Source organism: Ulvibacterium marinum, assembly GCF_003626755.1.
Taxonomy (GTDB): domain Bacteria; phylum Bacteroidota; class Bacteroidia; order Flavobacteriales; family Flavobacteriaceae; genus Ulvibacterium; species Ulvibacterium marinum.
Genome location: NZ_RBCJ01000001.1, coordinates 1,267,806 through 1,383,148, shown reverse-complemented (window position 1 = coordinate 1,383,148; position 115,343 = coordinate 1,267,806). Strand labels below are relative to the sequence as shown.

111 protein-coding genes, 1 tRNA gene and 1 pseudogene (2 of these 113 cut by a window edge) are annotated in these 115,343 nt (G+C 40.6%); 65 read left to right on the top strand and 48 right to left on the bottom strand.

The genetic code is table 11. The annotated features are described in order from the left end of the window. The 6 genes in view from D7Z94_RS05960 to D7Z94_RS05935 are tightly spaced (at most 41 nt apart) and all read right to left on the bottom strand, a layout consistent with a single transcriptional unit that may run on beyond the window. A protein-coding gene (locus tag D7Z94_RS05960; RefSeq protein WP_394347412.1) for a hemolysin family protein crosses the window boundary here: on the bottom strand, positions 1-607 show its 5' end (the start). The gene continues 689 nt to the left of window position 1, outside the view; 607 of the gene's 1,296 nt are visible here — the first part of the coding sequence; it begins with the start codon at positions 605-607; the stop codon falls past the left edge of the window. Then, a complete protein-coding gene (locus D7Z94_RS05955) occupies positions 604-807 on the bottom strand; it encodes a hypothetical protein (protein WP_120710573.1) in 204 nt (67 codons plus the stop codon). Before D7Z94_RS05955 ends, D7Z94_RS05960 begins: the two co-directional genes overlap by 4 nt. Further along, positions 804-1,409: an LPS export ABC transporter periplasmic protein LptC gene (gene lptC, locus D7Z94_RS05950; RefSeq protein ID WP_120710572.1), complete on the bottom strand. Its 606-nt coding sequence runs from the start codon at positions 1,407-1,409 to the stop codon at positions 804-806. Before lptC ends, D7Z94_RS05955 begins: the two co-directional genes overlap by 4 nt. A 1-nt stretch (position 1,410) precedes the next feature. Further along, positions 1,411-2,781 (bottom strand): hypothetical protein, encoded by a 1,371-nt coding sequence (locus D7Z94_RS05945; protein ID WP_120710571.1) that lies wholly within the window; start codon positions 2,779-2,781, stop codon positions 1,411-1,413. Positions 2,782-2,822: 41 nt separating this feature from the next. Further along, a complete protein-coding gene (locus tag D7Z94_RS05940; RefSeq protein WP_120710570.1) occupies positions 2,823-4,088 on the bottom strand; it encodes a hypothetical protein in 1,266 nt (421 codons plus the stop codon). Then, positions 4,089-4,817 carry a type III pantothenate kinase gene (locus D7Z94_RS05935; protein ID WP_120710569.1) on the bottom strand — a complete coding sequence of 243 codons (729 nt, stop codon included), beginning with the start codon at positions 4,815-4,817 and terminating at the stop codon, positions 4,089-4,091. It abuts the gene before it with no gap. Positions 4,818-4,967: 150 nt separating this feature from the next. Between D7Z94_RS05935 and D7Z94_RS05930 the strand changes: the two genes are divergently transcribed. The 10 genes from D7Z94_RS05930 (at position 4,968) to D7Z94_RS05890 (ending at position 10,567) form a co-directional block, all read left to right on the top strand. Further along, positions 4,968-5,040, top strand: a tRNA-Phe gene (locus tag D7Z94_RS05930). 294 nt (positions 5,041-5,334) lie between these two features. Next, complete coding sequence (locus D7Z94_RS25600) at positions 5,335-5,511, top strand: hypothetical protein (RefSeq protein ID WP_158594586.1); 177 nt, start codon at positions 5,335-5,337, stop codon at positions 5,509-5,511. Beyond that, positions 5,508-5,783, top strand: coding sequence for a DUF6371 domain-containing protein (locus tag D7Z94_RS05925; RefSeq protein WP_317125765.1), 276 nt, complete (start codon positions 5,508-5,510; stop codon positions 5,781-5,783). Before D7Z94_RS25600 ends, D7Z94_RS05925 begins: the two co-directional genes overlap by 4 nt. Positions 5,784-5,927: 144 nt before the next feature. Continuing rightward, complete coding sequence (locus D7Z94_RS05920) at positions 5,928-6,200, top strand: hypothetical protein (RefSeq protein ID WP_120710567.1); 273 nt, start codon at positions 5,928-5,930, stop codon at positions 6,198-6,200. 269 nt (positions 6,201-6,469) lie between these two features. After that, a complete protein-coding gene (locus tag D7Z94_RS05915; protein WP_147415836.1) occupies positions 6,470-7,741 on the top strand; it encodes a hypothetical protein in 1,272 nt (423 codons plus the stop codon). Between the two features lie 143 nt (positions 7,742-7,884). Continuing rightward, positions 7,885-8,499 carry a hypothetical protein gene (locus D7Z94_RS05910; RefSeq protein ID WP_120710565.1) on the top strand — a complete coding sequence of 205 codons (615 nt, stop codon included), beginning with the start codon at positions 7,885-7,887 and terminating at the stop codon, positions 8,497-8,499. A 129-nt stretch (positions 8,500-8,628) separates the two neighbouring features. Continuing rightward, positions 8,629-8,892: a hypothetical protein gene (locus D7Z94_RS05905; RefSeq protein ID WP_120710564.1), complete on the top strand. Its 264-nt coding sequence runs from the start codon at positions 8,629-8,631 to the stop codon at positions 8,890-8,892. Further along, complete coding sequence (locus D7Z94_RS05900; RefSeq protein ID WP_120710563.1) at positions 8,889-9,140, top strand: hypothetical protein; 252 nt, start codon at positions 8,889-8,891, stop codon at positions 9,138-9,140. The genes D7Z94_RS05905 and D7Z94_RS05900 overlap by 4 nt, the downstream gene beginning before the upstream one ends. 36 nt (positions 9,141-9,176) lie before the next feature. Beyond that, positions 9,177-10,094 (top strand): hypothetical protein, encoded by a 918-nt coding sequence (locus D7Z94_RS05895; protein ID WP_120710562.1) that lies wholly within the window; start codon positions 9,177-9,179, stop codon positions 10,092-10,094. 56 nt (positions 10,095-10,150) lie between these two features. Further along, a complete protein-coding gene (locus D7Z94_RS05890; RefSeq protein ID WP_120710561.1) occupies positions 10,151-10,567 on the top strand; it encodes a hypothetical protein in 417 nt (138 codons plus the stop codon). A 50-nt stretch (positions 10,568-10,617) separates the two neighbouring features. Here the strand turns inward: D7Z94_RS05890 and D7Z94_RS05885 are convergent, their stop codons facing one another. Next, positions 10,618-10,863, bottom strand: coding sequence for a hypothetical protein (locus D7Z94_RS05885; RefSeq protein ID WP_120710560.1), 246 nt, complete (start codon positions 10,861-10,863; stop codon positions 10,618-10,620). Positions 10,864-11,154: 291 nt separating this feature from the next. Between D7Z94_RS05885 and D7Z94_RS05880 the strand changes: the two genes are divergently transcribed. Next, complete coding sequence (locus tag D7Z94_RS05880; protein WP_120710559.1) at positions 11,155-12,102, top strand: hypothetical protein; 948 nt, start codon at positions 11,155-11,157, stop codon at positions 12,100-12,102. Positions 12,103-12,224: 122 nt separating this feature from the next. On the opposite strand, the gene D7Z94_RS05875 is transcribed toward D7Z94_RS05880, so the two are convergent. The 5 genes from D7Z94_RS05875 to D7Z94_RS05850 all read right to left on the bottom strand — a co-directional run bounded on the left by D7Z94_RS05875 (position 12,225) and on the right by D7Z94_RS05850 (position 16,195). After that, positions 12,225-12,938 (bottom strand): recombinase family protein, encoded by a 714-nt coding sequence (locus D7Z94_RS05875; RefSeq protein WP_120710558.1) that lies wholly within the window; start codon positions 12,936-12,938, stop codon positions 12,225-12,227. A gap of 658 nt (positions 12,939-13,596) precedes the next feature. Next, positions 13,597-14,055 (bottom strand): Rha family transcriptional regulator, encoded by a 459-nt coding sequence (locus D7Z94_RS05865; protein WP_120710556.1) that lies wholly within the window; start codon positions 14,053-14,055, stop codon positions 13,597-13,599. After that, entirely contained in the window at positions 14,052-14,333 is a 282-nt protein-coding gene (locus tag D7Z94_RS05860; protein WP_120710555.1) for a helix-turn-helix domain-containing protein, read from the bottom strand. Before D7Z94_RS05860 ends, D7Z94_RS05865 begins: the two co-directional genes overlap by 4 nt. A gap of 340 nt (positions 14,334-14,673) precedes the next feature. Further along, positions 14,674-14,910 carry a hypothetical protein gene (locus tag D7Z94_RS05855; RefSeq protein ID WP_147415835.1) on the bottom strand — a complete coding sequence of 79 codons (237 nt, stop codon included), beginning with the start codon at positions 14,908-14,910 and terminating at the stop codon, positions 14,674-14,676. Between the two features lie 16 nt (positions 14,911-14,926). Next, positions 14,927-16,195, bottom strand: coding sequence for a tyrosine-type recombinase/integrase (locus tag D7Z94_RS05850; protein ID WP_120710553.1), 1,269 nt, complete (start codon positions 16,193-16,195; stop codon positions 14,927-14,929). Positions 16,196-16,706: 511 nt separating this feature from the next. On the opposite strand from D7Z94_RS05850, the gene D7Z94_RS05845 reads away from it, so the two are divergent. After that, entirely contained in the window at positions 16,707-17,561 is an 855-nt protein-coding gene (locus D7Z94_RS05845) for a helix-turn-helix domain-containing protein (protein WP_120710552.1), read from the top strand. Positions 17,562-18,255: 694 nt separating this feature from the next. Here D7Z94_RS05845 and D7Z94_RS05840 read toward each other — a convergent pair. The 10 genes from D7Z94_RS05840 to D7Z94_RS25815 form a co-directional block, all read right to left on the bottom strand. After that, positions 18,256-19,515 (bottom strand): serine hydrolase domain-containing protein, encoded by a 1,260-nt coding sequence (locus D7Z94_RS05840; protein ID WP_245967148.1) that lies wholly within the window; start codon positions 19,513-19,515, stop codon positions 18,256-18,258. A 93-nt stretch (positions 19,516-19,608) separates the two neighbouring features. Next, the gene (locus D7Z94_RS05835; protein ID WP_120710550.1) at positions 19,609-20,454 is read right to left on the bottom strand and encodes an NAD(P)H-binding protein; all 846 of its coding nucleotides are present in this window, start codon (positions 20,452-20,454) and stop codon (positions 19,609-19,611) included. 59 nt (positions 20,455-20,513) lie between these two features. Then, positions 20,514-20,909 carry a DUF5367 family protein gene (locus D7Z94_RS05830; protein ID WP_120710549.1) on the bottom strand — a complete coding sequence of 132 codons (396 nt, stop codon included), beginning with the start codon at positions 20,907-20,909 and terminating at the stop codon, positions 20,514-20,516. 74 nt (positions 20,910-20,983) lie between these two features. Further along, on the bottom strand, positions 20,984-21,481 hold the full coding sequence (locus tag D7Z94_RS05825) for an anthrone oxygenase family protein (RefSeq protein WP_120710548.1): 498 nt from the start codon (positions 21,479-21,481) through the stop codon (positions 20,984-20,986). A 1-nt stretch (position 21,482) separates the two neighbouring features. Further along, on the bottom strand, positions 21,483-21,806 hold the full coding sequence (locus D7Z94_RS05820; RefSeq protein WP_147415834.1) for a hypothetical protein: 324 nt from the start codon (positions 21,804-21,806) through the stop codon (positions 21,483-21,485). 219 nt (positions 21,807-22,025) lie between these two features. Then, a complete protein-coding gene (locus D7Z94_RS05815) occupies positions 22,026-22,556 on the bottom strand; it encodes an NADPH-dependent FMN reductase (protein WP_120710546.1) in 531 nt (176 codons plus the stop codon). A gap of 5 nt (positions 22,557-22,561) precedes the next feature. Further along, positions 22,562-23,212, bottom strand: coding sequence for a hypothetical protein (locus D7Z94_RS05810; RefSeq protein WP_120710545.1), 651 nt, complete (start codon positions 23,210-23,212; stop codon positions 22,562-22,564). Between the two features lie 53 nt (positions 23,213-23,265). Next, positions 23,266-23,859 carry a Crp/Fnr family transcriptional regulator gene (locus D7Z94_RS05805; RefSeq protein WP_120710544.1) on the bottom strand — a complete coding sequence of 198 codons (594 nt, stop codon included), beginning with the start codon at positions 23,857-23,859 and terminating at the stop codon, positions 23,266-23,268. A gap of 231 nt (positions 23,860-24,090) precedes the next feature. Continuing rightward, positions 24,091-24,351 carry a GNAT family N-acetyltransferase gene (locus D7Z94_RS26185; protein WP_394347415.1) on the bottom strand — a complete coding sequence of 87 codons (261 nt, stop codon included), beginning with the start codon at positions 24,349-24,351 and terminating at the stop codon, positions 24,091-24,093. Then, positions 24,324-24,656 carry a hypothetical protein gene (locus tag D7Z94_RS25815; protein ID WP_211341744.1) on the bottom strand — a complete coding sequence of 111 codons (333 nt, stop codon included), beginning with the start codon at positions 24,654-24,656 and terminating at the stop codon, positions 24,324-24,326. Before D7Z94_RS25815 ends, D7Z94_RS26185 begins: the two co-directional genes overlap by 28 nt. A gap of 144 nt (positions 24,657-24,800) precedes the next feature. On the opposite strand from D7Z94_RS25815, the gene D7Z94_RS05790 reads away from it, so the two are divergent. From D7Z94_RS05790 to D7Z94_RS25755, 3 genes are all read left to right on the top strand, one after another. After that, a complete protein-coding gene (locus D7Z94_RS05790; protein ID WP_120710542.1) occupies positions 24,801-25,658 on the top strand; it encodes a hypothetical protein in 858 nt (285 codons plus the stop codon). Between the two features lie 684 nt (positions 25,659-26,342). After that, the gene (locus tag D7Z94_RS05785) at positions 26,343-27,110 is read left to right on the top strand and encodes a hypothetical protein (protein WP_120710541.1); all 768 of its coding nucleotides are present in this window, start codon (positions 26,343-26,345) and stop codon (positions 27,108-27,110) included. 480 nt (positions 27,111-27,590) lie between these two features. Then, positions 27,591-27,761 carry a DUF6747 family protein gene (locus D7Z94_RS25755; RefSeq protein WP_170158836.1) on the top strand — a complete coding sequence of 57 codons (171 nt, stop codon included), beginning with the start codon at positions 27,591-27,593 and terminating at the stop codon, positions 27,759-27,761. A 177-nt stretch (positions 27,762-27,938) separates the two neighbouring features. Here D7Z94_RS25755 and D7Z94_RS05780 read toward each other — a convergent pair whose 3' ends face one another. Continuing rightward, a complete protein-coding gene (locus tag D7Z94_RS05780) occupies positions 27,939-29,174 on the bottom strand; it encodes a mandelate racemase/muconate lactonizing enzyme family protein (protein WP_120710540.1) in 1,236 nt (411 codons plus the stop codon). 147 nt (positions 29,175-29,321) lie between these two features. Here D7Z94_RS05780 and D7Z94_RS05775 point away from each other — a divergent pair, with 147 nt between their 5' ends. Genes D7Z94_RS05775 through D7Z94_RS05765 form a run of 3 tightly spaced genes read left to right on the top strand, consistent with a single transcriptional unit; the run spans position 29,322 to position 32,972 of the window. Continuing rightward, a complete protein-coding gene (locus D7Z94_RS05775; protein WP_120710539.1) occupies positions 29,322-30,293 on the top strand; it encodes a phosphotransferase in 972 nt (323 codons plus the stop codon). Beyond that, entirely contained in the window at positions 30,290-31,582 is a 1,293-nt protein-coding gene (locus D7Z94_RS05770; RefSeq protein ID WP_245967147.1) for an ADP-ribosylglycohydrolase family protein, read from the top strand. Before D7Z94_RS05775 ends, D7Z94_RS05770 begins: the two co-directional genes overlap by 4 nt. Positions 31,583-31,604: 22 nt before the next feature. Further along, positions 31,605-32,972, top strand: a complete 1,368-nt coding sequence (locus tag D7Z94_RS05765; RefSeq protein ID WP_120710538.1) for an FAD-binding protein — start codon at positions 31,605-31,607, stop codon at positions 32,970-32,972. A gap of 48 nt (positions 32,973-33,020) precedes the next feature. Here D7Z94_RS05765 and D7Z94_RS05760 read toward each other — a convergent pair whose 3' ends face one another. Then, positions 33,021-33,968: a PD40 domain-containing protein gene (locus D7Z94_RS05760; RefSeq protein ID WP_120710537.1), complete on the bottom strand. Its 948-nt coding sequence runs from the start codon at positions 33,966-33,968 to the stop codon at positions 33,021-33,023. Positions 33,969-34,317: 349 nt separating this feature from the next. Between D7Z94_RS05760 and D7Z94_RS05755 the strand changes: the two genes are divergently transcribed. The 9 genes from D7Z94_RS05755 (at position 34,318) to D7Z94_RS05715 (ending at position 44,340) form a co-directional block, all read left to right on the top strand. Beyond that, positions 34,318-36,693 carry a c-type cytochrome gene (locus tag D7Z94_RS05755; protein ID WP_120710536.1) on the top strand — a complete coding sequence of 792 codons (2,376 nt, stop codon included), beginning with the start codon at positions 34,318-34,320 and terminating at the stop codon, positions 36,691-36,693. Between the two features lie 550 nt (positions 36,694-37,243). Continuing rightward, positions 37,244-38,266 (top strand): aldo/keto reductase, encoded by a 1,023-nt coding sequence (locus tag D7Z94_RS05750; protein WP_120710535.1) that lies wholly within the window; start codon positions 37,244-37,246, stop codon positions 38,264-38,266. 9 nt (positions 38,267-38,275) lie between these two features. After that, positions 38,276-39,073: an ATP-dependent sacrificial sulfur transferase LarE gene (gene larE, locus D7Z94_RS05745; protein WP_120710534.1), complete on the top strand. Its 798-nt coding sequence runs from the start codon at positions 38,276-38,278 to the stop codon at positions 39,071-39,073. Continuing rightward, positions 39,066-39,719 carry a nickel pincer cofactor biosynthesis protein LarB gene (larB, locus tag D7Z94_RS05740; RefSeq protein WP_120710533.1) on the top strand — a complete coding sequence of 218 codons (654 nt, stop codon included), beginning with the start codon at positions 39,066-39,068 and terminating at the stop codon, positions 39,717-39,719. Before larE ends, larB begins: the two co-directional genes overlap by 8 nt. Continuing rightward, the gene (gene larC / locus D7Z94_RS05735) at positions 39,719-40,954 is read left to right on the top strand and encodes a nickel pincer cofactor biosynthesis protein LarC (protein WP_120710532.1); all 1,236 of its coding nucleotides are present in this window, start codon (positions 39,719-39,721) and stop codon (positions 40,952-40,954) included. Before larB ends, larC begins: the two co-directional genes overlap by 1 nt. A gap of 2 nt (positions 40,955-40,956) precedes the next feature. Then, positions 40,957-41,145, top strand: a complete 189-nt coding sequence (locus D7Z94_RS05730) for a hypothetical protein (protein WP_120710531.1) — start codon at positions 40,957-40,959, stop codon at positions 41,143-41,145. A 348-nt stretch (positions 41,146-41,493) separates the two neighbouring features. Then, a complete protein-coding gene (locus D7Z94_RS26180) occupies positions 41,494-41,646 on the top strand; it encodes a carbamoyltransferase C-terminal domain-containing protein (RefSeq protein WP_211341743.1) in 153 nt (50 codons plus the stop codon). Positions 41,647-41,763: 117 nt separating this feature from the next. After that, the gene (locus tag D7Z94_RS05720; protein ID WP_120710530.1) at positions 41,764-43,143 is read left to right on the top strand and encodes an enolase C-terminal domain-like protein; all 1,380 of its coding nucleotides are present in this window, start codon (positions 41,764-41,766) and stop codon (positions 43,141-43,143) included. A 222-nt stretch (positions 43,144-43,365) separates the two neighbouring features. Continuing rightward, on the top strand, positions 43,366-44,340 hold the full coding sequence (locus D7Z94_RS05715) for a hypothetical protein (protein ID WP_120710529.1): 975 nt from the start codon (positions 43,366-43,368) through the stop codon (positions 44,338-44,340). Positions 44,341-44,512: 172 nt separating this feature from the next. On the opposite strand, the gene D7Z94_RS05710 is transcribed toward D7Z94_RS05715, so the two are convergent. The 3 genes from D7Z94_RS05710 to D7Z94_RS05700 all read right to left on the bottom strand — a co-directional run bounded on the left by D7Z94_RS05710 (position 44,513) and on the right by D7Z94_RS05700 (position 49,140). Further along, positions 44,513-46,117 (bottom strand): hypothetical protein, encoded by a 1,605-nt coding sequence (locus D7Z94_RS05710; RefSeq protein WP_120710528.1) that lies wholly within the window; start codon positions 46,115-46,117, stop codon positions 44,513-44,515. A gap of 166 nt (positions 46,118-46,283) precedes the next feature. After that, a complete protein-coding gene (locus D7Z94_RS05705; RefSeq protein WP_120710527.1) occupies positions 46,284-48,185 on the bottom strand; it encodes a helix-turn-helix domain-containing protein in 1,902 nt (633 codons plus the stop codon). A gap of 217 nt (positions 48,186-48,402) precedes the next feature. Then, positions 48,403-49,140 carry a phytanoyl-CoA dioxygenase family protein gene (locus D7Z94_RS05700; RefSeq protein ID WP_120710526.1) on the bottom strand — a complete coding sequence of 246 codons (738 nt, stop codon included), beginning with the start codon at positions 49,138-49,140 and terminating at the stop codon, positions 48,403-48,405. Positions 49,141-49,346: 206 nt separating this feature from the next. On the opposite strand from D7Z94_RS05700, the gene D7Z94_RS05695 reads away from it, so the two are divergent. Beyond that, positions 49,347-50,126, top strand: a complete 780-nt coding sequence (locus D7Z94_RS05695; protein WP_245967146.1) for a helix-turn-helix domain-containing protein — start codon at positions 49,347-49,349, stop codon at positions 50,124-50,126. A gap of 640 nt (positions 50,127-50,766) precedes the next feature. Continuing rightward, the gene (locus tag D7Z94_RS05690) at positions 50,767-53,148 is read left to right on the top strand and encodes an ABC transporter permease (RefSeq protein ID WP_120710524.1); all 2,382 of its coding nucleotides are present in this window, start codon (positions 50,767-50,769) and stop codon (positions 53,146-53,148) included. On the opposite strand, the gene D7Z94_RS05685 is transcribed toward D7Z94_RS05690, so the two are convergent. Further along, a complete protein-coding gene (locus D7Z94_RS05685; RefSeq protein WP_120710523.1) occupies positions 53,149-54,708 on the bottom strand; it encodes a glycoside hydrolase family 32 protein in 1,560 nt (519 codons plus the stop codon). It abuts the gene before it with no gap. 128 nt (positions 54,709-54,836) lie between these two features. On the opposite strand from D7Z94_RS05685, the gene D7Z94_RS05680 reads away from it, so the two are divergent. The 7 genes from D7Z94_RS05680 (at position 54,837) to D7Z94_RS05650 (ending at position 60,344) form a co-directional block, all read left to right on the top strand. Further along, the gene (locus tag D7Z94_RS05680; protein WP_245967145.1) at positions 54,837-55,280 is read left to right on the top strand and encodes a rhodanese-like domain-containing protein; all 444 of its coding nucleotides are present in this window, start codon (positions 54,837-54,839) and stop codon (positions 55,278-55,280) included. A 102-nt stretch (positions 55,281-55,382) separates the two neighbouring features. Then, complete coding sequence (locus tag D7Z94_RS05675; RefSeq protein ID WP_120710521.1) at positions 55,383-55,997, top strand: TIGR04282 family arsenosugar biosynthesis glycosyltransferase; 615 nt, start codon at positions 55,383-55,385, stop codon at positions 55,995-55,997. Next, positions 55,994-56,815: a purine-nucleoside phosphorylase gene (locus tag D7Z94_RS05670; RefSeq protein ID WP_394347409.1), complete on the top strand. Its 822-nt coding sequence runs from the start codon at positions 55,994-55,996 to the stop codon at positions 56,813-56,815. The genes D7Z94_RS05675 and D7Z94_RS05670 overlap by 4 nt, the downstream gene beginning before the upstream one ends. A 62-nt stretch (positions 56,816-56,877) precedes the next feature. Then, positions 56,878-57,582 (top strand): TIGR04283 family arsenosugar biosynthesis glycosyltransferase, encoded by a 705-nt coding sequence (locus D7Z94_RS05665; protein ID WP_120710520.1) that lies wholly within the window; start codon positions 56,878-56,880, stop codon positions 57,580-57,582. 140 nt (positions 57,583-57,722) lie between these two features. Further along, a complete protein-coding gene (locus D7Z94_RS05660) occupies positions 57,723-58,589 on the top strand; it encodes a helix-turn-helix domain-containing protein (protein WP_120710519.1) in 867 nt (288 codons plus the stop codon). Positions 58,590-58,676: 87 nt separating this feature from the next. Further along, on the top strand, positions 58,677-59,561 hold the full coding sequence (locus D7Z94_RS05655; RefSeq protein WP_120710518.1) for an NAD(P)-dependent oxidoreductase: 885 nt from the start codon (positions 58,677-58,679) through the stop codon (positions 59,559-59,561). Between the two features lie 9 nt (positions 59,562-59,570). Next, positions 59,571-60,344 (top strand): DUF6503 family protein, encoded by a 774-nt coding sequence (locus D7Z94_RS05650; protein WP_147415832.1) that lies wholly within the window; start codon positions 59,571-59,573, stop codon positions 60,342-60,344. Positions 60,345-60,391: 47 nt separating this feature from the next. On the opposite strand, the gene D7Z94_RS05645 is transcribed toward D7Z94_RS05650, so the two are convergent. Next, the gene (locus D7Z94_RS05645; protein ID WP_394347414.1) at positions 60,392-61,396 is read right to left on the bottom strand and encodes an N-acetylmuramoyl-L-alanine amidase family protein; all 1,005 of its coding nucleotides are present in this window, start codon (positions 61,394-61,396) and stop codon (positions 60,392-60,394) included. Between the two features lie 361 nt (positions 61,397-61,757). On the opposite strand from D7Z94_RS05645, the gene gap reads away from it, so the two are divergent. The 4 genes and pseudogenes from gap to D7Z94_RS05625 all read left to right on the top strand — a co-directional run bounded on the left by gap (position 61,758) and on the right by D7Z94_RS05625 (position 64,332). After that, positions 61,758-62,750 carry a type I glyceraldehyde-3-phosphate dehydrogenase gene (gene gap / locus D7Z94_RS05640; RefSeq protein WP_120710516.1) on the top strand — a complete coding sequence of 331 codons (993 nt, stop codon included), beginning with the start codon at positions 61,758-61,760 and terminating at the stop codon, positions 62,748-62,750. 140 nt (positions 62,751-62,890) lie between these two features. Beyond that, positions 62,891-63,343 (top strand): annotated as a pseudogene (locus D7Z94_RS26175) (cation:proton antiporter domain-containing protein); the annotation flags it as partial. 55 nt (positions 63,344-63,398) lie between these two features. Further along, on the top strand, positions 63,399-64,079 hold the full coding sequence (locus tag D7Z94_RS25910) for a cation:proton antiporter (RefSeq protein WP_245967144.1): 681 nt from the start codon (positions 63,399-63,401) through the stop codon (positions 64,077-64,079). Beyond that, positions 64,072-64,332 (top strand): glutaredoxin family protein, encoded by a 261-nt coding sequence (locus D7Z94_RS05625; protein WP_120710513.1) that lies wholly within the window; start codon positions 64,072-64,074, stop codon positions 64,330-64,332. Before D7Z94_RS25910 ends, D7Z94_RS05625 begins: the two co-directional genes overlap by 8 nt. 133 nt (positions 64,333-64,465) lie before the next feature. Here D7Z94_RS05625 and eno read toward each other — a convergent pair whose 3' ends face one another. The 7 genes from eno to D7Z94_RS05590 all read right to left on the bottom strand — a co-directional run bounded on the left by eno (position 64,466) and on the right by D7Z94_RS05590 (position 71,818). Then, positions 64,466-65,740: a phosphopyruvate hydratase gene (gene eno / locus D7Z94_RS05620; protein WP_170158835.1), complete on the bottom strand. Its 1,275-nt coding sequence runs from the start codon at positions 65,738-65,740 to the stop codon at positions 64,466-64,468. A 119-nt stretch (positions 65,741-65,859) separates the two neighbouring features. Further along, positions 65,860-66,864 (bottom strand): phosphotransferase family protein, encoded by a 1,005-nt coding sequence (locus D7Z94_RS05615; RefSeq protein WP_120710512.1) that lies wholly within the window; start codon positions 66,862-66,864, stop codon positions 65,860-65,862. Between the two features lie 217 nt (positions 66,865-67,081). After that, positions 67,082-68,344 carry a POTRA domain-containing protein gene (locus D7Z94_RS05610; protein WP_120710511.1) on the bottom strand — a complete coding sequence of 421 codons (1,263 nt, stop codon included), beginning with the start codon at positions 68,342-68,344 and terminating at the stop codon, positions 67,082-67,084. Between the two features lie 12 nt (positions 68,345-68,356). Next, positions 68,357-69,088 carry a hypothetical protein gene (locus tag D7Z94_RS05605; RefSeq protein ID WP_245967143.1) on the bottom strand — a complete coding sequence of 244 codons (732 nt, stop codon included), beginning with the start codon at positions 69,086-69,088 and terminating at the stop codon, positions 68,357-68,359. Positions 69,089-69,090: 2 nt separating this feature from the next. After that, positions 69,091-70,092 (bottom strand): glycoside hydrolase family 113, encoded by a 1,002-nt coding sequence (locus tag D7Z94_RS05600; protein WP_120710510.1) that lies wholly within the window; start codon positions 70,090-70,092, stop codon positions 69,091-69,093. A gap of 49 nt (positions 70,093-70,141) precedes the next feature. Next, complete coding sequence (locus tag D7Z94_RS05595) at positions 70,142-71,014, bottom strand: hypothetical protein (protein WP_120710509.1); 873 nt, start codon at positions 71,012-71,014, stop codon at positions 70,142-70,144. A gap of 84 nt (positions 71,015-71,098) precedes the next feature. Beyond that, positions 71,099-71,818, bottom strand: coding sequence for a DUF547 domain-containing protein (locus D7Z94_RS05590; RefSeq protein WP_120710508.1), 720 nt, complete (start codon positions 71,816-71,818; stop codon positions 71,099-71,101). A gap of 237 nt (positions 71,819-72,055) precedes the next feature. Here D7Z94_RS05590 and D7Z94_RS05585 point away from each other — a divergent pair, with 237 nt between their 5' ends. The 19 genes from D7Z94_RS05585 (at position 72,056) to D7Z94_RS05495 (ending at position 91,810) form a co-directional block, all read left to right on the top strand. Beyond that, positions 72,056-73,402 carry an NAD(P)/FAD-dependent oxidoreductase gene (locus tag D7Z94_RS05585; RefSeq protein WP_120710507.1) on the top strand — a complete coding sequence of 449 codons (1,347 nt, stop codon included), beginning with the start codon at positions 72,056-72,058 and terminating at the stop codon, positions 73,400-73,402. A 74-nt stretch (positions 73,403-73,476) separates the two neighbouring features. Next, positions 73,477-75,060: a 4Fe-4S binding protein gene (locus D7Z94_RS05580; RefSeq protein WP_120710506.1), complete on the top strand. Its 1,584-nt coding sequence runs from the start codon at positions 73,477-73,479 to the stop codon at positions 75,058-75,060. 6 nt (positions 75,061-75,066) lie between these two features. Continuing rightward, on the top strand, positions 75,067-75,552 hold the full coding sequence (locus D7Z94_RS05575) for a toxin-antitoxin system YwqK family antitoxin (protein ID WP_245967142.1): 486 nt from the start codon (positions 75,067-75,069) through the stop codon (positions 75,550-75,552). After that, positions 75,552-76,241, top strand: a complete 690-nt coding sequence (locus tag D7Z94_RS05570) for a glycosyltransferase family 2 protein (RefSeq protein ID WP_120710505.1) — start codon at positions 75,552-75,554, stop codon at positions 76,239-76,241. Before D7Z94_RS05575 ends, D7Z94_RS05570 begins: the two co-directional genes overlap by 1 nt. A gap of 1 nt (position 76,242) precedes the next feature. Continuing rightward, complete coding sequence (locus D7Z94_RS05565) at positions 76,243-77,727, top strand: cellulose synthase family protein (RefSeq protein WP_120710504.1); 1,485 nt, start codon at positions 76,243-76,245, stop codon at positions 77,725-77,727. 238 nt (positions 77,728-77,965) lie between these two features. Further along, positions 77,966-79,369: a mannosyltransferase gene (locus tag D7Z94_RS05560; protein ID WP_317125763.1), complete on the top strand. Its 1,404-nt coding sequence runs from the start codon at positions 77,966-77,968 to the stop codon at positions 79,367-79,369. Between the two features lie 205 nt (positions 79,370-79,574). Beyond that, positions 79,575-80,195 (top strand): GNAT family N-acetyltransferase, encoded by a 621-nt coding sequence (locus D7Z94_RS05555; protein ID WP_120710502.1) that lies wholly within the window; start codon positions 79,575-79,577, stop codon positions 80,193-80,195. Beyond that, a complete protein-coding gene (gene argG / locus D7Z94_RS05550; protein ID WP_120710501.1) occupies positions 80,192-81,382 on the top strand; it encodes an argininosuccinate synthase in 1,191 nt (396 codons plus the stop codon). Before D7Z94_RS05555 ends, argG begins: the two co-directional genes overlap by 4 nt. After that, positions 81,375-82,349, top strand: a complete 975-nt coding sequence (gene argC / locus D7Z94_RS05545; protein ID WP_120710500.1) for an N-acetyl-gamma-glutamyl-phosphate reductase — start codon at positions 81,375-81,377, stop codon at positions 82,347-82,349. Before argG ends, argC begins: the two co-directional genes overlap by 8 nt. A gap of 53 nt (positions 82,350-82,402) precedes the next feature. Further along, positions 82,403-83,203, top strand: coding sequence for a pyrroline-5-carboxylate reductase (gene proC / locus D7Z94_RS05540; RefSeq protein WP_120710499.1), 801 nt, complete (start codon positions 82,403-82,405; stop codon positions 83,201-83,203). A 117-nt stretch (positions 83,204-83,320) separates the two neighbouring features. Continuing rightward, positions 83,321-84,448 carry an aspartate aminotransferase family protein gene (locus D7Z94_RS05535; protein WP_120710498.1) on the top strand — a complete coding sequence of 376 codons (1,128 nt, stop codon included), beginning with the start codon at positions 83,321-83,323 and terminating at the stop codon, positions 84,446-84,448. Then, positions 84,445-85,641 (top strand): glutamate-5-semialdehyde dehydrogenase, encoded by a 1,197-nt coding sequence (locus tag D7Z94_RS05530; RefSeq protein ID WP_120710497.1) that lies wholly within the window; start codon positions 84,445-84,447, stop codon positions 85,639-85,641. Before D7Z94_RS05535 ends, D7Z94_RS05530 begins: the two co-directional genes overlap by 4 nt. Before the next feature lie 15 nt (positions 85,642-85,656). After that, positions 85,657-86,421: a glutamate 5-kinase gene (gene proB, locus D7Z94_RS05525; protein ID WP_120710496.1), complete on the top strand. Its 765-nt coding sequence runs from the start codon at positions 85,657-85,659 to the stop codon at positions 86,419-86,421. Continuing rightward, positions 86,418-87,362, top strand: a complete 945-nt coding sequence (locus D7Z94_RS05520) for a Rossmann-fold NAD(P)-binding domain-containing protein (protein ID WP_120710495.1) — start codon at positions 86,418-86,420, stop codon at positions 87,360-87,362. Before proB ends, D7Z94_RS05520 begins: the two co-directional genes overlap by 4 nt. Positions 87,363-87,366: 4 nt before the next feature. Then, positions 87,367-88,116, top strand: coding sequence for an SDR family NAD(P)-dependent oxidoreductase (locus tag D7Z94_RS05515; RefSeq protein WP_120710494.1), 750 nt, complete (start codon positions 87,367-87,369; stop codon positions 88,114-88,116). Between the two features lie 14 nt (positions 88,117-88,130). Continuing rightward, positions 88,131-88,910, top strand: a complete 780-nt coding sequence (gene argB, locus D7Z94_RS05510) for an acetylglutamate kinase (protein WP_120710493.1) — start codon at positions 88,131-88,133, stop codon at positions 88,908-88,910. Between the two features lie 2 nt (positions 88,911-88,912). Next, positions 88,913-89,980, top strand: a complete 1,068-nt coding sequence (locus tag D7Z94_RS05505) for a M20 family metallo-hydrolase (RefSeq protein WP_120710492.1) — start codon at positions 88,913-88,915, stop codon at positions 89,978-89,980. Between the two features lie 83 nt (positions 89,981-90,063). After that, entirely contained in the window at positions 90,064-91,344 is a 1,281-nt protein-coding gene (gene argH, locus D7Z94_RS05500) for an argininosuccinate lyase (RefSeq protein WP_120710491.1), read from the top strand. A 109-nt stretch (positions 91,345-91,453) separates the two neighbouring features. Then, positions 91,454-91,810: an endonuclease domain-containing protein gene (locus D7Z94_RS05495; protein ID WP_120710490.1), complete on the top strand. Its 357-nt coding sequence runs from the start codon at positions 91,454-91,456 to the stop codon at positions 91,808-91,810. A 48-nt stretch (positions 91,811-91,858) separates the two neighbouring features. On the opposite strand, the gene D7Z94_RS05490 is transcribed toward D7Z94_RS05495, so the two are convergent. After that, positions 91,859-92,701, bottom strand: a complete 843-nt coding sequence (locus D7Z94_RS05490) for a pseudouridine synthase (RefSeq protein WP_120710489.1) — start codon at positions 92,699-92,701, stop codon at positions 91,859-91,861. A gap of 144 nt (positions 92,702-92,845) precedes the next feature. Here D7Z94_RS05490 and D7Z94_RS05485 point away from each other — a divergent pair, with 144 nt between their 5' ends. Continuing rightward, entirely contained in the window at positions 92,846-95,647 is a 2,802-nt protein-coding gene (locus D7Z94_RS05485; RefSeq protein WP_158594584.1) for an alpha/beta hydrolase family protein, read from the top strand. 11 nt (positions 95,648-95,658) lie between these two features. On the opposite strand, the gene D7Z94_RS05480 is transcribed toward D7Z94_RS05485, so the two are convergent. From D7Z94_RS05480 to D7Z94_RS05465, 4 genes are all read right to left on the bottom strand, one after another. After that, positions 95,659-96,606 carry a carbon-nitrogen hydrolase family protein gene (locus D7Z94_RS05480; protein ID WP_211341757.1) on the bottom strand — a complete coding sequence of 316 codons (948 nt, stop codon included), beginning with the start codon at positions 96,604-96,606 and terminating at the stop codon, positions 95,659-95,661. Further along, the gene (locus tag D7Z94_RS05475; protein WP_120710486.1) at positions 96,606-97,511 is read right to left on the bottom strand and encodes a geranylgeranylglycerol-phosphate geranylgeranyltransferase; all 906 of its coding nucleotides are present in this window, start codon (positions 97,509-97,511) and stop codon (positions 96,606-96,608) included. Before D7Z94_RS05475 ends, D7Z94_RS05480 begins: the two co-directional genes overlap by 1 nt. Positions 97,512-97,573: 62 nt before the next feature. Beyond that, on the bottom strand, positions 97,574-98,512 hold the full coding sequence (locus tag D7Z94_RS05470) for a mevalonate kinase family protein (protein WP_120710485.1): 939 nt from the start codon (positions 98,510-98,512) through the stop codon (positions 97,574-97,576). A 153-nt stretch (positions 98,513-98,665) separates the two neighbouring features. Continuing rightward, on the bottom strand, positions 98,666-99,766 hold the full coding sequence (locus D7Z94_RS05465; protein WP_120710888.1) for a diphosphomevalonate/mevalonate 3,5-bisphosphate decarboxylase family protein: 1,101 nt from the start codon (positions 99,764-99,766) through the stop codon (positions 98,666-98,668). A 92-nt stretch (positions 99,767-99,858) separates the two neighbouring features. Here D7Z94_RS05465 and D7Z94_RS05460 point away from each other — a divergent pair, with 92 nt between their 5' ends. Beyond that, entirely contained in the window at positions 99,859-100,332 is a 474-nt protein-coding gene (locus D7Z94_RS05460) for a TspO/MBR family protein (RefSeq protein WP_120710484.1), read from the top strand. A gap of 164 nt (positions 100,333-100,496) precedes the next feature. On the opposite strand, the gene D7Z94_RS05455 is transcribed toward D7Z94_RS05460, so the two are convergent. From D7Z94_RS05455 to D7Z94_RS05445, 3 genes are read right to left on the bottom strand one after another with little or no spacing between them, the layout of a single operon-like run. Further along, positions 100,497-101,039: a DUF1697 domain-containing protein gene (locus tag D7Z94_RS05455; RefSeq protein WP_120710483.1), complete on the bottom strand. Its 543-nt coding sequence runs from the start codon at positions 101,037-101,039 to the stop codon at positions 100,497-100,499. Between the two features lie 3 nt (positions 101,040-101,042). Further along, the gene (locus D7Z94_RS05450) at positions 101,043-102,320 is read right to left on the bottom strand and encodes a BaiN/RdsA family NAD(P)/FAD-dependent oxidoreductase (protein ID WP_120710482.1); all 1,278 of its coding nucleotides are present in this window, start codon (positions 102,318-102,320) and stop codon (positions 101,043-101,045) included. Further along, on the bottom strand, positions 102,320-103,009 hold the full coding sequence (locus tag D7Z94_RS05445; RefSeq protein ID WP_245967140.1) for a glycerophosphodiester phosphodiesterase: 690 nt from the start codon (positions 103,007-103,009) through the stop codon (positions 102,320-102,322). Before D7Z94_RS05445 ends, D7Z94_RS05450 begins: the two co-directional genes overlap by 1 nt. Before the next feature lie 259 nt (positions 103,010-103,268). Between D7Z94_RS05445 and D7Z94_RS05440 the strand changes: the two genes are divergently transcribed. Continuing rightward, positions 103,269-103,685 (top strand): hypothetical protein, encoded by a 417-nt coding sequence (locus D7Z94_RS05440; RefSeq protein ID WP_147415831.1) that lies wholly within the window; start codon positions 103,269-103,271, stop codon positions 103,683-103,685. A gap of 60 nt (positions 103,686-103,745) precedes the next feature. Here the strand turns inward: D7Z94_RS05440 and D7Z94_RS05435 are convergent, their stop codons facing one another. The 4 genes from D7Z94_RS05435 to D7Z94_RS05420 all read right to left on the bottom strand — a co-directional run bounded on the left by D7Z94_RS05435 (position 103,746) and on the right by D7Z94_RS05420 (position 110,036). Next, positions 103,746-105,611: an alpha-amylase family glycosyl hydrolase gene (locus D7Z94_RS05435; protein WP_120710479.1), complete on the bottom strand. Its 1,866-nt coding sequence runs from the start codon at positions 105,609-105,611 to the stop codon at positions 103,746-103,748. Between the two features lie 167 nt (positions 105,612-105,778). Continuing rightward, positions 105,779-108,100, bottom strand: coding sequence for a glycoside hydrolase family 65 protein (locus tag D7Z94_RS05430; RefSeq protein WP_120710478.1), 2,322 nt, complete (start codon positions 108,098-108,100; stop codon positions 105,779-105,781). Positions 108,101-108,222: 122 nt separating this feature from the next. Further along, entirely contained in the window at positions 108,223-108,897 is a 675-nt protein-coding gene (gene pgmB, locus D7Z94_RS05425; RefSeq protein WP_120710477.1) for a beta-phosphoglucomutase, read from the bottom strand. Between the two features lie 101 nt (positions 108,898-108,998). Beyond that, on the bottom strand, positions 108,999-110,036 hold the full coding sequence (locus D7Z94_RS05420) for a LacI family DNA-binding transcriptional regulator (protein ID WP_120710476.1): 1,038 nt from the start codon (positions 110,034-110,036) through the stop codon (positions 108,999-109,001). Positions 110,037-110,387: 351 nt separating this feature from the next. On the opposite strand from D7Z94_RS05420, the gene D7Z94_RS05415 reads away from it, so the two are divergent. The 3 genes from D7Z94_RS05415 to D7Z94_RS05405 form a co-directional block, all read left to right on the top strand. Continuing rightward, the gene (locus D7Z94_RS05415; protein ID WP_120710475.1) at positions 110,388-113,408 is read left to right on the top strand and encodes a SusC/RagA family TonB-linked outer membrane protein; all 3,021 of its coding nucleotides are present in this window, start codon (positions 110,388-110,390) and stop codon (positions 113,406-113,408) included. A gap of 10 nt (positions 113,409-113,418) precedes the next feature. Then, entirely contained in the window at positions 113,419-115,005 is a 1,587-nt protein-coding gene (locus tag D7Z94_RS05410; RefSeq protein ID WP_120710887.1) for a RagB/SusD family nutrient uptake outer membrane protein, read from the top strand. A gap of 261 nt (positions 115,006-115,266) precedes the next feature. Beyond that, a protein-coding gene (locus D7Z94_RS05405) for a VCBS repeat-containing protein (protein ID WP_120710474.1) crosses the window boundary here: on the top strand, positions 115,267-115,343 show its 5' end (the start). It continues 3,250 nt past the right edge of the window; the window shows 77 of its 3,327 coding nt (coding positions 1-77); the start codon lies at positions 115,267-115,269; its stop codon lies beyond the right edge, outside the window.

Here is a 115,343-nt window from a genome sequence, read left to right as displayed (position 1 = left end):
TGATATCCTCTTCTTCAACGGTTTCCATTTGTTCCGTGATATAGTCTCCCAATTCTATCTTACTAAAGGCAAGTTGTACCTCATCGCCATCGGTTTTAAAAAAAGTTTTTAGAATAAAGTCGGATACCTTCATAACAAATTCGGACAGTACCGAAAACAAAACATAAAACATATAGGCGGGGAGCGCCAAAAATTTTAGCAATGTGTTGGCATAAATCTGAAAAAGCACCTTGGGTAGAAATTCAGCCGTAACCAATATGATCAAGGTAGAAATTACGGTCTGGGTAAACAAACTGAAATCCGTTAGCATGGCTTGGACAAAAGCATTGGAAGAGGGTAGTATTTTTATGAACCAATTCATAAGGAGTTCTCCCATATACAGCCCATAAACAACCAAGGCAATATTATTGCCAATTAGCATTGTCGCAATAAATTTAGAAGGCTTTTTAGTAAGTCGGGTAAGTATTTTTGCCAGGAGGCCTTCCTGCTTTTTTTCTATTTCAATATGAATCTTATTAGCGGAAACAAAGGCAATCTCCATTCCGGAAAAAAAGGCGGAAAATACCAAGGACAACGTAATAATTATGATTGCGCCTTCCAAGATCATTTTTGATTATCGCGATTGCGTCTCTCAAATTTTTTCCGATAGTTCCTTCGGAAAAAGAACATAGCAATGGACACGATTGCGAAAAAGACAAACAAGTAAGCATTCTGCCTATCCATGTTCCAATCCGTATAAATCCTGTAAATAGAAAAAAGTGCTACAGCCACGTACAGATACTCCGTATACCTCAGTATTTTAATCATTTTAACTCTTCTTTTATCATCATTAGCCCGTAAGTCTTATGGGCTTTGAAAAAACTAAGGTTCCTATTAAAATCCATGCCTTCGCCATCCATAACAGTGCCATCTTCGGGATTGGTATAGGTAAATTCGCCCTGGGTAAAAATCCATTCGTTATTTTGATCATAATACAACTGAGGTGCCTCCAGTCGCTTCCCATCATGGGTTTCTATAACCACATTCCCTTGTAAATCTATTAAATTGGTCAAGGAATACATAATTCCATAATCCGCCTTTACCACACTTTTTTGCGAATCTTTATCATAAACATCCAGTACAAGTCCGTTGGGGAACGTGCGATAGGGGAATCTGAGATTTTGAAAATCCTCACTGACCGGACTGGTCAACACAGCAATCACCTTTGTGGATTTTAGGTCCTGAGTACCCAGTTCATCCACTGTTTCCGTATACGTTAAGACAAAATTATTGGCGATACCTTGTGGAAAAATCTTTTTCCCGGCTTCTTCCCCAACCCTTCTGTAGTTATCCGCACAGGCAAAAAAAAGCATTGCCATGGGAAGGACCACGGCAATGTTAGTAAATATATTCTTTATGGAACTTGTCATTCTACAAGTTGGGCACCGTGACGCTACCGCCTACCCAACAGCTGAAGGAAACTTTTTTTCCGGCCATACCTGCCTGAAAAATATCTGTTTTTGATGGGGCCTTTGCAGAATAACTGGCCGACGATTGGCTGGCCCTACCGCTAAGTGAAGGGTCTACCCTACCGGCCCGGCGGGCCATGTCAGCCGCTTTCCAATACATAGCACGCTTTTCAAAAGGAGTACTTCCGCAATCATTGGCACTGGTTGCATAGAGATTGGCGATCAATAAATAGGCCTTCCCATTTGCAGGGTTGGCATCTATGGCCTTCTGGGCATAACTTCTTGCCCCTGATTTACTGCTCTTTCTAGCAATCGTGGCAATCTTGTAAAGCAAGTCGGATTTGTCATAGGGATCTGTTTCCAGCTCCACCGCCTTGTTGAAATCTGCCAATGCACCTTTGCTATCCCCTGCTTTTTGCTTCAACAATCCTCCATACATATAGGCTTTTGCAGAAGGTTCCAAGGCTAATTGGGCCTCAAAAAGCTTCCTGAACATTGGGTCGTCCGTACATTCCTTTGAGAACATACGCCCAACGGCTCGTTTTACCCAGTCCACGTCACCCTTTTTCTCCTCAAAACTCTTTTGATACAACGGAATCAAGTTGTCGCAATCAGCCAAGGCTCCTAATTTGGAATCGATACTTCCAGCAATTTTACCAAAAGAAGTGGAATTTGTAGTGGCTACCTTCAATCGTTTTTTCTCTTTTGACGTAAGGGTACCCAAGGAGTCTTTGGGCAGCAATTTCGAAATAACATCGGTCAATTTCTTATTCTCCTCCTCTATTTTTTCGGTAATATCATCATATTCATCAAAAACCTGCTGCAAATCGGCCTTCCCGTCATTGTGCAGATCAACAAGGCTGGAAAAATCCAAATACAGTGCTTTCGGATTTCTAAAATTATCCCTATCCTCCTCAAATGCCTGATGCAATTGATCATATATTTCCTGATCGGAAATCATCTTGTTATCATACTTTAACAACACCTTGTCAATGACCACTTCCGCCTTTTTGGCTTTCTTTGGAAAATACTTTAAGCTATTGTCGTACAGCGTTAAAAGGTCTGTAATGTACCCATCCTTTTCCGCTCCTGAGGATTTTTTAACCTTATCCTTGAGTATTCGCTCTCCATAAGCAAAGTTGGCCCAATTAACATCGGGGCAATTATCATAAACCATTTTCCAAGGTGTATAGGCAGCATCATAATTCTTGACCTTTGCATGTTCTACATATATAGAAAGATTGGTCATACATTCCTGATTCTGGGCCTGAGCATTACTTACCCCCATATACCCTACTAGCATTAGCACTGTGAAGTAAATTTTCGTTTTCATCTTGATTCTTTGTTTAACGGGGGTAATGTACTAAATTTTTATCAATTTATTTTCCTTTTTTGGAACCATAAATCGTTTAAGGACAGTCCCACATTGATTTTAAAGTAACTTTCTTCTATCAAATTGGCCGATGTGGTTCCTCTTCTTCCAAGTTCAAAACCTAAATTTAGGTTAGAGAAACTACGACCAAGCGGTAAGCCTAGACCAAAAGTTATGCCAAAATTATTAACTTCAGTGTCGTTGACCATAATACCGGTCTTTTCATATCGGATTCCAGCCCTGTAGGTAATCCTTTTTAGATAACCTTGAAAAGAATCATAGTCCGGAATAAAATAACCCCCAAAAGCGAAGAAGCTAGCATCTTGATATTCCAGGTTTTCAACGTCCAAAAAATCGTTGGTGAACGAGCTTAGACCCTGAAAACCATATTCACCTCCCAAGAACCATTTCATGTTTTCGCCAAAACCGATTCCCAAGGTAGTGGTTGTGGGAATCTTTAAATCCGTATTTCTAAGACCTTGGGCATCTAAGTTTACATCAAGCACTTCAATGTTCTGTCCTGTAAGCAAAGAAAAAGAGCCGATTTCCTGGTTATTTTTTGAGGTTAAATTAGCCTGGGTGTTTATCCTGGCCGATGCAAAAAGTGTGTACTTATCCTTGATTTTTGGCATATAGTACAGCGCATAATTAAAATCCATTCCATTTATCCTGGACGTTCTTCGATCTAATGTTCCAAATTGAACATCTTCCACACTTTGAATCCGTTCATATTCCACATTGCCAAAATTAAAACTTGCCGTAGCCCCGATACTTAAATTCTTGGTCAATTCATAACCTATGGAAAAATAGACCTTGTTAAGTCCACCTTCCCCTCTAAACTGATTGGTGATTAAAGTCCCATTGGAGTCATTGGCCTCAGCGACTAAATTATAACCTACAGATGAATAGGGCCTGATCCCAAATCCAACCCCAAGTCCTTTTCCCAGTCCAAAACCCAAGGCAAGATAGTCCAAGTTGGATACAGATGTACTTTGTTCCTCGGTAAAGCTCTTAAGTCTCAACTCTCTACGGGAAATCCCTGCGGTGTAGGTGGTAATCCTTAACTTGCTGTAGCCTGCAGGGTTTTGCAGATTTATATGGATACTATCCGCATAAACACCGATACCGCCCATCATTTGGTTTTCGACCGTGCTTGCGGATCTAAGGTCGCCGATACCGAAATAAGAATAGGGGGAGGCGGTTCCATTCTGTGCATGCAAACCTGCAGTGGCAATGCATACCATTGCAAATACAATTTTTTTGATCATCTAGTGTTTGTTGTATTCCAACAAATGGTTAAGCCCTTTTAGGAGAAAATTGGAATCCGCAAATATGGTATTTTTTAGTCGTTTAGACAAAAAATGGGCGTCGCCGCCTGTTAAAATAACTGTTAAATCTTCAAAACGTCTGCGATATTGATCGATGACCCCGTCTATTTCCAAACAAATTCCGTTCACTATACCACTATGTATGCCGGTCTCAGTGGAATTTCCGATGAAGTCGAGGGGCTCAAAAGGTTGCAATAAAGGTAGATTGGAGGTTTGTTCATGAACTGCCTTGTATCGCATACTCAATCCCGGTGAAATGGCCCCGCCCAAATATTCACCATAGTCGTTCATCATATCATAGGTTACACAGGTGCCCGCATCGATTACCAAGGTATTTCCGTTGTGGTTATGATAGAATGCGGCGGTGGCCAAAGCCACCCGGTCCTGTCCTAAGGTCTGAGGTGTAGCATAGGAGTTCTTAAATGGTTTTTTAGAGGACGGGCTTAATTCGTGGACTGCACAAAAAATATTTAGGACTGCCATAACGGTCTTATCCAACTTTCCCACGTTGGAGATTATGGCGTTCGTTATATCAGGATACCGGTCACAAACCTCCTTTATCTGCCTTGCTACATCTTCGGGCTTGGTATTTTGATGAAAAACAAGTGTCTCCCCGTTAAAAACCGCGAGCTTGGTAAGGGTATTGCCTACATCTACGATTAGGTTCATAATACAAAGATCTGAAAATGGAAAAAACAAACCCCTTTTTTCCCGATTTTATTTGTAGTTCCTAAATTTGAAATTATATTTGCACCCGCCTTTGCCTTAGCAAAACTGGCAAAGTGAAGTAAGCCCTATGGGTATTCAAATTGAAATAACGGTACCTTAGCTCAGTTGGTAGAGCAACGGACTGAAAATCCGTGTGTCCCTGGTTCGATTCCTGGAGGTACCACGTCAATAAAGAGCCAAATCCTTTATAACTAGGAAATTGGCTCTTTTCTTTTTTAAAATTTGTATGGTTTTTGTACGGCTCTAATCCTCTTCGCTTTCTTTTTCTTCGTGGAATTCTGAAAATCGTACCTCATGCACATCATTGATGGTCGGGATAGTATTCCCCGGTATTCACATCCACGTACCGTACGAAGCGGCGGCTGGTAAATTTCAAAAGGGCCAAAAGTATAAGCGAAAAATCCTATGCTTTTACTGACTTGTATAATGGTATAGATTACGTCCCGAAAGTCAGGTCTTGGAGATTGGTAACCATGAGGCGCGGGTAAGCGAATGGTTCATTGACAACAGCAAGCTTGAAGAGGCATCTGATGAAGTGGGATACTTCGATAAGGAAAATAGGGTAGTAAATGCGATGGTAGAGATAATGGAAAAAAACCGTTACTGCCATCGTACCACGACCCCGAATTATTGAATGAATCCGTACCGGACAATTTGACTGAATGGTTAAAATCCATGTTTGATAAAGATGAGGTGGAGGCCTCAAAGAAAAGGCATAACCTAACAGGCATAAATAGACCGTGGCCTCTCTCAACGGCGTTCTATCAAGTTGACTTAGATGGAAATATCCGGGGCGGCAAAATCTTGAACTATGAACCTGAAACAAGGAAAAGGGTGGAGAAAATGAAGGCGGTAAAGCCTAAGCCTAAAGCAATTCTAGTCAGACCAAAGGTCAAAACGAAGTAACCGCCATTGAAAGCGGTTGCTATGAGCAAAAAAGAACATTGCGAGATTCTGAAACTAGCAGATACGGATCCTCAAAGGCTTTAGCCATATCAGCTAAAAGAAACGCCGATATAAAGGCTCAGAACATCAAAATTTCGGCCTACAATGCTCTTACCGAAAAAGAAAGGGAACGCCATCTCTTTGACTATAGAAGGCGTACTCTCAAAAAGCGATATTAAGGCCGAGCTATCTCGTATAGACAATGAGATAGAGGACAACGCTATCAAAATCGCTAAGGTGTCCGAGCAGAGGTTAATGCAGATTGGTACGGACTTAGGTCATATTAAAAGAATACCTCTTTCAATGATAAGCAGAACCTTATCCGAAAATACATCAAGTCGGTTACCGTTAGTCATAAAGACGACTGGTTTAGCCTAGATATGGCTTTTAGCATAAGTGGCATGCCTATAGAGAGTTATGAACTAGACAAAGCAACGTAGCCGCGCAGGTAGACGACTCAGGAAACCGCATTGTTATTCATTTAAAGACCGGGGAGATAACTTACCATCCTAAAACTGATGTTTATTTCGGAAAAATTCAATGTAGTAAAAAACGTACATAAAAATTTTATAATTATATTAGTTTTATGTATGGATTTAGTTCGTATCCATCTCCAATTATCGGTTCTTAATTTAAACCCAACCAACATGAAAAAAATTACTCTTGCCGTTATTTTTATTTTCAGTTTGAATACAATTTATTCTCAAGCCACTGGAGCTTCCGCATTGATAGTACTTGATGAAATTGATGCATCAATAAAAGAACATCTGCAATCCATAGATAATCTAGCTACAAATGCAATTGGTAATGGTGGAAATATGCTTTTATCAATATCTGCGAGATTAAGAAAGGATATTAATGAAACAATCGGAAATACCGATATAGCATTAAGGGAAAATCAGCTCAATATTTACAATCAATTATTAGGTCTTGTAAATGATTTTAACGTTGCAATAGAGACCAATTTAGATAGGGTTGATTTAACGGCAACTAGAATCTCTCAAGCTGCCAGTGATTTGGTTTTTAAAAAAAGAGAGCCGACTATTTTCAAGTACAAGACCCAAAAATTTATACAAGGATTTGATAATGAATATACTCTTGCGGTTAAAGGAAATAGTTTTGACAGGTCATATGATGTTTATATTGTACTGAATGATAACAAAATCAAACCAATTCAGTCAAATTACTCTGAGCTAATTTTTAAAATTGATGCTGCTAGCCTCAAACCAAATGTAAAAAATGAAAACTATGTAAGTGGCAAGATTATATTTAAATGGAAAGATGGATGGATATTTAAATCTGATAGGACTTCCGTAGAAAATTTTTTCATTCCAATTATTCCCCTTAAACTGGGAACAGCACAGGTGTATTTTGAACAAGAACTTCCAAAGAAAAAACTATCCGAACCTCTGTCCTATGGTTGTTCGTGTTCTACCGGTAAAAGCAGTATTACCGGAAGTAAAAGGAAAAGCTCAACCGCGTTTAATGTTTTGCCAACAGGTGGTAGAAAAATTGATATAAATTCAATTAAAGTAACTGACTGGAGACAACGATATGGGGGGAGTTATGGTTTCGAACATAAAACAGAACAACAAATTAAAGGAAGTATCAGCTGTAACTCTGACGGGAAATCATATGGAGGAGGAGGTTTTTCCACATTGACCTTTACTTATAATGAATTTGAAATAATTTATGAAGTTACACAGGATAGTACTACCATTAAAGATTTAACCACTGCCAATCCAGTACTGTTCGACTTGCCAGACCCTGTAGATGGTAAAAATCCAAATATCAAATATGTAGAAGTAAAGACATATGATAATAAAACTTTTACTTTGGTGCCAAATAGTGTTAATGAACTATTCTCATTAAAATTAAATCCTGCGACACATGATGTATTAGTAGAATGGAAGAATTAAATTGGAAATCTCCGCCCCTTTTCCCAGTTTAGCTTATCTAAAAATAAAAAAGTTCAAAATTGGGCTAAAATTTTTGTGCCCCCTTATCTGAGAGGCCCTCGAATATTGTCTTTAACTTAAAATAGCTTTCATTAAAAAATCCTATGGAAAACTTACTAATTAAAAATACTTCATTCTCAGAATACGAAGCAAGAATTAAACTGGTAACTTTATATTACTCCTTGACTTTTGAAGAGTTTGCCAGCGATTTTTTAAGAATTGTCTTAAACCAAAATGATGAAGCGGTTTCATTGGGTAACAGTAGTAAAGCATTATCATTTAATCAAAAAGTTCAATTATTGTTAGATGCAAAAGCTTTTGAAAAAGATGACAAGAAAAAAATAGAATATTTTATGTCAATAAGAAATCAATTTATGCATAACTCAGCTGCTATAACTTTAGAAAGTTGTATGTCGTTTTTAACTGGTATTGATAAAAAAATTGAAGAAGGATATTGGAAAACAAAAAGGGCTAACGAAGAAGCAGGGGGAGAAAAAGCAGCAAAGGAGTTGGCGGACGAAGAGCAAAATGAAAAGGAACTAATGAAATATGACGTAAGTGAAAGAGAAAAGCTTTTATATAAGTGTTGGATTAATCTAGCTAGTGATGTTATAGGTAGTTTTAAAAACGCCCTCACTAGGATTTCCAAACAAAGAAAGGTTCTAAAAATTGATAGTAAAAGAAACATAATATTAAACTTCCCTACAGAAGATACCTAGAAGGTGTGAAAGTGGTCTAAAATTTTTATGGAGTACTATATATCCAGACCGGCCCTGAATACTGTCCTTAGCTTTTTTTTATTGATTTTTTTGGATAATTTCCATATTTTTGGATTATATCCATAATTTATGGCCCTCTACAGGGGCCATGACCTTAAGATTATCCAGGAACTCCTAAAGGAGATAGGAGCGCATAGGTACGAGATGGCCCTTAGGAATATGAAAGTCCAGCAAAAACCTATGGGCATGAAGGGCTGGTACTTGGAATCGAGCGAACATTATCTAAGGTTGTGCCACCGCTATCCCAGCGGGTATATCCTGATGCTGATGGACGTGGATAGGTGCGATAATATACCCCGGAAAGGCTGGGAACGCATAAAGGTTGAAAGATGAAAATGTACAGGCAGGAGAAGCTTATCGAAAAGCTATTGAAATTCCGTTGGAAAAAATACGGGTTCAATCTTATTAAAGTTGAATGTTACGATAGGTACGATGGGGATAGATTTATGTGCCGTGTCGAATGTTTCAAAGGGGGTAAGGGAATCAAATATAGGGTTATGAAACATGAGGCCCCATTGGACGAAAAGTTTGTTGTGGAGGCCGAAAGGAGGTTGGAGGGAATTCTTACATCGGTCGATTAATTGGGTATATTTGGAACACAAAAAATTTTGTTTGGAATGTGGATCAAGCTTGTAATAACTGTTATTACTATTCTGCTTCTTTTCGATGAGTACTTCAAGGTAATCGAAAAAGTCAAGAAAAAGAATAGGCGAAAAATATTACTTATCGCACTTGCCTTACTATCAATATTATCTTTAGTAGATGTGGTTATTGAGGTCAACGAAGGTAATGAACTTATCCAAAAAGCCAACAATATAATCAAGAAGTCGGATACCTTAATATCCCAGTCCAATGTAATAACTAATGATTTACATGAGAATATTGAATCCGTCAAGGAAACTGGCGAAAGCCTAGCAGGTATTGATAGCGTTTTAAAAGGCGTTAGGGATAGTGTATCGAATCAGGTTGAAATCCTAAAAGCCGCTGTCATCAAATCAAAAGAGCTTTTCAGGTTGGAACAACAAAAGTTTGAGCTGGACAAACCAAATTTAATAATTCCCAGTGGACAAGTCCTACTTGTGGACTCAAATATCAATAATAATGGCTATGACATAACCTTCATAGTTCATAATTTTGGGAATAGAGCAGCTAAGGACATACAGATTCAAGCTCTTGCTTTGTTATCTTCAAATCAATTCATTGATTTTGACGAAGGAAAATTCAATACCGAAACATCTGGTACTCCCACCATGCCTGGCACGCTTCAAACAACAGCAAACAAAAGGTTAGTTTTCAACATTCCCAAAATTAGGTTTGATAATGAAAATTTCGGAATTTTTCTCGTTTTCAAAATTAGTTATTTAGATGAAGCGACCGGTATATTGCATCAAGCAAATCAATTCATGACTTACAATAGCAAAAAATCATTTGAATCTCCATTTGACGATGCCAAACAGAGTCAAATCAATAAGGTCATAAATGAAATTAAGAGGAATAGAATTAATGAATTTTTAACCTCAGAATATCTAAATTGAAGTAGGCGGAAGCTAAACAAAGGCGATTCAAGAAGAACTGAATAAGAAACCGGGTAATGAAAACAGGTAACTACAGAATTATCGATAAAGATTTTTGGTATAAGATAAAAAACGACTTTCCTATTGGCGGCGGTGTATATGAACTTTATTGCATGAACAAATATGGTAAAACCATTCCAGTAAACAGAATGTTGGGAACGGATGATGAGGGATTGCTTTATATAGGTAAGGCCGGTAGTTTTCTTGATAGGGTAATCGAACTTAAAAAATCCATATCGCCAGACTATAACTCTAGAGGCCATGAATGTGGTGCCAGGTATAAAGCTTCCAAAGGGATTCAGGAAATCTATCCTTATGAAAATCTCTTTGTCTATCTAACAAGTTCTGAAAACGAGCGCATTTTAGAAATTGAAAAACTCAATGGGTATCTGGAAAAATTCGGTGAGTTTCCACCGTTGAACCGAATGGGGTAATTCAACTACACTTTACCCATATCCAATTTCCATGGCCTTTATATATCTGTTCATATTCCGGTAGTCAAACGTTTTCCTGTTTTAAAGTCTTCAATGTCGAGCCATATCAATTTATTGTCAGATTTTCGCACATGTTTTTCAATTCTGTAACATGGTTCTTTCGTATCATCGTTGAAATAAAAAGTTGAAGTTGCTATAAAAGTATCCTTATTGGATTCCCAACTATTTTCATTGTCGACCTTCAAATATTTTGAGTTTTCGATCTCACTTAATTTATCCAATACCGATGCATCCATATAATATTATTTCAAACTTTATTTATGTCTATGCTTCCAGCGTACCTATCCAAAGTATCGCCCGTTTTAAAATGTCCTTTGCCTAAAATCTTATTGCTTATTGGGTCGTATTCAACTTCTACGAAAAAAGCGTAAAGGGCGTACAGGTTATACTTTCTATCGACTGTTATGCGGTTGGTCAGGAAAGCACCGTTTTCCCAAAGGTCGTTTCATTGCTCCGTTTCGGATAACATCATGTATTCGTATAAACCCATGTGATAAAAGTAAGATTATTCGGATTATATTTGATTTATGGAAGTTATAAATTCATTTTTCAGCAACATAAAGGATAAACTAACAAACCCTTTTTTCGGTACTCTAATATTGGTATTGCTTATCCAACATTGGGAATTCGTCTATGCTATTTTCAATTTTGATAGTGATTGTACCCTAGATGAAAAACTTGTATTCCTTCAAAATTATATATCGGAAAACATAACATTTGAAACTCTGTTTAGAGATTGTGCTTATGCCCTAGGCTATATGACACTTGGATATTTAATAATTGTAGGTACGCGAAGCTTAGTCTTAGCAATAGAATTTAGACTGATGCCGTTTCTTACAGGCAAAATCGTAAGCAAAAAAGTTGTTGAAAAGAGTTTATACGATGAAGTCGTAAAAGAGCGTGAGGATTACTTTGACCAGTATGAAGAACAGCGAAAGAATGTTAGAAGCTTCTCAAAAACTATTGACGCACAAAACGAGCAAATAAAAGAAAAGGATAAAGACTTAGTGAAACAGAGTCAAAATTTAAGTAGTATTATAAAGGAAAAAGATAACGTAACCAGTAAGTTGAGTTCATCTGAAAAAGAAAAAGAAAACCTTACTAGTGAACTGAAATCATCAAAGAATGCACTTGATAATCTTACGAAACAACATAAAATTTTAGGACTTAAATTAAAAATGTTCGAGAGTCTTTATTTCGCCAGTGAAAATGAAGTGTACTATACCTCTAAAGAAGATTTTCCTCCTGAAATCAGAAATAAGGTAAGAGAACTAAAAAGGGACGGTATGTGGGAACAATTTATTTCTGTTGGACTTTTTTTTAAAAAAGGTGGCTCTTTGGGTGGTGAGGTATTATCAGAAATGATTAAAAGAAACTTAGCATTTGATAGAGATAAGCAAGAAGATTGGACTCCCTACGGAAGAATTATATGGAAATACAAAAATTTATTTGATGATGAGAACGAAATATCATAGGAAAGCTCCTATTTCAGATCAACCCCTTAACCTTCCCAACGGCATTGATATTCACCCCTGCCAACTTCATCGTATCCCTTAAAGATTGGCCTTTCTTTAGTTGTTTTACGAATTTGGGGTATTTAGATAGTACTTGCTCCTTTGATTATGGGTATAACGGCCCTTGTTTTTTGTTGGGAATTGCAACCCAACAACCTACTAACCTGTATTGGGTTAAAGTTACTACCTCTAGATGTTTGGAATCCGTTACCGTTGAGGTTATCCGCTATAGATTGTAGAGTATCCCCGTTAGCCTTTAGATTAGCGGCGTAGGCTCTTGCCCTGCGGTTGTTCTCATTGAGTTCCTTTTTCAGGGCCATTGCCTTGGCACCCTTTGCCCTACCCTCGTTGGTAAGATTCCGGGGACTACCGAGCTTAACGCCCTTATTCTTTAAAACAGCTAATGCGGCCTTGGTACGCTCGCTTATCTTTTGGCGTTCGTCCTTGGCAATGGCAAGCTTTAGATTTTTAAGTAGTTCGTTATCATTTGGGGAATCGGATTCTATGTACTGAATCCCTAACTCTTCTAAGCGTACCGCAATTTTAAAGCCCCCACGGGACAACCTATCCAGTTTTTTGATAACCAGTATAGCCTTATGGGTCTGGCACTCCCAAATAGCTTCGTTGAGGTTGACCCTGTTATCTTTGCTACCGGAAGCAATGTCCGTAAACTCTTTTAGGAGCTTACCGCCAGTACCGGATATGTACCGTCTAACGCTTTCCTGTTGGGATTCCAAACCTAATCCGCTATGGCCTTGTTCCTTAGTGGATACCCTATAATATGCTATATAGTTCATTGTCAATTGATTATAATTAATAAATGCAAATATAACAATTCTGTAACAGAGGTTACTGTTTTGTTATGTCTTTTCGATAAAACGCAAATTGTTATATTTGTAACGCCTTGTTACAAAAAACTGTAAAAAATATGGAACGATTCTATTATCCTAGTATATTAGTAGGGTAATAGAAGGGGGAGGGGTCTGCAAAGAGAGGCGTATTTTATGGATTGCTTTGGATTTGTAGAGGTAAGATTAGCCTTTATTGTTTTTCTAGTTTCAAAATTAAGCTCGGTAATAAACTCCAATAAAAAAAATTGCTCAGCACTTGCTATGCATATTTTAGTTCTGGTAGGCACACCAAAAAAATCCTTCAAACCTTTGGAAACCCCTAGTATTACTATAAATATATCCCTTTTAGTTTATATTATTTTTAATATAGTTCAGTAAGTTTAGTAGAAATCAATAAAAAGACTTGTAGCAATAAAAAAAATATGCAATCTGTAAAATACCCTTTTTATTATATTACCATAGTTTTGAACACTCTACCCAACTCGGCAAATCAAAACCATTTTTACTACTTGAAGTCAATAAACACGGTACTTCCCGGATTATCCACCTCTAACTTGTGTACTAGGCACTAAAAAGCCCCCATGTAATTGGAGGCTGTTTTTAGTCATTCCCTGCAGTTTATGAAAGCCCTATACTCCTCTGGACGAGCTTCCCAATACAATCTCATAGCTTGCGATCTAAGATACTCTTTCTCTTCCTTGTTTCTTAAAGCCTCCCTCATTTCAAGTATTTCCCACCTTTTAATCAGTTCAAGGTTAATATTTACGTCATATCGTGAGGCAAGCAAGAGCGAACCCCTCTTACTAAGGGTATAATTAATCCTGCTTTTGCCCTGTTTGTCAATGTAACTACTTGATTTCCAAAGACTGCGCAATTCTGCGCTCGCCAATCTGCTTTCCATGACACGAATATCCCGCATAACGTCGTTATGTCTTTTACCTGTAATATCAGCTATCTGGTTACTGGTAATTTGGCCTATATCGTATAATTCCAATCCTTCCATATTTATTTGGCCTAATATCAATTTATACTGTTTTATTTGGTCGCACAAAAGCAGTTTCATTTACACGGCGTTAGTGCTTCCAATAGTTCCGATTTCTTATAGTACCTTCTAGATCCAATACCGTGGGCTTTTACTTTCCCACTATTTGTCCAATGCCACAAAGTACTAGAATCTATTTTAAGGAGTTCGCAAGTTTCCGATCTTGTAAGAAGTTCATTAATCGGATTGTCGGTATTTAGTTTTTTTAATATCGGATCCAAACCCTCTTTTAACCTTTTATCAATAAGGTCGCCCAATTCAGCCGGGCTAATGCTTGTCAATAGGATGGAATTTTCCATATGAAATTATCTTATTGCGGCCAGAGCCATGTTTAACGTTGATTTTTTGCCGCCTGTAACTACGGTCAATCCCAATAAATTGAGAGAAATAGTATCCTCTGTGGCCTACGCTATTGGTAGCCGGGGAAGTAATTTAGCATTTGCCTATTCGTAGATAAGGCTTTCCAAATTACAGATACAAATATATGACTGCATTCAACCTAAATAAAACTGATTTTTAAGGATTTATCAACCAACTGCATGATAAAAATGCATACCATAGGAATGGTTTGATTTATATTAAGACAAAAAAAAACTCCCTTCTTGGGAGTTTAGATTAAGTTATTATTTAAAGATTCTATTAAGCTACGTCGGCGAAATCATCAAGGATATTAGCCCATCCCATCAAAACCTCATCAACGCTATCACAGCTATCGAATACAGCTTTTAGAATAGGTATTATCTCATTCCGGTTATCATATTCCAATACTGCCAAGTCCATGGCAACGTTAAGCTCCTGATTTCCCTCGCCTTCAAATACCTTGTCCAACAGTCCTGTTATTTTTTCCTCTATTCTGATTCTTGCATTTGCATTCATATCCATTGATTTAAGATTAATTAAAATATTTGTAGGCATCTATGGCCGATTGCTGGTTACTCTTTTGTATATAGTTCAAAAATTGGCTTTCAGAACTATGTCCGGTTATACCTATTAGAACCGAAGTAGGCACCTTTCCATAGAAGTTAGTGGCAAAGGAACGCCTCCCGATGTGGGAACTGACCAACTGCCATTTAGGATAATCCCCTACAATATCCCGGTAACTTCCCTTTTTGGCGTTCGGTTTGATGTTTACACGTCGTTTTCCGGTACAAAGGTTACCCAGTCCTGCCGCCTTGGCAACATCCTTTATGTAGTCATTGTATTTTTGGTCGCTGATGGCCCTAGGAAAATCTCCGCCCCTTTTACCTAGGACATCCATTACCTCTTTCAGTACGGGAATGGTCATTAGCTTGCCCGTTTTCTTTTGCTTGAACTCCAAAAGGTGCTTACCCTTTTCGGTTCGTATCATATCCTTGGTAAAGCGCAAAAAATCGCTTACCCTTTGCCCGGTATAACAGGATATGATTAACCAATCCCTAGCGTTATCCAAGTATTCATTGGATAGTTTAAGGTCGGCAATCCTTTCAATCTCTTCAAAGTTGAGGTAGATATGTTGTACATCGTGCAACTTTAATTGCAGGGTCTTTAGATGGGGATGTGTTTCCAATCCGTTGTACATGGCATGGTAGCAGATGGATTTTAGGGTCTTTAGTTCCCGTTGTTGGGTATTGGGGCTATATCTTTCCTTTATGTAATAATCCTGAAATTCCTTTTTGAAATCCTCATTTACATCCTTAATCAACAAAGTCCTCCCTAGATATTCCTCCATTCTCTGCATCTTGTGCTTTACGACCCTGATACGCCTTGCACTCATAACGCTTATATCGTTCTTTTTTTTGTCAAGGTAGTATTCTATGTAATTGACAATGTCCCTAGGCATCCTTGTTTGCGGCCTCCCTTCTTCGGGGTCATAATATTTGTTGATGACATCTTTTAGCCATTCTTTATTTACAGTAGAGGGGTCTGACAAATGAAACTCATCAAGTATATGAGCCTCTAAATCGGTCAAATGTTGGTTGACTTCGTTATAGGCGTTCCGTTGGCTGACTTCCCTTATGGCCCGCAAGGTTTTCTTATGCGTTGTTTCCCAATAATTACGGGAAACCTTTAAACGGGTCTTGCCACCGATTACGGAATCTTCCCCGTTGAACCTGAACAATAATCTAACGTTGATGGTCGCCTCATCTTTTGTAGAACGATATAGATAGTTTACGGTCGCCATGCAATTAGGTTTTACTCTATTAACGGAGCTAAGATAAAATTTTTTGTACGGTTTTTGTACGGTTGGACACAAATTAGATGAAATTCATACAAACAAGTTCAAATACCTAAACACGAAAATAGTCCGATTTCCCTTTGTTTTTAAAGGGTTTTCAATAATGTTTATCGAGGTTAGGTCTATTTCTCTTTTCGAAATATAGTGGTACTGGAGGTACCACAGAAAAAACTCGTAACATACTATAAAAAGTAGCGTTGCGAGTTTTCTGTTTTTAGCAGGGTGCTCCAGAGGGTGCTTGTAATGAACTTTGAAGAAAAATGAACTTTTCTGACTACTTAAAAATACAAAGTTCCATCGTTATCGCCTACTCATTTAGACCAATTACGTACTTGTTTGATAAACGAAAAATCAAATTTGGGTCCCTCAATTGAATTGATTTGGCCTTAATGGCCGACAGTGCAGACCTATTTTTCTGTTTACTTCATTGTTATTTTTCTTAAATTTAAAACCATAAATGACCCGTGATTTTATCCATATTAATGACTTCGTAATTTTGGTGGAAGAAGCAGATTCTGCCAAAATAGAAGTGGATGCGTGTTACTTTGATGAACCCATAGTTGCTGTTGCTTTCTACGGTTCGGGTAATGTAGATTTAGCCGTTAAATATGGTGAAAAGCAGAAGAATTTTCAATATACCAAAGGTCTGTCCCTGTCATTTTATGCAGACGAAAAGGTAGAATTTGAACATACAGTTAGCCCAAATAAGAACTTGAAATGTATCGTCGTGGCAACGAAGCTAAGTAAGCTGGAACAACTACCAAATCAAGAAGGTGATTTATTTTCGGACCTACTGGAAGAATTGGTTAACCCTAAAGACCATTATGTAGAAGGCCCTAGTTTTTTTATGACACCTGAAATGGAAAATATCGTCGATGCCTTTTTTTCAAACAGTTATTCTGGTAAGACTAAAATGATGTTTTTCCGAAGTCAGATTACGGCCTTGCTATCCCATTTCTTTGGTCAACTTGCCTTAAAACAGGAAGAAGCCTCAAAACCGCGTCATCGAGAACAATTAAATAAGGCAAAGGATATTCTTTTGGAAAATTTGGAGAATCCACCCTCACTTTCAGAGCTTTCTAAAGCCATTGGATTCAATACTACCAGACTTAAGAAAGAATTTAAGGCTATTTTTGGCGTTCCCGTCTTCAAATATCTTCAAAACGAAAGGCTTGCTTCAGCCCACAAACTCATCAGTGAAAATGAGGCTACCGTGCAGGAAGCGGCGTGGCAAGTGGGTTATGACAGTCTAAGTTCATTCTCAAACGCTTTCGCGAAAAAATTTGGCTATCGCCCAAGCCAAATTAAATAGAATACCTAAGTAGCTACCCTATTAGTCCAAGGGTAAAAATGTTAGACTGATAAAGAATATATTGGTGAACACATGCACCAGAAGAGGGTATTGAAAACCAAAACCTATCCGCGTGTACCCCGCCGTAGTTGCACTGAATAATTGAGGTAGTGTTACTATGGGCAACCACAAAAGGTTAACCAAGTTTAATTCAAAATTAAAAATGTGTAGGCAAGCGAAACTTAGACAGGATAAATAATATATCATTTTAAAGTGCTTCTCCCAAAACCGCTGTACTATTGCTTTGACGGTTTTCCGCTACACACGGCATAAGCAATCAACACAACAATGATGGCACTGATTACTCTGCACCAAAAAGTATCATCCACTAGAGACAACCGACTTTTAAGAATGGCTTAAGTGAGCACATAATACATAAATCCACCAGTGATTAAGGCAAAGTAAATCGGATTAAATTTAAATGACAGTCTAAACGTTATTTCTTCAAATATGGGTAACACGATCCCACCAACTACCAGTAAGAGCAACGTGTTAAATCGTTCGGCCATACTCGCTGACACAAGATTTTCAGGCTCATAAATAAATTGTAATAGTGATGTGACCGTTATTGAAAAAACCACCTAAATTAACAAGAGACCAATAGTATTTTGGTTTGATTAAAGGATAGGATACCATCATTTTGTTCATTTGATAGCTATTTACCTGTTCTACGAACAAAGGCAATGGATGCGACTAGAATTAAAATGAAGAATGAACCAATGGCCATTATCTGAATCATTTTGCCCTGTTGCATCGTAAACAAAAGCGCATCCACTTTCCCCGTTTGTAGAAATACCCAGTCGCTGGCGATTCTCGTGGCAAAATTTGTACTTCCTGTTGTCAACATTATAATGCCATCTTTTGCCACTGGATTGTATCTAAAAGCGGTATTGATGGGGGGATTGTTTTTTCCATCATGACCTATTACGAACCCACCGTTCTCCAATTCTGTATAGAGGAAGGTTCCCAATCCGTAGATGGGTGTTCCAAGCGTTTCTGCCTCCACTTGCCACATTAATTTTTGGAATTCCGGTGATACCGGTTTTTGATTAACATTGTCTTCATCAAAAAGATGGAAGAGTTTTTCTAGGTCTGCTAAACTTGTGTATAGTGCACTTGCAGCCTGTGCTGTATAATACCGCTGTGCTGCTTTTGAACCATCCGTTTCATAGAAATCGCATAATCTATCCTGAAAATTTTCATCCCATTGGTAAAAAGATGAATGCATCTGTAGCGGTTCAAAAATTTCGCTTTGCATATAAGAGTCAAAGGATTGTCCGCTTACTTCTTCAACCATGAGTTGCAATACGGTAAATCCACCACCGGAGTAGCGCCACTCACTTCCAGGTTCAACCCCTATTAGTATTCTGCCATCGCTACCTGGGTCTGCATCTATGGCTTTGTTAAGTGATGCTTCCAAAGACTGAACATCCTTAGGGTTCTTAAAACCTGCATACCCTAGTCCGTCTGTTAAACCCGCAGTATGGCTCAACAATCTCCTTACCGTAACTTTAGTATTGTCAAAATCACTATGAGGTAATCGCCACCTTGTGAGATAGCGACTTACGGGTGCATCCAAATTCAACTTCCCATCCTCCACAAGTTTCATTACACCAATCGCAGAAACAAATTTTGAGAGTGAGGCTACTTGGAAAACTGTGTTCCTATCCGCAGGTTTATCATTGGAATAAAAGGATTCCTCTGCTAGTTTACCGCCTTTAAATAGTGCAATGGCCATAGTTCCCACAAACTCATTTTGCAATTCCTCTTGCACAGAAGCAATAAACTCATTAGGCATTTTATCTTGGGTAAATGGGGTATGCCACCAGCCTTTGTCCATACTTATGAAAATTGCTGCTACCCAAATGATAAGTATCATGACCGTTAATGCCGTATATTTCAAAAATCTTTTCATGATGTTTATTTTAGAAGGGTTGATTACGATTTAGAAAAAATCTTTAAAAGCTCCGAAAACACATCCTCGTTTACCGGAGCTTTTGTCAATTGATTAGTTCGCCTGTGATACTGCGACGTTCCAAACACCTGTTGCCGCAACTTTAGCAGCATAATCGCTAAAATCGATGGGTTTTCTGCCCAATATTTTTTCGATGTCATTGGTCACTTCGGCCAATTTAGGATTGCCCAGTACTTCGGTAAAGAGGTATTCAATAAGCCAAACAAAATCTCCTGGTACACCGGCCTTTCGCATACCTTCACCATATTCTTGAATGGAAACTGGGATAAACTGTATTTCTCTATTGCTTGCTTTGGCAATTTCTGCAACAGCTTCCCGAAAGGTTAGCGTACGTGAACCAGTAAGTTGATAGATTTTTCCATTGTGTTCGTCATCTGTCAAGGCTTTGGTAGCCACGGCTGCGATATCGTCGGCATCAACCCAAGGAATTTGCGCTTCAGCTTGTGGTAATGCTACCATACCCTCCAAAACGGGTTCTAGCAAAAAGTTTTCGTTAAAATTCTGGTTAAACCAGCTTGCCCGAACAATGGTGTAGTCCAATCCTGAATGAATGATAACCTGCTCACAAAGTTGCGCTTCACGTTCTCCCTTACCAGAAAGAATGACCAGTTTTTTCACGTTGGCTCTCTTAGACTCCTTGACCAATTGTTCAATAGATCGTAACGCTCCAGGCACGGCCAAATCAGGCTGATAGGTAATGTACACTTTGTCCATTCCTTCTAAGGCTTGTGCCCAACCTTCTGGCTGATGCCAATCGAATGCTGGTGATGCACTGCGTGAACCTATTCGCACGTTGTGGCCTAATACTTCTAAGTTTTGAACTACTCGTTTTCCTGTTTTACCTGTTCCTCCGATTACTAAGATGTTTTCTGCTTTCATTTGTATATGATTTTAAATTGATAAATAACTATGCTTCAACTCTTGAAGCCTTTTTTGATTTAACCGTTTGAAAATTTAGTATGTACTTTGGCATACCAATACAGCGTAGCAATGGCTATAAACTCAACGCCTATCAGCCAAAAGCCCGGATCTGTAAAGAATTCATAATGTGAACCTCCATTCGGCATAATAAACAGGGGTACCGTTATCATCGCATCTAGAATGCCTGCAATCAAAAAGAACGTTAGTCCAACCCAATATCCTTGGGTATGATTATCCTTTTTGTAATACTGCAATGCTCCAAGCCAAACCAATGGCACTACGGCAATAAATAAGGCAGTGTTTGCTTGTTGTACCGGGTTTTCTAAAATGGGCATGAAGAAGGATATATTGTATATGCTCACCCCAATAATCCAGATGATAATCCCAATACCAATTGCTCTTAAATATTTCATAACTGTTTGTTTTTTAATGGTTTATTGTTTGTTTTCCGCTTTCTCGCCAGCCTGCGGACAAAGGCAGAAAAGCATTAAAATTTTGAATAAATCAATCCTATTAACAATAGCGCAAAGGATGTAAAAGAGGCAATGGTACGCTGTATGTGCCAGCGGTTCCAAGGCTGCTCAAATTTGGTTCTCAACTCTTTAAGCTCAATGGCCGAAAGGTTTTCCAGCACCGTTTTGTCAAGTATTTCATTGAGGGGTACATTTTTGAATACTGTAATCAAGCCGATACCGATAAAGAAAAGAATAGCTGCTATCAGATATGACCAAAACGTGGTTGGGTGTGCATTTTGGTGCAAAAAAGCATTAATGAATAGCAGTATTGCCGGTCCAAAAAAGGCGATTAGAAAACTGCTGTTAATGATTTCGCGGTTCATTGCTTGAAACGATTGCAAGAAGCCTAAATCATCGAGTCTGCCTATGCCCGGTGTTATGGCGTTTGACCATGTAAAACACAATCCTGCCGTAAGTCCGGTAAACAAGATGCCCGTTAGCAATACAACGATTTTAAAGTTGATTTCCATTTTATTTGTTTTTTGTGGACGATATCCAGGTTAATAAATTTTGATACTCTTCGCTCGTGAGTTTGATTTTCTTGCCTTTGGGCATTCGCTTTTTAATGAATACCTGTTTGTACACGCTATTTGACCAGTCGTTCATATTGTCTTCGGTAAAAACACGTCTGCGATTACGATTTACGTGGCAGACATTGCACTTATTGGCAAGAATCTCAAACGCCCTTGTTTGGGTTGAATCTTTTACTATTGGGTTATCCGATTTAATTGGGGCATAGGTTTGCGCGAAGTCTTTCTCATTGCTGTTTTCTCCTAAAAGGGAGAGGGTAAGCATGATCGTAAATTTTGTTAGTGCCGTCATCATCGTATGATTCTTTGATTATGATGAGACAAAATTGCGCAGATATACCTCCAATCATTTATTCGAGCGGAAGTATGATTTGTTCGAGAAGTGCATTTGGTGAAAATTGAACTCTAAATACTTGGATTTAAGGGGTAGTATCCAGAAACTATTTCCAAACGAATTTCTTCAGACTTGCCTCAATAGTTATGATTATAGCTGCTTAGAAAATACTGCTATCTTATCTTTCAATTCTTTTCTAAAGTGCTCATTAATAACTTGGCCTTCTTTAAAATTGTCATAAAAAGACGGCAGCGAATACGTCTCCATGATTTTTGCTCCTAGAAATGGAAAAGAAGTAGTTGCTGATTCTAGAATAGTTGCTCCTCCTCTTGCTCCCGGTGAAGTCGCCATAAGCAACATAGGTTTTTCTTTCCAAACTTTCATATCTAATCGTGATAGCCAATCCAAAGTATTTTTAAACACTGCAGTATAAGAGCCATTATGCTCTGCTAATGATATGATAAAGGCATCGGCTGAATCAATGATTTTATCCAATCTTTTTACCGCAGTGGGTACGCCATTCTCCGCTTCAAAATCAACTCCATATATGGGGAGGATATAATCATTTAAATCTATAGTTACAATTTCTACCTCTTTCAAGAGATTGGCAACATATGCTATAAGCAATTTGTTGATGGATTTTTGGCTGTTGCTACCTGCAATGGTGACTACTTTTTTCATACTATTTAGTTTTTTAAATTTTTACGGTAAAACAATCCGAAGTTTAATTGTGTTATTGGTTCAACGCCGTATTGGTCAAAGTCTAACCCAAGCCCAATTTGATGGCCTTTATAAGATGCGCCTAAACGTAGTTGCTGAAAGCTTCTTGAATGAGATTTGAACTTATCCCAGACGGTCAAGAACTGCCCATTCAACCACAGAGAAACTTTTTTACTTAGTTGTTTTTGTATTTGAAATTGGGTAAATATTTCGCCGAGGCCCGCATCTTTCTTTTCTGAATATGCTATGGTAGGAATGACCACCAGAAAAGTTCTCGAATTTTGTAGTATGAACTTACCCGAAAGCCTTTCTGAAAATCCTCCAAAACTATTATAGTACAGGGAAGGTCCTAGAGCAATAATCTTGTTGATGTTCCAAAAAAATGTAGGCTGTACACCTACTTCATCAAAAATTTGATTTTCCCTTTCCCTGAATTTCTGAAAGAAAGCAAGGGTAGCAATACTTAAGGCATTATTATCATTAATCGAATAATTGGAGAATAAAGTGAAGTCTGTTTTCTCAAAACCTAAAAACAGTTCTAATTGGGTAAATTGTGCTTGTAAAGTGCTTACAAAACCAATTATTGATGATACCGATATGATTCTTAATTTTTTCACACTTCAAAATTCCAATTGGAGAGCGTGAAAAAAAATGAACTAGTTTAAGACTTTTACATCCGATTGACTTTTGAAATAATTTTACTCATAAATTCTGGTGTAATCCCAATATAAGCAGCCAAATCTTTTTGAGTAATTCTATTTATGATTTGCGGATATTTCTTTTTAAAAATGATATATCTTTCCTCGGCCGTTAAAGATATTCCATGGTTTGAGCGTCTGATGTAACTTATTAATGACCTTTGATATAAAATGCGATAAAAACGTTCAAATTTTGGAATCTCTTGAAATAGCACATCATAATTTGTTCTAGAAATTCCAAGCAGTTCTGAATGTTCAGTTGCTTTGATATAGTACCGAGATGGCTCTTTTGTCATAAAGCTAGAGATATCACCGGTCCAATAATCTTCAATAGCAAACATTGAAATGTGAGGTGCACCATCTTCATCCAAGGTATATACTTTCAAACATCCTTTGGTTATAAAGTATTCATACTTGGTAATCTCGCCCGCTTGCATAAGAAAATCTTTCTTCTTCACCCTAATTTCGGTCAATAAAGAAACGTATTTCTGCTTTTCTAACTCAGTTAAATGGATGAACCGAGATATGTTGTTTAGTATAAGATGATGTGATTCTTTAAAATTCAATTCCTACCATTTTTGCTCGAAATCAATTTAAAGAATTTATTAGAAATTAAAAAGAGGCTATTTAGCTATGCAATAGAAGTATAGCCGAGTACTCTCATATTAGACTTTTCATCATAAAATTACATCCACATTGAATTTTCTAAGGTGTTCTTCCTTTTTTTCAGCTAAAGGAAAGTTTGGTGTTATCATTTTCACTACACCTACTTCCCTAGATATTTCATATTTACTGTATTAAATGGTGTAGGACTTTAAATAGCCTCGGTTTTGAAAACCAAGTTTGTGATAGATTGGTGCTCCCAATTTAGACGCCACTAGGTGTATTTCTTCACTTTTATTTTTAACGGCATGGTGCAATAAATGTGCTGTCATCGCCTTGCCCAAACCTAAACCTCGAAAGTCCCTTCTTAACCCAATCATGTGCAGCCCGGAGTCATTGTTGGAATCTAAAAACAAGATACCACAACTTACGTAATGGTCGTTGTGTCTACCAATGAACAGTTGAACCTTGTCTTCCCCAATAAGTGAGAAAAGGGTAGATGGGTAAGTGGTATACCCGAAAGCCTTTCTGAAAATCCTCCAAAACTATTATAGTACAGGGAAGGTCCTAGAGCAATAGTCTTGTTGATGTTCCAAAACAATGTAGGCTGTACACCTACTTCATCAAAAATTTGATTTTCCCTTTCCCTGAATTTCTGAAAGAAAGCAAGGGTAGCAATACTTAAGGCATTATTATCATTAATCGAATAATTGGAGAATAAAGTGAAGTCAGTAGCACGAGCCACGAAAGTGGTGGCCATATAAAATATTTTGTGGAAATTAAGAATCAATTACTGATTTAAACTTCTCCTCGGCCATGGCCAGAAGGATAGCAATACTTGGAATGGTTAAAATTTGGTTAATTTGTTAATAATATAAATTGGAATAAAAAGTAAGTTTAACGCATGATTTTACGACTACCTCATGAACCCAATTGTTCCAATATTCAAACCAAATATGATAAAATAAAAATGATCAGGACAGCAAAAATCGTGTTGCCCATCTTTTTAGGATTGATTATCTCCTGTACGGATAATACTGGGGAACCCAACGATACGGACAATGCAGATGGGTTCAATGCCAAACTTTTGAAACAGACCACGGCCCCAGGTTTGGGTCAGAGTAATTATTTCTACAACGACAGGGACGAACTCATTCTGATAACCAAAACAAATAGCGAAACCTCACGCGATTCAACTTACCTGGAGTACAATGACGGTGTATTGTCCAGGGTCCTACAAAGAATATATTACCCGATTAACGGTATTGTGAACATCGAGACGATATTCACAAGGTTTAACGCTACTAACGCCAGTGGTTCATATAAGGTGTTTGAGGATGCGGGGACAATACTTCAGGACCTAACATTCGAGTACACATTTTCGGACAACCTGATTAAGACCTCTACATTTTTTAGATCGGACGGTTCAAAGACATTGGAAAAAATCTATGTCCATGATGAAAATGGCAATCTTACCAATTGGGACCAGTTATGGTATCGTACTGACGGTAGCGTACAGACAGAAAGGCGATATGTGTTTACCGAATGGGATACTAGTGGGCTGACAACCAAGAGTTTGTTCTATTGGACCTATAACTTGAATATTTTTCAGAACATTTATTTTTCAAAGAACAATTGCCTAAATCTTATCGATGGTGGCGAGACATTGAATTATTCCTTTGAATATGATTCCGATGGAAATGTTACCAAATACAATTCTATTGAAGCAGGGAGATCCATGACCCTAGAATACTACGAATGAGTAATACTTGGAAGTGGTGATTTGTCCTTTTTATTCATTTTTCTTGATTGCCAAGTATATAGCCCTTAAAAAAATCATTGCTATTACAAAAAGGATAATGCCCCATATAAGTACGAGATTATAGAACTCATCGTCCCTATATAGTTCTTCGATATTTTCGTCGATTTCCAGTATGAAGGCTAAAATCGACATCATTAGCTTCTCCATAGTCTGTTTAAATTACGGGAAATGCGACCATGAATACTAAAACAAGGGCAAAAAGGGCATTTATTTGTTGAACCGCTTAGGAAACCCTTCTATATACCAGATAGCCCCTCGAAACAGAGAGATCTAATTTACTATGAACGATACGTCACTGATTTTAGATGAATTATTTGAAAAAGAAGCAACTTTATTGTTTTAATACATATATAAAAATACCCCTATAGGCCCAAGAAGCGAACCTGACTAGACTGAAGATGTCCTATTCCTGTTTCCTAGTAGAAAGATTCGGGGTGCATATTGCTATTCATTTCTGCGTTTGTGCTGATTTCAAAAAATTTCCAAAACGATAAAAGATTCCTATTAGGGATGGTCAACAAAAACCAAAGCCAGAATTAATAAAAAAATTAAGTCAAAAACCGCCTAGAGAGGAGGTCAAAAAGACCAAATGAGCTATCTTACACAATCCAAAACCCACTAAAGATGAAAAAACTAGTATTGCTCATTATCCTTCTAACAGGATGCACTAAGGACGATGTGCTGAATTTGAAACAGGAAGGGTACTTTACCCTTGACGCGAGTTTCCTTTCCTCAGTAGCTGGAAAGTACGAGTTACCCGAATGCTCCTCAGAGGAACCTATATCGATAGAATACACCTTAAGGGATACTGGTGGACTATTATGGGTCAAATCTTCCGAAGTTGCCGTTAATGAAGACAATGTAAACATTTTCGATCCGATTACACTTCCAGTTGGGGATTATGTGGTGGAGGATATCGCTTTGGTATCGGAAAACGGGAATATTACCCATCGTGTACCCAATAGTGAAAGCATTGGATTCGATTTTAGTGTTTTCTCCGATATTTCGACACCTTTTGACGCACAGATATTTCCAGAAACAGAGACTTCCGTAAGTGTTGAGCTTATGTGTTATTCTCCAGCTGAACTCGATCTTAGTGGTACTTTCGAGGGCAATACAAAGGTTACAGATCTTACCACACTTTATTTTCTATTGCCTGAAGGTGGGTGTGCAACAAGGTGCACTATTGTTATCGACGGGAAGTTGACGTTCGACGAAGATGTTACGGGAGAAGAAATACACGGCGCGCCTATAGTAAAGGAATTTGAGCTATTAGTAATAACGGCATGGTCCGGTGACGATGAATTGGCATCCGTGGAATTTACAGAGTACAACCCAGATGGCACCGCCACCGACGAAGACGTGGTACAGTTCGATTATCAGTGCCTTTAATTATAAATTTCATAATTAATCTTCTTTTGGCGGATGTAACGCTGGTAACTCCTTTAATACCATGAGTGCGTATTAGATTATTTTGAGACATTGATGTTAATCGATATACAAATAACAACTTATACTTATATATAAAAAGCTTCACGATTATAAATATTATTAATTTGTTTGGAAAGATATCTTCACATCGTGAATGAGCCACCTTTCTTTTTAAGAACTTACTGAAAGACTACATATCTTTTGCCAATTGTTTCATGTCTCTTGTGAAGAGCATCAAACATACTGAAGCTTCAAAAGAACCTTAAAATTGTGTAATTGACCGAAAGGGAGTTATTATCGATTCCCTAGATTAATTTCCAAATTTCCCGACTAAAGGTGTTGTCCTTGCCATTGAACAAATTTTATGATGCATTTCATCGATAAAGTCCATGAAATAGTACTGTATGACACAACTTTGTAGCGAATCACAAATCTTTAACTATGAAAACATTTTTACTATTACGGGAGATTTATCTCGAAGCATTTAAAAGCTTTGGAAACTACTTGGTACGAAACTATTTCAAGGCATTTGCCTGGTTTAGTTTTACGCTATTGGCAGTAGTACTTTACGCATTTGTCTTTAGGGTCTATACAGGTTTTGCCTTTGATTAGACCATATATAAATCGATTTTGGGGAAAATCAATTTTAATAACCAACAAGAGTTCAAAAGAACGATAAGGAAGCAGCCCGTTGTAGTTTTTGTGTTGCTTTGCTTTACCGTATCCATTGCCATATTGTTCTTTTATACTTTTTGAACAAATCCTTGCCAGAAGGCAAGGATTTTTTTCTTATATCTTTTGGGCCTTTGGCCATATACCTCTATCATAACGGATACCCAATCCATTACCTTTAAGCAAAGGAAGTACACCCTTATCTGGAATGATTTTAGGGCCGAACCATGACTTTTGTTTTTCAGAACCTCTTAGGGGATATTCTTGAAAACCCGTCAATACCGGTGCAACGGTTGCCAATTGGGAAAATGGGGCGAAAAGCGGATCCGCTTTAGGGGAATGGGGCGCAAAACCTTTTTTAAGCGTGTTTGCCATATGCGCAATCTTCAAGGCTCTTACGATTCCCCCATTATAATAAACATCAGGCTGAAGGATATCATAAACCTTATCTTCACAGATAGCCTTAAATTGATGATAGCTAGAATCTTGTTCCCCACCGGCCAATTTCATTGTAGTCAATTCTTTTTTTATCGCAGCATTGGATTTGTAATCCTGCCAATAACAAGGTTCTTCCAAAATCTCTACACCGTAATCCTCCAAAAACCGGATTATCTCTTTTGCCTCTTCTATCGAATACGACCCGTTGGCATCCGCATAGATTGTAAAATCATCGCCCATGGTTCTACGCACCATAGGGATGAATTTTTGGGTACGCTCCCTATCCCTTGGTGTATTCTTAAGCCGTCCCCCAACTTTCAATTTAACCGCACTGGCCCCGGTAAGTTCTTGATATTTGACTATATTCCGCGTCTCTTCTTCGGCAGAATTACTGCGGGTAAGGCTGGAAAGATAAATGGGGACTTCCGTCCGCATGGGATGGCCAAGAAACTGATTTACAGAAACCTCACCCAAGTTTCCCAATAAATCCCAGATAGCTATTTCCAAACTGCCCACACAGTTCCAAAAGGGCATTCCCGCATATTTGTAATTACTCCCATCACGAAGAATCCCATTTACCAAATGAGCCACGTCCCTTGCATCCTTCCCAACAAAGAAAGGCACTACCATATTCTTTAAAAGTGATACCAATTTTTGCATGCGGGCATTACAGATAGTAACTCCCGTTAAACCAGAAGTATCGGAAACCTTTAAAACCAAAAGTGACTCAAAGCTATAAAGCTGAACCTCCTCTATCGTTACCGGTGATATAATGGCGCGTTTTACCGATTCCGTGATTTTCTCCTCCAAAGAACTCCCTTCAGCCAAACTTTTAAGGGAGTGGCCATACCATGGTATCCCGCCAACAATGGAAGCAGCGGCAGTGGCTTTAAGAAACTTACGTCTAGAAATCATAAAGTTATTCGATAACAGCTATTGAACATCGACCACTTAAAACTAGACAATCTTTGAAAAATGAGCGATTCGAATTCAAAAAATTGTGGATTTGGGTTCATATTAAATCGGCTAAATTCTATATTGCAAGGAATAAAATAAGATGCCTTGTTCAATATAGATAGTGACACCCCTATTCCACAGCTCCAAAATTATCTTCTAGAAAAGGAATGGATAACGCAGGAAGAGCATATCCAATCCACTGAAAAACCCGGCGAGGGCAATATGAACGTTGTGCTTCGCATCCGTACAAATACACGTTCCTTTATCTTAAAACAATCTCGCCCCTATGTTCAAAAATACCAACAAATAGCGGCCCCCTTAGAACGTATTGAGGTGGAAAGAGACTTTTATGAAACGGTAAAAAGTAGCGCTCTCAATGCCCATATTCCAAAGATTTTAGGATATGATGCGGAAACCTTTGTGATGATCCTAGAGGATTTGGGGCATTGCGAGGATATGACCCTAATGTACACTAAGAAATCCTTTTCCAAGAAAGCGTTGGAAAAATTGGTCTTTATACTAGGTTTGATCCATAAGAAAAAAGTACCGGCCGATTTCCCAAAAAACCTGGAAATGCGGTATTTAAACCATCAACATATTTTTGTACTACCCTTTCTTGAGGACAACGGATTTCAGTTGGATGATGTGCAACCCGGACTGCAGGAGCTCTCCATGTCCTATAAGAAGGATGTTGGGTTAAAAACCTTGGTAGGCCGTATTGGCGAACTATACCTTTCCGAAGGGCATACCTTAATCCATGGAGATTACTATCCTGGTAGTTGGATGACCGAAGGTAATAATCTTTATGTCATAGATCCAGAGTTCGGATTTGTAGGGTTTGCAGAGTTTGATCTAGGGGTCATGGTCGCCCACCTTATCCTGGCAACCCATAAACCGGACTATATGGATACTATATTGGAGAAGTATGAAGGCAAGGCTGATAGAAGATTGGTGTCCCAGGTAGCGGGGATAGAGATAATGCGAAGACTTATTGGGTTGGCCCAATTGCCTTTAGTTCGAAGTATCGAGGAAAAAGAGTATCTTTTACAAATGGCCCACAAAATGATCTTGGTTTGAGAAACGCAATCTATGGTTTTATAGTATTGTTTTTGGTCTTGGGCTCTTGCAAAGACAAGGACCAAAGGTCACATGTGGATATTCCCGCCCCAAAAAAAGCGACCTATATCTCGGATACTTTGCAACTCTCTAAAGAAGCTTACTATGATAAAGTACTTGGGGCGCTAGTAGGTTCGGCCATTGGTGATGCCATGGGAGCATCCACTGAAATGTGGTATAGAAAGGATATCCAATTAAAATATGGATATATTACCGGACTCACCCCCGCCGTTCGGGTACAATCTCCAGAAGGCACGTGGGAGCACAACCTTATAGCCGGGGCAACCACGGACGATACGCGTTGGAAATATTTTATGGTCAAATATTTTACGGAACACGGTGCAGATCTCTCCCCTAAAAACTTTGCCCGTTTCATTACGGACTATTATGAATCCATTGCTCATAACTTGGCGGATACCGACGTTCTTTCCCAAACGGATGCCCTGGACGATCGTATTGAAAAAATAGATTGGATCAAGGAATGGGCACGAGTGGCGATTGCCTATCAAAAAAGTCCGGAGGACTACCAAAAAGCCCAAAATCGTTTCTATGGCGGGGAACTCTCCTGTGCAGGCCAGCTCTATACCCCCATGTTCGGATTATCGGCCAAAACCCCGGAAGAAGCTTATACAATGGCCTATGACCATGCTCTTTTTGATTTGGGCTACGCCAAGGACATTTCGGCTTTGGTGTCTGTCCTTACTCACATGGCACTGCGCACCAACAATATGGATTCCATATTGAATGCTGCAACTTTTGTCGACCCCTATGGATATCAGGATAGTCGCCTGGTCGGACGTATTTCCTATAATATTGCGGATGCTTCCATTAAAAGTGTATTGGCCATACAGGAAAAACCGTTGGTTGACTCCCTAATTACCAAGGATTCCCTTGTTTTTAAGGTTCCCGAGGGGTTCCCGGAAAGCCAAAGGAAATGGGTACGCCAAGAAATGGCCTACCAGTTTTTGGAAAAAGATGAACGGGCCATTGCCTTCCATTCCGGGGAAATCTGGCAAATTTTGATTACTGGATTGCAATTCGGCGGAGGTGATTTTGAAAAAACACTACAATTTATAGTCAACTATGGAAGGGACAACGATACTGTAGCGGCTGTGGCCGGAATGATTATGGGGGCCAGAGAAGGATATGCCAATTTACCCGAAAACTTAAAAGAGGAAGTGCTGCGCGTGAATAGGGAAAACCTCGGTATCGATTTGGAACAATTGGCGCGGGAAATGGTAGGACAGTAAAAAATTCTAACCAAAAATATAGATGAAACGAAAGGATTTTATTCAAACTACGGCGTCCTTTGCAGCGGGTGCGGTTTTAATGCCTATGGCCTCGTGCAAACCGGAAAAAAAAGAAGCCATTGCCACAGTAGTACAACGTAAGAATTGGGCAGGCAATTACACCTATACCGCACAAAATCTCTTTGAGCCAAAAACAGTTTCCGAGGTTCAGGCATTGGTCAAAAAGCTGGATACACAAAAGGCCTTGGGTTCCTGCCACTGCTTCAATAACATTGCGGACAATCCATTGAATCAAATATCCACAAAACGCCTTGCCGGGATAATCTCAATAGACGAAAATGCAATGACCGTTACCGTAGGTGCAGGCACAAAATATGGTGATATCGCACCAGAATTACATGAAAAAGGATATGCATTGCACAATTTGGCTTCATTACCGCATATTTCGGTTGCGGGCGCTTGTGCAACCGCCACCCATGGCTCCGGAGTAAAGAACGGAAATCTGGCAACATGTGTCTCTGCCTTGGAAGTTGTTAATGGAAAAGGTGAGATTCTAAACCTGAGCAGAGAAAATGACGGGGAAATTTTTAATGGCGCCGTGGTACATCTTGGGGCTTTGGGTATTTTAACCAAAATAACGTTGGATATTCAAAAAACGTTTCAGGTACGTCAGGATGTTTTTCAAGAATTGCCTTTACAATCTTTAAAAGATAATTTTAATGCTATTCTTTCCAGTGGGTATAGCGTTAGCTTGTTTACAGATTGGCAAAATGAACTAATCAGCCAAGTTTGGGTCAAAAGAAGAACCGATGAAGAGCTTATCGATCTTGGCGATGATTTTTACGGAGCAAAAGCAGCAACAAGGGACCTTCATCCCATAACCGAACTTTCTGCCGAGAACTGCACGGCCCAAATGGGCATACCGGGACCTTGGTATAACCGCTTGCCGCATTTCAAGATGAGATTCACCCCAAGTAGCGGAGAAGAGTTACAATCCGAATTTTTTGTGCCCTATGAAAATGCATTGGAGGCCATATTGACCTTGGAAAAAAAACGGGATCTGATACATCCCCAATTAATGATTACCGAAATACGGACCATTGCTGCAGATAACCTCTGGATGAGTCCATGTTACCAGCAAGATTGCATCGCCATCCATTTCACTTGGAAACAAAACCCGGAAGAAGTCGGTAAATTGATTACCATGATAGAGGAAGAACTTCAACCATTTAACGCCCGCCCGCATTGGGGCAAATTGTTTACGGTATCGCCCGAAGAGTTGAAATCGCAGTATCAAAAATTGCCCGATTTCGTAAAACTTGCCGAACAATACGACCCGGAACACAAATTTCGGAATGCTTTTTTAGATCGAAATATTTATAGGGCTTGATTGGAAACCCCAGGGTATTGCTTGGATGGGCTGGCTACGAAAATCAAACTAGTTGAAGAGCTCGCATTCCCGATAGGCATCTACATTAAACTTTACGATATACCGGTTGAAGAAACTATTTTCATTGGGGCTGTTCCTGCTGCTTGTAAAAATCAAGAACTTTCCATCTTCGGTCACGAAAGGGCTTCCGTCGTATCCTTCCGAGTTTATTTCCTTGCCCAACGATTTGGGATCGCTCCATGTATTTCCCCCTTGATTAAAGGTGATGTACAAATCCGAAAATCCCATGCTGTCTTCGCGATCAAAGCCCGCAAAAATAAGGTATTCCTTATTGGGCGCTACAAAGGCATCCCCTTCAAATTTGTCCACTGAATTTACGTTGTCCGGAAGTGCCACGGGTGTACTATATTGCCCATCCTCATAGGTCGCGAAATAGATGTTCGAGTTTCGTGTTCCATCAAGGGGCATCAAGGAATAGAAAAGTGTTCCATCCTTGGTCCTCCATGGATAGCCTACCCCCGTATTATTGGGAAATACGATTTCCGGATTGCTCCATCCGTTTGAAAGTTTATGCGACTGCCATAATTGAAAATGGGTAGTTACACTATCCTTGTCCACGCGGTGCGGTAGGTTGGACATAAAAATCAAATGGTCTCCTTGGGCATTAATGTATGGATCGGAATAATTGTAAAGGGTATCAAAAGGTATAGGCTCTGGCTTTAAAAAGCGCTTGCCCTTGAACTCTTGATAAACCAATTGCGCCCGATGCGGAAGCTGCTGGCAGTAAAATATCTTCCTGTGGTCCTGGGTAAAGGCATTGTTCCATTGCATACCATCCACGGAGATATCACCAGGAAACAATTTTACCGGAGTATCCTCATTTTCATATTTGCCCAAAGGGTCTATTTTGTCCGCTTCCTGTCCATAGGAATACATAAAAAAGCTGAGTGTTATAGGAAAAATAATGTGCCGGAGGTTTCTTTTTGCATCTTTCATGACCACAAAATAGACATCACCTTCCCTAGTCTATTATAACAATTTGTTAAACTTTTAAAAAATGGGGATAATGGCCATAACTTTTTCCTCAACGGGGCATAAATGCATTTTGGCAAAGAGATCATGGATGCCAAAATTTGATAACGGCCTCACAAAGCCTTGGTTTTAAGGGGCTTTTCCAAAACTAGAATTTAGCATACTTTTAAAGTGTTTTTACCATTTGAATCGTATTCCGACAAGCATTGGTAAAAACAATGATTTTTGGGAAGGCCTTAGGGTCAAAAGAAATAGTTGATCAAATCACTGGATATACCATCAGTATGATCTAAATTGAAATGAATGCATAAGGATGAAATATTATAGCGGAAAAAAAGAGTGGATCACTATTAAGTGTACATTCTTTTTACTAGGATGCATTTTTCTGATTTCTTGTACTTCTTCCCCTTCCGAGCAAATTCGTGAAAAAGGAAATAGACCCATTGACCCATGGGCGTTAAGATCGGTTCTTGATTTGAGGCCAAGAATATTGACCCTGGCGTTGGATTCCGAATGCTATTTGGCCTACGATCTGAATGCATGTGGCCTGTACCGTGCCTGGAAAGGCGGAGTCAACTGGGATGGAACGGTCTATACGGAAACAAAGGTAGCACAGCCCACCAGTTGGGGAAAGGATTACTTTCTAAACCCATCGCCACAAGAATCCTGGTTATTGGAGCAAAACGGCAGAAAACAGGAAGTCACAACACGATTTCAAGGCTATCGATTTGAAAACGGACAGGTATACCTGAAATACAAACTGACCACGGAAAAGGATACTATTTTTTTAGAGGAGCGACCAGAGTTTATAAGGGATGACCAAGGCAATCCTGGACTGGAAAGAGTGTTTATGACGCAAGGCATGGATGGAAACCTATCCATTACTTTGCATACAAAACCCAAGGCGATCAAGTTGGAAAATAATACCACCACTATTTCTCGAACCTTTTTCAAAAAAATTCCCGATCAAGTTCGGCCAATAGGCCCAAAAGATTCTGAAAATCTAGGGAAGTACTGGATGGAACGTTCGGATTGCTTTACGTGCCATGAATGGTCGGAAAAAACTGTAGGCCCTGGATTTCAGCAAATTGCCGAAAAATATCCCGAAGATAAAATAACAGTGGACCTACTGGTAAAGAAAATAAAGGAAGGCGGATCAGGAGTCTGGGGTGAAGCCGTCATGAACCCGCACCCAAATCTTGAGGATTCCAATTTGAAAGCAATGGTGAGCTACATCCTTTCCCTGAATCATAAGGATAGCATAAATGGGAATCCAAATCTGGAGAAAAAGGCCATTGTGAACAAACCCCATTCAACGGAAACGGAGGTTTTAAGACCTGGTTTTGGGTCATCCCTAAGCGATGTCCATCCTAGTTATAACCTTCAAACGATCAACTTGGAAGGAATAGAATTTAAGGTAGGTGGTCTGGCCTTCTTACCGGACGGCAGATTGCTGGTATCATCATGGACCCCCCAAGGAGAAGTATATATTCTGGAAGGTGTAGAGACGGGAGACAGCACCCAAATAAAAATCAAGACCATGGCAAAGGGACTTGCCGAACCATTGGGACTTGCCGTTGTGGAAGGTGAAATATTTGTTTTGCAAAAACAAGAACTCACACAGCTCATTGACCATGATGGAGATGGGATAACGGATGAATATAGATCCATATGCAATAGCTTCGATGTATCGATGGATTTTCACGAATTCGCTTTTGGGCTGGTATATAAGGACGGTTATTTCTATGCCAATCTTTCTATGCCTATGCGGTTAATGTCCAATGAAAAACCGCTTCCAGATCGCGGAAAGACCCTTAAAATAGCAAAGGACGGAAGCTATGAGGAGGTAATTTATGGGCTTCGTACGCCCAATGGAATAGGAATAGGTGTGGATGAAGAACTGTTTGTTACGGACAATCAGGGACAATGGCTCCCCGCAAATAAATTTATACATGTAAGATCCGGCGATTTCCATGGAATGCGGTGGGGGCTTCCAGACTCGTTGCAAGGTTTAAAAATGGTGCCTCCTGCCGTATGGTTGCCTCAAAATGAGATTGCCAATTCTCCATCGGAGCCCTCCTTGTTGTATGACGGACCCTACAAGAACCAAATGATATTCGGCGATGTGACCCATGGTGGAATCAAACGGGTCTTTCTTGAGACCGTTAATGGATCATACCAAGGTGCCGTATTTAGATTTACCCAGGGACTAAATGTAGGAATTAACCGGATAAGAAGGGGGCCTGATGGTGCATTATACGCCGGTGGTGTTGGAATGGGCGGAGGCTGGGGATGGAATGAAACCAGGTACGGTCTCCAAAGATTGAAGTATAACGAGAAGGTTACTTTTGAAATGTTGGCGATCAGATCCAAACCCTATGGATTTGAAATCGAGTTTACGGAACCGTTGGGGATTGGACAAGGAGATTCTCCTGCCGATTATTCGTTGGAACAATGGTGGTACAAACCTACCAAGTCCTATGGAGGGCCTAAAATGGATCTAGAAGTACTGAAGGCTTCTGAAACAAAAGTAAGTGCCAACCGAAAAAAAGTCCATTTAACGATTCCGGGATTAAAAAAAGAACATGTCGTTAAATTTAATTTGAACCCGGAACTACGGAGTATGAACCGCCAAAACCTTTGGTCATCGGAAGCTTGGTATACCCTAAATAACATCCCAAAAAACTAGGCCCTAGATAACGCCCTTAAAAAGAAGCTCAAATCTACCGGAAGTATAAAGGAAATCCACATCCTGGTTCAAGAACAAAGTGGTTTTGGAAGCTTTTAAAGAACGTCTTGCCAATATATCCTGGCCATTTCTAGGGTAAAGGCTTTAGGGGCTATACATGTAATGGGGCAAATCGACCTAAAATAACTTGTGCCAGGTATATGACTTAGAATAAAATATACACAAATACTACAATTCATATCGTAATTCTCAAAACGAGCAAATTATTGATTTGCATTGACTCAATTAAAACACCAGAACAATGAAAATGGCATACGTACAAAAACAAAGGCGCATTTCTAAAATGACCTCGAGTTTGGTCAAAATGAGCAAATTTTTCCTTATTTTTCATTATTAGGTTGAATAGCAAAAAAATTTAACTGGTTATTAATCAATTATTCATATCATCCTTTTTGTTTTACCCTTATCTTTAGTACTACCTAATTGTATATCGTAGTACAGTTGAGTTTTTTGGCCGAAGTGAAACACAATTTAAAATCGAATCATAGCTATGGAAAACCGTAGAAACTTTCTCAAGAAATCTGCTTCTGCAGCGGCATTTAGTTTAGTTGCCGATTGGGCCTCCGCAATGCCAACTTATGACAAATTGGGCGAAACCCTGCCCCAAAGACAATTAATACGAAATGGGGAAAAGGTGACCTCATTTTGTTTGGGCGGCTATCATTTGGGGCTTACGGAAGATCCAAAGGAGGCAGAAAAGATGGTAGAACGTTCCATGGAACTAGGTGTGCGCTTTTTTGACAACGCGAGGCGTTATAATAATGGACGTTCCGAGGAGTACATGGGGAAGTTCCTTACCCCTAAATATAGAGACCAGATCTTTTTAATGTCAAAGGCCCCGGCTAGAACGGGTAAAGGAGTACAACAACAATTGGATGAGTCCCTAAAAGCATTAAAAACCGATTATTTGGATCTTTGGCAAATACACACTTTTACTACGCCGCAGGATGTGGATAATCGCCTTCGCGATGGCGTTCTTGATGTTTTCTTGGAGGCAAAAGAAAAAGGAAAGACACGTTACCTAGGGTTTACAGGCCATCAAAATCCAAAAACACACTTGTATTTCCTTAATAAACTCGACGAATTGGGCATTGAGTTTGACACATGCCAAATGCCGTTGAACGTTTGCGACCCTTCTTTTGAATCATTTCAACATGAAGTCTTGCCGGTCTTGAACAAAAAGGGATATGGGGTAATTGCCATGAAGACCATGGCTGGAGGTAGTATGATGGGAGGAAGAATCGACACAACACCCCAGGACATCAGAACAAAGGACATTCCGGATGTTGTAGCAAAAACCGAACTCACACATGCAAATCTACATCAATATGTGTATTCATTACCCGTATCAAGCCTATGTAGCGGTTGTAGATTTACCTATGAGCTTGAAGAAAATGTAAAGGTGTTAAAGGATTTCAAGAAACTATCAGTTGAAGATATGGATAGGTTGGTCAATTATGCAAAGCCCTATGCCGGCCTCATTGTGGAAAATTACAAAAGAGTCTTTGCCTAGTCCAGCCCTATGAAAAAATTGGAGTTGTTAAAAAAATGGTTTGAAAATCATAAGGGAACGGTGACCGCATTTTCCGGCGGAGTGGATTCTTCATTGGTTCTTTATGTCTCCAATCTAGTTCAAGGGGAAAATGGAATAGGCTTGATTTCAAATTCGGAAAGTTTAAAATCCAAGGATTTTGAAGTGGCCCTAATTTTCTGTAGAACCCACAATATAAAGCTAGAGGTAATCAAGACAGAAGAGTTAAAGGACGCTAACTATACCTCCAATCCCGCAAATCGATGTTTTTTCTGTAAGAATCACTTGTACGGGGCGATGGTGGACATTATCCAAGATAGATATCCGAAGTATACCATTTTGAACGGGACCAATCTTGATGATCTGGGAGATTACCGACCTGGCCTCCAAGCGGCTGAAAAATATGGGATCAGATCTCCGCTTGCCGAACTTCAAATTAGTAAAAAGGAAGTTATAGAAATGGCCGCTGAATTGGGGCTTGAGACAGCTTCTAAGCCCCCAAGTCCATGCCTAAGTTCAAGAATTCCTTACGGAACACCAGTGAGCAATACCAAACTTCGGCAAATTGAACAGGCCGAGTATATTCTTAATGATTTTGGCTTCGATCGTGTTCGGGTTAGGCATAGGGGCGATGAAGCTTCGGTAGAAGTTCCGTCCGATGAAATACCTTCTTTGGAAAGTCAATTCGAAGAAATTTCACAAGAAATTAAGGAGCTAGGCTTTCTAAAGGTAAAACTGGACACAGAAGGATTCGTCTCCGGAAAGTTAAATCGTGTTCTGAATGAATAGACCCTTTATCATCGATTATGACAGAAGGCAGCGACTGGGCTTTGACGAGGTTATATACGGCGAATCCAAAAGTATCAACCTATTATTAGGTCTGTTGGCAGAATATGTAAATAGAAACCAGAATGTGCTCATCACAAGGGTACAGCATAAAAAGGGAAAAGCATTGTTGAAGAAACACCATTCGGCTTTTTTCGATAAAGAATCTGGAATCTTCATGCTAAAACCTTTAGAGGGAAATGACGAAGTAAAACGTGTAGGCATCATCTCAGCAGGAAGTTCCGATATAGGCGTGGCGAATGAAGCCTATTACACTTTGACCTATATGGGAATTGGTGCGGAAATAATCCAGGATGTTGGCGTTGCCGGCCTACATCGTTTACTTGATAGAATTGAGGACTTGCGCACTTACGATATTTTAATCGTAGTAGCAGGATTTGAGGGAGCCCTTCCTACAGTCGTTGGCGGTTTGTTGCCCCAGCCCATAATTGCCGTACCGACATCGGTAGGCTACGGTACGGCCAAAAATGGGAAAACAGCGTTACATGCTATGTTGACAAGCTGTTCAAACGGAATTACTGTAGTCAACATAGACAACGGGTACGGTGCTGCCATGAGTGCCTTTAGAATGCTAAATCTTAAGAAATAATGAGTGCTATCTACATAGAAGCCTTTTCTGGTTTATCAGGTAATATGTTCCTGAGCGCCTTTTGCGAGTTGCTTGATGATTATCAGTCCCTGATAGACTTGCCGAAAAAGTTGCATTTACCGGATGCAAAAATCGAAATCAAAGAAGTTGATAAAAACGGTATTAATTGCAAATATGTAGAGGTACTGGATTTGAACTTGATCGATGACCCAAAAGAATCAAAAGCACATGATCACGAACACTCACATGACCATGGTCATAGTCATCATCATAGTGCACATCGGCATCTTTCGGATATACAGAAGCTGATAGATCATGCACACATTAGCGAGGGTGCGAAAAAGATTGCCCACGAGATTTTTTTGTTAATTGGCAAAGCGGAATCCAAGATTCATAAGATGCCACTTGAAACCATTCACTTTCACGAAATAAGTGGTGTAGATTCGATTGTCGATATTGTCGGAAATGCTGTTATGATCGATAAGCTTAAAATTTCTAAGGTTTTTTGCACCCCGGTCTGTACAGGTTTTGGCATGGTAAAAACCCAACATGGCATGCTACCGATTCCAGCGCCGGCTACCGCTGAACTACTTCACGGAATGCAAATTTATCCCGGCAATGAAGAAGGGGAAAAGGTTACACCAACAGGAGCCGCAATTTTGAGGTACCTCAATCCCGATTTCGAAAGCACGACCTATGTCGCACAAAAAACGGCATATGGACCTGGAAAGAAGAATTTTAACAATCCCAACGTAGTACGGATTTCCCTGATCGAGGAAAATGATTCCGATAGCAAAGATTCCTACATCCAGCTAGAGACTTCAATAGACGACATGACACCGGAATACCTTGGAACGGATTTTCAGCAAGGCCTTTTGGATGCCGGGGCAGTGGATTTTGGCATGTCACAGCAGTTAATGAAAAAAGGACGATTCGGCTTTTTACTTAGCGTCATTCTTCCCGTTGGTTCATTAACGAAAGTATCCAATTACCTTTTTGACAACACCACTACTATTGGACTACGCTATTATAGCATAGACAGAATTGAGCTGCCAAGAAAAAGACATCCAAAAGCCACCCCTTTAGGAGAAATTCACGTAAAGGAGGTACGCACTCCAACCGATACTATAAAGGTAAAACCCGAATATGATGATATCAAGAATTTGGCTGCAACAAATGGCCAGACACCATTTCAGGTTTTGAACAAAATAAATATTAACCCTTTAAATTCTTAAAAATGAAAAAAGCATTTTCAATTTTAGTTTTGTTACTATCCGCACAGCTTATAAACGCCCATCCCGGTACGGAAGGTCATTCGCATGATTCCTTACTGGGCGAATTGGCCTGGATACTACTGCCTTTAATTACGATTGTCGCCCTAGGTTCCTTCTATTATCGAAAACAGGGGAAAAAAGGATTGGAATAGACCATACGGTAAAGTGTAAATTTCATAGTTGAACCTTGATAGGGCAATTGGTGATGCCGCCCATTCTGCATTGCACCTCATTTCCCGACATGTGAAAATTTTTGATTACGCTATTGATCTAAACCTAAAAAAAGAATCTAAATCTCAAGGTTCGCCCCTTTGGGGTTAGGGTTTCGATCTACCTCTACTTGGGAGGGGGGGGGGAGAACCGTCCTTCTGGACAATTCCGAGTAGGAAAAACTCGAAATTTTGTTTCAAGAATTCCTTTTTATTTCCAAGGGTTAAAATGAACATTGCGGCAACTACGCATTTAGATCGATTGCCCCATATTCCAAACGGTAAGTCAAGATGCCAATCCTGGAAACTGCAACTAATTTCGAATTAGAAAAACGAACCGGATCCCGTATGTTGGCCAACACCTCCTTCAATGTCCGAGGTGAACCAATTATATGTAGTCCAGAGACGGTTTATTTGACTTTTGTAAAAACTGGAATGGACTAGTTGTCTATGAAAAACTATCTCGACTACCAATCGAACACTTTTAAACGAATCATTTGGGAAGAGATTACCAAAAATTGAAAAGAAGCCATGTATAGAACAACAACTTAAACATTAATTATGAAACATTTAGAAAATCAAGTAAACCGTAGAAATGCACTTAAAACGCTAGGTCTTGGCTCTACAGCAGGAATTCTAGGTATTTTTGGAAGTTCCGATACCAGGGCGTCTACCCCCAAATCCCATGCTCCAACTCCGTCTTACGCTGTTGGAGTGCAAGTCAAAATTACCAAAGTGCGGGCCATTATTACCGCGCCTTACGGTACCAATCTGGTTATTGTAAAAGTAGAGACCGATCAAGATGGTCTCTACGGACTTGGCTGCGCAACATTCACCCAAAGGGCGCACACCGTTGTTTCGGCTATCGAAGAATACCTCGATCCTTTTTGTAAGGGCAAAAATGTTTCCAATATTGAAGATATCTGGCAAACTGCCTATCAGAGTTCCTATTGGCGAAACGGACCTGTTTTGAACAATGCCCTAAGTGGCCTTGATCAGGCACTCTGGGACATTAAAGGTAAAATGGCGGGAATGCCGGTATACGACCTTTTAGGTGGAAAAGTTCGCTTCGCCGTTGACACCTATACCCATGCCTCGGGCAAATCGATAAGTGAGGTCATTGATAGTGTAACCAAGTACAAGGAGGAAGGGTTTAGAAATATCCGTATACAATTGGGCGGTTATGGATCTACACACTTGGCGACCGATCCCGATTGGAAAAGAGCAGGGTTTGGAAGTCAGGGTGACCAGACCATTGATCCGCAGGCATACAAACGGGGAACGGTTGAAATGTTCAAAAAGGTTCGTGAAAAGTTTGGTGATGATATAGAATTACTTCATGATATGCACGAACGCCTTCAGCCCATGGATGCCATCGATATGATAAAAAAGGTTGAGGAATACAGACCTTTTTTTATAGAAGACCCCTTCTCGCCTGAGAACATGGGTTGGTTCGATATGTTAAGGGAACATACAAGTGTGCCCATTGCCATGGGCGAATTATTGAACAACCCACATGAGTGGCTGGAACCTATGAAAAACAGACAATACGACTATATAAGAATACATATTTCACAGATCGGGGGAATCACCCCGGCCATGAAAGTGGCAAGATTGGGAGAATGGTTCAATGTAAGGACTGCATGGCATGGTCCCGGTGATACTTCGCCCGTTGGGCATGCTGCCAACGCTCATATCGATTATGCCATTTGGAATTTTGGTATTCAAGAGGCTGCTAGGGTTATCAGAACTCCAGAGGATAAAGTGCTCGAGGTATTTCCTGGAATGCCTACTGTAAATAACGGTTATATGTCCGTAAATGAAAAACCTGGATTAGGCATTGACATCAACGAAAAGTTGGCCAAAAAATATCCTCCGGTCGTCTACAATTACAATTGGACCCAACTTCGTGGAGAAGACGGCACACCGATTCGACCGTAGTATAATCCATAGCTAACAATGTAAATTGAGTTTTTCAAAGCAAACCGGAAAAGTAGGTTTTCGGCGAATCCGGATAAGGATGTTCGAAATTTGGGTCGAGCCTCTTCCAACCTTGGCATTGTATTCGAGAATCATTATCCAGGGTTCTGGCACAAAGCATCCGTAAATGGCCAGCTATGTTGCCTTTTTATTGTTTGAATAGCATAAACTAAAAATACCGAAATGGAAAATTTAAAGAATTGGTTAAGTTCCATGTTTTATCTGTTTTTCTTAGGCAGTATCAGTCAAGAGATTCCGCAAGCTCAAATCTCAAATGGCTTGATCAAAGCGACAATATACTTGCCTGACGAACACAAGGGATACTATCGCGGTACCCGTTTTGATTGGTCTGGAGTAATGCCTGTGCTTGAGCACGGCGGACACTCCTATTTTGGAAAATGGTTCAAAACCTATGACCCAAAAGTTCACGAGTCCGTAATGGGCCCGGTCGAAGAATTTGGACCTGTAGGGTATGACAAAACTAAAATTGGAGACAGTTTTCTTAAAATCGGTATTGGTACACTTCGGAAACCTGTGGAGCCCAGGTATTCCAATTTCAAGACCTATGAAATTCACGATGCAGGGGAATGGGAAGTAGAGAGTCTCACGAACCAGACTTCTTTCAAACATATACTAAATGACCGACCCTATTCCTACGAGTATCAAAAAGTAATCAGTTTATCTCCCGATACATCCGAAATGGTAATAACCCATAGTCTTACCAATCACGGGGACGATAGGATTGAAACCGAGGTGTATAACCATAATTTTTTCTTTTTGGATGGCCTAAATATAGGCCCTGGTTATGTAGTGCGGTTTCCATTCAAAATTGTTGGAAAAGGAAAGATAAATGACATTGGAAAATTCGTAAAAATAGAAGATGACGAAATTGTATTCATCAAAAAACTAGGCAAAAAAGACCATGTCTATATCGGAGAAATTACCGGTTTCGACAACAACAATAGTAATGGATATGAAATCTGGGTAGAGAATAGACGTTCGGGCGCAGGCGTGAAAATTACATGTGACAGACCATTGTCTCGCTTAGTCTTTTGGTCAGCCCAGAAAACGGTTTGTCCAGAGCCCTATATTGACCTCGAAATTGCACCGGGAGCTACGGTAAATTGGACGATCAAATATGACTTTTACAAACTTTAAAAACCAACAGACCTATTTTGAAGATATCAAATATGTACAATGTTGTGATTGGCCTTTCTAATGACCAGAGTCTTGCAAATTGTTCATTTTTCGAAACAAGATTTTTGTTCAATATTTTGGTCCAATAAAAAACCTCCATTAAATGGAGGTTTTTTATCAAGTATCTTAAATATCAATGACTAGCTAACCAATCCCTTAAGGATTTCCATACCAGTTCCGAAGCATCCTTGGCCATAAAAAGGTCCGCATGGCCGTAATCCAATATTCGAGGCCCATTGGGTAATTTGGTGACAATCTCAACACTTACATCGGAGCTACCAGCAAGCGTAGTGGAGAAAACACCGTCCTGACCGTAACCCCCAGCGGCGCCGAGGTATAATATGGGAATTTTAATCTGATTTAAATCCGCTACGATACTTTCCCGATTTTCCGGGCAAAAAATCGAGAAGCCTTCCGCAGTGATATAAGTGGGCATGTATGGGGCTAAGGATATCAACAGGTTAAACCATCGCTCCTCTTCAGTGTATGCTAGTCCAGTGGGTATTTGTCCGTCAAACTGGCCTCCTAGAAAATGCCAATCCGGGCCATTGGGTTGTGGGCCCCCTGCCGCTGCCAAAGCAAATTGATAATTGCTCAAACCAGGTGCAACTGGTGAATCACCTTCAGGGTTGTCAAGAGCCGCTTGGCCCACGGTGATAAAACCGACACCATTGGTGTTTTGATATTCTCCATTTGCATGTGCCACTTCAGACATTTCCGATAAGGAGCAAGATCCCGCACCAAATGCACTATCATTTTGCTCATAGACCATCACAAAGTCCGTTGGGATCATACCTTTTATATCCCTCAAAATCCGATGCTCTTGTGTCTCCTTTATTGCTGCATTATATGTTAATCCCGCGCCATAACTAAAACCTAAAAGGTTCATCCGCCCAAAACCCTGTCTTGTCAATCCTCGAACCAACCTTGCAATGGCCATTGACTTTAATACATGCCTCGTATCCTTTGTAGTTCCCCAACCTAGGAAGAAAGAAAAATCCTTGGTTTCTAGAGGTACCAAAGTCCAGCCCAGATCGATGCCCCAAACATCGATATTGTTTGAAGCTAGATAAAAGGGGGAGGAATTGTAGGCATCTGGATTTTCTATTCCCGGGCGCAGAAAAATATCATCAAAATCTTGTGATGAACCATGTATCATAAATACGTTCCCTTCGGTTCTAATGGGTCTATACTTTCGGGATTCCCTCACTACTCTATGGATACGCACAACATCATAAGGCCCATTGCCCATACGTACCATGATCTGATAATGGGCGATATCTGCAGAAAGAGAGGACCTAGTAATTTCCAAAATGCGGCAACTTCTATTGCTTTTATTAGCTTTTTCATCTCTACTCGTATCCGAAGAGATATCGGATATTGTTTTGTTACTGATCGCAATTTGTTCACCATCAAAACCAACCAGGGCATAAAAAGAACCTTTTGAATTTTTTAAATTTTGTTTTTTTTGTACATCATTATCTTCAAAAAATATCAAATCACCTTCGGCAGCCTCTTGCAATGCCTCATTTAAATCCTCTTGGTTTTCTGTTAAGATGATAGATTCAAAAGAGAGGTCTTCAATATAGTTTACCCATTCACCATCATCTTGGGTTTCAGAATCGATGGTAACATAATCTTGATCATCATTATCAGTGCATCCGATTGTCATGATCGTGGCCACTACAGCCAAAAATAGGGGCGTAAATTTCCAGGAAAACAATTCTTTAGTTTTCATAATTACTTGATTTTAGGGTCAGTATGACCCAATTAGACAATAGAGAAAGATTGGCCAATCAATTAGCGAACGCTTGTACCAAAGGTCTGGAAAAGTCCACGAAACCAGTTTTGATTATGTAGTGATTCATTCAAATTTTGGTTTCGACTATGTTGAATTTTTTAGATTATGTTGCAGAAGGCTCTAGTGGAGGAAGATTGAGTTCTTTTAAAAACTGTTTGAACCTGGGTTCCTTTCTGAAATCCTCTGGTCCGTTCCAAACCCTGAGCCAAGGAGCGAAAACATCCAAAGGTTTTTTGGATAACCATTTAAAGGCCTCGTCAAAATCGCCGAGATGGGCATATATAAGAGTTAGGCCAAAAGCTTCCCTAGAGCTAACTGCGCCCTTCCGTAATTCAGAAGCAATTTCTAGGGCTTTATCTTTATTTCCAATTTTCGCATAAGCGATTCCTAAGCCATATAAAGCTGCAGGATTAATTTCAATAGACTTTTTTATCGCGCTAATTCCCTCCTGGGGCATTCCCTTTGCAATGTAGATGTCACCCAGAGTTCTCCAGGCAGGTGCGTATTCCTTATCAATTTCAAGGGCTTCCTTTACTTCTTCCATTGCTTTTTTGTGATTCCCCATCCAAAGATGGAGTAGGCCCATATCTGAAGTTATCAATGGCGCCAATGGATCTAGTTGTTTGGCCAATTGATGTTCCTTAACGGCCTCCTCCCATTTCCCCAAAAGAATGAGATACCATGAGTAGTGGTAATGATTATAAGGAAGGTTTGGATTTAACTTTTCTGCAATTGCGAATGACTGTTCCGCAGCTTTCCAATCCCGTTCGTAATAGAGTTGAATCATTGCAAGTGCAGAATGGGCTTTGGCAGATTTAGGGTCCAAGTCCAATGCTTTCAAAGCGGCTGCTTTTCCCCTTCTCCAAGGGGCGTTCATAGGGTCGGGGCCATGGCCCAAAAGGGCGTATCCCTCAGCCAAACCGGCGTAGGCGAGTGGGTCGGCCGGGTCTATCTCGACCGCCTGGTGCAAATAATTCAATCCCTTTTGGAAATCCTCCGCATTGGATTTGGTGAGGTAATATATTCCCCTTAGGTACGCTTTATAGGTTTCTGGGTTTGTGTTTTGCTGTAGCTGAAATCGTTGCTTCCTCTCATCACCGAGAGTAACTTCTATAGAGTTGGCAATATCTTGTATAGCTGTATTTTGCACCGATAGAATATCATTCACACTGTTATGGTAATCCTTGGCCCAAATGTGTTTTTCTTCAGGGAAAACATCGATCAATTGCAGTTGCATTCGTATACTGTCCCCCTTATATATCAGTGAGCCTTCAACCAAATGATCCGCTCCAAGTTGCTTTGCAATATCCCGGATTGGCAATTCCTTGTCTTTGAACTGAAGTGTGGAAATTCTGGAAATTACCCGTAAGCCCTTTATGGTTCCAAGTTCCCCGATTAATGCATCGTGTATACCGGCAGTCAAATATTCTTTACTGGTATCCTCCGATAAATGATCCAAGGGAAGAACCGCTATGGATACCTGCTCAATATTTTCTTTTTTTGATGTAAATGCTTTGATTGTAAGAAAGGCTGCTAAAAGAAAGCTTATTGATGCAACAGAAATAATCCATGGGTTTTTAAGAAGTGCTTTCCTTTTGTGCGAGTCAATTGATTGTTCCGCTACACTTGCGACAGATAATTTGTTTACAGCCTTAAATGTGGTCTGATGTTTTACTTTTCCCGGGGGATGACCATAACGTTCATGAAAACAGGTATTGAAGTAAGATGTACTGTTAAAACCAACCCTGAAGGCTATTTCGGAAACTGAGGCAACATCATTCCGCAACATTTTCATGGCTTCCCTAAGTCGTAGTTCCCTGATAAATTGACTAACGGATTGCCCTTTTATCCGTTTCAATTTTCTGTGGAGTTGTGAACGGCTTGCCCCATAGGTCCGAGCAAGCTCTTCAACGTTGAAATTTTCATTCCCTATATTGGCAAGTACAATTTCCTCGAGCTTTTCGACAAATACATCATCTTGACCTTTATAATCCGAAGAAGCCATTCTACATAGTATTGATGTATAGGGGAATACTTAAAGATAATAAATTTCAATGCCAAAAGACAGATAGCGCCATTAAGAACTAATTTTCAAGCTCCCTAAAAGGGCGATTTTTGGGAGTCGTTATAAGGTCGGCTGTGTCCTTTAAACTGTTCGTTTTATGGGACAATTGAAAATTAAGCTATTCAATAAAAATCGAAAAATTTTAACTCAGTTCTTCTTAAACATCTAAAATATACTTGCCCTTTTCACCAATGCGTTGTAAAACTTCCCGGGTTATACATTTCCTCTGGTCAATTTGTTGAGGTTGGTCCCTTGTACAAAAATAACTGTGAATACTCCGTCGGTCATGGCTTGTTTGATTGGTTGTACCACCGTGCCATACATGCGAATTAAAAATAAAAACAGAGCCTGCAGGTGCCATAATGCGAATTTCGTCAGGATGCTCGTCATTAGGATCTGACATAGCTTCCTCAGGCAGAATACTCGATTTATGCGTTTTAGGGACTATGCGGGTAGACCCATTGTGTTCCGTAAAATCATCTAAAAGCCAAATACTATTGCAGACTTTAAAAGAACCGCTCGCTACAGCATTTTTCCAATCAACGTGAAGTCTTTGCTGCCCTTTGCCTGGTTTTGCAGCCCGATAATTTAGTGACGATAATTTGTATGTCTGCCCTAATACGGCTTCAATACCGGACAATACCCTGGGATGAGTGTAAAAAATATCAAAAACAGAGCCTTTATTGACTAAATCCGCCAAGCGGTCCGTCCCTTCTTCTTTCGGATGGCGGATATATTTTGATTTTCCCAATTCTGACCCTGCATTGTCGCCTTCCAACTGCAATAGTTCAGCGAGGCGGTCATTAATTTGAATTACTTGTTCCGGTATTAATAATTGACCCAAATTGAGATAACCGTTGTTATCTAAAAAATCAATTTCTTGTTTAGTAAGCATATCCTACATCTTTTTAAAAGTGAAATAATGTAGCGAAGATAAAATTACAGAGAGGGGCGTTCTACCTCAAAATTCATGACTTTTTGAACTATATAAACATTTTTTGCGATTTTTACCTTGGTAAAAGTATATTGACGATGAAAATTCAATTGGAATCCATACAACCCGCTAGCAATAGTTCGTTTCAAATCTTGCCCAATTCACGAATGAACGATTTTTACTTTTGGCATTATCACCCAGAATTGGAGCTTACCTATATCGAGGGTGCGAACGGCAGACGTCATATCGGCCAACATATATCCCGATATGAAAGCAGTAGTTTAGTTTTTATTGGCTCAAATATTCCACATCTTAACGTTGATTACGGAGTAAAAACCGATTACAAAAAAACGGTTTTGCATATTCGACCCGATTTTTTAAAGGAAAATTCGGTTCAGACTCCAGAACTATTGGCTGTTCATCGATTTTTTGAACAATCGAAATATGGTATTGTCATTGAAGGCAAAACAAAGACTATTGCAGGAGAAATGCTTGAAAAATTACCTGTTTTACACCCATTTGAACAATTTTTAGAAGTGTTGCGAGTATTTCAATTATTGGCACATAGTACAGAAATCAAGTTATTGCATGATAGTCCAGTAAAGAATCAATACACTAGAAAATCGCAAGAACGGCTCCAATTGTTATATGATTTTATTGAAGCTAATTATCAACGCAAAATAAAAGTGGAAGAAGTTGCCGATTTATGCCACCTGACAAAAGTTGCTTTTTGTCGTTATTTCAAACAGGCAACACATTTGACATTTACTGAATTTTTGAATCAATATCGCATCAATCAAGCCAAACGTCTACTGTTATTGGACAAAAATGTCAGTGAAGTGTGTTACGCTTGTGGTTTTGAAAGCCTTTCTTATTTCAATCGGGTTTTTAAGGCTATTACTCTGGAAAACCCTTTGGCTTTTAAAAAACAATATGCCAATGATTGATAAGCAATAACTATGACAACCGGACTAAGAGGAGATTAAAAATTAGACCTTGAACGGAAACCTTTATAAGGGAAGGGGCGTGGTGCACCAAATGACGATGCAACCGGTTTGATTCATCAAAAATGTAATACTATCAAGCCTTTCAAGTCGTTGGTCCTCATAGTAAACGAACAATATGAATTTAACGTATTTGTCGACCACAGCTAGTTAAAGGAATAGAATGAAGTAGAGGTGATGCCCTAAAAAACGGCCAATTTATGGGAATCCTTTTTGATTGGACAAGCCTTTTGCAAAGCGTCCTATTCTTGGTCTCTTTTAATAGTTACTTTATTTCACCTTTTATAGGGCAATAAATTGGGCATATGAGGTATTTATTAAAATTGAATCATCCGGTCATTTTTGGGAAAGAAAAGACAACTTCCAAATCTCTTGGCAACTGTAAAATAAGTGGACATTTGATGTAAATATTTTTGACAGTAAAATAGAAGGGTTTTTGGAGTTCTTATTATAAAAATCTGATAGTAAGACACTTGACAACTTGGCATAATTTTAGGTCGGGAGATAACATCCTTTGGAGGATTGTATTCAACCTCACATGTTACCAGAAACATCTATTGCTTAGTCCTCAACCGCAAAAATCATGATAAAAAATTATTTTAAGATAGCTTTCAGGGTATTCAAAAAAGAAAAATTATACAGCTTTATTAATGTTTCCGGTCTGGTGCTGGGCTTTGTTTGCTGTCTAATGATTTTCCTTTTTATTAAGGACGAACTGAGCTACGATGATTTTCATAAAGATAGTGATAGAATTTACCGTGTGGCCGCCGCCTATATGAGACAGAGTGTCTGGGAGCCGTATTCTACAAATTCATGGCCGACGGCCGAAAAGCTAAAGACCAGTTTCGGAGAAATTGAACAGTTGGTCCGAATTATGCGTATGTCGGAAATTGTCACTCATGGGGAAAAAAGATTTGACGAAGAGCGAATGGCCGTGGCCGATGAAAATTTTTTTGAGGTCTTTTCTTTTCCTTTGATTTCCGGCAACCCTAGCGAAGCATTAAAGGGATCGAATAAAGTGGTCATTTCCGAAGCCACGGCTAAAAAGTATTTTGGTCCTATCAACGCTATGGGGAAAGTTCTTGATATCGGGGATGGAACTTTACAACTACGGGTGAGTGGAATTATGGAAGAGATGCCATCAAACTCCCATTTTCACTTTGATTTCCTCATATCAGGCCTAACAGCAAGACAAATAGCACCAGAGGCCATGTTTGACAATGTGGGTTGGGATTCTCAATATGTGTACATCAAAATGGCAGAAGGTTCTAAACCAGCAAGTATGGAATCAATGTTTCCAAATTTTATTGACGACCATTTAGCCCCGCTTACTTCCGGAAATTTTAAACTGTTTTTACAGCCATTATCGGATATTCACCTTAGATCAAAAAATGGGACCGAAATTGAACCCAATGGAAATATTAACCACATTTACATTTTTTCCATCGTTGCCATCTTCATTCTAGTCATTGCAAGTGTAAACTACATGAATTTGACTATAGCCCGATCTTTAAGGCGTAGCAAAGAAGTTGGCATGCGCAAAGTATTGGGTGCCCATAAAATGAACCTAATTGGTCAGTTTTTGAGTGAATCATTTATCGTGACTCTTATTGCAGCTTTAATTGCTTTCTGCCTGACACTGTTATTACTACCTGTGTTCAACCAATTTGCCGGAAAAGAAATAACTACAAATACCTTGTTCAATCCGCCAATATTGATGACCATTGGTGCTTCAATAGTAATTATTGCCATATTATCCGGGGCTTACCCTTCTTTTGTTCTTTCGACCTTTAAACCATTAAGCACGTTGAAGGGCAGCAAGACAAAGGAAAGATTTGGCCCAACGCTCAGAAAAGGGCTGGTGGTTTTACAGTTTGTGATTTCTATCGGCCTAATAGCTTCCACATCCATTGTCTTTGATCAGCTCGACTTTCTCAAAAACAAAGAATTGGGAATTAATAAAGAACTATTGGTGGCTGTACCTCTACGGACAATGGACCGCTCCCAGTTAGATGCTTTCAACAATGACCTTTTAACCAATTCTTCTATTGTAAGAACCGGTGCTTCAAATATGAAAATGCCTGGGTGGATAAGTAATAGTACCGTATATAAAGCGCAAGGGGTGGCTGTGGATGAAGAGGCAAGGAAATCCATGAAAGTCATTAGAATCGATTATGATTTTTTTAAAACTGTCGAGACCGAAATTACCCAGGGGCGCGATTTTTCAAAAGAATTTCCATCGGACGGTAATTCATCCATTATCCTTAATGAGTCAGCCATAGACCAGCTGGGTTGGACGGACCCCATCGGTAAATGGGTAGAATTTGACAATCAAAGATTCACGGTGGTAGGAATAGTGAAAGACTTCCATTTTGAGTCACTTCACAGAAAAATCCCTCCGACGATTTTCATCCCGTCCTCGACTTATTTAAACTGGGCATATGTAAAAGTTGATGCCCAGAATCTACCTTTGACCCTTAAACACATCAAATCTGTTTATTCAAAATTCGTAACGAACAGGGAATTTTCGTATTCCTTTGTAAATGAGGATGTGGCGCGGCAATACCAAACGGAAGAAAAGTTTACCGAGGTACTTACTATTTTTACCATTCTGGCCATAATCCTTGCCTGTCTTGGCACTTTCGGTCTCGTATCTTTCTCCGCAGAACGAAAATCAAAAGAAATCGGAATTAGAAAAGTGCTTGGTGCCTCCATTGGCAATGTCACTTTTAAGTTAATAAAGGAGTTTGCCATTTTGTTATTGGTTGCCAGTTTTATAGCCTGGCCACTCACATACTTTTTTATGAATGACTGGATAAAGGATTTTACGTATAGGACAAATATTAAGCTTGAAGTGTTTGCAATGGCAACTATTTTGGCTTTGCTAATTACTATGGGCACCACAGGGTTCAGGGCATTGAAGGCAGCCCTGGCCAACCCTATAGATTCGTTGAGAGAAGAATAGTTACCATATCCCTTTCACCTTGTTTATTTCAAAATTATTAAATTCTAAAATCGCTTCCGAAGTATTTTCAATATCCAATAGGATATAATGTTCGTTCGGAAAGACCTGCGCGGTCATCACATACTGACCTTTATTGATAAATACTTCAACAGAGGAATAATCCAGTAGGATACGAACTTCAAACGCCTCTTGCGGCAAATGGTCTATGGGCATTTCTTGTACCGTATCCCCAAAGTTTTCCTGAAAATCGGTCTTCCCCGATCGGGTGCGATCCAAATAGAAAACACTTTTTTCCGAATCCAGGGTCAACACCAATTGTTGCTCCTTGTCATTTTTAAAGACAAGCCGAAAATCCTTGGCCGCGGTCGTAAACTGTACCTCGGCCCGGTTAAAATGGTCAAAGGCAAGGCTATCCTTTTCACCTGCTTCCAACCTTATGGTTTTCCTTATCCCTTGCTCCCTAAGGTTCTCTAGACCATCGACAGGGTAGTTGATCAAGCTATACGTATCCCCTATTTTCCGTAAGGATAACTTTCTGGGAACAGTCATGGCACTACGCCATTTTTCTGTTGGCGTATCTCTCGCATAGGCCCAATTGCTCATCCAACCGATGAAGATTCGCTCATCATTGGGCGCGTTGTTATAGGTGACCCCGGCATAGTTATCCGTGCCCCAATCGATCCACCGATTCTCCTTTTGATCGGAAGTGAAGGTTTTTCCATCAAAATCGCCTATAAAGTATTGGGTGCCACTACCACCATTGGGCGCACCGGGGTTAATACTGATGAGCAGTACCCATTTCTTCTCATCGGTACCTTCCACCTGTAACTGAAATAAATCAGGGCATTCCCAAACTCCCCCATGGGCCCCTTGATCCTTTCCGAATTCACCGGTCAATTCCCAATCCTTCAAATTTTTGGAGGTATAGAATTTGGCATGGTCTCCAGCCACCAAGGTCATAACCCAACTTTGTAAAGGCTCATACCGCATTACCTTGGGATCACGAAAGTCTCGGATACCCTCGTTTTCCAATACAGGATTTCCTTTGAACTTTGTCCAAGTATCCCCATTATCAAGACTATATGCAATGCCCTGGGTCTGAAAATCATCGCGCCCCGCTTCTTCGCCCTTCATATCATGGTAAGTAAAAATAGCCCCCAAAGCAGGGTTACCATCCGAACCAAAACCTGAAGTATTATTTTCGTCCACCACCGCACTTCCAGAAAAAATGAACCCAAGTTCATCAAGATACAAGGCTATGGGCTTATGCTTCCAATGTGCCAGATCTGTACTAATGGCATGCCCCCAGTGCATTGGGCCCCAGACAATATCATCCGGGTAATATTGATAAAAAAGATGGTAAACACCTTTATGATAGACCAGCCCATTAGGGTCGTTCATCCACATTTCTTCTGGTGAAAAGTGAAATTGAGGCCGGTACGGTTCCGTATAGTAGTCGGTCTTGGTAGTATCCAAAATAGGTTTTTGTTCCTCTACTTTATTTTTACAAGCTTGCAAAGCTATTAAAATAAAGAACAGTCCAATTTTTACTTGTTTCATTTTAATTTAGGATTAACCGAACAATTCTGGGGAACACCTCTAAAATAGTATCTTTGCTCGTATACTTTATAAGTGGCATGAGATTTCTTTTGGGTATACTCTTATTTTTGGCGTTTTGCCCAAATACCATGGGCCAAAATAAGTTGGCCCGTACGCTCAAAAAGTTCAACACGGAAAGCGTTCCTTATATATCCCTAAAAGAAGCGGCCCATATGGACAGTGTTCTATACCTGGATACCCGGAAAAAACAGGAATACGATGTAAGCCATTTGCAAAATGCCATTTGGGTAGGTTATGAGATGTTCGATGACCATGATCTACAGGCTAAAATTCCGGACAAGAATACCGAAATCGTTGTGTATTGTTCCATCGGTGTGCGATCGGAGGACATTGGCGAAAAATTGTTGAAATTGGGGTATCCCAATGTCAAAAACCTATATGGCGGGATTTTTGAATGGAAAAATAAAGGATATCCCGTTTATGACGACCAAGGAAAGGAGACGGAAAAAGTTCATGCCTTTGACGAGCATTGGGGCAAACTATTAAAGGCTGGAAAAAAAGTTTATGATTGATGGTTGAAGTTTAAAATTCCCCACTTTTCCAATATTTACGGACATTGAGTATCTCATTTTCAAGGAAAACTAAAAAAAGTAGTAAAGACTAGCCATTACAATTTGACAAATTCCAAAAATCTACTCCTCATTTTTACGCGCAACCCGGAACTGGGAAAATGTAAGACCCGTTTAGCGGCCACCATCGGTGATCACGCTGCCTTAGAAGTTTATAAGTTTCTCCTACAGCATACGGCAAACATCACCCATGGGCTAGACGTCCATAAAAAAGTATACTACTCCGAATCGATTTGGAAGGATGATGTTTGGGACGAAAAAGTATACGAGAAAAAGGTGCAACAGGGCAATAACCTAGGGGAGCGTATGATCCAGGCGTTTTCGGAAGGATTCAACAACGGCTTTGAAAAAATCATTATCATCGGGAGTGATATGCTAGATTTGTCCCAATCCGACTTGGAGAATGCATTTTCGGCCTTGGACGAAAACAATTTTGTCATTGGCCCTGCGGAAGATGGTGGTTACTATCTACTAGGGATGAAGATTTTTAAACCTCAACTGTTCCAGGATAAGGATTGGGGAAAGGATACCGTATTCTCGGATAGTATGGCGAATCTACAGACTGAAAAAGTAGACGTATTGGTCGCCAAAAACGATATCGATGTTTATGAGGACATCAAGGACATTGATGCCTTTCAACCTTTTTTAAAGCAACCATGAGAATAACCAAAAAACAACTGGAGGAGTCCACGGAATACCTCAAGAGCAAAGGCTTTGATTCACCCGAAATCGGAATCGTACTGGGTACGGGGCTGGGAAAATTGGTGGATGCCATAACAGATCCCATAGTGGCTCATTATAATAACATTCCATTTTTCCCCTTGGCCACCGTTGAGTTTCATTCCGGTAAACTCATTTACGGAAAAATAGAGGGCAAAAAAGTGGTGGTCATGCAAGGACGTTTTCATTTGTATGAAGGTTATGACTTTTTGGATGTTACCTACCCCATTCGGGTCATGCACCAATTGGGAATACATAGATTGTTTATTTCCAATGCCGCGGGAGCTATAAACCTCGACTTTAAAAAAGGGGATATGATGTTGTTGGAAGATCACATCAACCTACAGGGGGGCTCTCCTTTGGCCTTTAAAAATGTATCAGAATTTGGAGATCGATTTGTAGATATGAGCGAACCCTATGATGTGGAAATGCGACAAAAGTTGATAAACATAGCAGCAAGGGAAGGGATTTCGCTACAAAAGGGTGTCTATGTATCCGTGGTAGGGCCACAATTGGAAACCAAGGCAGAATACCGTATGCTGCGTATGATGGGAGCGGATGCCGTTGGAATGAGTACAATTCCCGAAGTAATTGTTGCCAATCATTTACGACTACCTATTGTAGCCGTATCAGTCCTCACCGATGAATGTGACCCGGACAATCTACAACCCGTTAATATACAGGAGATTATAGAAGTTGCCGGAAAAACAGAGCCAAAAATGGTAAAGCTGTTTTCAGAGTTGATCAAAGAAATTTGAAATGGTAAATCGGGGGGATAGGGGATATGGACAATGCTAAAACCCTAGTAATCCAGATATAAATGGAAAAGAAGTTCCCCAAAATTAGTATCATAGTTCCCATTCTTAACGAGGCTGATTATATCGGGAAACTTCTGTCCTGCTTACAAAACGAAATCGCCCCGGAACATGTAGAAGAGATTTTGGTTATTGATGGTGGGAGTACGGACAGTTCCCTTAAAATAGCTGAAGAATATGGGGCAACGATAGTACACTCCGAAAAGGGACGCGCAAAACAAATGAATTTGGGTGCTCAAATGGCCAAGGCGGAAATCCTGTATTTTCTTCATGCCGATACCCTACCTCCAAAAAATTTTGTGCTCTATATTTTGGAAGCGGTAAAAGGAGGATTCCAAGCCGGTTGTTTTCAAATGCAATTTGACAGTAACAGTAGGTTCCTAAAGTTTTTTGCTTGGTTTACTCGAATCAACCACCAAATATGTAGAGGCGGGGATCAATCACTCTTTGTCACCAAAAGACTCTTTCAAAATTCCAAGGGTTTTAATGAAGATTACAAAATCTACGAGGACAATGAGTTCATAGGGCGTCTGTATAAAAAAACCAAATTTAAGGTACTCCCGCTGCAGGTAAAAACTTCAGCAAGAAGGTATGACAAGGTGGGGGCCATCCGCTTGCAGTACCATTTTGGGGTAATCCATCTTAAAAACTATTTGGGAGCAGGACCAGATCAACTTTATGACTATTACAAACGAAAGATACCGATATAGGTGCGTCCTTTTACATTCGGGATATGGGACCTGGTCGTTTCAAACATCTTAAAATTAAAAATTCCGTGCGATTGACCGAAAATGACTACTTTTAAACAAAACTGCAATTTTAGGACACATCTCCTTATTATATTGCTTTTATGAAAGTGGTACCACAAGCTTTTTATCAGAATTCCAAGATTGAAAAAATACTTTTGAAAGGACTTTCCTGTATTCTGGAAAAGAAAGTGGTGCATGCGGATCCACAAAATCAGCGGTATCTGGCGTCCCACGCCATTACCCTAGTCCGAAACGGCAAGTTACAGATAGAGACTTATGAAGGAAACGTAGAGATCATCCAAAAAAATGAACTCATCTTCCTGCCCAAAGGAATGTATATGATTTCTGATATCATTCCTAAAAATGATGTCTTTACTGCGCTGGTTTTTTTCTTCGATGATACTATATGTAATGCTTTTCTATCCAGTTTTGGTCAGTTACACTCAGAAAAGGTTTGTGGACTACTGCGTATCGATTTTAATGAAGACCTCCGACTGTTCACGGACACCCTGACCAATCTTTATAGAGGCAGAAACCGAAACCAGTTTACGAGACTCAAGCTCATCGAGTTCCTTCATTTAATAGCGCTATCCAAACAAGGAAAAGATTTCGTAAATCGACTACAATCCTTAAAAACAAAGGAACGAAAAAGTATTCGGTCCTTTATGGAAGAGCATTTTGACAAGCCTTTGGATATAGAGGATTATGCATATTTAACTGGAAGAAGCGTATCTACTTTCCAACGGGATTTTAAGCGCAGGTACCATATCTCCCCCAAAAAGTGGTTGATACAAAAACGCTTAGATAAAGCGGCCTTACTTTTGCGAACTACCTCAAATTCGGTAAATGGAATTACTTCGGGCGTTGGTTATGAGAACACCTCGCATTTCATAAAGGCATTCCACAAGAACTTTGGAATTTCGCCCAAACAATATCAGATTCAACATCGCAAGAACGCTTTGATTTAATACTTTTGACCGAAAATCACCATTTTTAAAATATTTAAGGATTTAACGGTCCCTGTTAAAACTATCTTGCTCCCAAAATCATGAAAAATGGAAAATATAGGATTCATTGGATTGGGTATTATGGGAAGCCGTATGGCTCGTAATCTTCAAAAGGCGGGATATGGATTAACCTTGTTTAATCGTACCAAAAGTAAAGCGAAAGATTTGCTGGCTCAAGGGGCAAAATGGGCCAATTCTCCTAAAGAAGTAGTCCTGGATAACAACATAATTATTACCATGCTGTCAACACCAGAAGCAATACGGGAAGTGGCATTGGGAAAAAATGGGTTTTTGAAAACCATGTCCAAAGAAAATGTTTGGGTAAACTGCAGTACGGTAAATCCTTCGTTCGCCAAGGAGATGGCAGGTGAAGCCAAGGAAAAGGGAATTGCTTATGTAGATGCCCCGGTCGCCGGTACCAAAGAACCGGCTGAAAAAGGGGAATTGGTATTCTTGGTCGGCGGAGATACTGAAGTTATGGCAAAACTTAAGCCCCTAATACGGATAATGGGTAAAAAGATTATCCCTCTTGGCAATATAGGCCAGGGATCGCACATGAAAATGTTGATCAACCTGTTATTGGCCCAATCCATGCTGGCCTTTGGTGAAGCCATGGCACTTGGAAAAGAAACGGGACTTACCGAGGAGACTCTCTTTAATGTGCTTTTGAACGTTCCCGTAACAGCGCCATTTTTGAAAGCCGTACGCCCCAAATTGGAAAATGGTGACTACGAACCCAATTTTCCATTGCAGTGGATGCAAAAAGATTTGCATTTGGCTTCGCTAACGGCCTACGAACTCAACGTAGCCATGCCTTCACTCAACATTGCCAAAGAAATCTTTGCCCAGGCCAAACAAAATGGATATGGGGCGAAAGATTTTTCGTCCATATACGACTACTTGAAAATTAACAACGTAAATGACAACCTTTAAATTTTTCTAATGAAAACAAAAACAGTTCTCACATTTTTTTTAATGCTACTATTTGCCCTATCCACCAAGGCACAGGACGCCAAACAAGTAGTGTCCGATATGATAGAAACCGTGGGTGGAAAAGCCAATTTTTATAAGTTGAAAAATGTAACCTATGATTATGAATACATAAACCCTAAGGCTCCCATGACTTTGAAAAGTCATGAAACCTATGTTTTCCATAAGGAGAAATCACATGCCGCTTATTCCGTAAATACGGTTACGGCCCCTAATGGCCAAAAGGTTGTTGAAGGTTATGATGGCACCGATGCCTGGGTGACCATGGATAGAAAACTATCCGACAACGAGCAAGCCAATAACTTTGCCCGTTTTATGCGCAAGACCAATTACTATTGGTTTTCCATGTTCTTTAAACTATTGGACGATGGGGTAAACCATGAGTATTTGGGTTCGAAAACGGTAAACGGAAAGGCCTATGATAAGGTCAAAATCACTTTTGGCAACAATGTGGGCGACGCACAGGACATTTATGTGCTATTCATCAATAAGAAAACCAAATTGGTGGACCAGTTCCTATTTACGGTAATGAGCTTTCAAATGGCCGAACCTCAGCTTATGGTCATGGAATATGAAACGATCGATGGCATTCAAATTGGCAGTAAAAGAAAGTATATAGAAGCCGATTGGGAAGGCAATATAAAGGGGAAGCGATGGGTAACTACCAATTGGACCAACATCGACTTTGATACGGATGTGGATACATCTTTATTTGAGCGACCTTAGTTTACAACAGGGCGTTATTCGGTTTTTATAGCCAAATAGGGCCTTGGTCACTCTCCCTCATAATCCAGCAATATCCCTTCGGAAATCCATTTGGCGAGCGCCTGCCTGTTATCGGGATCCAAAATTCTGCGCTGGTCCTTTTTGTTACGGATATTACCGATTTCGATATAGGCCATGGCAGGATGCGTTTTCTTTACCATGTACAACGAAGTCCGGTCTCCAAAAGTACCGGAATAGGTACGATTGGGTTGGAACTTCTTGTACTTTGCCTGAAATGTTTTATGGATACTCTCCGCAAGTTTTTTTCCATTTTTACTCTTCTCATGATGGTAGAAAAACACATCGATGTTCTGTCCCTTACTACGGCTATCCACATGGGTTACAATCAGACGCTGGTATTTTCCCTTGTTTTTTAAATACAGTTGGTTGACAGCTTCTACGCGTTGTTTCAATCGGGCCACCTGGTTCAAAGGAATGGTCTCTTTGGGATAATTCACCTCGTCCCTATCGATTTCCAGAATACGATCATCCCGAATGCCATCATCGGGATCGCGTATTATGATGTGTACCTTTGCCCCATGCGCTATCAATTCCCTTGCCAACCGAAGCGTAATATCATAGGCATACTCATCCTCGGCAATCGACTTTCCCCGGTACATAGCCATAGCCCCAGGATCTGGCCCCCCATGCCCGGAAACCAAATAATAGACCGTTTCTTTTAAACATTCACTTTTGGGAAGTACCAGGGCATATTTCTTACCAAAGATGGAATACTCCTTCCCTTTGATTTCCTTAATTTTCGTAGATTGCTTTTGTATGGAGTCCACCACCGCTACCGTATCCATAGGTAGTTGAGGAATTTTATAACTTCTCCCTTCATACAAATGAACGCTATCCCGCAGGTTATCCATGTTCAACGCGATAAAATCGTCATAGGCTTCGTGAGGATTCACGCCTTGTTTTCGTAATAGGGAAAGAATCCCATCCCCCTTTTGGGCTACAATGGTAGGTAGGGAATCTTGGCCATAGGCACAATGAATCCCGTTGCACAAAATGAATAACAAGGGAAGAAGACCATATCGTTTCGTAAGGAAAACTATCACTATTCTACTTTTTCGAAATAAAAAATCAAAAATAATGCCCAAAAGGCCGACACTTTGCAAAATTAAATAACAGAAAATGCCATAAGGCCATGAGGAGAAAGATTTGTCAACGATTTATTTAACAACACTACTGTAAATCTTAGTTTGGAAGTCTATAAATCATTCTTCTCGTATTTAAAATACCCTTATCAAATTCCTTAAACATTTTCGTGCCTTCCGGGCTTTGCAACAAGACCCCGTCCTTGTAATTTATCTGCTGATTATCTGACTAAGCCTTTGTAAAAAACATACTAATCTTAAGAATTTAAAAATGAGAATAGCAATTAATGGCATGGGGCGCATAGGTAGAGCGGCCTTAAAGGTTATCAACGAAACCCCAGGACTTGAAGTCGTGGCGGTAAATGACATTGTTCCCATAGAAAACACGGCCTATTTATTAAAATACGATACTGTTTATGGAGTTTACGAAAAAGACGTTTCCCATGTGGGCAATGTACTCCTAGTTGATGGGCAAGAAATACAGTATACGTCCATCAGGACTCCCGAAGAACTGCCCTGGGCAGCGCAAAAAGTAGATTTGGTAATTGAAAGTACGGGAGTTTTTACCTCGGGGGAGGATGCCGAAAGGCATATCAAGGCCGGGGCCAAAACGGTAGTCATATCCGCACCGACAAAAAGCACCGACACCCCAACGGTTGTTCATGGCGTTAATTCCAAGGATGGAAGTACCAGCGTATTTTCATGTGCCAGTTGTACAACAAACAATATAAGCCCGGTCGTTGAAGTATTGGGCAGAAGGATAGGCATCAAAAAAGCAATTATGACCACGGTGCATGCGTATACCGCATCCCAGGGAATTGTGGATGCACCCTCCAAAAAGAATTTTAGGATGGGAAGGGCGGGTGCTCAAAACTTGATTCCGACAACCACAGGCGCTGCTATCGCCACAACTAAGGCATTGCCGGAATATGTCGGAAAGTTTGACGGCGTTGCCATTCGGGTCCCCGTTCCAGTAGGTTCCATTTCGGATATGGTCTTCGTAACGGAAAGACCGGTTACTGTAGAAGAGGTCAATCAAATTCTAGAAGAAGAGGCAAAAACAGAACGTTATGCACATGTTTTGGATACAACCACAGATCCCATAGTATCTTCCGACATCATTAAAAATCCCTATGCCTCTACCGTGGATTTAAGCATGACCCGTGTTGTTGATGGCGACTTGCTAAAGGTAATGACCTGGTATGACAATGAGTGGGGGTTTACCAATCAGATGATCCGTCAAATTCTAGAACTAAAAGATTGATGCAATATGCAAAAAAGCCGGCCCGGGCCGGCTTTTTTTGTTGCCTATATAATACAGGGTCACCTATATTTGTGTTTTATGCCTTTTTTGAACCGTAGACTATTCTCGTTCTAGGCAATACACCAAATTGATCGCTATATATGCAACATCATATTCTTATTAATATCTGTGCCATTTTTGGGGTTGCCACGGCGGTAATCATTATTTGTAAATTCCTTAAGGTTCGCTATATCATAGGTTATTTGATTACAGGTGTACTTTTGAGCCCCAATACCAGTCATTATTTCGCTGACATGGAAGAGGTTGAAGTGTATGCGGAAATCGGAATTATTCTTTTATTGTTTACCGTGGGTCTGGAATTTTCGTTTAGCAACCTAAAGCGGATTAAAAATTATGTACTCATCGGTGGGGCTTCTCAGGTATTTTTTACCATAATCCTGACCTCGATATTGATTTGGGTCTTAATGCGACCTTCTGTGGAGGAAAGTATTTTCTGGGGATTTTTGTATGCTTTGAGCAGTACCGCAATTGTGGTGAAGGTATTGCAGGACAATAACAAGATCAATACTCCTCATGGGAAATTTATACTGGCTATATTACTATTTCAGGATATTATGATCGTTCCCTTGATGTTGTTTACCCCCAATTTTGGCCGGGGCCGGGGGAAATGTAGGCGAAGAGTTGTTATGGCTATCCGGCAAGTTGATCCTTATGGGAGGAATATCCTATGTGCTGGCCCAATTCGTCATTCCTTTCTTTTTAAAAACGGTAATGAAAATCCAAAGCCAAGAGGTGTTTTTAATCGCCACCGTGTTTATTGTGACGGGAATTGCTTTGCTCACGGAAGAGCTGGGGCTATCCCTGGCCTTGGGAGCTTTTATTGCAGGACTCATTATAGCGGAAACCGACTATAACCGAATGGCCATTTCCTGTTTTTTACCCTTTAGATATGTGTTTATGAGCTTTTTCTTTATTTCTATGGGGATGTTATTGGACTATCAGATTTTTCTAACCGATACCTTGTGGATAGTATTCTGGTTTTTCTTTGCCCTCTTGGTCAAGGCCATAGCCGGGATATTAGCGGTAAAAGTTATGAAACTGGAATGGAAAACTGCGGTTGCCGTAGGGTTCTCCATCGCACAAATCGGTGAATTTTCCTTTGTTCTGGCGCAGAGTGGTCTGGAGTACGAGTTAATAAGCCAGAACAACTACCAAATATTCCTGGCAGTTTCCATCTTATTGATGTCCTTTACACCTTTTATCGTGTCCAATGCGGAAAAGATTCCCCTATTACTACCGAACCCTTTAAAACCTGAGTCCGATGTCTGATCTAAAGCTAAAACTTTATGGGGCCGATTGGTGTATGAAATCGGCCAATCTTAGAAATTATCTACAATCCATTTGGGTAGAATTTGAGGACTTCAATGTTGAGACCAATGCCGAAGCCGAAGATACCGTCCGTGCCTTATATGACGGCGCATTAAAGTTTCCAACGGTGACCTATGGGGCGAAATTCCTTAAAAATCCTACTACAAGTGAACTCAAGACGTTTCTGGAAACACATGGATTACTGGATTCCTAGGACAAATTCGTTCCGAGCATGGATGCTTTTGTGACTATATCTAAAAGAATTCGATTAACTTAAAAAGAGCCAAAGCTTCGTTAAACGGAATGGAAACTAGGAAAAATCCCGATGTCCAAGGATGTTGCCTCATTTAAACGATACGCCACTTCTGGAATCGGGCTTTAGAGTCCAAAGAACGTTTAATTCTCAATACTTCATTCCATTTGACCATACGTTCACTTCGCGTAAAGGACCCTACCTTCAATTGCCCGGCATTGCTAGCCACTGCCAAATGACTAATGAAGCTGTCCTCGGTCTCTCCGCTCCTCGCGGAAATTACGGGTCGCCAGCCGGCATTTTGGGTAATTTTTATGGCTTCCAAGGTCTCCGTTACCGTTCCAATCTGATTAAGCTTAATCAACACGGCATTCGCTAATTTATGCTTAACCCCCTGTTTTATTCTATCAGGGTTAGTTGTAAAAAGGTCATCTCCAATAATTTGGATCGTGTCCCCATAATCTTTGGTCAATTTTCTCCAATTTTCCAAATCAGTATCCGCGAAGGGGTCTTCTAAGGATACAATGGGGTATTTCTCCAACCAACTACATAACAAATCAAAAAAATCATCTTGATTAAACACTTTATTTTCTAAACGAAACTGGTAGGTCTTGCTTTTCTCATCATATAAGTCACTGGCCGCGATATCCAAAGCGATGGAGGCATCGGTTCCAGGTTTATATCCAGCTTTTTCGATACCCTGTATGAAAGTTTCGAAGATTTGGTCATGATTTTCAAATTCAGGCCAATACCCGCCTTCGTCCGCCACGCCAAAATACCGGTTTTGCTCTTTTAGGATTTCACCCGTAGCCCTGAAAACGTTGGAGGTTATTTCCAATGTCTTTTCGTAACTGCTTGCACCATTGGCGATTAAAAGAAAATCCTGTACATCGGTTCGCCATTGGGCATGGGCCCCACCGCCAATAATCTGGATTTCAGGAAAGGGAAGTAGATTTCCTTGTGCCTCTCCCAAATATGCGAATAGAGGAAGGCCTAGTGCATTAGCCGTAGCCGCTGCAACAGCTGTGGAAACAGCAAGTATGGCATTGGCCCCTAATACGGTCTTATTAGGTGTTCCGTCCAACGTTATCATAAGTTCATCTATCATTTTCTGATGTCTCGGGTCCTTTCCTATCAATGCAGGGGCAATAATCCCATTAACGTTACCGATAGCTTTGTTCACGGATTTCCCATCAAAGTGTAACGGATCATCATCCCTTAACTCGTGGGCTTCGAACTGTCCGGTAGATGCGCCGGACGGGGCCACCCCCCTCCCAATTAACCCATTGTTTAGCCGCACCTCGACCTCAACGGTGGGATTGCCACGGGAATCAAAAATGGCATAAGCCTCAACGGCATTAATCGTCATTTACTTGATATTATTTGATTATTACTCACAGGCCATATACTTTAACTTCAATACGTTCTACGTTTTGATGTTTGGGACAATGTTTGAAAACAAATATAAATGGATGTCCGGAACTTCGATCATTTTCCGTTCAGGTTCGTTGAATTTTTTAGGTTTTTGAACCAGGCCTGGATAATAGCTTGAAGCTCCGGATTCTTTCCCGCTATCTGCTTTAGGGCAAACTCCCGAGCCAAGGCTTGTTTATTCGGGTTAAGGTACTCCACTGGGGATTTACCGTCAATCCTGGCCAAAAGAAGCATGGGCAACAATATTGCTGTGCGCTTTTGTAGCTCCCGAAAATCCTGGATGCCACCCCTTTCCTTTTCGTAGGCCAAGAGAAAAGCCTTAACAAGATGTTCAAGATTTGTATCATGGGGCGCATGATACAGCCCTTTGAGCAAAAGATGTGAAGACAAAAATGCAATGTCAAAAGCTGCGTCGCCATAAAAGGCTACTTCACAATCCACAATGACCATTCGCTTCTTTGAAATCAAAATGTTTTTTGGACTATAATCCCCATGGACAAGACATTCATGCGTATTTTTTAAACGTTCCGCTTCCTTTAGGATTTCTTCGGCGACCAAAGGATGGCTTTCAGCACAATATAGCAGGTAAGGTGAAATACGCAACTGGACGAAATTTTGAAGGGAATTGAACTGCTTTGCAACAGCCTTGTTGAAATAGGAATATTGATGGATTCTTCCCAATAGTCTCCCGGCCTCCTGAGCATGGGTCTCTCGGAAATTCCCTGACATTAGTAAGGTTTTCCAATTAGAGAAACCTTGATCAAGGAATTCCATAACGAAATAGCCTTGTCCTTTACCCAGTAGTTTTGGGACCGCGTTCGGTAAAAATTGAGCGACATATTTCAAATATTTGATCTCGAAATCATTTCGGGACACGTCCGCAAACCAATCCGATTTAACCTTTAATTTCTTCAAGGCCCTTTTGACTACAAAGGTTTTTCCCTCTATATCTATCCTATAGATTTCGCTGGAAACACCTCCGGTTAGAAGTTCAAATCTGGAAGTATTTGTTATGGGCAGACCATCGGAGATAAGCAGTTCCAAAAACTCAGGATTCATACCATGGTTTTGTCTTCAAGAGTAATCAATTCTTTAAGATAAGGAAAAAATAAGGGAGCCAATGGAAGTTTTAAATATCCTAAGTCAATTGCCCGCAAGACATGAAGAAAATCTTCAATGAATAGAATTGAATCAATGGTTAAAATCTCAGAATAACATATTTTATTCTATGAGGACAATTCAGTCAAATTTACTTCCAAGAATACCAACTCGTATTCTAAAAATACTGCCCAATACCAAATACAATACCTCCACTGGAGGGGTCATTGGTAATAAGTCCAAACCCATAATCAATTCGAAAAATAGCATTGAAAATACGTTTATGAATAAACCGAAGGCCTATTCCGGGATAGACCCGAACATTGTCGTAATCAGTGAAATCGGAAAGACTACCTCCCGGTAAACGCCAGGAACCACTATCCACAAAAACATTGCTTTGCAGTACAAACCAATCCTTTTCCACTAGAGTGTGCCTAAATTCCGTATTCAATACAATCGCTCCTGTTCCACGATCGATCAGGATTCCTACACCTCGAATATTCAGGTTATTGTCCAAAGCAAAAGGCGCAAAGGGAGTTTCAACGTTATCGGAAATTCCCAAACGCAACCTGCTGGCCCAATTCCCTTTTTTTCCCACACGCTTAAAAAACATGAAGTCATTGAAGCCGATCCAAAATCCAGGTAGGCGTTGGTCCTGACTTCGAACGTATTGAAAATTGAGTATACTGCGAAATCCGGATATGTATTGATAATGGTATCGCAGCGCATCAAAATTGTAAATAAGCTTGTATAAGTACTTATCAACAACCAGTTCTTGTGGCACAGTGGACGATGTGGCCCCCGTGATATAGCTATAATCTTCCGTAAAGAAATTCATTCCGATTTCAATACGGTTCTTAAAATTAAACTCATGCAGGAGCAATGCCTCAAAAGCTCGATTGTTGTAACGGTAATCCGCAGTGCCCTCGGACAAAAAGACCGGCTCTCGTGTGGTAAAATCCTGATAGGTAAGGGAAATCCCCGTACGTCTGCCGAACAGATTCGGTGCCCTTAGGTTTACTCCGTAGGAATTAAAGACATCCCTTTGGTAAAAAACCCCAAAAGTTACATTACGCCCCAAAAGATTGAACTCCTGTAGTCCCAGCCGAAAAGCCAACTCGTCGTTTACCGTACTATAAAAGTTGGCGAAAGGTATAAGGGTAAAATTTTCTTCAATGTTAAAACGTAGGTCGCACTGGTCATCCCTAACCATTCTTACTTCAAAATCGGCATGGGAAATGGACGGTAACCTTTTTAAGCGCTGTATGTCCTTTTCGATGGCTATGGAATCCAATTCTTGCCCCTCCTGTACCTGGAGCAATTTTTTGAGAAAAGCGGGCTTCGTTTTTTTGGTCCCTTGAATTTCTATTTTTACTATGGTGGTCTGCGAGAAAGCATGTAGTCCAAGAAGAAAAAAGCAGATCGCACCGAGTAGTCTCATAAAAGGTCGCTTTTAGTTTTCCTGTAAGGCAAAAGACCGTTCGGAAAAAAGGTTCACCCAGTTGTCCTCGCTGACCCCCATTAAGGTAAATCCATAGGAGTTTCCGATAATCAAGTCAGGAGGGTCACTTCGTGTGATGTTCAAAGTTACATTTTCCGTATTGTAATAGCGAAATATTTTTTCTTGGGTATAGGTGCCGGACAAGAGGTCATTATTCTCGGTAGAAACTACTTGAAAATAAATAATTGTATCATCATAGCTACCATCAGTCCATAAAAAACGTGGTGTCACCGCACCCAAATCCTCTATTTGTACATTTTCCGGCAAATACTCTGTAGGTTTGGAATCTTTTTTTATTCTGATGGGATTGCACAGATGCATCTTTCCTTTTTCTTCGAAAGAAACAATGACCCATTTACCTTCTGGGACCTCAGCATCTATTCGTTTTAAATACCCATTGAACACATCCTTTGGACTTGCCTCCACCTCTTCATATTCAGCAAAATTATTTTTATCGGCCTCCAAGGAGGAAGTTTCAAAATAGCGGATATCCGTGGCGCCAGGTCTGGGATATAGAAATACATGGGTAAGGTTCCCATCCTGGCTACTGGCGGCACAGGCTATGACATTGTCTAAAACAATTTCCCGGTCTTCTACAGCGGCCTTTAGGGTTCCATTGAGTATCTCCTGATCAACGGAACAACTGTATAATATCAATACAAGTAGAATGGGGAACGATTTCAAGATTAATACATTTTATAATGGGCACTGATGATTTCCTGAGCAGGCTTGTTCTGTGGTGTAAAGCGGTTGTCCTTCCCTCCACCTACTTCATTGTGCCGAATGAACCATTTCCATACATAGCCACCGGCAAACCAATCCTCGTCCCAAAACTCTTCAAAAATGGCCTTGGTAGCATTTACCTGTGCCTCCAAATTGACCTTTTCCTCATTATGATCCACCAACCAGGGTTTTTTGGCCGTATAATCCATACTACGATATCCATATTCCGTAAACAAAATAGGTCTTTGTTTTTGATCCGCTAGTTCTGAGATAGCCGTTTTCCACCTTTGCCATCCCTGTTTTAACTGTTCAATGGTAGGGGATTCTTCTTCTGAAAGTGGAAAATAGGCATCGATGCCTATATAATCCAACTGCTCCCAAAAAGTAACTCTTGGGTACTCGTCCCAATTTGCTGCATAGGTGAGTTTACCGGAATATTCCTTTCTAATTTCACCGATCAGCCTTTTCCAATAATCAGGCCTGTTTTTTACAAATTGCTCCAACTCTGTCCCAATACAGAAAATAGATACTCTGGTCTCCTCGGCCAACTTGGCATAGCTAAGGATAAATTTCCTATAGGATGCTTCCAACGCCTTCCAATCCTCCTCCGATTTCATTTTTAGGGTACCTGTATATTCTCCACGCCAAATCCAAATTTGAGGCTTGAGCATTATTTTTATCCCATTCTTTTTCAATAACCCAATATATTGTTTGGCGCCTAATTTGGTTTCCCCGAACCATTGCCTATCCGTATCAAAAATCACCTCTGGAGAATGTATGTCCCTTGTAAATGCAAAGGGCATTACAGCGGCATGATTGGCATGAACCTTCAGTACTTCCTCCACATGTTCCTGGGCCACTTCCTCCCGGGAAGCTACAAAACTTACCCCATTTATTTTTTCCTTAATCTGACTTGAACAGGAAAATTGGAGAAAACATAAAAGAAGAAGCCCAAATTTTTTCATCAAAAGATGGCGTTAAGACTTCTAAAATACGGTATTTACCGCAATGTGTTTAAAAAATGGCCCGTAATCCTATGTTAAAGGTCTCCCCTAGGCCCGTATCGCTTCCTCGTACAAAGTTGGTGTACAGAAGTTCCACGTTAAGCGCATCTGTAAGTTGATATTTTGCCCCTCCTCCCAAGGCCGTAAAGTCTTGCGAAAAATCACTCCCCAAATCCAACAACTGCGAGTGCTGGGCCAAAACAAGGACCGTAAATTTACTGCTTGGAAAATAGCTTAGAAAAACACCGGGGGTAAGCCTTAGGCTGTTATTGGCAAAACTTTTATCGGCATCACCAAAGTTGAGCTCGGAATTGATCTCGGAAAAAATCTGCCATTTGTTTCCTGGAAAGGTATAATCATAAAACAAGCGGTTTTGCCATATAAACCCATTTTGGTCCAAGAACACCCCATTTTCTACCTCATTATCCACTAAAGGAATAAAAAAGGAGCTTTGGATACTGAAATTACTGACCGAGGCTATGGGCACAAATTTTACTGAAGGAGCAATGGAGGTAAACCCGGAACGTGCCGAGCCTTCCTCTCCATCAAATTGAAAGACTTCCAAAGCACCCCGGCCTCCAACGACATTGGAACGGAATTCAAATATGGCCCCAACATTCCATCTTTTATTCTGTCCTACACCAGTGTATACTTCCAAGGTAGAGGTAAAGAAGGTATTTCTAGGGATGTCCCCTGTAAAAGTATCCTCTGTTTCTGTATAGAGATTGTTGAACCACTTAAGGTCCCACTGACCCTTCCCAATCAATTTTGAAGGGGTATATTGTTGAATATTGCTCTGTTGTGGCGAATCATCTTGGGCAAAAGTCGCCAAAGAGATAGTGGTAAATGCCAATAGGGCAACGTATTTTTTAATTGATTTCATAACGATTGTTTTTAATTTATGGAATAGTTATTTCTGGGCGAATCTTTGTCCGCTTGTTTACATATATAAATTGATGGATATTATTTATTGAATTTCGTTCAATGTCCAATCATAGGGATAGTAGGATATTTTTGCCTTCTCCGGCAGCTTTTCCATCCGATAGATATCGATGAAATCCAAAAGCTTTTGTCCATTTTGGGTGAAGTCTCCCTTATACCACTCGAAAATTTGGGAAACTTTTACCTTATTCTTGTTTATTCTGATAAAGTTGGGGTCGTTCAAGGCTTTCTTGGTCTGTTGTTCCAATTGGGAATCCAATTTGGATGGTAAATACGCCTCGGCTATGATAGGAGGACACCCCAGACCCGCACATACCAAGACAAAGTGAAAACGAGGCTCCGATGGAAAGTTACCCCGTAACAGCTTGTTCTCTATATTATTCAAGGTAATGTTCTTACCTCCTATGTTGCGTTCGGTCTTATCAAAAAATCCTGGAATATCCAAAGGCGATTTAAGTGGGTAATTTTCAACAATACCTTTAATGACATGTAAATTATAACCATTGATCCAAAAGGATTGATAAATATCGGACTGATCCTTGGAAATAGATATTCCTTCAGCCATTTTTATTAGTGTATCAAGTTGTGAAGGGTCTTTTTTAAGCTTTTTATAATCTACCCTTCCATTCTGTACATATTCTTTGAAGAATACATCGGCCTCGGAAAAAAAAGCTTTGGTGTCCTGTCCATATCCAAAGTTGACGGACAAGAAAAAAGTAGTTATTAGTAAGATATATGGTTTCATGTTGTTTCTATTATACAATTTACTGTTGGCGCTTAGGTCGGTGCGTTTTTAACATCCCTACAAGGAACCTCAAATTTTATGATTTATTTAAGGATTTGACTAACAAAGGCTTGCGAGTTCGAAATAGTAATCCTATCCTTACGAAACGGACACGTATTTAAACTCTTTCTAAATTAATACAATAGATTAAGTTCTTATTTTTAGAAACGACCTAACTCGCAAATCCAATACAATCCTATGGAGCATATTGTAATTATTGGCAACGGAATCTCCGGTGTTACGGCTGCAAGGCATATCCGAAAAAACTCCGATAAGAAAATCACCATAGTTTCAACGGAGACAGACTATTTCTTTTCCCGTACCGCCCTTATGTATGTATATATGGGCCATATGAAGTTTGAGCATACCCAACCCTACGAGAATTGGTTTTGGAAAAAGAATCGGATACATCTTGTCAAAGGCTATGTGGAAAAAGTAGAGCATGCCGGCAAGAATTTGATTTTAAAAAATGGGGAGAAAATTGCTTATGACAAACTTATCATCGCTACGGGATCCAAGCCCAATAAATTTGGCTGGCCGGGACAGGACTTAAAAGGTGTCCAGGGACTGTATTCCAAACAAGACTTGGACGCATTGGAAGAGAGCGCTCCGAACAAAAATATTTGCAAATATGCGGTAATTGTTGGTGGTGGCCTTATAGGAATAGAGTTGGCAGAAATGCTCCGCTCACGGGATATTCCTGTTACTTTTTTGGTGAGGGAGACCAGCTTTTGGAACGGGGTACTCCCTAAAGGAGAGTCTCAAATGCTCAATGAACATATAGCAGAACATCATATAGATCTGCGTTTGGAGACAAATCTCGTAGAAATACTTGCAGACGAAAATGGGCATGTCAGAGCCGTTACTACGGATAGGGGGGACACCATCGAATGCAATATGGTAGGGCTTACTGCAGGGGTATCGCCCAATATCGATTTTTTGAAGGATTCCGGAATTGAATTGGGAAGAGGAGTAAAGGTCAACCGTTATTTGGAGACCAATGTTTCGGATATCTACGCCATTGGTGATTGTGCGGAACAACACGAGGCCATTGGAAATCGAAGACCCATAGAAGCCGTCTGGTATACAGGTCGTATGATGGGTGAAACGGTGGCCCAGACCATTTGTGGCAACAAAATGAAGTACAATCCTGGACATTGGTTCAACTCTGCCAAATTCCTGGACATTGAATACCAGACCTATGGCTGGGTATTTAGTGAACGGGGCATGAAAGAAAACGAACAACATTTTCATTGGCGGCATTCCAAGGAATTGATATGCATCACCGTAGCCTTCGATAAGGAAACCGGACTGTTTTTGGGCATCAATACCTTTGGTATACGCATGCGACATGAGATTTTTGATAGATGGCTTACCGAAAAACGTAGCGTGGAATATGTGATGAAACATCTTGCCGATGCCAACTTCGATCCGGAATTTTATGCCAATTATGAACAAGAAATTACGTCCAAATTCAACTCGGATTTTGGAAAATCAATAGCATCAAAAAAGAAAAGTTTAAAACGAATATTTGCAATAGGTTGAACATTTTGAGGGAACGATTGGCGTGTGAAACCATGGTTTCCAAAAAACCGATAGCCATAAACTAGTAACAACATATGAGCAATTACGATAAAAGCATGGCCCTTACGGGACAACCGCCAAAGGCACTCAATACAGGCCAAAAATTAGCTACCCTTTTAGGGATGTCCGGATTGGGTATCCTTACCCTTGCCTTGTTCAATATAAATTTTCCTAACAAAGGGCTTTGGTTGACCGTCTCCCTGTCCGCAATCTTTATCGGGGTGTTTTGGTTTTCCCAAGCGGCCTATGCCAGTAAGCTTAAAGGTATTAAAAATGATGGGGTATGGTTTAAATCGGTTTCCAGCAGGGGACTTTGGGGCTGGATGGCAGGAATCGCCCTAACGGGCTTTTACATAGCTCTATATTTTTATCCCCAATATCTGGGGCTGGTAAAAGATGGGGAGAACACAGGGGTTATTGCCTTATTTGATCCTTTAAGCAGACTGTTAAGTGGCAACCCTGCAAGCCAATGGTTCGTTTATGGTACGCTTTATACGGTGGCCATTTTGGCGTTCGGTATTAAGTTCATCTGGAAATACCGCCATAACCGTTATGAAAAAATTAGAACCGTAAGTGTTATGTTCTTTCAGACCGCTTTTGCCTTTCTTATTCCGGAGATTATGGCAAGGCTTAATGGGAAGATTCCGTACTATGATTTAAAGAATATGTGGCCGCTTAATTACTATAATTTTGAGCGTTACCGTATAAATGGTTTTATAGATTCAGGAGATATTGGCATGGCCATGCTTATTTTTGGAATACTTTCAATTTTTTTGATTTCCCCCATTTTGACCTTTAAGTATGGAAAACGTTGGTATTGCTCCTGGGTATGTGGTTGTGGGGCGTTGGCGGAGACTGCCGGAGACTCTTTTCGGCACTTGAGCGATAAATCCAAGATGGCCTGGAAGGTTGAGCGTTGGGTGGTACATAGCGTTGTGGTTTTTGTAACCCTAATGACCACTGCTGTAATCTACTCCTATCTAGGGAACGATACCAGTAAATATTGGCTGACCAAAAGTGTTTTCCTAAGCGGTGTGGCATTGATATTGACCACGGTATTCGTTTGGGTGATGCTCTATAAACGGGAACAGTTACAAAAAGATGCCAAATACGGGGCCATTGGTTATTTTGTTATTATTATGGCATTGATCGGACTTCATTTTTTTAGTGGTGACGGAAATATTTTTCTTTTCAAGTCCGAAACACTTCGTAAAACCTATGGTTTTTTGATTGGAAGTATCTTTTCCGGGGTTATTGGAACTGGGTTTTATCCCATTTTTGGAAATCGGGTCTGGTGCCGTTTCGGCTGCCCCATGGCGGCAATTTTAGGTTTTCAGCAAAGGTTGTTCTCTAGGTTTCGGATAACCACCAATGGGGGACAATGCATTTCCTGTGGCAATTGCTCCACGTATTGCGAAATGGGGATAGACGTACGGGCCTATGCCCAAAAAGGAGAGAACATTGTACGCTCCAGTTGTGTAGGTTGTGGTATTTGCTCCGCCGTATGTCCAAGGGGTGTGTTAAAGTTAGAAAACGGACCACAGAAGGGCCGTATCAACCCCACCGAGGTTTTGCTGGGCAACAATGTGGATTTAATGAATTTGGTAAATCAAAAGTAAAGTGCCATGCTTGCCAAGTTAGTCGTTTTAACTTCCATTTTTTTCATATTCGGGAACGCCACCAAAACTACCTCTCTATATCACAAAGAGTATTATGAAACCGGGGAAATAAAATCAGAAGGTTGGTTGGAGAATGACGAGAAAACAGGCTATTGGAAATTTTACCATTCCAACGGGAGGCTTTCCGAAGAAGGACATTACAAAAACGATAAGAAGGAAAAATACTGGTATTTCTACACTAAAAATAACATTAGAACAAAAGAAGGGCATTATAAGAACGGAAAAAAGGCCGGTTGGTGGTTGTTTTATGACCAAAAAGGAAAAATAGACCATAAATGCCAGCTGAGCAATGGAAAGAAAAACGGATACTGCCTTAAATACAAAAACGAAAAGTTAACCTCAGCGGAAAAGTATAAAAACGGAGAAAAAATCAAAGAATGGTTCGATTTTAGTAGTTTTAATCGCGAAAACAAACTTTCCGACTTACGCTAATGACCAATATTAAGGTTATCATCCCTGCCTTCAACGAGGCCGATTCCATTACTCAGGTAATTTCTAAAATCCCAGATACAGTCTCCGAGATTATCGTAGTCAGTAATAGCTCCACGGATGATACCATTAAGAATGCAAAAAGTGCAGGTGCAACCGTCCTTTCCGAAAACCGCAAAGGTTATGGTTATGCATGTTTATGCGGAATGGATTATGTGGCAAAGCAATCCAAACGACCCGATATTATCGTATTTATCGACGGAGACTATTCGGATTACCCGGAAGAACTGGATAAATTAGTGGTTCCTATTATAGAAAAAGATATCGATTTTGTAATAGGTGCGCGGGTTAAACGACTTAGGGAGGAGGGCAGTATGACACCACAACAGGTTTTCGGCAATTGGTTGGCTACCTTTCTGATGAAATTACTCTTTAGGGCAACATTTACAGACCTTGGACCGTTTAGGGCTATAAAGTATGATAAGTTATTAACACTGGAAATGGAGGACAAGACCTATGGTTGGACAGTGGAAATGCAGCTAAAGGCGTTAAAAAGGAAATTAACATATGTCGAAGTACCAGTACGTTACAAGAAAAGAATAGGAGTTTCCAAAGTATCAGGTACTGTAAAAGGTAGTATATTTGCAGGCGTAAAAATATTGGGTTGGATATTCAAGTATAGCATTAAATAATATGGGACTAATAATTGCTTACATCATTATGGCCATTTACAGTATCGCGCTGTTGTTGATTTTCTTCTATAGCTTGGCCCAACTGAATCTTTTGGTCAATTATTTAGGATACAAAAAGCGAAATCAGGAAGCCCCAAAATTCAATTTGTTAGATCCCCGTGAAATTCCATTTGTTACCATACAACTTCCCATATATAATGAAGAATACGTTGTAGAACGTCTGTTGGAGAATATTGCCAAGATTGAATACCCAAAAAGCAAGTTGGAAATTCAGGTTTTGGATGATTCCACGGATGATTCAGTCAACGAAACGGCTGCCAGAATAAGTGCACTTCAGGAAACCGGATTGGATATCCAGCATATACGTCGGGAAAACCGGGAAGGTTTTAAGGCTGGAGCGTTAAAGGAAGGATTAAAAATTGCCAAAGGCGATTTTATAGCCATATTCGATGCGGACTTTCTTCCTTCAGGGGATTGGCTTAAAAAAACCGTAGTTTACTTCAAGGATCGGGAAATAGGAGTAGTACAGACCCGTTGGGGACACATTAACCGCGATTATTCTACACTTACACGCATTCAAGCTTTTGCCTTGGATGCCCACTTTACTTTGGAACAAGTAGGACGTAATGCAAAAGGGCATTTCATCAATTTCAATGGTACTGCCGGCATTTGGCGAAAGGAATGTATTTTGGATGCTGGAAACTGGGAGGGTGATACCCTGACCGAAGATTTGGATTTGAGTTACCGCGCCCAATTAAAAAATTGGAAATTTAAATATTTGGAGGATGTAGAGACCCCGGCAGAGCTTCCAGTGGTCATTAGTGCAGCCCGTTCACAGCAATTTCGATGGAACAAGGGCGGGGCCGAAAACTTTAGAAAGTCTGTCTGGAGCGTTGTTTCCGCTAAGAACATTTCGCTAAAAACAAAATTTCATGGTGTGATGCACTTGTTGAACAGTTCCATGTTCCTTTGTGTTTTCCTGGTTTCCATATTGAGTATTCCCACAATGTATATCAAAGAGATATTCCCGCAGTTCGATTGGGTATTTGCCGTTTTGAGCTTCTTTGTCTTAAGTACGGTAATCCTATTCATCTGTTATTGGTTTACCTACAAAAGCATTCAGGGAAGCAGTTTTGATAATTTTGTGGACTATATAAAATTGTTCTTTACCTTCTTCTCCGTGGCACTTGGATTTTCGCTACACAATTCCATGGCCGTTTTGGAAGGGCACATGGGGAAACGAAGTGAATTTGTACGCACTCCGAAATTTAATATCAATAACATTACAGATAGTTGGAAAGGCAATAAATATCTTGCAAAAAAATTATCCCCCAATATGATTTTGGAATTTGCCTTAATGGTCTACTTCCTATTCGGCATGTACATTGCAATTCCTCTTAACGATTTTGGGCTTCTTCCTTTTCATTTCATGCTATTTTTAGGCTTTGGATTCGTCTTTTTTAAATCGCTTACGGCAAAAGCTTAAAACTTGCGACCCATAAAAATTTTGTAGCTTACAATTTTTGGGATTACTAGCTTCCCCTATTCAATTTATCAATAATCCACGTTTTGAGTATATCAGCTCCTAAAAGCAAGGAAGTTTTGGAGCGTTGGTCTTCACACAAATACGTTAGAAAGTCAACTGGAACTAAAAATTTCAAAAGCGCAAACTAAACCTCTTACAGAGTTTAAACATTCAATTTTATTCCCTAATTTTCGGTGTTTTGCAACAACCGAATAGCCAAGCTTCGATGCCCAACCAAATCATTACATATTGGAAACTCCATAAAGTGCCCATTATATTGGCCCTGTTGAGTTTGGTTTTTTACTACACGTTCGCACACCATCTGGTACGTTCGGACTTCATGAAGCTTCTTATGCTTTTTGCGGCGCTGTTCTTCCTGTCCTTTAAACTTATTCAATTCGAGAAATGGAATTTTAAGTTCCTCCTCGCAGTAGGCATATTGTTTCGTTTGATCTTCTTATGGGCCGAGCCCAATTTGTCCCAGGATTTTTACCGTTTTATATGGGATGGGGAATTGGTAAGCCATATGCTCAATCCGTATTTGGAAGTTCCTGACACACTTATAGGTCAAAAAGACCTGGTCATTGCCAATGCACAGGAACTACATCAAGGAATGGGTGGCCTAAGCGCACGTCACTTTAGCAACTACCCTCCCTTGAATCAGCTTATTTTTGCCTTGGCGGCTCTTTTGGGGGGTAAGAGTATCTTGGGCTCGGTTATGGTGATGAGATCCGTTATCATTTTGTCCGATATCGGTATTTTCTATTTCGGACGAAAACTGCTTAAAAATTTAAACCGTTCTCCACATCTCATATTTTGGTATTTTTTGAATCCCCTTATTATCATAGAGCTTACCGGAAATCTCCACTTTGAGGGCGTGATGCTCTTCTTTTTCGTTTGGGCCCTGTATTTGCTTTCCATTGGAAAATGGTTGTGGGCCGCTATTCCCTATGCCTTTTCTATCTCGGTAAAATTGGTACCCTTGCTATTCCTACCTTTATTCCTAAAACATTTGGGATTAAAAAAGAGTATTTCGTTTTATGGATTGATTGCATTGACCACTCTCATTTTGCTTGCCCCATTTTATACTTCGGAATTCTTTGCCCATTATTCCGATTCCGTTGGCCTTTGGTTCTCCAATTTCGAATTCAATGCCGGCCTTTATAATGGTATAAAGCTAGTAGCTGTAAACTTTTTTGATGCCAAAGCTTGGGAATTGGTAAAGATTTATGGGAAAATAACCCCATTGGCCATAATTGCCATAGCCCTTCTATTTACCTTCTTGGCCAACAACCAAAAACTACAAGTTCTCATTACTAGTATGTTATGGATTTTGGGGTGTTATTATCTGCTCTCCACAACGGTGCATCCTTGGTATTTGGTTTTTCTGGTCTTTTTGGTCATTTTTACCGAATATCGCTTTGCTCTGGTATGGTCCGCAATGGCCATATTAAGCTATTTTGCCTATTCCAAGACCCAATTCAAGGAAAATCTGTGGTTACTTGCGATCGAATATTTTGCGGTATATGGATTTTTGGCTTACGAAATATTCAAGCTTAACGGGATAAAACAGATTTTCCACAAAAATTCATCGGTGAATTAGACAGTTTCAATATTATTTGTACATTTGGTTCGCTTATGAACGAACACACATACATAGTAGAAATCAAGGGCCTTACAGCTCAAGCACGTCCGTTCTTTCCACGCCGTCGCCCGTAAGGGTGCAAATAGACTATGGAAATAGGTGAGTCCATTTCCGCAAAATCCAACAATTATTTTTCTAATATTTATGTTTTAACCGAATAGCAATGGAAATTGTTATTGCGAACGCATCACATTTTAAATACGCCCAAATTATAAGCGATACCATATCGGAATCCGCCCAGGTGCGGGGTACTGGCATTGCCAAGCGAACCCCCGAGTATATTATAAAACGCCTGGAGAACGGGAATGCGGTAATCGCGTTGGATGGGGAAAAATTTGCCGGCTTTTGTTATATAGAAGTATGGGGCGATAAGAATTTTGTGGCCAATTCAGGCCTTATAGTACATCCTGATTATCGGAATCAAGGGCTTGCCAAGAAAATCAAAAAGGAAATTTTTGAACTTTCGAGAAAGAAATTTCCCGAGGCCAAGATATTTGGAATTACAACGGGTTTGGCCGTAATGAAGATGAATTATGAATTAGGCTATAAACCGGTAACCTTCTCCGAACTTACCGATGATCCAGATTTCTGGAAAGGTTGCCAGACCTGTAAGAATTTTGACATCCTTACCCGGACCGAACAAAAAATGTGTCTTTGTACCGGGATGTTATATGACGCCTCGGCCGAACAGAAAGCCCCGAAAAAGGAAAAAGTAAATAGCAAGGCGTTTAAACGATTAAAAAGTATTAAGGAGCAATTGTTCCTCAAAAAGAAGCAAAAATGAAAAAACTAGTTTTAGCCTATAGCGGCGGATTGGACACTTCCTATTGTGCCAAGTATCTATCCAAAGAAAAAGGTTTTGAGGTACACGCGGTCAGTGTTAATACAGGTGGATTTTCCAAGGAAGAGATAAAAAGTATTGAGGAAAAAGCTCTGGAACTCGGCGCTACCTCCTATACCTCCATTGATGCCGTCCAAACGTTCTACGAAAAAGTAGTGAAGTATCTCATTTTTGGGAATGTATTAAAGAACAATACCTATCCCTTATCCGTTAGCGCGGAACGAATCGTACAGGCCATTGAAATCGTAAAACATGCCAAAAAAATAGGCGCGAATTATATTGCACATGGCAGCACAGGTGCAGGAAATGATCAAGTACGTTTTGATATGATCTTTCAGATCATGGCACCTGGTATTGAAATCATCACCCCTATTCGGGATAACAAATTGGCCCGTGAAACAGAAATTGAATATTTGAAGCAAAATGGTGTGGATTATCCGTGGGAAAAGGCCAAATATTCAATTAACAAAGGCCTTTGGGGCACTTCCGTCGGAGGTGACGAAACCCTTACCTCCCATAAACCCTTACCAGATTCTGCCTACCCTAGTCAATTACAGGAAAAAACTCCAGTAGAAGTAAAATTGACCTTTGAAAGGGGAGAATTGGTCGCCATTGATGGTCAGCAGGATACTTCTGTAAACAATATCATTAAGTTGGAAGATATGGCATCAAAATATGCTATTGGGAGGGATATTCACGTTGGCGATACCATTATTGGCATCAAAGGTCGAGTGGGGTTTGAAGCCCCTGCATCGCTCATTATTATCAAAGCCCATCATCTATTGGAAAAGCATACCTTAAGCAAGTGGCAGCAATTCCAAAAAGAACAACTGGGCAATTTTTATGGCATGCTTTTGCATGAAGGAAACTATTTGGATGAGGTGATGCGAAATATCGAAGCCTTTTTGACCGATACCCAAAAGAACGTTTCAGGCGATGTATTCGTTTCCCTATATCCATTCCAGTTTAGATTGAATGGAATTTCCTCTGAGCACGATCTGATGAACGCTTCCTTTGGAAGTTACGGGGAGATGAACAAAGGCTGGACAGCTGATGACGCAAAAGGCTTCATCAAAATTCTTTCCAATCCCGGAAAAATAGCGAACCATGTAAACGAGGATTATGATTAAGGCAGGTATCATAGGGGGATCGGGCTATACCGGTGGAGAACTTATTCGGATTTTACTGAACCATCCAGAGGTTGAAATCGATTTTGTATACAGTACCACAAGGGCAGGCAAACAAGTCACAACGGCACATCCCGATCTACTAGGGTTGACACATTTAGAATTCACCGGTAAAGTAAACCCAAATATTGATGTGGTTTTCCTATGCCTAGGTCATGGCAACTCTACCCAATTTCTAAAGGAGCATCAATTTTCCAAGGACACAAAAATCATAGACCTGAGCAATGATTTTAGATTACAGGCCGATGCCGTTTTGGATGGAAAGAAATTCGTATATGGCCTGCCCGAATTGAAGAAAGAAGAAATACAAAAAGCCAAATATATTGCTAATCCCGGATGTTTTGCCACAGCCATTCAATTGGCGCTTTTACCTATGGCGCAATCCGATTTTTTGCAAAATGATGTTCATATCAACGCTATGACAGGAAGTACTGGAGCGGGCGTAAGTCCCTCGGCAACCTCCCATTTTAGTTGGCGCAACAATAACATAAGTTGGTACAAGCCCTTTACCCATCAGCATTTGGAAGAAATTAATGAAAGTCTGAATTCCTTTGAAAATGACATTGGCGAATTGTTCTTTTTGCCCAACCGGGGAAATTTTACAAGAGGCATTTTGGCCACGGCCTATTCCCCATTTGAAGGAAGCGAGGCTGAAGCCATCGAGCTTTATCAAAATTTTTATGCGGATGCGATATTTACCCATATCGCCTCAGACGCCATCCATTTAAAACAAGTGGTGAACACCAACCAATGTCATATCCATTTGCATAAGTATAAAAATATCCTTTTGATTACCTCGGCCATTGACAATTTACTTAAAGGAGCATCGGGCCAGGCCGTACAGAACATGAATTTAATGTTTGGTTTTCAGGAAGATTTGGGATTACAGTTAAAGGCAGGTGTATTTTAATCCTTATTTAAGATGAATTTGAACCAACACCTAAACGAATAAATTCAAAAAGCATGAAAATAGCCATTATAGGAGCGGGAAATTTGGGATTGTCCATCGCCAAGGGCGTACTAAACACCAACGGCGCCACTACCATGTATCTCACCAAACGGAAGACTACGGAGATCAAGGATTATGAAAAGTATGGGAATGTGACCATCACGACTGATAATCGGGAGGCCGTTAAAAATTCGGATGTGCTGATCTTAGCGGTACAACCTAGCCAATTGGAGAAGATTTTAAGAGATATTAAAGACCTACTGACTGAAAACCACGTAGTCATATCCACCATTACAGGTTTTGGTATCGCTCAAATGGAAGATATTATTGGGGAAGACAAATATATTATCCGGAGTATGCCCAATACGGCGATTTCCGTGGGCCAGTCCATGACTTGTGTTTGTAGTAATGAGATGGGGCAAAAACGAATCGATTTGGCCAAGGCCATATTTAACCGTATGGGACATACTATGGAGATTCCCGAAAAACAAATGCAGGCTGCTACGGTAATCTGTGCCAGTGGCATCGCTTTTTGGATGCGTTTGATAAGGGCTACCACTCAAGGAGCCATCCAATTGGGTTTTGATGCCAAAGAAGCACAAGAACTGGCCATGCATACCTGCAACGGGGCCGCAAGCTTGTTGATTGCATCCGGGAGCCACCCGGAAGCTGAGATAGACAAGGTGACAACCCCTAAGGGATGTACCATACAAGGCCTTAATGAAATGGAACACCAAGGGCTCAGTTCCTCGTTGATACAAGGCATTGTAGCTTCTTATGAAAAAATTAGTAGGATCAAGGAAGGGCAACTTTAAAGTAAGAAGTTTGAAATACAAAAACTAAAAAAACACAAATATCAAAATCAAATACCAAGGTATTCTTAACCAAGCCTTTATGAACCTGAATTTGAGTTTGAATTTGAACTTTATACTATGAAATTATTTGACGTATATCCATTATATGAGGTTACTCCTGTTTTTGCCAAGGGAATTGTGGTCACGGACGACAAAGGTCAGGATTATTTGGATTTTTATGGGGGGCATGCTGTGATTTCCATCGGGCATTCACATCCCCATTATATAAAACGGCTTAAAGATCAGTTGGATCAAATCGGGTTTTATAGCAATTCCATCAAAAATCCCTTGCAAGAGGAATTGGCAGAAAAACTAGGACAACTTTCCGGCTGCCCGGATTATAATTTGTTCATGTGCAACTCCGGTGCAGAGGCCAACGAAAATGCACTGAAAATGGCATCTTTCCAAACCGGGAAATCCAGGGTCATTGCCTTTACCAATAGTTTTCATGGTAGGACCTCCGCGGCCGTAGCGGCAACGGACAATCCCAAAATCAACGCTCCGATAAATCAACAACAGAAAGTCACTTTTTTGTCTTTCGAAGATACGGAGGCCTTTAAAAGAGAAATCGAAAAAGGCGATGTATGTGCCGTAATCCTTGAGGCCATTCAAGGAGTCGGGGGATTGGATGAACCTTCTACCCAATTTTATCAAACCATTGCTCGACTTTGTAAGGAACACGAGGTGACATTGATAGCTGATGAAGTCCAATCCGGTTTTGGACGTAGCGGAAAATTCTTTGCGTTTCAACACCATGGCATTCAACCGGACATCATAAGTATTGCCAAAGGTATGGGCAATGGGTTCCCTGTGGCGGGTATATTGATCCATGAAAATATAAAGGCGTCCTATGGAATGCTGGGCACCACTTTTGGTGGTAATCATTTGGCCTGCGCTGCAACATTGGCCGTTCTGGAGGTATTGGAAAATGAAGGATTGTTGGAAAATGCGAGTGTTCTGGGGAAATATTTTACCGAAAAAGCCATGACCCTCCCCCAGGTAAAACGGGTAAAAGGCCACGGACTTATGTTGGGCCTTGAATTTGATTTTGAAGTGGCGGATCTTAGAAAGCGATTGATTTTTAATCAGCATATGTTTACGGGAGGCGCAAAGGATAAATTTGTACTTCGATTTCTGCCTGCCCTGAATGTAACCCAAGAACATTTGGATATTTTTTTCAAAGCATTAAAAGCAGAACTGGTATGAGCTTAATTTTGGATATTGAAAAACGAAACGCCGTTTTGGCGACCATGGCAGACTTGCTGAAGCAGGAAGACGAAACCCTCCTTTCGGCCAATGCAAAGGATATGGCCAGTTTTGCCGATGGAGATATCGCCATGCGCGATCGGTTAAAGGTGAATGATGCCAAAATTGGGGAAATGTTGTTGTCCTTAAAGCAACTGGAAGAGTCCGATGACCCTTTAGGCATTGAACGTTATCGATTCACCCATGAAAATGGGATGCAGGTGAGCAATAAAACAGCACCTTTTGGGACCGTTCTCATCATTTATGAGTCCCGTCCGGATGTCACCATCGAAGCGGCGGGAATTGCTTTTAAATCTGGAAACCGGATTTTATTAAAGGGGGGTAAGGAATCCCTGAACAGTAACTTGGTCTTGGTGGATTTATGGCACAAATCACTAAGGCAAAACGGGGCCGACACTAATTGGGTGGAGTACTTGCAATTTGATAGAACCCAGACGCAGGCATTCTTGGAAAATCCCACCCAAAACGTGGATTTGATCGTTCCCCGTGGCGGTGAAAGATTAATCGCTTTTGTAAAACAACATGCCTCCTGCCCGGTAATTGTAAGTGGTAGGGGCAATAATTTTGTATACATACACAAGGATGCAGATTTGGATATGGCCATGGACATCATTATCAATGCCAAAACAACAAAAATATCCGCATGCAATGCTTTGGATAAAGTTCTGATTAACAACGAACTCCCCAACAAGGAGGCATTTATAAAACAACTGCTTGCCGCATTAAGGAAAAACAATGTGGAAATTCTGGGCGATGATCATCTTGCCCAATTTGAAGGGGTTTCCAAAATTGAGAACGAGTCCATTTGGCATGAGGAGTTTCTTGACTACAAAATAGTTCTGGGTGAAGTACCTCATCTTGAAGAAGGAATCATCAAGATAAATCGCTATAGTGGCGGACATTCGGCTTCAATTATTACCCAGAGTAATGAGGTGGCCGAAATCTTCATGAATAGTGTGGATTCCGCAGCAGTTTATCACAATGCATCCACCCGTTTCACGGATGGGGGACAATTTGGACTAGGAGGCGAGCTCGCCATTAGCACGGACAAGTTACATCAAAGAGGCCCAATCGGCTTACAACACCTTGTGTCCAATAAATGGTATGTACGAGGTAACGGACAAATACGATAGCGTAAAAAGAAGACTATGGGCAAAAAGCGAATCCTATTAAAAATAGGGACCAATACCTTGACCAAGGAAACCAATCAGATTTCCCGTGGAAAAGTCGAGGACATTGGAAGGCAAATTGCATCCCTAAAGGGCGATTATGAATTTATCATTGTAAGTTCGGGCGCCATTGCAGCGGCCAAACAATTCGTAAAATTGGAGCACAATGGAGCGGAAATCAATGTAAAACAAGCTTTGGCAGCCATTGGTCAACCTCACTTGATGCGAATCTTTCAGGAAAATTTTAGGGAGTTGGGACTTTTTACCTCGCAATGTTTACTGTCGTATTCGGATTTTGAGAACCTGGATGCCAAGGCCAATATCAAAAACACCATAAACGTGTTGGTCTCCAACAACTTTATCCCGATAATCAATGAAAATGATACCGTAGCTGCAGACGAGATCCAATTTGGCGATAATGATAAATTGGCCGCCTTAACGGCGGCGTTACTTCAGGTAGACCTGCTCATTATCGCTACCAACACCAATGGCATCTATACCAAAATATCCTTGGAAAATGATACTCCAGAGACCATATCTTCCGTATCCGGAATCGGTACTTTAAAACAGGAAATCAGCACGTTAAAATCGACGCACGGCACTGGTGGGATGCATTCAAAAATAGAAGCGGCCACCATAGCACAGCGTTCGGGCATCGAGACTTGGATCGTAAACGGATTAAAGGACAATTTTATAACGGATTCCCTAAAAGGAATCGGAAACTTTACCAAAATTAAACAATGAGGCATTTCCTTTCCATAACTGAAATCGATTCCCTAATCAATCTAGTGTCCGATGCAAGGGCTCTGAAAAAAAGCCCTTTTGCATCCAAAGACTTGGGTAGGAATAAGACCCTTGGATTGTTGTTCTTCAACAACAGTCTTAGGACACGTTTAAGCACCCAAAAAGCGGCTTTGAATCTGGGAATGGATGTAATGGTCATGAGTTTTGGGAAAGAAGGATGGGCACTGGAATATCAAGATGGTACTATTATGGATCAAGGCACTTCCGAACACATAAGGGAAGCGGCCCAGGTAGTTTCCCAATACTGTGATGTAATTGCAATTAGAGCTTTTGCCGGTCTAAAGGACAAGGAGAAGGACGAAGCGGAATTGGTCCTGAACGGGTTTGCAACCTATGCCTCGGTTCCCATATTAAATATGGAAAGCTCCTTAGGACATCCCTTACAGGCTTTGGCGGATGCCATTACCTTGGCCGAACACAGTAAGAATACCAAACCCAAGGTGGTACTTTCATGGGCACCACATCCCAAGGCCCTACCCCACGCAGTAGCCAATTCCTTTGTAGAAATGATGCGGCAACAACAAGCGGAATTTATCATAACGCATCCCAAAGGTTATGAATTAAATCCGGCAATTACAGAGGGCGTCCAAATAGAATACGATCAAAACAAAGCTTTGAAGGATGCCGATTTCGTGTATGTAAAGAATTGGAGCAGTTATTTGGAATATGGACAGGTATTACAACAAGATCCGGATTGGATGATTACCCAGGAAAAGCTGGGTAAGGCAAAATTTATGCATTGCCTTCCGGTGCGGAGGAATGTGGTAGTGGAAGATGCGGTCTTGGACGGCCATCAGTCCTTGGTCGTAGAACAGGCCAATAATAGAACCTATTCGGCACAAATCGTTTTGAAAAAAATTCTGGAAGAAATCAAGGAATAAAAAAATGCCACATAAACTAAAGGATAAAGTCTGTATCGTCACCGGGGCCACAAGCGGAATGGGGAAATCCATAGCAGAGACCTTTTCCGAAGAAGGGGCAAAACTTGTTCTTTCGGGGCGGAATGGGGAAAGGGGAAAAGCATTGGCCACAGCCCTCAAGGAAGCTGTTTTCATCCCAGGTGATGTGAGTGAGCCTCCCTATAATGAAGAATTGGTACAGGCTGCCATTGAAAATTTCGGAAAATTGGATGTGCTTTCCATCAATGCAGGAATTCTGGGCTTGGGCAATGTGGTTGAACTGAATTTGGCGGAATGGCAAAAAACGTTGGACACCAATCTTAGCGCTATTTTTTACTTATCCAAATACGCCATTCCCTATTTGTTAAAAGGAGAGGGCAATATACTGATCAATTCCTCCATTGCAGCCTTTAAAAGTTTTCCCAACCATCCGGCTTATTGTGCCTCAAAAGCTGCGTCATTGGCCTTAATGAAACAAATGGCCGTTGAATATGCCCCTAAAATTAGGGTCAACGCCATTTGTCCCGGACCGGTAGATACTCCATTATTATGGGATTCGGCCAAGGCTTTTGAAGACCCCGAGACCGCTGTGGAAAATGCTGGAAAAACCACGCTTTTGAATCGATTGGGTACCCCGGAGGACATTTCAAAATTAGCGCTTTTCCTGATTTCCGAGGATTCTTCCTGGATTACGGGTAGTGCAATGACTATTGATGGAGGCATTATAAATACTTAACTTGAATCGAGAATATGAAATCCAAACTGGCAGTAGTAAAAATTGGGGGGAATGTTATAGAAGACAAAGCAGAACTTTCTAGATTTCTAAGCCTATTCGCCAAAATGGAGGGTCCTAAAATCTTGGTACATGGAGGCGGAAAGAAAGCGACCCAGATCCTAAAAAAATTAGGGATGACCCCAAAAATGGCAGGAGGAAGAAGAATCACCGATGCCGAAAGTCTAGAGGTGGTTACCATGGTGTATGGAGGTCTTACCAATAAAACGATTGTGGCACAACTTCAGGCATTGGCCTGTAATGCCATTGGATTAAGTGGCGCGGATGCCGATGCGATCCGTGCACATCAAAGACCTGTAAAGGAAATCGACTATGGTTTTGCCGGGGATGTTGACATCGTAAATGTCAATTCAATTTCAAATTTGTTAAACTCGGGATTTGTTCCTGTTTTCTGTGCGCTTACCCATAATGGTGAGGGGCAGTTGTTGAATACCAATGCCGATACCATTGCTTCGGAAATTGCTATAGGCATGGGCCATAGCTTTGAGACCACCCTGTACTATTGCTTTGAAAAGAAGGGCGTACTTTTGGATATGGCCGATGACAATTCGGTTATCAAGACCATCGATTCTAAAACCTATATGGAGATACGTGAAAAAGACATTATTTCCGAAGGTATGTTGCCCAAACTGGAAAATTGCTTTCATGCACTTCAAAAAAATGTACACAAAGTCTGTATAGGAGATATTTCAATGATCGATTCAGAATCAAAACTTTTTACCACCTTAACCCTCTAAATATGGAGATATCCAAACTTACCGAAAAAGCGATAGCCCTATTAATGGAGTTGATATCCATTCCATCTTTTTCAGGAGAGGAGGAAGGTACGGCTTCCGCATTGGAAGCTTGGTTTACCTCTTGTACTATTCCTTTTGAACGTGATAACAATAACGTTTATGCAAAAAATAAACATTGGGATAATTCCAAACCCACTTTGCTTTTGAACTCCCACCACGATACCGTGAAACCAAATTCTGCCTATACTAAAGATCCATTCCAGGCCCATATAGAAAATGGGAAACTATACGGGCTGGGCAGTAATGATGCTGGAGGAGCGTTGGTCTCGTTGTTGGCAACGTTTACCTATTTTTATTCCACGGAAGGGCTATCCCATAATCTTTTGATGGTAGCTTCGGCAGAAGAGGAAAATGCGGGGGATAATAGTTTACGAGGTTTACTTCCCAGTCTTCCAAAAATTGATGTGGCCATTGTTGGGGAACCTACGTTAATGGATTTGGCCATTGCCGAAAAGGGCTTGGTGGTTTTTGATGCATCCGTTCAGGGAACCCCTTCCCACGCCGCCCATCCCAATGACAACAATTCAATCTACAACACGATCCATGTATTGGAATGGTTCAAAAACTATAGGTTCAAAAACGTTTCCGATGTTTTGGGTGAAACGAAAATGACCGTAACGCAAATCAATGCCGGTAACCAGCACAATGTGGTACCGGGCCATGTAGATCTGGTCATTGATGTTCGGGTCAACGATGCATACAGTAATAAGGAAATCGCGGACATTCTGATCAAGGAAGCTCCCTGTGAACTTAAACCCCGCTCATTGCGCTTAAATTCCTCGGCAATTGATAAAAAACACCCTTTGGTAAAATCGGGAATTGCTTTAGGGCGAAAAACCTACGGTTCGCCCACTTTGTCCGATCAAGCGGCATTGACTTGTCAATCCATGAAATTGGGCCCGGGTGATAGCACACGTTCGCACTCCGCGGATGAATTTATTTATGTCCATGAAATTGAGGAAGGGATTGGTTTGTATATTCAAATTTTGGAAGGATTTTTAAAAAACTAAACTCAAATACAAATATCAAATACAAAATTTATGAAAACCGTATTTGAACTTGACGTTTGAACTTGAATTTGACACCTTAAAATATGAAACTCTGGGATAAAGGCTTTAGTACCGATAAGAAAATAGACCAATTCACTGTAGGTAATGATCGGGAATTGGATTTGGTACTGGCAAAATACGATGTCATCGCCTCCAAGGCCCATGCCAAGATGCTGGGGAAAATTGAGCTGTTGACCGATGCGGAAACAGAAGCGCTGATCAATGAACTAAATGCCATTGCAAAAAGCATTGAGGAGGGTTCTTTTACGATTGAGGATTCCTTTGAGGACATGCATTCCAAAATTGAATTTTTACTCACCGAAAAACTGGGGGATACCGGAAAAAAAATCCATACGGCACGATCACGAAACGATCAGGTTTTGGTAGCCATGCATCTCTATCTGAAAGATGAACTCAACATTATCAAAAGTCAGACTAGGGTTTTATTTGACCTTCTACTGAATCTGGCCGAAACACACAAAGAGGTTTTGTTGCCCGGCTATACCCACTTGCAAATTGCCATGCCTTCTTCTTTTGGACTTTGGTTTTCCGCCTATGCGGAAACGCTGATCGATGATCTGTATTTTGTTGAAGCCGCTTATAAAACAGCCAATCAGAACCCTTTAGGGAGTGCTGCGGGTTATGGTAGCTCTTTTCCTATTGATCGAAGTTTTACCACAGAAGAAATGGGTTTTGAAACCTTAAAGTACAATGTGGTGGCCGCCCAAATGGGTCGGGGAAAAGTAGAAAAAGCCACTGCTTTTGGTATGGCGAGCATTGCCTCAACCCTATCCAAATTGGCCATGGACATTTGCTTGTACATGAGCCAAAATTTTGACTTCATTTCTTTTCCTGATGAATTGACCACAGGAAGCAGCATTATGCCACACAAGAAAAATCCGGATGTTTTTGAATTGGTACGGGCCAAATGCAACAAAATCCAAGCGGTACCCAATCAACTAACCCTGGTTATCAATAATTTGCCTAGTGGGTATCATAGGGACCTGCAATTGGTCAAGGAAATCATAGTTCCGGCCTTACAGGATATGAAGGCTTGTCTTGAGATATTGACATTTAGCCTAAAAGAAATCAAAGTCAATACCAATATTTTAGAAGATTCCAAATACGATTACTTGTTTAGTGTAGATACTCTAAATGAACTGGTACAGGGCGGAATGCCCTTTCGAGACGCTTACAAAAAGATGGGACAAGAGATTGAATCGGGAAACTTCAAACCTAAACGAGACATTTCGCATTCTCATGAAGGTAGTCTAGGGAATTTGTGTTTAGGAGAGATTAGGGCCAAGATGGAAAAAATCACGTGACCTAAAAAGAGCTCCTTTCCCTAGTTTGGCATATCAATAAAGGAAAGGACGGGAAAAACTATCCCTTCCATCTTCCCTTGCATAAGGGAAGGAGCTATTGAATTGAGATATGAAAAAACATGATAAGCCACGGCTAAGGAATCGTCGCAAAGAACTAAGACAGAATCTGACCCCTGCCGAAGCTTTTCTTTGGAAATATCTACAACACAAAAAATTAGCTGGCCGCAAGTTTAGACGTCAACATAGTATTGGCAATTATATCGTTGACTTTTATTGTGCCTCGGAAAGACTCATTGTGGAGCTTGATGGGGAAGTTCATAATAATTCCGTCGCAGCGGAAAAAGACGAACGAAGAACAAAATATCTGGAAAACCTAAATTACAAAGTCATCCGGTTTGAAAATAAAATGGTTTTTGATCATTTGACCTCAGTACTCCAGGAAATAGAGGATAATTTCAAAAAATAAGGTAAGAGTTCCTTTCCCTGACCAGGGAAAGGAGCCTCAATTGAGGACTCATTTAATCATCCCCAAATTAATTACCTCTTGCTCTGTTAGATACCTCCAATGTCCTCGAGGTAAATCCTTTTTGGTCAAAGGTCCATAGATTACCCTATCAAATTTTACAATCTCATAGCCCAGTTCCTCAAAAATCCGATGCACAATATTGTTTCGGGTACTATAAATTTCGATACCAATTTGATTTTTAGGGGCATTCTCAACAAAACTGATATCATGTACCCGTACCGTTTTTTCATCTATGGTCATTCCAGCCTGTATGGTTTTCAGGTCAGTACTTCTTAGGCTTTTATTCAATTCCACATGATAGATTTTACGAAGTCCATTTTTAGGACTGTTCAATCGCAGGGTCAAATCGGTATCATTGGTAAACAATAATAGTCCGGTAGTTTCCTTCTGCAATTTCCCTACAGGCAAAAGCTCCGATTTTGAAGCATTGGAAATAAGTCCTAATACCGTCCGTTTTCCTTTTTCGTTTCGGGTAGTGACCGTAAAATCCTTCGGTTTGTTCAGCAGCACATATTCTTTTTTGACCGGATTAAGCAAACGACCATCAAAACGTACCTCATCGCTTAATCGCACTTTATGGCCCATTTCAGTAATAGGTTTTCCGTTTACGGTAACATTTCCAGAAGCAATGTAAACATCCGCTTCCCTACGGGTACATACCCCCGAGTTGGCCACATATTTGTTTAACCGAATCAAATTAGGGTCGGAAGACTGTTTACGTTGCTCCACTTTTTGAGCAGTGGTGTTTCCCCTATAGTTACTTCGCTTTCCATAACTACTCCTCTGTCCTCCTGATGGCTTCCTTCCCTTATTGTGGTCTGACCGGCCCATACCTTATATTTTTGGCAAAGGTAGGGAAGGCAATTGGATGATTTCGAGTTTTCCCCATTTAATTGGTTTGGCCCTGATGGGGGTCAGTTTTACATCACCATATTCCCTATTACCCTTATCTTTATGGGATTCAATTTCATCCAAATGACTAGAAGACCACTTGCCCTTTTTTTTGTCCTATTCCCTGCCATGCTCCTTGCTCAAAAAAAGGTCTTGGACCATACTGATCTTGATTTGTGGAACATTATACAGGATGAAGCGATTTCACCTAATGGGAATTACGTATTATACACCTTGCAAAAAGGTGAAAAAGATAACTTTTTAAAGATTAAGAATTCCAAAGGCTCCTTGCTGTTTGAACATGAACGTGCCAAGAAAGGCACATTTACCTATGACTCCCAATTCGCGTTATTTACCATAAAGGCCTGGAAGGACAGTGTTACGGCCATGAAAAGCCGTAAAGTAAAAAAAGAGAATCTGCCCAAGGATTCTCTGGGCATTTTAAATCTAACTAATGGTAGTTTAGTGAAAATTGGCCATGTTAAATCGTATAAAGTGCCTGAAAAATGGTCGGGTTATGTAGCTTATCAATTAGAGGAAATCAAGGAAAAAAAAGAGGAGAAAGAAGATTCGGTTACCAGGAAAGAAGAAAAGAAAAAGAGCAAACCCAAAAAACCGAATAAAAAAAACGGATACCATGTGGTTTTGAGAAATTTGAAAACTCAACAGGAGGATACCCTCAAATATGTGACGAACTTTGTGTTTGCAAAAAAGGGAAAGTGGTTTGCTTATGCTACCACTGGAAAAAATAAGGAAGCCGATGCGGGGGTCTTTGTCATGAATTTGGAAATCGGTGAAAGTGGTAAGATACATAGTTCAAAAAAGGGAAAGTATTTCCAACTCAACTTCAGCGAATCCGGGAAAAATTTGGGTTTTATAGTCGACACCGATACCACAAAAATACAGGTACGGCCCAATGAACTATTCCTATGGAAAGATGGGGATACAACTGCGGAAAAAATAATCGATAAATCCACAGCCCCTAATGGATACATGGTATCACATTATGGCAAGGTTAGTTTTTCCAAGGACGAATCGAAACTATTCTTTGGCTTGGCCACCCCTCCCATTTTAAAGGATACCACCCTTACCGAAGACGAAATCGTAAATGTAGAGGTCTGGACGTATAAGGAACCTAGGCTCTATACGGTTCAAGAACTACAATTAAAGAACGATACCGTCCAATCCTACCAAACCGCTATACACTTAAAAGACAATACTTTGGTACAATTGGGCAATACCCATTATACCCAAACGGCATTGGGCGATGAGGGCAATGCCATATACGCTCTGTCCGGCACCACCTTACCCAATGAGCTTGAAAGTCAATGGACGGGAAGACGAGAAAATGATTATCGCGTGGTCAATTCGATTACCGGGGAAACTCTTCTTCAATGGACCAAGGTCCCCTCTTTACGCTTGAGCCCAAAAGCTAAGTACGCCTATGGCTATAGCCGTGTTGATAGTACTTGGTTTACCTATAGCCTACCCAAAGGAACCTATAAAGCCTTGACCAAAGGAAGAGTTTTTTATGAGGAATTGAATGACTACCCCAATTATCCTTATTCCTATGGCGTTGCGGGCTGGACGGAAAATGACGAATATCTCATCCTATACGATCGCTATGACCTTTGGAGATTTGACCCTGAAACTGGGGAAGCAACCCGATTGACATTTGGAAGGGAAAAGAAAACGATGTATAGGTATGTAGCTTTGGACAAGGAAATCCATCATATTCCAACGAACGAACCATGGCTGCTTACTTCCTTCAATGAAATGAGCAAAGATGGTGGTTACGCAAACTTCGATTTTAAGAAAAATCGTCTTAAGTCATTGATTACGGGACCATTCCAATATTCAATCCCAATAAAGGCTTTGTTGGATGATGCCCTAATCTATACCCGACAATCCTTCCAAGAATTTCCCGATCTGCGATCATCAGATCTTGGTTTTAAAAAAGAAATCGTTCTCAGCAATGCTAATCCCCAGCAAAAGGAATATCGGTGGGGTACCATAGAATTGGTGAATTGGGCTTCTCTGGATGGTAAGGAACTTACAGGTATGTTGGTTAAACCTGAAAACTTTGATCCGAACAAAAAATACCCCATGTTGGTTAACTTCTATGAGAGAAGTTCAGACGGACTTCATAGGCATCGCCATCCCCGGGCCGAGCGCTCTTCACTTAACTATAGTTTTTATGCCAGTAGGGGATATGTAATTTTTAATCCAGATGTACACTACCGAATTGGATATCCGGGTGAGAGTGCCTTTAACTGTGTAATTCCAGGTATTACCTCATTAATAGAAAAGGGATTCGTGGATAAGGATAATATTGGTGTTCAAGGACATAGTTGGGGCGGATATCAAATCGCCTATTTGGTAACGAAAACCGATATTTTCAAAGCCGCCGAAGCCGGTGCGCCCGTACCCAATATGATCAGTGCCTATGGTGGTATCCGCTGGTGGACCGGCCTAAGTCGCCAGTTTCAATACGAACATACACAGAGTAGAATCGGGGGAACCCCTTGGGAATATCCTTCGCGGTATATCGAAAATTCCCCCATTTTCAATATTGATAAAATTAATACCCCTCTTTTGATCATGCACAATGATGCTGACGGACATGTCCCCTGGTACCAGGGAATAGAATTTTTTGTGAGTCTAAGACGACTGGGGAAGCCTTCCTGGTTTCTTAATTACAATGGTGAACCGCATTGGCCGTTAAAATTGCAGAATCGGAAGGATTTTAATATCCGAATGACCCAGTTTTTTGACCATTATCTAAAGGGAGCACCAAAACCTAACTGGATGGAGCACGGGGTTCCTCCTATGGAAAAAGGCATCCATTTGGGTTATGAATTGATCCAAGGGACCGAAGGCAATTAAAGAAACGTAAATCATGGGTCTTTGAAATCTATTGTAGATTGTCTTTCCCTATTCACAATCAATTTGGTTACGTCTGGGCGGGAGTAATGCCCTGATGGGTCAAAATTCTGGCGTTCCTCATATACCCGGTTAAAATCCAAGGCTTCAATTATAAGACCTTCTCTAAGTAATACGGGCTCAACAATCCAGTCTCCATTAGGGCCGGCAATACAAGAGCCGCCATTGGCCAAGACCTCTGGAGCCTTTTCCAGTATTTTTTCAAGATGGGGTGTCCGTTCGGGAAAATCCTTCCTACTCATCAAAGAGGAGACACTGATTACATAACTTCTGGATTCCCTTGCAATAAAACGTGTTATATCCCTTGTATTATGATCGTTACCGGGCCAAACCGCAATATGCAAATTTTCACCCTGTGCATATAGTGCCGTTCTGGGCAGGGGCATCCAATTCTCCCAACAATTGAGTCCACCTACGGTAAATTGCTTCAACGGATGTACTTGCAGTCCATTACCATCACCGGGAGCCCATGTTAAGCGCTCATCATAGGTGGGCTGTAATTTTCTATGTACGGATTTAATCTCTCCTTGGGCATCAATGTAGACCAAGGAACAGTACAGACTATGCCCACCACGATCTTTGGCCCGCTCTATTACCCCTAAATATAGAGACATCTGATAATCCTTGGCCAATTTACAAATGGCACCCAGCTCCTCAATTTGAACGGCATTTCTCACGTAGTGGGCATGCAGTTCCTTGTTCACCTTGGAATCCCACGCGGCGCCATCGGTCAATGCTAACCAAAAAGGGTATCCCGGTAACAAAGCTTCACCAAAAACCAGTAATTCTACCTGCTCTTTTGCAGCCTCGAGAATGGTTTGCTCAATTTTTTGAAGGGTTGCCTCCTTATCCAACCAAATAGGGGCAATCTGGGCCATGGCAACTTTCAAAAGGTTGTCTATCATAAAATCCGGTTTAATACAAGGTCAATATCTATGAGCAATATACTGAAGACACCAACAATAATAATAAATTTCAGGATGTTATGAAGCCCAACATAATGCAGCTTGGTTTTTGCTCTCCATAGCATTCCCAAAAACAGGATCATCAGAAATATAGAGCCGATGAAGTAGAGGTACATATATCCGACATCAAAAAAATAGATAAGTAAAATAGCAGGTAATAAGGTAAGCAAGATCAAAATACTGATTAGAGCTTTGGAAACCTTGGTTCCGTATAAAATGGGAATGGTACGGTAATTCTGGGCTATATCACCAGCCATATTCTCCAAATCCTTTATCATTTCACGAGCCAGAATCAACAGAAAGAGGAACATGGCATGGACAAAAATACTAGACTCAAAATTTTTGTAATACACAAATACAACAAAAAATGGAGCTATGGCCAAAGTCGCCGAAACGAAATTACCTATGAATGGCACCCGTTTGAGTTTGTGGGAATAAAACCAAATACCAAAAATATAGGCAGAGAAAAAGAATACCGCTCTAAACGAAACATAGCTTGCCGCAAATACGGCCAAAAAATTAAGCACAAAATAAGTGGTCAATTTAAATCGTTGGCTTACCAAGCGATCCAACATACTTTTCCTTGGTTTGTTGATAAGGTCTTTCTCGGCATCATAAAAGTTGTTTATGATATAGCCTGAAGCGATGACCAATGCAGAGGCCAAAACGATGGCGAAAAGATTAAGATCCAAAACTACTTTCCGCAAAGGCAGGTCCGGGGATAAAATATAAATCGAGGCCAAGTACTGGGCCAGCCCTATCATTAAAATGTTGTAACCCCGCACAACTGAGAACAAACTCAATAACTTTAATAGTAAGAGTTTGTTTCGTCTATTAAGCATGTTTCGGGATTTTGCACTAAACCAACGTCAAAATATGGTATGGAATCCGAATAAATTTGGTACTAGAAGTTGTATACCACTTCCAAATTGTAACCTTTCAAAGCTTTTTTTGCCTTCTCTATATCTTGGGTAAAGCCCAAGATATAACCACCACCACCTGAACCACATAGCTTTAAATAATAGGCATTGGTCTCAATTCCCTGTTTCCAAAGCTGATGGAATTTAGCTGGAATCATGGGTTTAAAATTGTCCAAGACTACATGGGACAATTGCTTTAGGTTTTTAAAAAGGGATTTTACGTTCCCATTGATAAAATCCTCCACACAGGCATCGGTATGTTTTATAAATTGGTTCTTAAGCATATTCCTAAAACCTTCCTGCTTCATTTTCTCCATGAACAACTGTACCATAGGGGCGGTCTCGCCTGTAGAACCACTGTCCAAGAGAAACACAGCTCCTTTGCCCTTTTTGTTTTGCGAAGGAATACTGGTCGATTCTATATTGTCTTTTGAATTTATCAGGATTGGAAGACTCAAATAACTGTTCAAGGGATCAAGGCCGGATGATTTACCATGAAAAAAAGACTCCATTTTACCAAATATGGCCTTCAATTTCAACAGCTTACCCCTAGTCAGGTTCTCCAAAACTGTAATCTTATGCTCTGCGTATTTATCATAAATGGCCGCAACCAAAGCCCCACTGCTACCTACTCCATAGCCCTGGGGGATAGAACTGTCAAAATACATTCCTGCATTTATATCGTTCTTCAATGCATTAAAATTAAAGGAAACCAAGTCAGGGCTATTTTTGGTCACCATCTCCAAATAACCCGTGAACTCTCTAAGGTTTTGATTGGATTCTTTGGCGGTTACAGATGGATTGTCATCCGTCTTTAGAGCACCTTTAAAGAAGTTATAAGGAATGGAAAGCCCTTTGGAATCCTTTATAATACCATATTCCCCAAAAAGGAGAATCTTGGAATAAAACAGCGGTCCTTTCATTTATTAATTTAAAAAATGAATGTTTGACTTTACAAACTATCTCTTTTTGTTCAGTCAAATCTTCATAAAGATAAACAATATCAACTATGAAATCAAAACTCTTCGTCTTTACGACGTTATCCGTCGTTAAAGAACGTTGTTTATCATTATTAATTATCCATTGGTGGTTTTTAATTTTTTGGCCCCAAATCCAATTCGATCACAAATATACTGCTCCTTTTCACAAAATACAATCAGCTCATTTTTAATAAATTGATGGACTATTTCTTTTTCAAATTCAGGATATAGTACATGAACATTGGCTCCGGCATCCAATGTAAAGCATAGATGACTTTTGGATTTCTTTCTAAACTCCCATATTTTATTGATGATTTCCAAAGTATTGGGCTTCATCAACACAAAATAAGGGTCACTGGTCATCATCATAGCATGTAAGGTTAAAGCTTCGCTTTCCACAATATTGATAAATTCCTCCAGACTTCCATCAGCAAAAATCGGTTTCAGCTTGGATATATTTTGATGTGCTTGCTCAAAACGTTGAACAGCGTAGGGGTGACCTTGCATCAAATTGTGTCCCACAGTACTGCTCACCTGTTTTTTGCCCTTGTCTACTAGCAAAATGGTATCATGATAGTTTTTGAAGACCTCGTGTACCTCAAACGGATATGGTATTCCATATAGGTCTGAACTTCCTTGAACCTCCGAATGCGCACCCCATTGAATAAGGTCTCCCTCAATACTCCTACAAGCACTTCCCGATCCCAACCTAGCCAGAAAGGAAGCCTTTTGATACATGAAATTAGTATCCATTTCAGGGGCAAGTTGTTTTTCCAGGTCCATAAGGCAAAGGGAGAGGGCCGCCATTCCACTTGCAGATGAAGCTATCCCACTACTATGGGGAAAGGAATTCGAGGTTTCTATTTTAAAGTGATAGTCCTTCAAAAAGGGTAGGTAGTACTCAGTACGCTTAAAAAATAACTCTATTTTAGGTCTAAAATCATCTTTGGGCTCACCCTCAAAAAAAAGCTCAAAGGAAAAACCTGCTTCTTCAATGCCTTTGTGTTTTATATAGGAAAGTGTGGTCTTCGTGCTACAGGTATCCAAGGTAAAACTTAAGGAAGGGTTGGCAGGAATCTGATTTTCCTTTTTACCCCAATATTTTACCAAAGCGATGTTACTAGGTGCTTTCCATGTTACCTTCCCCCTCTCACTCTGGGAAGTATAACCTTTGGGAACAAAGTCGTTTTCTGTCACGGACATCTTGTTTTGCACAAAGATAGTTTTTAGCCTCCTTTCAACATGGGCAATTAAAATAAATCGCTATTTTAGGGGAATACCCAACTAAATTGAAAAGAAAACTAATACATATTGGTATAGCCGTTTGTGCTTGCCTTGTGATTGGCTTCCTATCCAGCTTTGCCACCCAAAGTTCGGTAAACGACTGGTACCTCACCTTGGAAAAACCTAGCTTCAATCCCCCCAATTGGATTTTTGCCCCGGTTTGGACCCTGTTATACATTCTAATGGGCATTGCAGCAGGACTTGTATGGGCCAAAGGGCTTCATCATCTTTGGGTGAAAACAGCATTGTACCATTTTGGATTTCAATTGTTGCTTAACGGTGCATGGAGTATTGTCTTCTTCGGATTGAAAAATCCTTTTTGGGCCTTGATCGTGATTTTGTCCTTGCTCATTCTATTGGCACTTACCATACGGTGGTTTAAAGTAGTAAGTAAGTTAGCAGCATATTTGTTAATTCCTTACTTCCTATGGGTGTGTTTCGCCACTTTGCTGAATTATAAAATTTGGGAATTGAACTGATGTCTGATGTCTGATGTCTGATGTCTGATGTCTGATGTCTGATGTCTGATGTCTGATGTCTGATGTCTGATGTCTGATGTCTGATGTCTGATGTCTGATAAAAGTAAAAAACCTGGATTTGGAAAATGCTAAAAGCCCTTTTGTTTGTCTTAAACTTTCTAGGTCTACCCCTTTGCCATCTCCAACAATTTCAACATAGTTCTATAGTTTCTGGTTGTGGCCTGTACCTTCAATTTTCTCTCAAGAAAGTTATTGTCCAATTTTGCTTTGCCGTAACCATTTTTGCACCATAGATAAACACAACTATCGGTAATCCTAAATTCCTGATTTTCAAATGTTTCTTGTTCAAGAGATTCCACAAGCACTTGTTCAGGAACACTTTTCAACAATACGAAATAGAGTCGATTACCTTCCAAGGTTATTGCATCCTTAAAAGGATTTTCTTTAACTATCCTTTCCAAATCAGTTTTGGATTTAACCAAAATAGGTACATCAAATCCAAAATGTTCCCGAATTCCCTCTCCAATAATATCTTCCAAGTTCCTGATACTTTCATCTTTGGCTTGAAGAACAATATTTCCGCTCTGGATATAAGTAGCTACATTTTGAAAACCGAGTTTTTCAAGCAGCGTTCGTAAAGCGTCCATTTTCATTTTCTTTTGGCCGCTAACATTTATACCCCGCAATAAGATGATATAAGTATGCATTGGTTATTTACTTATGATTCCTTGGGCCGCAATAAAAGCTCCGGTCCAAGCATTTTGAAAGTTGAATCCACCCGTTATGGCATCTACATTTATCACTTCTCCAGCGAAATAAAGATTGGGCAAAACTTTGCTTTCAAAGGTTTTAAAATTGATTTCTTTTAAGTCCACCCCTCCGGCAGTTACAAACTCTTCCTTAAAGGTACTCTTTCCTTCAACCAAAAATGCGCATTCGGTGAGTTGCTCCGCCAACAGTTGTAATTGTTTCTTGGAAGCATCGGCCCATTTGGTATCACCATTTAATCCGGACGCTCTTACCAAATTAGTCCACAGGCGACGGGGAATATCCACGGCCTTGGTACGAAGTACGGTCTTTTTTGCTTCCATATCCTTAATCTCTAGCAATAAAGGTAGCACAGCGCCTTTGTGATAATCTGGTAACCAGTTGACCCGAATCCTGAATCGATAACCATATTCATTTAAAATCCTTGCCCCCCAGGCAGATAGTCTCAAAATAGCAGGCCCGCTCATTCCCCAATGGGTAATCAATAAAGGGCCTTCGGAAACCAAAAGGGCCTCATCTGGTACCTCGCTGCTCAGTTTTATAGTGATTTTTGGATTAAATGTTCTTTTTAATAGCTCCACCTTGGCGTAAGTACTGACACCGGGTATACCAGAAATACGCTCATCCTTTATATTGAAAGTAAAAAGTGAGGGTACCGCGGGTTCCAAGGTATGCCCTAAGTTTTCCAATAACTTCCATATTTTGGGGTTACTCCCTGTGGCTACAAGTATTTTTTTAGATGTATACGTTCCTTTTATAGTGGTTATCTCCCAGGCTTTTTCGTCATTCTTCAAATCAAGGGGCAAGATGTTGGTCACTGCACTATGCTTCAGCACTTTTACTCCCAAACGTTCCGTTTCGCTTTGAAAAAAATCAATGACTGTTTGCGAGGAATCCGTTATGGGAAACATCCGGCCATCCTCTTCAATTTTCAATTGGATTCCTCGTTCCTCAAAAAAAGCTACTGTATCTCCCGTACCATGTTTATGAAAGGGGCCCAGTAGTTCTTTGCTTCCACGGGGATAGCTATTTATGAGTTCATTAGGGTCGAACTCCGCATGGGTTACGTTGCACCTGCCTCCACCCGAAACCTTTACTTTGGAGAGTACTTCTTTTCCCTTTTCCAGGATAACAACTTTTAAGTCAGGAGCGGATTCCGCAATTTGGATGGCGGCATAGAACCCGGCTGCTCCACCACCTATAATGATAACGTCATGCATTAATTTACGCGCTCTGGATAATTGGTTATAATTCCGTCGACACCTATTTGTTTCATTCTAGCAATGTCTTCAGGTTCGTTTACGGTCCAAGGATAGACCTTGAAGCCCGCATTTTGGATTTCCTTAGCAATTTCAAGATTCAATTTCCGATAATTGGGGTTAATGGCCTCAGCATTCAATTCTTTAGCAATAGGTAGGCCATCCAATGGATTATCCGAGGTAAGTATGGCTATGGGGATTATCGTATTGAGTTCACGCGTTCTTTTGAGCTCTCCCCAACGAAAACTGGATATGATAAAATTATCCAAGACCCATTCTTTTTGTTCTACATAGTGATTGACTATAGCATTTACCGAATCGGCCGTATCCGCTCCCTTTAATTCTATATTTAAGCGGACTTTGTTGTTGATAAGTTCCAAAACATCTTGTAACAAGGGAATTTTATGATTGCCTTGCACTATAAGCTTTCTAAGCTCCTCTATTTCGTATTCCTCGATATTGCCTCCTCCATTCGTAAGACGATTTACCGTTTCATCATGGAACACAACGGTCTCGCCACTAGTAATTTTGAATACATCGATTTCAATCATGTCAACACCCAGATTCAGAGCCTTTTGTATGGAAGCTAGGGTGTTTTCAGTCTCATGGCCCATAGCTCCCCTATGGCCGATGACCAACGGTTCTTTCATATCATTGCAACTTTGTATTACAATTGTCAACACCAATATCGCAATAAATCGGCTACCATTTTTCATAAACCTACTTTTGGCACAAATATACTACCGTACACCAAGAATCCACAAAAAGAATCTTAAGGAAAAAGCAAAAATGATTTCCTGAAAATATTTGTAAATCACACAAAATCAATTACATAAATAGGATTTGATGCTGCCTATTTCAGATTTTTCAATATATTTAATGTACAACAACCAATTAAAAATCAAAACTATGTTTACAAAAACCAATTTAATTTCGACGATTGTTGCCGCCGTATGGTCCTTCATGGGCGGCTTTCTGTTCTGGGGTATCTTAGCGGAAGATTTCATGAACAACCACTTGGGTACGGCTACTGGTATGGGCAAGGAAATGCCCGATTTTGGGCTTTTGGCCTTTGGTTGCCTTGTCCAAGCCTTTGCCTTTTCCAGCATCTTTAGGAGTTGGGGTTCCGACAGTTATACCCCAATGGACGGTCTGAAGTATGGCATTTGGGCAGGTATTTTAGTAGGATTTGGGCATGGACTTATCAATCATGCCACCACCAACTTCCTGGACATGACCGGATCTGTGGTAAATGGATTTATCTATATTGTTTTCTACGCCGTTATGGGGCTTTTGGTAGGTTTGATCTATAAAAAAGTGAAATAGCTGAATTTTACACCTTACAAACGTAAAGGTCTCCTCAGGAGGCCTTTATTGATTACAAAATCATTCAACCCTAAAAATAAAGGACTTCAGTGGGTCAAGTGAAACGTCCAATTTCCCTATCCCGTCCAATACTTTTAGGGTATGGGTACTTCCGTACAACACATCAACAACTTCATGGCCTCCCTCTTCCAAATTCCATTCTTGCACAATCTCCGATGGCAATTTAAGCTGAAAAACACGGGAATCGTTAGCCTCAAAATTTGAAACTACAATCAATTTTTCGGAATCGGACCATCGTACATAGGACAATACCCTATGGTCATATCCTTCCGAGTTTTCCTTGTTATAGAAATGAATATCCTGGTATTCGCCCATAAGGGCATTGCTGTTAATTGTAAAGTTCAACAGCCGTTTGTAAAAATCACGCAATACACGTTCGTCTTCCGATAGTTGTCCTCCGTCAAATTTTTTATCGTTTACCCAGCGTTGGTGGTGGGGTACCCCTATGTAATCAAAAATAGAGGTCCGCGTAGGACTGCCAAAGCCAGCATTTTCCTGGGCGGGCTCACCAACTTCCTGACCAAAGTAAATCATCAGGGGTGCCGTAGTCATCGTGGCGGATACCACCATGGCCGGTTTTCCCTTAAGGGCGTCCCCGGCAAAATCGGGGCTGGCGATACGCTGTTCATCATGGTTTTCAAGAAAATGCAACAAATGGTGCGCTATATCGGCCGTTCCTTTTTTTACTACCGGAATATGGTCTGTCCAACCATGGCCCTGCATAATATGCTTGAGCGAGTCATACATCTCTACCTTATCATAGAGATAATCCATCTTCCCTTTGTGGATATAATCGCGATACAATTGAGGATTGTAAACTTCCGCCAGTAGAAATGCGTCCGGATTTTTCACTTTAATATGACTGTTCATATAGCTCCAGAATTCGACTGGAACCATTTCGGCCATATCAAATCGAAATCCATCAACGCCCATACCCAGCCAATACAAGGCAATGTCCTTAAACTTCACCCAAGAATCCGGGACATCCTTATCCTTCCAAAATTGAAAATGTGCCGTATGGTCTTTGGATCCAAAATCCTGCGGCAGTACATCAAAATCATAAGATCCATCCGGACTTACCCCATAATTGATTTTTACGGTCTCATACCAGTCATTAAAGTGAGGTTGTGCCAATCGTGAACCATTTCCAGTCCATTTGGCGGGAATTTCCTCAAAATGCCCATCCACCAATAGGTGATTGCTACCACCAAGAGGCAGATATCCATTTTCCCATTTTGGGACCTTAAAAACACTGTCAGGTATGTAATAAAAATTATTGTCGCGCTTGTATTCCAACGAGGTGTCATCTGAAGCTCCAAAAGGCTCTGACCCCTCAGGTGTGAATCTACCTTCATAATTTCGGGCTACATGGTTGGGAACAATATCGATCAACAACTTAAGCCCAGCTTTATGCGTACGACGGATCAGCGCCTTGAACTCTTCCAACCGCTTTTCTGGATTTTCCGCCAGATCGGGATTTACATTGTAATAGTCCTTTACGGCGTAGGGTGATCCAGCGCGACCTTTTACCACGTCAGGGTCGTCATGTGATATGCTGTATTTGTTATAATCTGTCACCAAAGCGTGATGAGGAATACCGGTATACCATATATGGGTTACTCCCAAGGCTTTGATTTCTTTCAACGCCCGTTCTGTAAAATCACTGAACTTGCCCACTCCGTTTTCTTCCAAAGTACCCCAAGGTTTGTTATTGGTGCTTGTATTGCCAAATAGACGTGTAAAAACCTGGTAGACTACCTCCTTTTTTGCTTCTGCCTTTTCTTGGTGCATATGCTCTGGCCGTTTTTGCTCATGCTTGCAGCCCCACCCCATAAAAACCAGGATAAGGACCAAACAATTTTTCATGTGTTTAAAATTTTTAACCAACTGCAAATAAGCTGTCTTAAAATTTAAGAACCCATGCAACCACTCGTTGCACTCGTTCTCTCGTGAATTTATTTTAATCGTCCACTGTGTCTAGTTTTTGATTAAAAAAAATCATGTTCGTTTCATTTGTAAAAAGATTGTGAGTTTTAAGCAAGTTGATTTTCGAAAATGGTTTCGGTATTTGGTGAGATTACCAACCGCTCCCCGCTAACGCGAAGGGACATATCTTCCTTACCTTCCAAAACAAATTTGACTTCCTTTTTGGTTATGGTAACCTTAAGGATACGATGCCTAAAGTTGATTTTGAAGGAATACCCTTCCCATTGTTTAGGTATCCGAGGTGTGAAGGACAATTTATCGTCCACAATCCGCATCCCGCCAAAACCTTCCACAATACTCATCCAAGTACCCGCCATTGAGGTAATATGCAGGCCTTCCTCCACCTCTTTGTTATAATCGTCCAAATCTAGACGTGATGTCCGAAGATAAAATTGGTACGCCTGTTCCATGCGATTTAATTTGGCGGCCTGAATACTATGTACACAAGGGGATAAGGAGGACTCATGTACGGTAAAAGGTTCGTAAAAATCGAAATGCTTTTCGAGCTCTTCCAAGGTAAATTGATCTTCAAAGAGATAAAATCCCTGAAGCGTATCGGCCTGTTTAATGTAAGGAGATCTTAAAATTCGGTCCCAGCTCCATTTTTGATTGATAGGTCTTTGGGATTTGGGCAATTCGGCAACCGTGATCAATTCCTTGTCCAGGAACCCATCCTGCTGAAGATAAATCCCATGTTTTTCTGAATATGGAAAGTACATTTTCTTAGCTACCTCGGCCCATTCATCCGTTTCCGTATCCGTTAACTTGGTAAAGCCTACTATCCTATCATAATCTTCTGGGTATCCTTCCTTTACCTTTTGTAATTGTTCCAGAGTATAGTTTATACACCATTTGGCAATGTAATTGGTATACCAATTATTACTAACATTATTCTCATATTCGTTTGGGCCGGTAACACCCAATATAACATACTTTTGTTTTTGTTCAGAAAAATTAGCGCGTTGGTGCCAGAAACGTGCAATTCCGATCAAGACTTCCAATCCCATTTCGGGAATATAACTATAGTCTCCTGTAAAGCGGAAGTAGTTATAAATGGCAAAGGCTATGGCTCCGTTCCTATGGATTTCCTCAAAGGTAATTTCCCATTCATTGTGGCATTCCTCCCCGTTCATAGTAACCATGGGATAAAGGGCCGCTCCATCGCTAAACCCTAATTTTTGGGCATTCTCAATAGCCTTCTCCAGATGATTATATCGATATTGCAAAAGATTGCGGGCTACTTTCTGATCTTTTGTAGCCATATAAAAAGGAATACAATAGGCCTCGGTATCCCAATAGGTACTTCCTCCATACTTTTCACCGGTGAATCCCTTTGGACCTATGTTTAGGCGCGAATCCGTACCGAGATAGGTCTGGTTCAAATGAAAAATATTGAATCGTATGCCTTGTTGTGCTTTTATATCGCCCGAAATGGTAATGTCGCTCATTTCCCATATTTTGAACCAAGCCTTCCTTTGCATCTCCAATAATGCCTCAAACCCTAGATCAGTAGCCTTTTTCAAAACACGCTTAGACGCCTGGACCAATTCATTTGGTTTATGGTTCGTAGAAACGGTATAGCCTCCAAACTTAACCAGCGATGCACTTTCCCCTTTTTTTACTTCTTGAACGTATTCATGACCTACCCAGAGTTCCTTTTTAACTTCTGAAGGTTCGAGGTCTATTTTTTCACCCTCGTGGTATAGCTGTGCTTCCATAAAAGTACAGGTAGCAAAATGGGTCTTCATGGTATGTGCTTCAATAAAAGCCTGATTGCCTTCGGATACAACATTCGTAGTATTCCAGAACTTATCGTCCCAATTGCTATCCTCATTGGTAATGCCACTATCCAAATAGGGATTGAAGGTAATCTCGAGGTCATTATCAATAGGGGAAATTTCAAATTTTATAGCTCCCACCTCGTCCAAATCAAGGCTTAGAAATCGTGTGACTTTTACATCTATAGTTTCATCACCGGAGGTTACTGCCTTAAAAGACCTTTGGTACCAACCCTCCCTCATATTAAGTTCCCTACGGAAATTAGCTACCTTTTTACAAGTATTCAAATCCAAAGGTTCCCCATTTAGAAGTACATTTATCCCGATCCAATTGGGGGCATTCAATACTTTTGCAAAATATTCGGGATACCCGTTTTTCCACCAACCGACCCTGGTCTTATCCGGATAGTAAACTCCGGCAATATAACTTCCCTGAAAAGTAGGGCCCGAATAGTGTTCCTCAAAATTGGCACGTTGCCCCATTGCGCCGTTTCCTATACTGAACAAACTTTCGGATGCCTTTACATTTTCCTTATCAAACCCATCCTCAATGATGGACCATTCATTTGGCCTAATATAATCTTGATTCATTATTTTATTCTTTTCCTTTTGTTATTGGGTATGTACGTAGTATGAAATTTAAAACAGTTCAGGGGTAATTGTCCATTATGTAAAGTGCAACCCCTATAATTTGGAACGATAAACTTAGCTAGTTAATCGTTGCTTCCTACTCCATCTAGCAAGGTGTTTAAAAAATCATCATCAATTTCTGTGAAATCGATAAAATTGAATTTGGCATTGGAAAGTATTTCGGCATCTCCAATACCTATGCTCGTCATTCCCGCACTGTTGGCGGCCTCTATTCCTGCCAAGGCGTCCTCAAACACCACACAATGTTCCGGTTTTGTGCCCAATTTTTCCGAAGCCTTTAAAAAGACTTCGGGATTCGGCTTTGCCTTGGATACTTCATTGCCGTCCACAACCGTATCAAAATACGATAATAAGTTTACTTTTTCCAAAATAGGTCTGGCATTTTTACTTGCAGATCCAAGGGCCATAGGAATATTGTTGGTCCTTAAGTATTGTAAGACCTTAGGAACATCCGGTAGTATTTCGGTTTCATCCATGGTTTCGATATAGGCCAAATAATCCTCATTTTTTTCTAGAAGCCAGGCATTGAACTGTTCTTTCGAAGCTTCGATACCGCCCATTTCCAAAAGGATTTCCAAACATCTTTTGCGGCTTACCCCTTTAAAACGTTCATTATCCTCCTTGGTAAATTCTATACCTAACTCGTCCGCCAACTTCTTCCAGGCCAAATAATGATATTTAGCGGTGTCTACGATTACACCATCCAAATCGAAGATAAATCCAGGGGTCTTGTTCATGGGTTTAGTTTTTTAGTTGGGTGCTAAAATAACTTAGAAGTTTGGTTCTGGTTTATTTGGCATATGAAGTTTACGTAATTTTAGCACACAAAAGATTGCCATTAGCCATTTATAGTGGAATCCCTTTCTATTAAGGTTGCTTCAATGACCTTAGTTTGGAATACCTCCTCTTCATCATCATCATTTTCCTGCTCCACCCGTTCTATTAGCATTTTTGCTGCTATTTCCCCCATTTGCTGCCCATGCTGCGCCACTGTGGTTAAGGTAGGGCTCGCATATTGGGAGAGAATTCCATCTGTAAATCCGATAAACGAGATATCCTCGGGAATTTTTAATCCCATATCCTGTGCCACCCGCATACAATGGACCGCAAACATTTCGTTGACGCAGAATGCAGCATCTACCGCCTCTTTTTCAAAAAAAGCTTGGATAGGCACTTTGTCCATACCCAAATAGGTATAAGGTAATTTTATAATAAGATTTTCGTCAATTGCCCTATTTCTGTCCTCCAATGCATCAAAATAACCTCTTGCGCGTTTATTACTTACGTTCAGGTAGTTGTCCGTAGTTACCAAGGCGATTCTTTTTCTTCCCTGATCCAAAAGTTTGTTCACCGCTTGTCTGGCAATCTCCCTATCGTTGATCAACACCTTGTCACAAACCACTTCATCTGCAACCCGATCAAAAAGTACCAAAGGGATGCCTTGTTCCGTAACCTCTTTTAAATGATTATAGTCGTTTTTAAGTTGGGTCTCGGCGGATAAGGCCATAATAAAACCATCCACACTACCGTTGGCCAACAGCTCCATATTAATGACCTCCTTATCAAAGGATTCATCGGAAACGCATACAATTACATTGTATCCCTTTTGATTGGCATATTGCTCTATCCCTCTAAAGACCGTTGTAAAAAAATGGTGGACAATCTCCGGAATAATAACGCCAATATTCTTCGTACGCTTATTCTTAAGGCTAATGGCCACATTATTGGGCTTGTAATTGTAAAGCTTTGCAAAGGCCTGGACTTTCTCTTTGGTATCCCTGCTTATCTCCTCGCTATTTTTTAAGGCCTTGGAGACCGTGGAAATAGAAACCTCCAATTCTCGGGCAATATGCTTAAGTGTAATTTTTCGTTTCAAAATGCAGCTTTAATTCTGTTAAAAAAAGAAAAATAGTCATTAAAGATTCAACTCTTAAAGAAATGTTAGTTTTTAACAATACCATCTTGGAAATAGAATCATTCTTAAAAATAGGGCAAAAAACAAAATGTGTTATATTTGACAAAAATTGCGCTTTTATCACTATTTTTAGCCAATACTACGAATAGTGTAAATTAACAAACCATAATTTAAGATTGTGATATTTTAAAAAAGTTATTAACACGAAACCGTTTTCGTAGGCCTGGATTTCGTTATGATAGGATATTAACAACTATTTTACATATTTTTAACTTTCGATTATAAATTAACTCAACTTAAAATTAGCTATTTATGAAGATTACGCTACTAAGAAGCCTTGTGATGGCTGGGGCACTTTTGTGCTTTGGTTTATCTCAGGCACAGGAAGTATCCGGTACGGTTTCCGATGCCGTTGGTCCTTTACCAGGGGCCAGTGTTGTGGTAAAGGGAACGACCAACGGTACACAGACCGATTTTGACGGTAATTATACCATAGACGGATTGGATGATGATGCAATTTTGGTCTTTAGCTATATAGGCTATAGCAACCAAGAAATTCCCGTTGCCGGGCAAGCTACCATTGACGTGGTGCTACAAGAGGATGCCCAAGCATTGGATGAGGTGGTCATCGTAGGGTATGGTAGCCAGGCAAAAAAGGAGATTACCTCTTCGGTAGTCAGTGTCAGTACCGAAGACTTTAACCAGGGGGTCGTTCAAGAACCGACCCAATTATTACAAGGTAAAGTTGCCGGCTTAAGTGTGGTAAACCGGGGGGGGAATCCTAACCAAGAACCCGTTATCCGGTTAAGGGGTATCTCCACTGTTGGGGGTAACCAACAACCTTTGGTCGTCATTGACGGTATTTTGGGAGGCTCCTTGAATAGTGTGGATCCCGCGGATATTGAAAACATTACCGTTTTAAAGGATGGCTCCGCTGCCGCTATCTATGGTTCTCGAGGTTCTGCCGGGGTAATCGTGGTCACTACCAAAAGGGGAAAGGCAGGGCAACCCTTGCGGGTTTCCTATAATGGCCAGCTTGGAGTCTCTACCATAGCCAATCAAATCGAGATAATGGATCGTGGTGAGTTTTTGGCCGTAGGAGGTAACGATTTGGGCAGTGATACCGATTGGAGAGATGAGGTTACCCAAACGGGAATTGCCCAAGTTCATAATATAGCAGCTTCCGGTGGAGGGGAAAGCTTTAATTACAGGGTAGCTGCAAACATTAGGGATACCGATAATATCCTGATTAACTCCGGATTTCAGCAATTCAATTTCCGTACCAATTTTACGGGATTATTGTTCGATGACAAATTAAAAATTGATGTGAATGCCGCCTTTACCCAACGGGATTCCCAAATTGGGTTTAATGAAGCCTTGCGGTATGCCACCAGTTATAATCCCACGGCTCCGGTTTTTGGAGATGATGCACCTTTCCCTTTTAACTCTGCCCAATTTGGAGGGTACTTTGAGACCTTAGGGCTCTTTGACAGTTTCAACCCGGTAGCCATAGCGGAACTGAATCGCAATGACCGCTTTGCCACTACTTTGAACTATGGAGTAAATTTGAATTATCGAGTTACGGACAACCTTACAGTAAACCTAAATTATGCGGCTCAGAATATTAAAGAAGATGCCAACATATACTATCCAACCACAGGATATTGGCGGGGTAATGCCTTAAGCCCTACCCGTAGGGGGCGCGCCGATTTTGGGAATTTGGAACGGCGGTTTAGACTTCTAGAAGGCTATGCAGCCTACACCAACAGCTTTGCGGATAAATTTAATTTTACAGTCACGGCGGGATATTCCTTCCAGGAAAATGATTTTAACTACAATTATTTCCAAATCGGAGATTTTCCTCCAGGGGTCGATTTTGATTTTAGCAACAATATTAGTGCCGCCCAGGACCTTTTGGAAGCGGGTCGTATTGAAGCTGATAGCGGAAGAGAGGATGGCGATCGTATCATCCGTTTCTTTGGCCGGGTTAACATGACCTTTGATGATGCCATCTATTTTGATGCCTCCATTAGCCGGGAGGGATCCAGCCGTTTTGGTACCGAAAACCAATGGGGTATCTTCCCTGCCGTTGGTGCCGGGGCCGATTTGAACAAATACTTGGAATTGCCCAATGTCAATTTGCTAAAGGTCCGTGCCGGTTGGGGACTTACGGGAGCCATCCCACCAGCGGTTGGTTTGTACCAACAGATATTCAACGTACAGAATGGGGTTGATGGACAAAGTGGCGCTGCCACGACCCAAGACAATGGGCGGGCAGCCAATCCCGATTTGAAATGGGAGGAAAAATCGGAGTTCAACTTTGGGGTAGAATTTGCGATGGACCGCTTTGGGGCCACAGCGGATTACTTTATACGGGATATAAGGGACTTCGTAACCTTTGCTAATGTAGATGCCGCGGAATTTAATGGTTTTAGCCAGCGTTGGCAGAATTCTGGGCAACTTGGAGTTACAGGTTTTGAGCTATCTGCCAATTATGATGTGATTCGGAATGATAAATTGACCTATAATACGGGGGTAATCTTTACCCAAAACAAAAATACTTTGGAGGAGAATCCCCAAGGTGATCAAGTGGATGGAAACCTAGGATCCCCTGGGCAAAACAATACTAATGTTATTCGTATTAAGGAAGGTGAGGAAGTTGGCCAAATTTGGGGTCCTGTCTTTTCTGGTAATGTTGATGCCAATGGTACGCCTATCTTATTGGACATCAACGGCGATGGGGAACTGGTCACAGGCCAGGGAAGTGCCTTGGATGATAACGCGGATTTCCGAGTACTGGGTACAGGTATTCCCGATTTTGAAATCGGTTGGACCAACCAAGTAACCTTCGGAAACTGGGATGCCAATGTCTTCTTTAGAGCAGTTGTAGGTCATAGCTTGGTAAACAGTTTCCGTGCCTTTTATGAGCCTATTATCGGTTCACAGGCCTCTTATAACTTTGTAAACACCAAATTGCAACGGGATGATATTAGAACCGCCCAGTTTAGTGACTATTATGTGGAGAAAGCGGATTTCCTCCGTTTGGATAACATGTCCATAGGCTATAACTTTGATTTAAAGGAAACGAGCTATATTAAAGGATTAAGGTTATCCTTGGCCGCCCAGAACCTGTTTACCATTACGGGCTATAGCGGGGTTGATCCCGAACCTTCCTTACAGGATGGTGGTTTACCAGCCGGTGAACTTCTAGGGGATGATCCTACTGATCAGATTGATGAAATACAGGCTAATCCATTAATTGCAGGGATAGAGCGACGGGAAGCGTATTTTACCTCAACAACCATAACTCTTGGATTGAATGTTAACTTTTAAAAAAAATACTATGAAACGAATCTTTAAATTAACACTGATCAGTACGGTATTTATTGCCTTCTCCTGTACGGATCTAGATGACGAATTGGAGGATACCCTCACGGAGGAATTTTCTGTGGATGGAATAGACACCAGCGGAGGTGGTGGTGGAGGACCCCTCTTATCGGCCTTTGCGAGATTGCGTGCAGGTGGTGCGGGGAATTCTGGGCATTTCGCTTTACAAGGTGTGCCTGGAGATGATATGGCGGTACCCCAAAAAGGAGGTGACTGGTTTGATGGTGGTATTTGGATTGACTTACACCGTCATACCTGGAATGCAGCCAATGACCGTATCGACGAAGGATGGAACGATGCTTATGGTGGTATCGGGGAATGTAACATTTCCCTGGATGGTGGCACTTTGGATGCCAATGGTACCGCGCAAATTAGAGCACTTCGGGCCTATTTTTATTACAGACTGTTGGATCTCTACGGAAGGGTAAAACTCATTACAACTTCAGGCGGGGACGCCCCCCAGTCCGATCGTGATGCAGTCTTTGATTTCGTGGAGAGTGAATTGTTGGCCGCTTTGGGTATTTCAGCGGTTACAGCAAGTATAGACCTTTCCGCAAGTGCTTTGACCACAGACATAAGTCCTTATCGAATCAATCAATTTGCAGCCCTGGGACTTTTGGCCAAACTGTATTTGAATGCCGAGGTATATACGGGAACACCACGTTATGAAGAAGCGGATTGGGCAGCTACCTATATAATAGATAACGGTCCCTACCAATTATGTGCCACCGGATGTACAACTCCTAACCGAGCCAGACGACCAGAGGTGGAAACCGATCCGGAAACTTTGGAGGGTTATGCCGCTATATTTGCAACCGACAATGAAAACAATCCAGAAATTATTTTTTCCATAGAGTATGCCTCAGTAGGAGGGGGTGGAATGAATTTTGCACAAATGACGCTCCATGGGCCAAGCCAATTAACATTTGGTCTTGACGCTGCTCCTTGGAACGGCTTTGTAACCTTGGAAGAGTTCTACAATAGCTATGAAGATGGTGATCTTAGGAAAGAGGCCAACTTTTTGGTAGGGCCACAGACTGATTTCTCCGGAAATCCGTTGATTGACTTTGCTGCGGATGATGATGATCTTCAAGTAAATTACACTCCGGCGGTTAATGAGTTGGAACCCAATGCATTGCGACAAGGCGGAGCCCGAATGAAGAAGTTCAGTTTTGAGGTATTAGGTAGACAGGATATGAACAATGACTATCCCATTCTTAGACTGGGAGATATCCATTTGATGCGTGGTGAAGCTCGGGCTCGAGCCGCAGGGGACTGGAATCTTTCCTTGCCCGATGTAAATGCCATACGCACTAGAGCAGGAGTTTCTACTTTGGGAAGTATTGATGCGGACGAATTCTTGGCCGAGCGAGGTCGGGAAATGTTCCAAGAATCTAGCCGAAGGACCGATTTGATTCGCTTTGGTAAATTCCAGGATTCCTGGTGGGAAAAAACCAATGCTGACGCATTTAGAAATTTGTTCCCGATTCCTGTAAATCAAATCAATGCAGCACCAGATTTGACACAGAATCCAGGGTATTAATATATCAGTTAGGATTTATTATAAGTTTAAGGGTTGTTCTTTACGGACAACCCTTTTTCATAGAATCCCATTTTTGTAGGTCCCTATTAACCGAATAAATCCAAGTTGATCCGCCTACATGCCAAATGTATATAACCCAGCGAGCAAGTTAACCCCGACCCGTTGTTGAATTCTATGTATAAATACCTCCTGATAATTATCTTTGCCAAAACAATTCCTTTTTCTTTTTTGAGTCTTAATACCCTATACGCATTGTGTTAGATGAAGCAACTATTAATATTCATACTCATTTTGGTATTTATCTCATGCGGTAATATAGACAAAGGGTCGAAAAAACA

Coding starts and splice junctions, on each gene's coding strand:
- D7Z94_RS05750 (WP_120710535.1), top strand. CDS start 37,244: ATGGAAAACCGTAGAAACTTTCTCAAGAAATCTGCTTCTGCAGCGGCA.
- D7Z94_RS05715 (WP_120710529.1), top strand. CDS start 43,366: ATGGAAAATTTAAAGAATTGGTTAAGTTCCATGTTTTATCTGTTTTTC.
- D7Z94_RS05840 (WP_245967148.1), bottom strand. CDS start 19,515: ATGAAAAGATTTTTGAAATATACGGCATTAACGGTCATGATACTTATC.
- D7Z94_RS05440 (WP_147415831.1), top strand. CDS start 103,269: ATGTTTACAAAAACCAATTTAATTTCGACGATTGTTGCCGCCGTATGG.
- D7Z94_RS05445 (WP_245967140.1), bottom strand. CDS start 103,009: ATGAAAGAACCGTTGGTCATCGGCCATAGGGGAGCTATGGGCCATGAG.
- D7Z94_RS05880 (WP_120710559.1), top strand. CDS start 11,155: ATGGAAGTTATAAATTCATTTTTCAGCAACATAAAGGATAAACTAACA.
- D7Z94_RS05485 (WP_158594584.1), top strand. CDS start 92,846: ATGACTAGAAGACCACTTGCCCTTTTTTTTGTCCTATTCCCTGCCATG.
- D7Z94_RS05820 (WP_147415834.1), bottom strand. CDS start 21,806: ATGCTTACCCTCTCCCTTTTAGGAGAAAACAGCAATGAGAAAGACTTC.
- D7Z94_RS05580 (WP_120710506.1), top strand. CDS start 73,477: ATGAGCAATTACGATAAAAGCATGGCCCTTACGGGACAACCGCCAAAG.
- D7Z94_RS05895 (WP_120710562.1), top strand. CDS start 9,177: ATGTGGATCAAGCTTGTAATAACTGTTATTACTATTCTGCTTCTTTTC.
- D7Z94_RS05615 (WP_120710512.1), bottom strand. CDS start 66,864: ATGAATCCTGAGTTTTTGGAACTGCTTATCTCCGATGGTCTGCCCATA.
- lptC (WP_120710572.1), bottom strand. CDS start 1,409: ATGACAAGTTCCATAAAGAATATATTTACTAACATTGCCGTGGTCCTT.
- D7Z94_RS05790 (WP_120710542.1), top strand. CDS start 24,801: ATGATTTTACGACTACCTCATGAACCCAATTGTTCCAATATTCAAACC.
- D7Z94_RS05505 (WP_120710492.1), top strand. CDS start 88,913: ATGGAGATATCCAAACTTACCGAAAAAGCGATAGCCCTATTAATGGAG.
- D7Z94_RS25755 (WP_170158836.1), top strand. CDS start 27,591: ATGAAAACATTTTTACTATTACGGGAGATTTATCTCGAAGCATTTAAA.
- D7Z94_RS05595 (WP_120710509.1), bottom strand. CDS start 71,014: ATGAAATCAATTAAAAAATACGTTGCCCTATTGGCATTTACCACTATC.
- argC (WP_120710500.1), top strand. CDS start 81,375: ATGATTAAGGCAGGTATCATAGGGGGATCGGGCTATACCGGTGGAGAA.
- D7Z94_RS05945 (WP_120710571.1), bottom strand. CDS start 2,781: ATGAAAACGAAAATTTACTTCACAGTGCTAATGCTAGTAGGGTATATG.
- D7Z94_RS25815 (WP_211341744.1), bottom strand. CDS start 24,656: ATGGCCACCACTTTCGTGGCTCGTGCTACTGACTTCACTTTATTCTCC.
- D7Z94_RS05860 (WP_120710555.1), bottom strand. CDS start 14,333: ATGGAAAATTCCATCCTATTGACAAGCATTAGCCCGGCTGAATTGGGC.
- D7Z94_RS05885 (WP_120710560.1), bottom strand. CDS start 10,863: ATGGATGCATCGGTATTGGATAAATTAAGTGAGATCGAAAACTCAAAA.
- eno (WP_170158835.1), bottom strand. CDS start 65,740: ATGACGATTAATGCCGTTGAGGCTTATGCCATTTTTGATTCCCGTGGC.
- D7Z94_RS05850 (WP_120710553.1), bottom strand. CDS start 16,195: ATGGCGACCGTAAACTATCTATATCGTTCTACAAAAGATGAGGCGACC.
- D7Z94_RS05765 (WP_120710538.1), top strand. CDS start 31,605: ATGAAACGAAAGGATTTTATTCAAACTACGGCGTCCTTTGCAGCGGGT.
- D7Z94_RS05450 (WP_120710482.1), bottom strand. CDS start 102,320: ATGCATGACGTTATCATTATAGGTGGTGGAGCAGCCGGGTTCTATGCC.
- D7Z94_RS05865 (WP_120710556.1), bottom strand. CDS start 14,055: ATGAAACTGCTTTTGTGCGACCAAATAAAACAGTATAAATTGATATTA.
- larB (WP_120710533.1), top strand. CDS start 39,066: ATGAATAGACCCTTTATCATCGATTATGACAGAAGGCAGCGACTGGGC.
- D7Z94_RS05555 (WP_120710502.1), top strand. CDS start 79,575: ATGGAAATTGTTATTGCGAACGCATCACATTTTAAATACGCCCAAATT.
- D7Z94_RS05695 (WP_245967146.1), top strand. CDS start 49,347: ATGAACGATTTTTACTTTTGGCATTATCACCCAGAATTGGAGCTTACC.
- argH (WP_120710491.1), top strand. CDS start 90,064: ATGAAACTCTGGGATAAAGGCTTTAGTACCGATAAGAAAATAGACCAA.
- D7Z94_RS05700 (WP_120710526.1), bottom strand. CDS start 49,140: ATGCTTACTAAACAAGAAATTGATTTTTTAGATAACAACGGTTATCTC.
- D7Z94_RS05655 (WP_120710518.1), top strand. CDS start 58,677: ATGGAAAATATAGGATTCATTGGATTGGGTATTATGGGAAGCCGTATG.
- D7Z94_RS05955 (WP_120710573.1), bottom strand. CDS start 807: ATGATTAAAATACTGAGGTATACGGAGTATCTGTACGTGGCTGTAGCA.
- D7Z94_RS05585 (WP_120710507.1), top strand. CDS start 72,056: ATGGAGCATATTGTAATTATTGGCAACGGAATCTCCGGTGTTACGGCT.
- D7Z94_RS26180 (WP_211341743.1), top strand. CDS start 41,494: ATGCCAATCCTGGAAACTGCAACTAATTTCGAATTAGAAAAACGAACC.
- D7Z94_RS05625 (WP_120710513.1), top strand. CDS start 64,072: ATGTCTGATCTAAAGCTAAAACTTTATGGGGCCGATTGGTGTATGAAA.
- D7Z94_RS05430 (WP_120710478.1), bottom strand. CDS start 108,100: ATGAATCAAGATTATATTAGGCCAAATGAATGGTCCATCATTGAGGAT.
- D7Z94_RS05435 (WP_120710479.1), bottom strand. CDS start 105,611: ATGAAAAATTGTTTGGTCCTTATCCTGGTTTTTATGGGGTGGGGCTGC.
- D7Z94_RS05570 (WP_120710505.1), top strand. CDS start 75,552: ATGACCAATATTAAGGTTATCATCCCTGCCTTCAACGAGGCCGATTCC.
- D7Z94_RS05665 (WP_120710520.1), top strand. CDS start 56,878: ATGGAAAAGAAGTTCCCCAAAATTAGTATCATAGTTCCCATTCTTAAC.
- D7Z94_RS05760 (WP_120710537.1), bottom strand. CDS start 33,968: ATGAAAGATGCAAAAAGAAACCTCCGGCACATTATTTTTCCTATAACA.
- gap (WP_120710516.1), top strand. CDS start 61,758: ATGAGAATAGCAATTAATGGCATGGGGCGCATAGGTAGAGCGGCCTTA.
- D7Z94_RS05470 (WP_120710485.1), bottom strand. CDS start 98,512: ATGAAAGGACCGCTGTTTTATTCCAAGATTCTCCTTTTTGGGGAATAT.
- D7Z94_RS05575 (WP_245967142.1), top strand. CDS start 75,067: ATGCTTGCCAAGTTAGTCGTTTTAACTTCCATTTTTTTCATATTCGGG.
- D7Z94_RS05855 (WP_147415835.1), bottom strand. CDS start 14,910: ATGAATGCAAATGCAAGAATCAGAATAGAGGAAAAAATAACAGGACTG.
- D7Z94_RS05780 (WP_120710540.1), bottom strand. CDS start 29,174: ATGATTTCTAGACGTAAGTTTCTTAAAGCCACTGCCGCTGCTTCCATT.
- D7Z94_RS05730 (WP_120710531.1), top strand. CDS start 40,957: ATGAAAAAAGCATTTTCAATTTTAGTTTTGTTACTATCCGCACAGCTT.
- D7Z94_RS05660 (WP_120710519.1), top strand. CDS start 57,723: ATGAAAGTGGTACCACAAGCTTTTTATCAGAATTCCAAGATTGAAAAA.
- D7Z94_RS05600 (WP_120710510.1), bottom strand. CDS start 70,092: ATGAAAAAATTTGGGCTTCTTCTTTTATGTTTTCTCCAATTTTCCTGT.
- D7Z94_RS05610 (WP_120710511.1), bottom strand. CDS start 68,344: ATGAGACTACTCGGTGCGATCTGCTTTTTTCTTCTTGGACTACATGCT.
- D7Z94_RS05845 (WP_120710552.1), top strand. CDS start 16,707: ATGACCCGTGATTTTATCCATATTAATGACTTCGTAATTTTGGTGGAA.
- D7Z94_RS05455 (WP_120710483.1), bottom strand. CDS start 101,039: ATGCATACTTATATCATCTTATTGCGGGGTATAAATGTTAGCGGCCAA.
- D7Z94_RS05670 (WP_394347409.1), top strand. CDS start 55,994: ATGAGAATAACCAAAAAACAACTGGAGGAGTCCACGGAATACCTCAAG.
- proB (WP_120710496.1), top strand. CDS start 85,657: ATGGGCAAAAAGCGAATCCTATTAAAAATAGGGACCAATACCTTGACC.
- D7Z94_RS05900 (WP_120710563.1), top strand. CDS start 8,889: ATGAAAATGTACAGGCAGGAGAAGCTTATCGAAAAGCTATTGAAATTC.
- D7Z94_RS05495 (WP_120710490.1), top strand. CDS start 91,454: ATGAAAAAACATGATAAGCCACGGCTAAGGAATCGTCGCAAAGAACTA.
- larC (WP_120710532.1), top strand. CDS start 39,719: ATGAGTGCTATCTACATAGAAGCCTTTTCTGGTTTATCAGGTAATATG.
- D7Z94_RS05755 (WP_120710536.1), top strand. CDS start 34,318: ATGAAATATTATAGCGGAAAAAAAGAGTGGATCACTATTAAGTGTACA.
- D7Z94_RS05940 (WP_120710570.1), bottom strand. CDS start 4,088: ATGATCAAAAAAATTGTATTTGCAATGGTATGCATTGCCACTGCAGGT.
- D7Z94_RS05490 (WP_120710489.1), bottom strand. CDS start 92,701: ATGGGCCGGTCAGACCACAATAAGGGAAGGAAGCCATCAGGAGGACAG.
- D7Z94_RS05515 (WP_120710494.1), top strand. CDS start 87,367: ATGCCACATAAACTAAAGGATAAAGTCTGTATCGTCACCGGGGCCACA.
- D7Z94_RS05825 (WP_120710548.1), bottom strand. CDS start 21,481: ATGGAAATCAACTTTAAAATCGTTGTATTGCTAACGGGCATCTTGTTT.
- D7Z94_RS05910 (WP_120710565.1), top strand. CDS start 7,885: ATGGAAAACTTACTAATTAAAAATACTTCATTCTCAGAATACGAAGCA.
- D7Z94_RS05410 (WP_120710887.1), top strand. CDS start 113,419: ATGAAACGAATCTTTAAATTAACACTGATCAGTACGGTATTTATTGCC.
- D7Z94_RS05905 (WP_120710564.1), top strand. CDS start 8,629: ATGGCCCTCTACAGGGGCCATGACCTTAAGATTATCCAGGAACTCCTA.
- D7Z94_RS05785 (WP_120710541.1), top strand. CDS start 26,343: ATGAAAAAACTAGTATTGCTCATTATCCTTCTAACAGGATGCACTAAG.
- argB (WP_120710493.1), top strand. CDS start 88,131: ATGAAATCCAAACTGGCAGTAGTAAAAATTGGGGGGAATGTTATAGAA.
- D7Z94_RS05915 (WP_147415836.1), top strand. CDS start 6,470: ATGAAAAAAATTACTCTTGCCGTTATTTTTATTTTCAGTTTGAATACA.
- argG (WP_120710501.1), top strand. CDS start 80,192: ATGAAAAAACTAGTTTTAGCCTATAGCGGCGGATTGGACACTTCCTAT.
- D7Z94_RS05815 (WP_120710546.1), bottom strand. CDS start 22,556: ATGAAAAAAGTAGTCACCATTGCAGGTAGCAACAGCCAAAAATCCATC.
- D7Z94_RS05530 (WP_120710497.1), top strand. CDS start 84,445: ATGAGCTTAATTTTGGATATTGAAAAACGAAACGCCGTTTTGGCGACC.
- D7Z94_RS05565 (WP_120710504.1), top strand. CDS start 76,243: ATGGGACTAATAATTGCTTACATCATTATGGCCATTTACAGTATCGCG.
- larE (WP_120710534.1), top strand. CDS start 38,276: ATGAAAAAATTGGAGTTGTTAAAAAAATGGTTTGAAAATCATAAGGGA.
- D7Z94_RS05920 (WP_120710567.1), top strand. CDS start 5,928: ATGCTCTTACCGAAAAAGAAAGGGAACGCCATCTCTTTGACTATAGAA.
- proC (WP_120710499.1), top strand. CDS start 82,403: ATGAAAATAGCCATTATAGGAGCGGGAAATTTGGGATTGTCCATCGCC.
- D7Z94_RS05475 (WP_120710486.1), bottom strand. CDS start 97,511: ATGCTTAATAGACGAAACAAACTCTTACTATTAAAGTTATTGAGTTTG.
- D7Z94_RS05590 (WP_120710508.1), bottom strand. CDS start 71,818: ATGAAACCATATATCTTACTAATAACTACTTTTTTCTTGTCCGTCAAC.
- D7Z94_RS05830 (WP_120710549.1), bottom strand. CDS start 20,909: ATGAAATATTTAAGAGCAATTGGTATTGGGATTATCATCTGGATTATT.
- D7Z94_RS05705 (WP_120710527.1), bottom strand. CDS start 48,185: ATGGCTTCTTCGGATTATAAAGGTCAAGATGATGTATTTGTCGAAAAG.
- D7Z94_RS05935 (WP_120710569.1), bottom strand. CDS start 4,817: ATGAACCTAATCGTAGATGTAGGCAATACCCTTACCAAGCTCGCGGTT.
- D7Z94_RS05535 (WP_120710498.1), top strand. CDS start 83,321: ATGAAATTATTTGACGTATATCCATTATATGAGGTTACTCCTGTTTTT.
- D7Z94_RS05650 (WP_147415832.1), top strand. CDS start 59,571: ATGAAAACAAAAACAGTTCTCACATTTTTTTTAATGCTACTATTTGCC.
- D7Z94_RS05890 (WP_120710561.1), top strand. CDS start 10,151: ATGAAAACAGGTAACTACAGAATTATCGATAAAGATTTTTGGTATAAG.
- pgmB (WP_120710477.1), bottom strand. CDS start 108,897: ATGAACAAGACCCCTGGATTTATCTTCGATTTGGATGGTGTAATCGTA.
- D7Z94_RS05415 (WP_120710475.1), top strand. CDS start 110,388: ATGAAGATTACGCTACTAAGAAGCCTTGTGATGGCTGGGGCACTTTTG.
- D7Z94_RS05720 (WP_120710530.1), top strand. CDS start 41,764: ATGAAACATTTAGAAAATCAAGTAAACCGTAGAAATGCACTTAAAACG.
- D7Z94_RS05710 (WP_120710528.1), bottom strand. CDS start 46,117: ATGAAAACTAAAGAATTGTTTTCCTGGAAATTTACGCCCCTATTTTTG.
- D7Z94_RS05835 (WP_120710550.1), bottom strand. CDS start 20,454: ATGAAAGCAGAAAACATCTTAGTAATCGGAGGAACAGGTAAAACAGGA.
- D7Z94_RS05875 (WP_120710558.1), bottom strand. CDS start 12,938: ATGAACTATATAGCATATTATAGGGTATCCACTAAGGAACAAGGCCAT.
- D7Z94_RS05690 (WP_120710524.1), top strand. CDS start 50,767: ATGATAAAAAATTATTTTAAGATAGCTTTCAGGGTATTCAAAAAAGAA.
- D7Z94_RS05680 (WP_245967145.1), top strand. CDS start 54,837: ATGGGCCAAAATAAGTTGGCCCGTACGCTCAAAAAGTTCAACACGGAA.
- D7Z94_RS05685 (WP_120710523.1), bottom strand. CDS start 54,708: ATGAAACAAGTAAAAATTGGACTGTTCTTTATTTTAATAGCTTTGCAA.
- D7Z94_RS05520 (WP_120710495.1), top strand. CDS start 86,418: ATGAGGCATTTCCTTTCCATAACTGAAATCGATTCCCTAATCAATCTA.